Origin of the sequence: Pseudomonas sp. Marseille-Q0931 (genome assembly GCF_940789645.1) — a bacterium.
Classification (GTDB): Bacteria; Pseudomonadota; Gammaproteobacteria; order Pseudomonadales; family Pseudomonadaceae; genus Aquipseudomonas.
This window is the reverse complement of the sequence record NZ_CALNWT010000007.1, coordinates 1-115,343: the sequence shown is the minus strand read 5'-3', so window position 1 is coordinate 115,343 and position 115,343 is coordinate 1. Positions and strand designations below refer to the sequence as shown.

Below are 115,343 nucleotides of genomic sequence, written 5' to 3'. Positions count from 1 at the left end.
GCTGCTGGTGGGCGTATGCAGGTTGCTCTCGCCCTCCTCGGCGGCCTTGGCGTGGACGGTGAGCTCGGGCAGATCGACGGCCTCGTTGGCCAACGCCATGCCACTGCAAAGCAGGGCCAGCGGCCAGGTGCAGCGAAGTACAGGGTTTTGCACGGCAGAACTTCCAGTGTTGCGCGGAGAATCGTGGGATGAAATGTTAATGTTATAACATAACATTATCGACATTCGCAGCCTGGAAAGCAGCCGTACGGGTTCTGCGACCGAAACGCTCGGGAAGGATTGATTGAAGCGGAAGTGGCGCGCCATAAATGTTCCATCGTCGGGAAGAGGCACGGCAATCCGATGGAAAATGCGCAACAGCAGACAGGGCATGGTCGCCCGACTGGAGTCAACGCCCGCCCACCGCGGGTTGCCAGACAAAAAACGACTCCAGGCCGGTCTCCGGGCTTGCGAGGGTCATGAACGCATCGCCTTCCCATGCGCGTGGCGCACAGTGGCGTATCGATGCGGTCGCTCGCTTACCGTTGCGGGGGCAGCGTCGGACTTCAACCGACTTCCCGTTTCACCTCACGCGCGGCGGCGTGAGACACCTGAAGCGGGGCGGATATGACCACCCATGCGGAGGGTAGTCAAGGCGAGCTTCGCCTGTAGCGGCGTCTGCCGCGAGATAAATAGCCCCTAGAACCAACGCTTCGCGGACGAGTCCGCTCCCACAAGAACGAATGCGTCAGCGCTGCGAAAGCGTACCTCCTGTGGGAGCGTAACGCTGTTGACATAAGAATTAGTCGGACACGATTAGTCCCCTCGCCCCTTTGGGGAGAGGGAGCCAAACCTGTACAACCTTAAGTGAACAGCATTACCCGTGGGAGCGGACTTGTCCGCGATACGCTCTGGTTCGCGAGCATCCGCGGCTGCTCGATCAGGTGAAAACGCCGCGATCCTGCGAGGCAATCACGGGCGTTCGTTCTGACTGACTGGCAGCAACCTTACGCCTGCTCGTCGATACGCAGATCCGGTAGCGCCCTGCCCGCTACCAGCCGCTCATCGACCAGGCGAATCACCGCGGCCTCGTCCCTGATGCCGTACCACTCGCCCTGTGGATAAAGGCTCGCGGTCGGCCCCAGGTCACAGGGGAACTGGCACTGGCTGCGGGTGATATGCACGCCACCCTCGCACTCCAGCCTGCCCGCCGCCTTGAGCCGCTGACGCAAGGTTTTCCACAGGCCCAGCGCGCCTTTGCGCGTGCAGCGCGGACCGTTGCACAGCAGCAGACGCTGCGCATGCGGCGGAATCTGCGACCAAGCATGATGCGCCGGCACCGGCGGCACATCGCTGCAGGGAATGTGCGCGTCACGCTGCTCCAGCAGTGCGCCCAGGCCATCGAGCCAGGTGTCTTCCAGCGCCGTGCAGACCACGAACACATCTGCCCAATCACCGCGCTCGGCGATACATTCGCGCAGCCAATCGCGGTGCGCGGCATCGGCGCGTGGCTCCAGATCGACCACCAGCAGCGGTCGCGGCGCCTCATCGATGGCCTGCCAGAAGCCGTCCTGCTCGCTGTCATGCAGATGCGCCTCACCCAACAGCGCTTCAACGCGCTGCCGCAAACGCTCGGCCGAAGCACCACGACCGAGGCCGGGGCCGATGAACAGAATGCGGGCGTAGGGGGTTTGGCTCATGACGGTCTCCAGAACGGGCCGGCAGTCTAGCAGCGCAACAGCAAGCGTAGGGCGGATGTAACCATTGTGGGAGGGGCTTCAGCCGCGACGGCAGCCATCCATTCGCCGCTGAAGCGCCTCCCACAAGGCGTCCGGCTCGGCGAACTCCCGCTTCACCGCTGGCAAAGACGGACGACGCAGCAGCAGCACCGGCAATCCAAGCTCCCGCGCCACCTGCAACTTCGGCTCGGTGGAGGCGCTGCCGCTGTTCTTGCTCACCAGCACGTCGCAGCGGATACGGGCGAACAGCGCGCGCTCCTGGTCCAGGGCGAACGGCCCACGCGCACCGATCACCTCGGCACGCGGCGGTGCCGGCTCGGTCTGCAGACAGCGCACCGTCCAGTGCTGATGCGCGGGAATCTCGTGCAGATGCGCCAGCGGCTCGCGCCCCGAGGTGAAGAACGGCCGTTCGAAGGGCGCCAGGGCGCGGGTCAGTTCATCCCAGCCCTCCACTTCGCGCCAGTCATCATCCGGGCCGGCCTGCCAGCCCGGACGACGCAGCGCCCAACACGGCACGCCGGCGATCTCGGCAGCACGGGCCGCGTTATGGCTGATCTGCGCCGCGTAGGGGTGAGTCAGATCCAGCAGCAGCTCGATGCCTTCGCCAGCGATAAAGGCGGCCAGGCCCTCGGCGCCGCCGAAACCGCCGACACGCACGCGGCAGGCCAGATCCTCCGGCACGCGGCCAAGGCCGGCCAGGCTGTAGATCGCCTCCGGCCCCAAGCGACGGGCCAGGCGCAGCGCCTCGGTGGTGCCGCCGAGCAGCAGGATGCGCGCACTCACGGTTTGCGTACCGCCAGCAGAGTGATCGGCAGCGCCGCGCGCCAGGTATCGAAGCCGCCCAAGGGCTGCGCCTGGGCCATTGTCAGACGCAGCAGCTCGCCGCCATGCTGTTCACGGAAGGCCACCAGCGCCGCCTCGCTCTGAATCGTCACGGCGTTGGCCAGCAGTCGCCCGCCTGCCTTGAGCGCGGCCCAGCAATCATCCAGCACGCCGGGCACGGTGACGCCGCCGCCGATAAAGATCGCATCCGGAGCCGGCAGCGCATCCAGCGCCTCGGGCGCATGCCCGGCCACCAGTTGCAGGCCGGGGACGCCAAGGGCATCGCGGTTGTGACGGATATGATCCTGACGCCCTTTGTTGGCCTCAATGGCGATGGCTCGGCAGGCCGGGTGCGCGCGCATCCATTCGATGCCGATGGAGCCACAACCGGCGCCGACATCCCACAGCAGCTCGCCAGGCAGTGGCGCCAGACGCGCCAGGGTCACGGCGCGAACGTCGCGCTTGGTCAGTTGCCCATCGTGGCGGTAGGCGTCGTCCGGCAGACCGCAGGTCGGCGGCAGCAGTTGCGCCCCGGCGTCGGCCAGGCACTCCACGGCCAGCAGGTTGAGGTCGGCGCTACGCGGCAAGTTCCAGCTTGCGGCCAGGCCCTCGATGCGGCGCTCGTCAGGGCCGCCCAGATGCTCCAGCAGGGTCAGGCGACTGGCGCCGAAACCGCGCGCACGCAGGGCTTCGGCGACCTGAGCAGGCGTGTCGCCATCGGCGCTCAGCACCAACAGACGCGTACAGGGATACAACCGGGCGTTGAGCGTGGCCAGCGGCCGGCCGACCAAGGAGATCACCTCAACCTCCTGCAACGGCCAGCCCAGGCGCGCCACAGCGAGCGACACCGAAGACGGTGCCGGCAATACCTGCAACTCATCGGCAGGCACCTGGCGCGCCAGGCTGGCGCCGACGCCGTAGAACATCGGGTCGCCGCTGGCCAGCACGCACACCGCCTCGCCGCGCTTCGCCAGCAGCGGCCCAAGATCGAAGGGGCTGGGCCAGGTCTCCCGTTCGCCGCCGATGCACGGCGGCAGCAAGGCCAGTTGCCGCGGCGCACCGACGATGCGCGTGGCCGTCAGCAGGGCGCGGCGCGCGGCCTTGCCCAAACCGGGATAGCCGTCTTCGCCGATGCCAACCAGGGTCAACCAGGGTTTCATCCACCTTCCTCGCAAGTAGCCGACAGGGCGCGTGTCGCGACGCCGGGCAAAGCGGGCATAATACAGCCTTCGTCGGTGCCCCTTAAAAAACGGGCCTAAGAGGGAATCCGGAGCGATCTCTGATCGCGACCGAGCTGCCCCCGCAACTGTAAACAGCGAGTCCAATGCAATCGGCCACTGGGTGAAAGGCCGTTGAAAAACGTAGGCGAGGTAGGCAAGACAAGGCAAAACGGCCGAAAAAGCGCAATTTACGTGTTGTAAATGAGCATTTTGAGGCCGTTTTTAACGCCGTATTGCCAACGTAGGTAGTTTTTCAACGGCCTGTTAACCGGGAAGGCGCAGCGGATCATGACCTGTCAGCCAGGAGACCTGCCGACGAACGCTGGTCGCGAGTGCCAACATCGGGCGGGGTGTACCGATGCCATGAAATTCCCTATGGGCGAATTTCGCTGGTTCGGTCGCCGCGTCGTTATCCACAGGTGATCCCTTGCTCGCGCCCGTTCGCCCTTCTGCATGCCCCGGCCTGCTGCGTATCGTCCCTGCGCTGGATGGCGGCATCTGCCGCATCAAGCTGCCCGGCGGCGTGCTGCGCAGTGCCCAGGCGCGGGCGATTGCCGAGGCGGCGTTGCAGCATGCCAGTGGCGTGCTGGAGCTGACCAACCGCAGCAACCTGCAGATTCGTGGCGTCTTGCCCGGCCAGGAGAGCACGCTGATCGACGCTCTGCTCGGCGCTGGCCTCGGACCGCGCGTGGCCGCCGCCGACGATGTACGCAACCTGCTGCTCAGCCCTGCCGCCGGCCTCGATCCGCACATGCGGATGGACGTACGCCCGCTGGCCAGCCAGTTGCTCGACCTGCTGCAGGACACCCCGGCGCTGCATGCGCTGTCGCCCAAGTTCGCCCTGCAACTGGACGGTGGCGAAGCCCTGGCCATGCGTGAACATCCCCATGACCTGTGGCTGGCCGCCGAGGACGAAACCCACATACTGCTGGGCCTGGCCGGCTGTCCCAGCGACGCGCCACCGGCGCGAGTCGAGGTGACGCAGGCGGTCGAACTGGTGCGCCAGCTCTTGCTGCTGTTCCTCGAACTTGCCACCCCGGAGCAAACGCGCATGCGTCAGCTGCTGACGCATATCCCGGTGGCCGACCTGCTGCAACGCCTGCAGACTCGACTGGATTTCCCCTTGCAACCGGTGCCGGCCCGTTGGCAGCCGAGCGCTGGCGTTGGACGGGCTCCGGCAGGAATTTATCCACAGGCGCAGAGCGGCCTGCGCATGGTGGCGGCCGGTGCTCAGTTGGGTCGCCTGCACGCCGACCAACTCCTCGCCATTGCAGAACTGAGCGAGCGCCACGGCGACAGCGAGTTGCGCCTGACACCCTGGCAGGGTCTGTTGCTGGGCAACGTACCCGAAGCGAAGGCCGGCGAGTTGCTGTCCGCGCTGGCCGAACTGGGGCTGCTCACCCAGACCGACGAGCCGCTGCTCGGCCTGGTCGCCTGCACCGGCTCGGCGGCCTGCGCCCGCGGTTTGGCCGACAGCAAGCAGCACGCCCTGCAGCTGGCCGAGCGACTGCGCGAAAACGGCGCTCGTCCGCAGGTACACCTCAGCGCCTGCTCGCGCAGTTGCGCCAGCGCTCGCGTGCAGCCCTACACGCTGCTGGCCAGCACGCCCGAACATTACCAGCTCTATCAACGCACGCCCGAGGCGCCAGGTTTCGGCCGCCTGCTGGCACCAGACATGACCATCGACGAGGCCGGCGCCTGGTTCGCCCGCCAACACCCGCAGGAACCCCCGATGCTTGATTACATCCGCGACGGTCAGGAAATCTACCGCCGCTCCTTCGCCACCATCCGCGCCGAGGCCAACCTCGATGGCATCCCCGCCGACCTGGAAAAACTCGCCGTGCGGGTAATCCACGCCTGCGGCATGGTCGACGTGGTCGAGGATCTGCGCTTCTCCCCCGGTGCCGGCGCCGCTGGCCGCGCCGCGCTGCTGGCTGGTGCACCGATCCTCTGTGACGCGCGCATGGTCGCCGAGGGCATCACCCGCCCGCGCCTGCCGGCCAACAATCCGGTGATCTGCACCCTGCATGACGCCGGCGTACCGGAGCTGGCCCGCGAAGTCGGCAACACCCGCTCGGCGGTAGCCCTGGAGCATTGGCGCGAACACCTGGAAGGCAGCGTGGTGGTGATCGGCAACGCGCCCACCGCGCTGTTCTATCTGCTGGAAATGCTCGACGCCGGTGCACCGAAGCCGGCGCTGATCATCGGTATGCCGGTGGGCTTCATCGGCGCGGCGGAATCCAAGGACGCCCTGGCCGCAGACAGCCGTGGCGTGCCCTACGTGATCGTCCGTGGCCGCCGTGGCGGCAGCGCCATGGCGGTGGCGGCGGTCAACGCCCTCGCCTCGGAGGTGGAGTGATGGCTGGCCGTCTGCTCGGCCTCGGCGTCGGCCCTGGCGACCCCGAGCTGCTCACCCTCAAGGCCCTGCGCCTGCTCAAAGGCGCACCGGTGGTGGCCTATTTCGTGGCCAAGGCCAAGCACAACGCCGGCCACGGCGGTAATGCCTTCGGCATCATCGAAGCGCACCTGGACGACACCCAGCAGCGCCTGCCACTGGTCTACCCGGTGACCACCGAAAAGCTCGCCCCGCCGCTGTCCTACGAAGATGTGATCGCCGACTTCTACGACACCTGCGCTGAGCAGATCGCCCGGCTGCTGGACGCCGGCCAGGACGTGGCGGTGATCTGCGAGGGCGACCCGTTTTTCTACGGCTCCTACATGTACCTGCACGACCGCCTGGCCGATCGCTACGAGGTAGAAGTGGTGCCCGGCGTGTGCTCGATGCTCGGCTGCGCCTCGGTGCTCGGCACGCCGCTGGTGTACCGCAACCAGAGCTTGAGCGTGCTCTCCGGCGTGCTGCCGGAAGACGAGCTGGAACAACGCCTGCGCGACGCCGAAGCGGCCGTGGTGATGAAGCTCGGCCGCAACTTCGACAAGGTGCGCCGCGTGCTGCGCAAGCTCGGCCTGGACGACCGCGCCCACTACGTCGAACGCGCCACCATGGCCAGCCAGAAGATCGTCGCGCTGGACGAGGTGGAGCCGATGGAGTCGCCGTACTTTTCCATGATTTTGGTGCCAGGACAGAAATGGCGGGGGTAATCCCGTAGGGCGGGTGCAACCCGCCAACAGCGAGCTGGCGGGTTGCACCCGCCCTACCCGTCTCAAGACCGTAGCCCGGATGCAATCCGGGAAACCCATTCCCCGGATTGCATCCGGGCTACAGGATTTACCGTATGAACATCGTCATCCTCGGCGCCAGCGCGCTGGCCACTGCACAACGCCTCCAGGCGCTTTATCCACAGGCCGTGATCCATGGCCTGCGCGGCCGCGCCGATGGCGCCGAGCGCCACTACGATGACTTCGGCGAGCACCTGCGCGCGCTGTATCGCGCCGGCCAGCCGCTCGTGGTGCTGTGCGCTGCCGGCATCGTCATTCGCAGTCTCGCCGCGTTGCTGGCGGAAAAGGGCGCCGAGCCGGCGGTGCTGGCCCTGGCCGAAGACGGTAGCGCCGTGGTGCCGCTGCTCGGTGGCCTGGCTGGGGTCAACCGCCTGGCCCGCGAGATCGCCGCGCACCTGGACGTCACGCCAGCCATCACCACCAGCGGCGAGTTGCGCTTCGGCACCTGCCTGCTGGAGCCGCCGGCCGGCTACGCGCTGGCCGACCTGCAGCAAGGCAAGCGCTTCGTCAGCGACCTGCTCGGTGGCGAAACGGTACGCATCGAAGGCCAGGCACCCTGGCTCGAGACGGCGCAACTGCCTGTGGATAAAACCGCCCGCCGGGTCATCCACGTCACCGCGCAGGCGCGTCCGGCGCAACCGGACGAGTTGCTGATCCACCCGCGCTGCGCCGCCGCGCTGATCGAACGCCCCGGCGCCGACCTGCCGGCGCGCCTGCAGCAGGCACTCAGCGCCGCCAACCTGGCGCCGCAGGCGCTGGCGTGCCTGATCGCGGATAAAAGCTTGATGGCCAACGCTGACTTGCACGCGGCAGCGCAGACACTGAACCTGCCGCTGCGCTTTATCCACAACACCAGCGAACTGCCGCCCGAGCACCATATTGGCGACGGCCTGCGCCTGCTGTTGGGCGAGCGACCGCTGGATATCGAGCGCCTCGGCCAGCGCCGTGGGCGCCTTAGCGTGGTCGGCCTTGGTCCTGGGGCCGCCGAACATATGACCCCCGCTGTGCGCCGCGCCCTCGACGAAGCCGAAGACCTGCTTGGCTACGACACCTACGTGAAGATGGCCGGCCCGCTGCGTGCCGATCAATGCCTGCACCCCAGCGATAACCGCGAGGAGCTGCAGCGCGCCGCCCACGCCTTCGAGCTGGCCGCCAGCGGCCGCCGCGTGGTGATGATCTCCTCGGGCGACCCCGGTGTGTTCGCCATGGCCGCCGCCGTGATGGAAGCACTGGAAAGCCCGCAAAGCGAGGCCTGGCAAGACGTCGAACTGGAAGTACTACCGGGCGTTTCCGCTGCCCTGGCCACGGCTGCCAAGGCCGGCGCGCCGCTGGGTCATGACTTCTGCCTGATCTCGCTATCAGACAACCTCAAGCCCTGGGCGGTGATCGAGAAACGCCTGGAGCACGCTGCCCTGGCCGACCTGGCCATGGCCTTCTACAACCCGATCTCCAAATCCCGCCCCTGGCAGCTCGGCCGCGCGCTCGACTTGCTGCGCCAGCACCGCACGCCGGAAACGCTGGTGGTGCTCGGCCGCGATATCGGCCGTCCTGCCGAAGCACTGCGTAGCCTCACCTTGGGCGAGCTGACGCCGGAGATGGTCGACATGCGCACCCTGGTGATCATCGGTTCCAGCCAGACCCGTCGCTTCCCGCGAGCCAATGGCGGCGAGTGGGTGTATACCCCGCGCTGGTATCCCGAGTTGTAGGGGCCTGTTGGAGAAAAGCTTCGCGGACAAGTCCGCTCCCACAGAACGCCGCTGGAGTTGTGGGAGCGGACTTGTCCGCGAGCTTTTCATCTGCTGCACAAACCTTCTAGGCCTGCGCGCCGAACGCGCTAAGCTCATCGGTCCACAGCAGCGATAGGCAACAGGCGATGAACGCGCAGTCATGGGTCGACCTCAAGCAGGATGCCGATACCGGCATCGAGGTGATCCGTGCGCATTTCGAGGGCCACGCCTACGACCCGCACTGGCACGACAGCTACCTGATCGGCTTCACCGAACAGGGTGTGCAGCAGTTCCACTGCCGCCGTGCGCTGTTCAGCAGCGTTGCCGGGCAGACCTTCTTCCTCGAACCCGGCGACATTCACGACGGCCATGCGCCGTCGCCGGGTGGCTTCACCTACTCCACGCTCTACCTCGAGCCAGCGTGGCTGCAGCGCGCGCTGCCGGCGCTGTTCGAACAGACGCCCAGCGACTGCCTGCCCGGCGTGCCGCGCACCCAGCCGGACGACCCCGGCCTGCTGCCGTGCATCGCCAACGCCCTGCAGGCATTACACGACGGTGAGCCGCGCATGGTGCGCGACGCCGCGCTGGATGCGCTGCTGGAGCGCATCTCGCGCAGCCTGCACTGGCGCCAGCGCCCGCCGGGCAACCCGCACATCCCTTCCGTTGCCCTGCGCGCCCGCGAGTACCTGCATGCGCAGTTTCACCAGAACATCGGCCTCGACGAGCTGGCGCGAGTCTGCGGTGTGGATCGCTTTCGCCTCAGCCGTGCGTTCAAGGCGGCCTTCGGCATCGCACCGCATGGCTACCTGATCCAGCTGCGCCTGGTGCGCGCACGGCGTCTGCTGGCCCTCGGCACGGCCCCGGCGGATGTAGCCAGTGATCTGGGTTTTGCCGATCAGAGCCACCTGGGGCGTTGGTTCCGCCGCGCCAATGGTCTGAGCCCAGGCGCCTACCGCAACCTCTGCACAAAGCTTCAAGACCGCTGAATCCGGCGGCCGGACAATCGCGCCATATTCCATGGAGCGATTCCCCATGCCATTCACCGCCACCCGAGCCCGGCCATGAACCAGTGGCTGCCCTTCATCCTGTTCGCCTCGGCGGCCTCGATCACGCCTGGCCCGACCAACCTGCTGATACTCGGCAGCGCCGCCCGCTTCGGCCTGTCCATTGCCCTGGCCATCGCGGTCGGCGCCAGTCTGAGCGCCAGCCTGATGCTGCTGGTGGTCGGCCTGGGCCTGGGCGAACTACTGGCCCGCGCGCCCCTGCTGCAGACAGCAATGAGCTGGACTGGCGCCGCCTGGATCAGCTGGATGGCCTGCAAACTGATGCGCGCCGAAGCTGCCGGCCTGGACGAGCGCAGCGTCGATCAACGCCAGGGCTTCGTCCAGGGCGCCGGTCTGCAACTGATCAACCCCAAGACCTGGCTGATGACCGTGTCGGTCACGGCGATCTTCCTCGATGGCCAGGCCTCGTTCGCCGCCGTGGCGAGCTACGCGACACTGTTTCTGCTCGTCTCCACGCCCTGTCTGCTGGCCTGGGGCCTGCTTGGCATTGGCAGCGCACGCCTGCTGCGGGATCCGGCGAGGTTGCGACTGTTCAACCGCTGTATGGCCCTGTTGCTACTGGCCTCGGTGTGGATGCCGCTGCTGTCACAGCTTCGCGGCTGAAGCCGCTCCTACGCCGTGGGTTTGGCTTGGCGGCGCATTGCCCCAGGCGTGGTACCGAAGCGCTGACGGAACAGCTTGCCCAGATGACTGGCATCGCTGACACCAATCTCGTCGGCAAGCTGCGCCAGGCTGTGGCTGGAGTTGAGCAGGCGCCAGCGTACGTGCTGCAGGCGCAGTTCGTTCCAGTATTCACGTGCGCTCATGCCCTGGCTGGCCTGGAACAGGCGATCGAGCTGACGCCGGCTGATGCCGACACTGGCCGCCAGTTGCTCGATGCCGTCGGCACTGGCCAGGCCATGGCGCATCAGGGCGATGGCGCGGTCGACATGGCGCTCGCCGCTCGATGTCGTGTGCAGCGAACGCAGCGCGTGCTGGCCGCTACGCGTTTCGTCCACCAGCATATCGGCCAGGCCCTTGAGCGCCCGCGCCCGGCCACTGCCCTGGGCCAGCAGTTCCACCGCCAGGTCGATGGCCGCCGTGCCCCCGGCGCAGGAAATCCGCGCGCCATCGAGGCAATAGAGGCGCTCGCGGGCCAGGCGCAGATGCGGAAAACTGGCGCGAAATTCCGCCTCGTGCCGCCAATGCACCGCCACCCGATGACCATCGAGCAGGCCGCAGGCGGCGAGCAGAAAGCTGGCGTTGTCGATTGCCACCAGTTTCACCCCGGCGCGCGCGGCGCGACGTAACAGCAGCTGGTAGGCCGGCGCCAGCGCAGCGGTGGCCTGCGCGTTGCGCCCGCCGAACAACACCAGGTAGTCGAAGTCGGCCAGATCGATCTGCTCCGGCGTGGCCTCGATACGCAGCGCCGCACCGCTGCTGGATGGAGCATGCCCGGGTTGCAGGCCAAGAATCGTCCAGGCGCAGTAGCGCTGGCGGCTGTAGTCCTCGTCATCGGCGCTGAAGCGTAACTTGTCGAGAAAACCACCGAAGGGCAGCAGGGCGAACTCCGGCAGTGGCAACAGGAGAAAACGCAGATCGGGACTTTCGGCCATGACTTGTCCAGTAATCACCGCTAGATGACCAGAATCTACCTCATTGTCGCCGCAAGCGCTGACTAGACTGGCCGCGCATTCACAGGAGACCCGCATGGCCCTCGAACTCTGGCTCGTCTACTTCGTCGCCACCCTCGGCCTGGCCCTGACGCCCGGCCCCAACAGCCTGCTGGCGCTGACCCACGGCGGGCTGTACGGCGCACGCATGGCGCTGGCGACCATCCTTGGCGGGGTGGTCGGCTTCAGTACCTTGATCGCCCTGGCCATGTTCGGCCTCAGTGCCCTGCTCAAGACCGCGCCCAACGCACTGCTGGCGCTGAAGTGGATCGGCGGCGCCTACCTGATCTGGCTGGGGGTGCAGTTGTGGCGCTCGCCGCCGATGAATCTGAAGCTGGCTGATAGCGGCGCCCGCCCCAGCGCCAGCCGGTTGTTTCGCCAGGGCCTGCTGTCGGCGCTGTCGAACCCCAAGGTGATCCTGTTCTACGGCGCGTTCCTGCCGCAGTTCGTCGATCCGCAGCGCGGCCTGGCCGTACAGTTCGTGGTGATGGCAGCGACCTTTGCCGTGGTCGAATTCCTCGTCGAACTGCTGCTGGCGCTGCTGGCCTTTCGCGTACGGCCCTGGCTGCAGCGCGGCGGCCGTGCCTTCAATCGCAGTTGCGGGGTGCTCTTCGTGTTGATCGGCATCGCACTGCCATTGGCGCGCTGAGGCTGTAGACGCGTCGCTCACGGCAACGCCACCGTCGTCTGCAAAGCCCTCAGGCGCGCCATCGCTCCGTAACCTGCCTGAAACCGTTTGAATCAGGGATCAGGAGCGCCGCATGAATGCCATCCATACAGGCCAGCAGGTCAGCCCGGCCACACTGCACAAGGTGATCGCCGCATCGGCCATCGGCAACTTCGTCGAGTGGTTCGACTTCGCCGTCTACGGCTTTCTCGCCGTGACCATCGCCTCGCTGTTCTTCCCGCCGGGCAATCCGACCCTGGCGCTGCTGCAGACCTTCGCGGTATTCGCCGTGTCGTTCGCCCTGCGCCCGCTGGGCGGCATCGTCTTCGGCATTCTCGGCGACCGCATCGGGCGCAAGCGCGTGCTGTCGATCACCGTGCTGTTGATGGCCGGCGCCACCACGCTGATCGGCCTGCTGCCGACCTACGCCAGCATCGGCCTGCTTGCCCCGCTGCTGCTGGCGCTGGCGCGCTGCCTGCAAGGGTTCTCCGCCGGTGGCGAGTACGCCGGCGCCTGCGCCTTCGTCATGGAGCATGCGCCCACCGAACAGAAGGCCCGTTATGGCAGCTTCGTGCCGGTGTCGACCTTCCTCGCCTTCGCCTCGGCAGCCGGCCTGGTGTTCGGCCTCGACCAGTTGATCAGCAGCGAGCAGATGCAGGCCTGGGGCTGGCGCCTGCCGTTTCTGATCGCCGCGCCGCTGGGCCTGGTGGGCCTGTACATGCGCCTGCGTTTGGACGAGTCACCGGCCTTCAAGGCGATGGCCGCCGAACCCGCACCAGAGCATTCGCCGCTGATCGAAACCCTGCGCGAGCACGGCGCGACCATCGCCTGCCTGGGCGCGTTCATCTCCGCCACGGCGCTGTCGTTCTATATGTTCACCACCTATCTCACCACCTACATGCAGGTGGTCGGCGGTGCCACGCGGCCGACCGCGCTGCTGGCGAGCCTGGTGGCGCTGACCTTCGCCGCGCTGCTGTGCCCCTTGGTCGGGCGCTATTCGGATCGCGTCGGCCGCCGCCGCACCATTCTCACCGCCGGGGTGGCACTGATCGTCGCGGTGTACCCGGCCTTTACCCTCGCCACCTCCGGCGCGCTGCTTCCCTCGGCGCTGGGCGCCATGCTGCTCGCCGTCGGCGCAGTGATCTGCGGCGTGGTCACCGCCGTGCTGCTCTCCGAACAGTTCCCGACCCGGGTGCGCTACACCGCCTCGGCCTTCACCTACAACCTGGCCTACACCATCTTTGGCGGCACCGCGCCGCTGGTCGCCACCTGGCTGATCGAGCAGACCGGCGACCGCATGTCACCGGCCTACTACCTGATCGTCATCGCCCTGATTGCCCTCGCCGGCGGCCTGGCGCTGCCGGAAACGTCGAAGCGGCCGCTGAACTACCAGCCGGCCTGAGTAGGGCTTTCATCCAGGCTTGCGGCGCCGAGGCCGCAAGCCATCCTCATCCGAGTATCGCCTTGGCCGAATGACGACTGGCATATTCACGCAAAGTGGACCAGTCGAAAACGCTAATAATGGATCTATGTGGTTAAGCCACTGGTGCGTACATTCATCTCCACCGGGCCAGGGTAGTTCTGCCGACAGCAGAGAGGCATCGGTTTCTTCTCAACTCGGATACGGATGAAAACCATGAGCCAGCGTCTCGACTACTTCAAACTTTCTCCCAAGACCGCCAGCAAGTACGCGGAATTCTCCACCCTGCTGAACAAGACGCCGTTCCTCACCGAACTGGCTCACCTGGTCACCCTGCGTGCCTCGCAACTCAACGGCTGCGCCTTCTGCGTGGACATGCACGTCAAGGAAGCCAAGATCCACGGCGAACGCGAACTGCGTCTGCACCACGTCGCTGTGTGGCGCGAGTCGCCGCTGTTCTCGGCCCGTGAGCGCGCCGCCCTGGAGTGGACCGAGGCCCTGACCCAGCTGTCGCCGCACGGCGTATCGGACGCCATCTACGCCAGCGTGCTCGAGCAGTTCTCCGAGCAGGAGCTGGCCGACCTGTCGTTCCTGGTGGTCGCCATCAACGGCTGGAACCGCCTCAGCGTGGCCTTCCGCAACGTGCCCGGCTCCGCCGACAAGCTGTACGGGCTGGAAAAGGCCAACCTGGCCTGAGGCCAGCTTCAGCGAGGAACGTCAGCATGAGCACTCCCCTTCGCATCCTTCGCCTCATCGCCAGCTCACGCGGCGCCGATTCGGAAAGCCTGCGCCTGTCGCAGCAGGTGCTTGACGGCCTGGCCGCCCGCCATTCGCTCGCGGTGCAGGATATCGACCTCAACGACCTGCCGCATGCCGACAGCGCCTACGCGGTGGCACTCGCCTCGGCGCCCGGTGCGGTGCAGGCCGAAGCGGGGAGCACGCTGCAGCGTTCCGCCGAGCTGATCCGCCAGCTCGACGACGCCGACATGCTGCTGATCGCCACGCCGATGCACAACTACACGGTACCGTCTGCGCTCAAGGCCTGGATCGACCACATCGTGCGCATTCACGTGACCTTCAACGGCACACCGCAAGGCAAGGTCGGCCTGCTGCGCGACCGCCCGGTGTACGTGGCGATCGCCTCGGGCGGCCTGATCAGCGGCGAGCACGCGCGCCAACCGGACTTTCTGCGTCCCTATCTGCAGGCCGCGCTGGCAACCGTGGGCCTGCGCGACCTGCATTTTTTCTGCGTCGAAGGCACTGCCCGTGGCGAACCTGCCCTGAGCGAAGCCCGTGCCAGCGCGCACACGGCGATCACCGGGTTCTTCGCACCCGCCTGACCCTGAGCCGCCGGCTTACTGTTCGTCTGCCGGCGGCACAGCATTCCCCACAGCGCCGTGCGCCTTGCGCCACCTGGCGCAGTCCTGTACACAGTCTGCCGCGCAGACTGCCAAGGCGCCCCCGTCCTGCTGCAATCGGCAGCAACTCGCAGACCCGTAAGCACACCATCGCCGTCATGCCCATCTGATGGGCCAGAGCATGCAGGCCGGTCAAGCCTGGGGACAGTCACTGGCGCTGCTGATCGATGCCCGCATCAGGGCGCGCCCCCCGGTCAAGCACACTGATTGCGTCGGCTGGCGGCTTGACCGTGACCCACACCTCGCGACCTCCATCAGACAGAGTCGCCGCCCGCTCAACGGAGCCCTTGCATGCCGCCCCTGCCGCTTTCCCGCCAACCTGCCCGGCTTACCCTGCTGGCGCTCGCCTGCCTGAGCGCCCAGAGCGCTTTCGCCGATGAGCCCGTGCAGCTCGACCCGCTGCAAGTCAGCGGCGTGCAGATCAGCGAAGAGGAAGCTGCGCGCGAGGCGCTGGAGCAGGTGCCCGGCGCCACCAACCTGGTGGACATGGCCAAGGTCGAGCAGGGCCGTGTGGCCGGTATCGCCGACGTGCTGGCCTACCAGCCGGGCGTCTACGCGCAGTCGCCCGGCAACGAGGGCGTGAAGATCAGCGTGCGTGGCTCGGGGATCAACCGTGGCCCCGGCTCGCATGCTTCCGGCACCCATATCATGCTCGACGGCCTGCCACTGACCGGCCCCGGCGGCACCCCCTACGAACTGCTGGAACCCTTGTGGATAAGTCGCGCCGAGGTGCTGCGTGGCGCCAATGGCTTCGAGCGTGGCTCGCTGGCCTTGGGCGGCGCCATCGACTACATCACCCACACCGGCTACACCGCGCCCAAGCTGCAGCTGCGTTATGAGGCGGGCAGCCGTGGCTACCAGAAACGCAGCATCGCCTCCGGCCAGGTGCTGGGCGATTTCGACTACTACCTGGCCGTGACCGATAGCGAAACCGACGGCTATCAGGATCACTCATCGGGCAAGGGCAAAGGCCTCGCCGCCAACTTCGGCTACCGACTCAACGAGAATCTGGAAACGCGTTTCTACCTGCGCTACCGCGAGACCGAGCATGAAGTACCGGGCCGCCTGACCAAGGCGCAGATCGAGCATGACCCGCGCGCCGCAGCCGCCAACAACCTGCGCATCGACGCCTACCGCGACCAGCCTGGCAGCACCTGGCTGGCCAACAAGACCACCTGGCGCATCGACGACGACTCCACCCTGGTGGCCGGCCTGGCCTACCACCACTACCCCATGGATATCGTCGAGACCGCCTACCGGGGCGGCGCCTATCGCATCCGCGTGGAATACAGCGATATAAGCGGCACTCTGAACTACACCCGCAGGCACACCTTGTTCGGCCTGAACAGCGAGACCACCCTTGGACTGCGCAGCACCACCAGCCTGCCGAGCAGCAAATCCAAGGAAACCGCGGCGTTGCCGATTGACGTCAACGGCACCCCCTACCCGGCCGGCACCCTGATGCGTGCCTACGAGCACCTGGGCTCGGACAGCGTGCTGCACATCGGCAACGAGCTGGAGCTAACGCCCGATCTGTGGCTGACCAGTGGCCTGGCGCTGATCCATACCCGCCGCGAAGTGCAGGTAACCTGGCCGGCCACCGACGACAAGCTCGACGAAAGCACCTGGGGCTACGCGCCGCGCATCGGCCTGCGCTACCAGCTCAACCCCGAGGTGCAGCTGTACGGCAATATCAGCCGCTCGGTGGAGCCACCGCATGCCTGGTCGATGATCTGGAGTTCGCCACTGCGCTTCCCGGCCAACAACCAGCCGTACGCTTCTCGCCAGCGCGCACCGATCTCGATGGACAACCAGACTGCCACCACCTTCGAGATCGGCGGCCGAGGTGATTCCGCACTGGGCCAGTGGGAGCTGACCTACTACTACTCGCAAGTGCGCCACGAACTGCTTACCGTCGAGATCGAGCCCAACGTCTTCGCCGAATCCAACGCCAGTCCCACCGTGCACCAGGGCATCGAAGCCGGCCTGACCAGCCCGCTGTGGCAAGGCGGCGCGGCGGGCGCCTTGAGCCTGCGCCAGGCCTACACCTTCAGCGACTTCCATTACCGCGACGATGACGCCTTCGGCGACAACCGCCTGCCCGGCCTGCCGCGCCACTACTATCAGGCCGAGCTGCGCTACGACCACCCGAGCGGCTTCTACGCTGGCCTCAACACCCAGTACGCCTCCAGGGTCGCAGTGGACTACGCCAACTCCTATTACGCCGATGCCTACGCCACCTTCGGCGCCACCCTCGGCTACGCCTCGCCGAAAGACGACTGGCAAGCCTGGCTCGACCTGCGCAACCTGACCGACAAGCGCTATGCCGCCACCGTTACACCGGGCTATAACGACAACGGCGCGGATGTAGCGCGCTCCACGCCCGGGGAAGGGTTTGGGGTGTATACCGGACTGTCCTGGAGTTGGTTGTAAGGCGGTGAGCTCGTAGAAAACGCCTTATAGAAGGACAGGATGAGCCTGGAGGCAAGGACGACTGATGGACCAGATCTTGAGGTACTGGCGCGCTATTCGCAGTGCAGTGCGCGCAAGCTGCAGTAAAGGACTCGTAGGAACATTGGAGTTCTGGGTGGTCGTCACATTAGTCGCCATAGCCGCAGGCGGTGTCTTCTTTTTGATCCTGTACAGCGATGAAGTGGCCCAGAACGGAGAGTTTGGGCAGCATGGGGTGATCACCTTGGGTCAGGTCGTCAATGAGTCCACCTGCAGCAACGGCACGCGCTTCGGACATGAGTACTGCTATGACATTCTGTTCACCACAGCAGACGGCGAACAGGTGGTTTTCGGCGCGCGCGGCCTAACCAGCTACAGAGCTGGCTTAGGTGTACTTCCCAAAACGATGTTCGTCCAATACCTCCCGTACCGTCCAACATCTGCGCGGTTAGCGGGAGATAGTGGTGAAGGAGGCTTACTGCTGGGCCTGGGGCTGGCCATGACCGGCTTTGCACTGTTCTGCCTGTTCGGGCTCATCCGAGTCCAGGCAGCGTGGTACAGCATGCAAGAATTACTCGAGCATCTTGAGTCATTAATAGATAAGCGCTGCTTCGACGAAGCTGTCGATTTCGCTATGGGCAACTCAAACCTGGAAGACCGGGACACACTACTCGCCACCTTGATACTCAGGCTGTTCGAGTTGAAGGAAGAGCACCACGCCCTGCAGATACTTGCTCGTGAAGATATTCCCGACCTGGAAAAGGCCTTCCGGGCTCAAGGAATGGAAATACGTTAAGGACGATTGGATCGTTGACCGACGACAGAACGAGAACAGCATGGACTGCAGGATCAGGCTTGCGACGAAGGAGGATGCGGCGGCGATCAGCCGTATAGTGATCACCGCGTTACACGAGTCGAACGCTCAGGACTATCCAGCTGAGGTGATCGCCCAGGTCGAGAAAAGCTTCACACCCGAAGCTGTGGCTGTATTGCTCAACAAGCGCAAGGTTTTCGTCGCCTTGATGCAAGACGATCTGATCGCCACCGCCAGCCTCGACGGCGAGGTTGTTAGAACGGTCTTCATCGAGCCCGGCCATCAGGGCAGCGGAGTGGGTCGCAAACTAATGGAGACGATCCATGCCGAGGCGCTGAACGCTGGTATCTCCCGGCTGCTGGTGCCGTCATCACTGACCGCAGAAGGCTTTTACGCCAGCATGGGCTATCGGAAAATTCGCGACGAGTTCCATGGCGCGGAACACACCATCGTGATGGAAAAATCGCTGCAGGCCTACTCAAAACACGAGTAACGCGTAGGTGAACAACGCTCTGCTTGTCCACCGTCCTCACGCCATCCCTGCGCCGAACCGTCCTTGCGCAGCAAGTGGAGGCAAGGCGTTCGACCCAGCGATGAGAACTTCATCGGCGGTAGCAACGTAGACACCTCTGGATTCGCAGGCATTGGCCGGACCAAGTGGTGGTATCCGTCGTCTCATCCAGAGACGTCTCATTGCGAAAACTCAACAGCAAGTTACACTTATTGTCACTTACCGTTGAGTTATCGTGATGAGCCAACGCCGCGAAACAGCCCAGCCCTTACGCCGCCTCTATGACGGTCTGAGCAGCTTGGCGAATGCAGAACGCTACCTGTTCACGCCTTCCGATATGCGCGCCCTAGTTCCGGACATTTCCGCTGAGGCATACCGCGCATTGCTCAGCCGTGCAGCCCGAGACGGAAAGTTGGAGCGTATCTGCCGAGGCCTCTACTTTTATCGACCCGCCAAACCGACAACCGGCCTGTTGCTGTTTCATGCTGCGGCACGCCTGCGTGCACATGAGTTCAACTATATAAGCCTGGAAACGGCGCTGAGCGACTCGGGCATCATTTCTCAAATACCGATGAACTGGATCACGCTGATGTCGTCGGGCCGCAGCAGCCTGATCAAATGTGGTTCATGGGGCACCATTGAATTCGTTCACACCGCACAAAAAGCCGAGGCACTCTCGGGGCAACTCGATTACGACGGCAAATGCCGGATGTGGCGAGCCAAGCCTGCGCTGGCCATCCGCGATATGAAGGCGGCGAAAAGGAATCTCGACCTGATCGACTGGAGCATCGCCAATGACTTTGTTTGACCAATTGGTAGACCAGGCCATCGGCAACCACGCCGAGCTGGCCAATCTGCGCGTCGTGGTAGAAAAGGAACTACTGCATCACGACATCATGCTGGTGCTGAGCGAAGCCGGTCTGCTCGAGAAGCTCTGCTTTATCGGCGGGACCTGCCTGCGGGCCTGCTATGGCTCCAATCGCCTGAGCGAGGATCTGGACTTCACCGGCGGCGCCGATTTCAACCGAGACGATTTCGCTCAGTTGAGGGCCATCCTGATCGAAAGGCTGCAGACGAAATACAGCCTGCAGGTAGACGTCAGCGAACCAAGCAAGGAGTCAGGCAACGTCGATACCTGGAAGCTGAGGGTACAGACGCGCCCGGATGCGCGACACCTGCCAGCCCAGCGCATTCATATCGATATCTGCGCCATCCCGAGCTACATGAGCAGACCCAGAACACTGCTCAACCCCTATGGCGTAGACATGGGTACTCAGGGCCTGATCCTCAACGCAGAAGCACTCGAGGAAATCTATGTCGACAAGATCCTCGCCTTCGCGCTCAGGCAGGGGCGAATCAAGAGTCGCGATCTCTGGGATCTGCTCTGGTTGAAGCAGCAGAAAATCGAGCCCGCATTGGACCTACTTGCTACCAAACTCAACGACCACAAGGTAGCGGCAATAGTCTTTCTGGAAAAAGCTGCGCAACACTCAGCCATGCTGGTGAACGATCCACAGGTGAAGACGGATTTTCGCACTGAAATGCGGCGTTTCCTGCCCATTCAACTCGTTGAACAGACGGTGAACGACGACCGATTCTGGGCTTACCTGATCGATGAGATCCCACGCTTGATTCGCCGCGCGCAAAACAGCCTCACTCCCGAAGACAGCTCCGATCACTTCATGATGTAAGCGGTCTGGTCTTGTGCTGCCGTAGGGTGGAAACGCTCTTCTTGTCCACCGTTTGTATCCTCACATCTGTTCCGAACCGTCCTTGCGCAGCAAATAACTATCCATGATCCAGCCATTCCGCTCCCGCGCTTCGGCACGGGTAGTGATGATGCGTTCGGCCACTTGATCCAGCGGGCCAGCGATAAGGATTTCATCGGCCGTACCGACGTATGCCCCCCAGTAGATATGCAAGCCCTGGCCGACGAAGCGGCGGTAGGTGTCCTTGGCATCGAGCATTACCGCCACGCTGTCCACGCTTTGCGGCCAGCCTTCGGCGAGCAGGCGGCCGGTGGTGATTTCCACAGCGCGGCCGATGCTGTTGAGCGGGATGCGATGGCGCGCGGTCAGCGCCTGCAGGCTGGTGATGCCGGGGATTACGTCATAGACGAAGTCGCTACGGCGCGCGGCGATGGCCTCGATGATGCGGATGCTGCTGTCGTACAGCGACGGGTCGCCCCAGACCATAAAGGCCGCTGTCTCGCCGTCGGCCATCTGCTCGTCGATCAGTTGCTCGAACACCGCCTGCTTGTCACGGTTGAGTTCGTCAACGCTGGCGCGGTAGTCAGCCGCTTCGCGCTCGCGCTCCGGTTGCAGGCCTTCGGCGAAGCGCGGCGTGTGGCCGTCGAGGAAACGGACGCAGATCTCACGGCGCAGGGCGTTGAGCTTGTGCTTGGCCGCGCCCTTGTCCATCAGAAAGATCACGTCGCTACGGCGCAGCGCCTTGATCGCCTGATAGGTGATGTAGTCCGGGTCGCCGGCGCCGATGCCGACCAGCAGCAGGGTTTTCATGGGGTTCTCCAGGTGCGCCCCGACGCGCCGGGCGCCAGGTCGTCGATATGTTGGTACTCGGCCTGCAGCGCCTGCGCCAGCTTACGCGCACGGCCGAGGCGGATCGGCGCACGCTCGGTGTCGAGCAGCAGGCTCGGGCACGGCAGCGGCGCCAACGCTGGAAGATCACGCAAACGGCCATCGGTCAGGATCAGCAGGCGCTGGCGTTCGTGCGGTTTCGCCCGCTGCCGACGCAGCAGCCAGTCGCCGGCCTGCTGCAGTGCATCAAGCAGCGGCGTACCGCCACCGGCGCCCAATTCGCGCAGCCATCGATGCAGTTCGGCACTGGCCTTGCGCCCCTGCCACAGCCACTGCGCTTCACGACCACCGGCCTGCAGCACGGCCAGGCGCGCGCGCTGACGGTAGGCGCTGTCGAAGACTTCGGCGAGCACGCCCTTGGCCCGGCTCAGCGCACCATGGCGGCGGGTGGAGGCGGAGGCATCCACCAGCACCAGCCATAGCTCTTCGGCCTGCTGGCTGCGCGGGCGCAATACTAGCTGCTCGCGGCGCTGCGGTCGCCCCTGGCGCAGGGTCGCCGCCCAGTCGATTCGCCCGCCCGCGCCAGCTCGTGCGGCGCCAAGCAGGCCGCCGCCGAGTCGTCCGGGCCGGTTGCGGGCATCCGCGCCAGTGGCTGTGCGCGGGCGGATGCTCAGAGCTTTTTTGGCCAACGCGGCGGCACCCGCCGCTCGCCCATGGCCTGTGGCTGCGCCGGCAGCTCGCCCCACTGGCCTTCGCCCTGGCTCTGTTCCTGCGCCTGCTGCGGCGCCTGGCTCTGCTCGGGCGGCGTGGCAGCCGGCGGCTGTTGCTGACTACGGCGATGGCGCAGAACGAAGTCCTCCACCGCATCAATATCCTCAGGCTCGATGCCCACCGCGCCACGCCAGGCGGCATGAGCACGGGCGGCGCGCAGCCAGACCAGATCGGCGCGCAGACCATCGACGCCGGCAGCGAAGCAGCGCTGGCTGATCTCACCCAGCGAGGCGTCATTCAACGGGATATCGGCCAGGCGCTGACGGGCATTGCGGCAGCGTTCGGCGAGAGCGGCCTGCTCGCCCTGCCAGCGTTGCAGGAAGGCTGCAGGGGTGGCATCGAAATCCAGGCGCCGGCGGACGATCTCGGCACGCTCGGCCGGCTGCGGTTGACCATCGAGCGCCAGGTTGAGACCGAAGCGGTCGAGCAGTTGCGGGCGCAGCTCGCCCTCCTCGGCGTTCATGGTGCCGATCAGCACGAAGCGCGCGGCATGTCGATGGGAGATGCCGTCACGCTCGACATGGTTGACCCCGCTGGCGGCGGCATCGAGCAGCAGATCGACCAGATGATCCGGCAGCAGGTTGACCTCATCGACATAGAGCACGCCGCCGTTGGCGCGCGCCAGCAGCCCGGGAGAGAACTGCGCCCGACCTTCGCCCAGCGCCGCGTCCAGATCCAGGGTGCCGACGATGCGCTCCTCGCTCGCCCCCAGCGGCAGAGTGACGAAACGCCCGCCCTCCAGCAGATCGGCCAGGCCTCGGGCCAGGGTAGACTTGGCCATGCCGCGCGGCCCCTCGATCAGCACGCCGCCAATGGCCGGATCGATGGCCGCCAGGCACAGCGCCAGTTTCAGCGAATCGGCACCGACCACGGCGGCGAGGGGGAAGTGATGTTCGGTCATGGCTTATCTCGGGATCAATGACGATGCGTGGCGCGCACCAGATTGTTTATGGCCCATGTTCAAGTCCCAATACCGCAGATACTAAGTGGAAACAGGATGATCCCTACGACGCGGGGAAAAAGGGCTCCCAATCCGGCGCAGACTAATCCCCCCAGCAAAGCCCAAATGCCCAGTTCTCCTAGACCAACCGGCTCACTGGTCAGCAGCATACACACCAGCAAACCGACCCATATTCCAGCCACAGCGCCAATGCAGGCCGAACGAATACGCTCGCGCCGGGTGATCGGGCTTCGCCACCAAAGCTGTAAACGGTTAAGTACACCGAGAGTCATGGGTGCCTCACGATCCGTAGGGTGGTTAGCGGCGCAGAACGCCGGCTTTATATCTGCAGAAAAACGTAGAGCGCCGCGTAACCCACCAGGCGATATACCGTGTGGCGCCGACGGTGGGTTACGCCGCAGCCGCTTCAACGAGTTGACCGGCAACCGCGACAGGCGGCTAACCCACCCTACGGGCTCGGCGGTGCCGGATGAACCCTCTCCGGCCCCTCTCCCATAAATGGAAGAGGGAAGAAAAAGCGCGCGCATCAGCCCTCCTCGCTATCGAGCAGTAGGTTTTCCAGCGCTTCGCGATACTCGCCGGGATTCTCCCACAGGCCGCGCTGCTGGGCTTCCAGCAGGCGTTCGAGGATATCGTTGAGCGCACCGGGGTTGTGCTGCTGAATAAAGTCGCGGGTATCGCGATCCAGCAGGTAGGCATCGGTCAGCAGAGCATATTGGTGGTCATCGACCAGCTCGCTGGTGGCGTCGAAGGCGAACAGGTAGTCGATGGTTGCGGCCAGCTCGAAGGCGCCCTTGTAGCCGTGGCGCTTCATGCCTTCGATCCACTTGGGGTTGGCGGCGCGGGCACGCACCACACGATTGAGCTCTTCCTTCAAGGTGCGAATACGCGGCGTATCCGGCTGGCTGTTATCGCCGAAGTAACTGGCCACCTTGAGCCCACGCAGGGTCTCCACCGCCGCCAGCATGCCGCCCTGGAACTGGTAGTAGTCGTTGGAATCGAGGATGTCGTGCTCACGGTTGTCCTGGTTGTGCAGCACCGCCTGCAGCTGCTCCAGGCGTTCGACGAAGCGCTGCCGCGCGGGTGCGCCCTCGGCGCCGCTGCCGTAGGCGTAGCCGCCCCAGTTCAGATACACCTCGGCCAGATCCGCGCGGCTCTGCCACAGGCGCTCCTCGATGGCGTTCTGCACGCCGGCACCATAGGCTCCCGACTTGGCGCCGAACACCCGCCAGCCGGCCTGGCGCCGCGCTTCGGCTTCATCCAGGCCGCCATCCTTGAGCGCCAGCGACTCGCGCCAGACACGCGCCGACAGCGGGTTCATGTCTTCCGGCTCATCCAGCTCGATCACTGCCTGCACGGCGTCGTCGAACAGGCGAATCAGATTGTTGAAGGCATCGCGGAAGAAGCCCGAGACGCGCAGGGTGACATCCACCCGGGGCCGGCCAAGCTGTTCCAACGGCAGTACCTCGAAGCGCTCGACGCGCTGGCTGCCCGGCTGCCACACCGGCCGCACACCCATCAGTGCCAGAGCCTGGGCGATATCGTCGCCGCCGGTGCGCATGGTCGCCGTGCCCCACACCGACAATCCGAGCTGGCGCAGATGGTCGCCTTCATCCTGCAGATGGCGCTCCAGTAGACGATCCGCCGCCTGCACGCCGAGGCGCCAGGCCGTGGGCGTGGGCAGGTGGCGCACGTCAACGGTGAAGAAGTTGCGCCCGGTGGGCAGTACGTCGAGGCGCCCGCGACTGGGCGCGCCACTCGGCCCGGCGGGCACGAAACGCCCTTCCAGTGCCGCCAGCAGGCCGCTCATCTCGGCGTCGCCGCAGGCATCCAGCAGCGGCGCGATATGCTCGGCCAGGCCGTCGAGGATCAGCGCCACCTCGGCGCCAAAGGCTGCGCTGCGCGCCCCTGCCAGGCGCTGTTCGATCAACCTCAGCGCCAGCAGCTCCAGGCGCTCGCGGGTATCGCCGACGGTACGCCACAGACTGTTATCCACAACCTGCAACGCCTGGGGACGCAGCCCTTGCCAGGGCTGGCCCATATCGCAATCGAGCGGGTCGAGATTCAGTTCCAGGCCACGGGCCAGCACACGTAACAGGCTGGCGTTGGCGCCCTGGCCATCGCCACGGGGAATGCGTAGCAGCGCCAGCAGGGTGTCGCGGCGCAGTTGCCCGGCCGGCGACTCACCAAAAACATGCAGGCCATCGCGTATCTGCGATTCCTTGAGGTCGCACAGGTAGGCATCGAGCTGCGGCAGCCAGCTGTCGCCGTCGTCGTTGAGTTGCAGGCCCAGCTCGCGGTCGAGGCTGGCCTCGCGCACCTTGGCCAGAATCTCGCCGCGCAGCTCCACGGCGCGGCGCTGGTCGAGCTGGCTGGCGTCGTAATACTCGTCGGCCAGGCGCTCGATATCGCGCAACGGGCCGTAGCTCTCGGCGCGGGTCAGCGGCGGCATCAGGTGGTCGATGATCACCGCCTGGGTGCGGCGCTTGGCCTGCGCCCCCTCGCCCGGGTCGTTGACGATAAAGGGATAGATATTCGGCAGCGGGCCGATCAGCGCCTGCGGCCAGCAGCCCTCGGACAGGCCGACGCTCTTGCCCGGCAACCACTCCAGGTTGCCGTGCTTGCCGACGTGGATCAGCGCATCGGCGGCGAAGGCCGTGCGCAGCCAGGCGTAGAAGGCGATATAGCCGTGCGGCGGCACCAGATCGGGGTCGTGATACACCGCCGCCGCGTCGAGCTGATAACCGCGCGCCGGCTGGATGCCGACGAAGCACAGGCCGAAGCGCAACCCGGCGACCATCATCCGCCTGCTGCGGAACATGGGGTCCTGCTGCGGCTCGCCCCAACGTTCGCGCACCGCCTGCTGGTTGGCCGGCGGCAGGCTGTGGAAAAACGTCAGATAATCATCCAGTGCCAGACTTTGCGCACAGGGCCGCGTATCCAGGCCATCCAGATCGTTAGTGACGCCGCCGAGCAGGCTGTGGACAAGGGCGGTGCCGCTGTCCGGCAGCTTATGCACCGGGTAGCCCTGCTGTTGCAGCGCCTGCAGGATATTCAGCGCGGCGGCCGGCGTATCCAGGCCCACGCCATTGCCGATGCGGCCATCGCGGGTCGGGTAGTTGGCCAGGATCAGGCCGATTCGCTTCTGATCGTTGCTTTTGAGCGCCAAATGGCACCAGTTACGCGCCAGTTCCGCGACATAAGCCATGCCCGACTCATGGGCCTGATAGCACACCACATCGCTCTGGCTACGCTCGCTGCGCCAGGCCAGGCCCTTGAAGCTGATGGCGGTGCCGATCAGCCGACCATCCAGCTCCGGCAGCACCACATGCATGGCCAGGTCACGCGAGCCCAGACCCTGGGCGCTGGCCTGCCACTGCGCCTTGTTGTCCAGCGAGCAGATGGCCTGCAGCACCGGGATATCGCGACGGAACACCCGAGCCTGCGGCGCCTCGGGATTGGACAGGGCGAAGCCGGTGGTATTGATGATCAGCGCGACGCTCGTCTCGTCCAACCAGGCCTGCACCTGATCCAGGCAGGCCGCCTCCTTGAGGCTGGCCACGGCAATCGGCAGCGGGTTGAGGCCCTGACGAACGAGATGCTCGCAGAAGGTATCGACAAAGGCGGTGTTCGCCGATTGCACATGGTTGCGGTAGAACAGCAGCGCCACCACGGGCGCATCAGGCTGCCACTGCGCACGCCAGTCGGCCAGCGTGGCCGGGCTGTGCTGCGGATAATAAAGGCCGACGCGCGGCAGCGCTTGCGGCTCCTGCCAGGCATCGTCACGCCCCAGCCAGCGGCTGCCGATGCAGCGGAACAACTGGCGGGCATTTTCCAAGCCGCCCTGACGCAGGTACTGCCAGAGGCGCTGGCTGTCTTCTTCACCGACGTTGCCGAGGGCATTCAACTCCGGGTCGGGTTTATCGTCGCCCGGCACCATGATCACCGTGGCGCCGCGCGCACCCAGCTCAACCAGGCGTTCGACGCCGTAGCGCCAGTAGCTCACCCCGCCATGCACGGAGATCAGGATGACCTTGGCATGCTGCAGCACCTGCTCGACGTAGTAATCCACCGAGGCGTTGTTACTCAGTTGCGCCGGGCTGGCCAGGCGCAGGCTGGGGTAGTTCTCCGGCAGTTGTCGGGCTGCTTCGGCCAGCAACGACAGGTGCGAATCGCCCGTGCACAGGATCACCAGCTCGGCCGGGGTCTGGCCAAGGTCGGCGATGCTATCGGCCGGCAGCTGAGCGCCGGGTTGGGTGCGTAATAAATGCATGTTCGTTCCGTGGAGCGGGCGAAATCGTGGGAGGGGCTTTAGCCGCGACGATCAGCGAACCCGGTCGCGGCTGAAGCCCCTCCCACAATTCTTAGGCCAGCGCGGCTTTCAGCTCGGCTTCGATGGCCGCGCGGTCGAGCTGCTGGCCGATCATTACCAGGCGGCTCAGGCGCGGTTCGTCGGCCTGCCAGGCGCGGTCGAAGTGGCGGTCGAAGCGCTGACCGACACCTTGCACCAGCAGGCGCATGGGTTTGCCAGGTATCGCAGCGAAGCCCTTGACCCGCAGAATGCCGTACTTGGTCACTGCCTCCTTCAACGCAGCCAGCAGGCGCACCTCGTCAGTTTCCGGTAGTTCCACGTGGAACGAGTCGAATTCCTCATGATCGTGATCCTCGTTTTCATCGTCATGATGGGTACGTCGGCTGTCGATATGCAGCTCGGTCTCGCTGTTCAGGCCAAGCAGCACGCTCAGTGGCAGATCACCACCGTGCGCCTCGATCACCTTGACCGCTGGCGGCAGCTCCTCGGCCACCTCGGCGCGCACCGCGGCCAGCGCCTCGGTATCGAGCAGGTCGGCCTTGTTGAGGATTACCAGGTCGGCACTGGCCAATTGGTCGGCAAACAATTCGTGCAGCGGCGACTCATGGTCGAGATTGGGATCGAGCTTGCGCTGCTCGTCCACCCGGTCGGGGAAGGCAGCGAAGGTGCCGGCAGCCACCGCCGGGCTGTCGACCACGGTAATCACCGCATCGACGGTGCAAGCGTTGCGGATTTCCGGCCAGTTGAAGGCCTGCACCAACGGCTTCGGCAGTGCCAGGCCGCTGGTTTCGATGAGGATATGGTCGAGGTCACCGCGGCGCGCCACCAGCTCGCGCATCACCGGGAAGAACTCCTCCTGCACGGTGCAGCACAGGCAGCCGTTGGCCAGCTCGAAGACGCGGCCGTTGGCCTCCTCCTCGCTGCAACCGATGGAACACTGCTTGAGGATCTCGCCATCGATGCCCAGCTCGCCGAACTCGTTGACGATCACCGCGATACGGCGACCACCGGCATTGGCCAGCAGGTGACGCAGCAACGTGGTTTTGCCGGCACCGAGGAATCCGGTGACGATGGTGACAGGCAGTTTGGCGAGGGTTTTCATCAGGGGCCCCGTGGCGTCGGTCAATTCGGCGGACGGGTACGGGCAGGCGGCACGCAAGGGCGTGCTGGCCGCTTCGGATCACCCCGTCCGAGCAAGTGGCTGGTCTATCGAGGCAGGTCTCCTGGCTCACGGTCTGCGCGTTGCGCGTCCTTCACCTTCCCGCCAAGGGCAGTGGTGTATCGAAGGAGTTATGACCGTTTACAGTTGCGGGGGCAGCCAGGGCATCGACCCTGTTCCCTCTTAGCTCCCCGGCTGTTTGCCGGGAAGAACCTCGAAAGCGAGAAGGCTACGCAGGCCGCAGCGGCCGGTCAATCGCGGTTGACCGCTGGCAGGTGCCATGTTGAGCTACGCCACCGCTTAGCCCGAATACCATTCATGTTGCCGACTGCCTCTAACCGCCCGCCCGCCTCGCCTACACAGGTCGTCGCCGGACTGGGCTGCCGCCGTGACTGCAGCCTGGATGAGCTTTTCGAGCTGCTTATCCACAGCTTGGGCAGGTATGGGCTGACGGTGGACAATCTGGCTGGCCTGGCCAGCATCGCCCACAAACGCGACGAAGCCGGCCTGCGCGGCCTAGCTGAGTGCTTGGGCCTCGAGCTGTTTTTCTTCTCACCCGAACAACTGAGCGCTTACCAAGCGAAGACCGGCGGCAGCGCCCTCAGCCAAACTGCCACAGGCAGCCCCGCCGTAGCGGAGCCTTGCGCATTGGCCCTGGCAGCACGCATGGGAGCCTCCGCCCGCCTACTAGGCGAGAAAGACCGCAGCGCCCGCGCTACCTGTGCGCTAGCCATATTCGATAGAGAACCCGCATGACCATCTACTTTATCGGCGCCGGCCCTGGCGACCCCGAGCTGATCACCGTCAAAGGCCAGCGTCTGATCCGCAGCTGCTCGGTGATCCTCTATGCCGGCTCGCTGGTGCCCGAGGCCGTGCTGCAAGGCCACAGCGCCGAACAGGTGGTGAACACCGCCGAGCTGAATCTTGGGGAAATCGTCAACCTCCTGCATCAGGCCCATAAGCGCGGTCAGGATGTGGCCCGCGTACACTCCGGCGACCCTTCGCTATACGGCGCCATCGGCGAGCAGATTCGCGAACTGCGTGGCCTGGGCATTCCCTTCGAAATCATTCCCGGCGTCACCGCCACCGCCGCCTGCGCGGCCCTGCTGGAATCCGAGCTGACGCTACCGGGTATCGCCCAGACGGTGATCCTCACCCGCTACGGCACTACGTCACCGATGCCCGAGGGCGAACAGCTGCATGACCTGGCCCGACACCGCGCGACCATGGCCATCCATCTCGGTGTTCGCCAGTTAGCGGCCATCGTCGGTGAACTGCTGCCGCACTACGGTGCCGACTGCCCCATCGCGGTTATCCACAGAGCGAGTTGGCCGGATCAGGATTGGGTGCTGGGCACCCTGGCCGATATCGAAGAGAAAGTTGCCGCCAAGGGCTTTCGCCGCACGGCACTGATCCTCGTTGGGCGGGTGCTCGAGCCCGGTGCGTTTGCAGAATCGGCGCTATATGACGCCAATCATCGCCATCTTTACCGCCCTGGTAACCATTGAGCCTGGCGATAAAGCGTACAGTTCGCTGAAAGCCTTGCCACAAAAGGCCCTCATATACTTATCAACAAGATAACCAGCCTGTTATCCAAATACCCTGTGGATAGTGGGCGCGTAAGCGAGCAGTTTCTGTACAAGTTACTGAAGCCCTCAATTTATAAGGCCTACAGCCAGGTATCACGAGGATATCCACATGTTGATCCACGGCAACTGTGTGCAACTTCTCAGAGCTGCACCTCGACCCGCTTGATCCCCAGAACCCGCAGCTCCGGTATCACTTCATCCAGGCTGGCAAAGGTTTCTACCTGCTCGGTTTCATCCACCAGAAAGAAGCTGCGGCCGGCCTCTTTCTTGAAAAACACGATCCACTCGGCGGTATTGGCCGGATTGGCCATGATCTGGGTATCGAATAGAACGCCCTCGGCCGTTCTGCGTTTTACATCTGCGCGCTTCATCCGCTCTCCTGTTCCAGCCTTGCTTGGGCCCGCTTGCGCACTCCTGGCAGACGGACAGCTCTAGTGTAAAGGATGAGAGAGTCGCCTTTGTCCTGCTACCGATGCTGGTGGAACAATCCCGTCCGTGTTTATATATGCTTCATATACGAAATATATAAAGGAAACCGCTATGGGCATCGTTAATATCGATGATGAGCTGCATGACCAAATCCGTCGGGCAAGCAGCGTCTCGGGCCGCTCCATCAATGCCCAGGCAGGCTTCTGGATTCGCATCGGCATGCTCTGCGAGATGAACCCGACGCTGAGCTTCAATGAGGTGATGGCCGCCGAGCTGCGCGCGGCCGGCGTGGCGGTACCGCCGCGTATGGCGGACGCGTCATGAGCAAGACGCCCGAACAGATCGCTCTGATGGCGGAGTCCGGCAGATTGCTCGCGTCCGTTTTCGGCTATCTGGACCGGCTGGACCTGCTCGGCATGTCGACCCTGCAAGTCAACGACCTTGTGGATAAGTACATCGTGGATGAACTCAAGGCGCGTCCGGCGAGCAAGGGGCAGTATGGTTTCGCCTACGCCATGAACACGTCGCGCAACGAGGTGGTATGCCATGGGGTACCCAGCGCGAACGAGATGCTGCGCGATGGCGATCTGGTGAATTTCGATATCACCCTGGAAAAGAACGGCTACATCACCGATTCGAGCAAGATCTACCTGATCGGCAGGGTGTCGGACCAGGCTCGTCAGCTCACCCGAGTGACCTATGAAGCGATGTGCAAGGGCATCGCAGCCGTGAGGCCGGGCGCCCGCCTCGGCGATATCGGCCACGCCATCGAACGGCACGCTCGTGCCCACGGCTATTCGGTGGTTCGCGACTACTGCGGCCACGGTATTGGCCGGGAAATGCACGAGCCGCCGGAAGTGCTGCACTGGGGCAAAGCCGGCACCGGCCTAACGCTACGCGAAGGCATGACCTTCACCATCGAGCCCATGCTCAATCAGGGAACAGCGGACGTTCGCACCTTACGCGACGGCTGGACGGTGGTGACCTGTGACGGCCAACTCTCCGCGCAATTCGAGCACACCGTGGCGGTAACTCGCGATGGCGTTCAGGTGCTGACGTTGCGACCCGACGAAGCTCACTGATCACATTGGAGGCACGAAAAGGCTCTGTGGATAAACGCCTCCGCCATCCGCAGCTTTCTCGCCGTCAACCTGGGCAATTCAACTGCTCAGGATGAATCTCGACGGAAAACAGCACGCCATTTCGACCGAGGTAGGAATGTTCCTGATGGAGCCTGTGCTTGCGCATCGCAGCCATCAGTTGCGGTTCCTTGCAAGCCAGGCGCTCAAGGCCGCTACGGGCCCGTACTTGCATACTGGCCAGAAGCTCCTCGGAGAACATCCGCGCGGGGCGGTCGATCCGATACCGGTAGAAGATCGTGTCACCACCCATCAATCCGATGTACTCGAGTGTGGTCAGCGCATCGACCTTCCTGGGAAGCGCAGCGTTCAAGCTCGCCAAACTCTGGGCCAGCTCCGCCTGCTGGGCAACCCGCTCCTGCTCGGCCCTGTGAGCGAAGTAACGCCCCGTGCCGGCAATGACGATCACGGCCGCGATACTCAGGTAAAAATTACGCAGATTGCGCCGTTTCTTCGGCGCCAGCTTCATCAACATCCCTGTCTACCTTTACGAACGAGAAACGCCCCCTGGCGGAACCAGGGGATAGGTGGATGGCAACAACATAGATTGACACAAGCCCCCTTGAAAACACTGGGGAAAACCGAGGTCTTAGGTGCCAGCCTCGACAACATAGTTTGACACAAGGCTATATTCGCTTCGAATACAGCACTCCTCTTGAAACAACATAGATTGACACAAGCTTGCAGGGCACGCCCGTAGGCTTTGTCCGGCGAGACGGGTAGAACTCAGATAGCAGCGTTCGATTCACTCTTCTTCAAAAAAACTTCAGACAAAATAGGCCCCATCATTGAACATCTACACGGACTGGCTTCACGGCACCTCCTCGAGCATTACCCAATGGACCCTTGCTGGCCGCGGCGCGGTCAAGGGTCAAACGCAGCTTCACAAAGCACTGTTCTTCACGACAGATCCTTTCTTTGCCAAGTTTAGCGGGGGCCAATCACCTACCGTGTACATGGCAAACCTTTTGCCCGGCGCGCATGTGTTGGACATTTCTGATCCAGGGGTCACATGCTCACGTGAGGATTCCGAACAGCTGCGAGCAGCGGTAGCAGGAATGCGGCCTGGTAAAGGAAATATTCTGTGCGAATACCCGTACAACTGGAACAAGGGATGGCGGACCGGGGAGGTCATGAAGTACGCGCCGCGGCCGGGCGACCAGATGATGGCCTACTTAGCGCACATGGCCATCAATTTCCGCGACACCTCGGAGGGGATGCAAGCCTGGAATACTGTTCAGATGATCACTCGACAGTGCATTGAGGATATCGTCGACGGCGCGATCAAAGTTGGTTACCAGGCAGTTGCCGGGCATGAACAGCAGGATGGCGTGACATACCCCATTCTGATCGTGCTGGACCCTGCGATCCTTACACCCCCCATTAAAATTTAAGTTTGCGTGGTCAAGGCTGAATTTCCACTTACCGGCGTTCTTCTGGCGGGCCTGCTGTGCGAGCCATTATTGGAACGCGCGCTCTCACTCAGCAGTTCGGAGATCCCTCTCAAAGCTCTTGATGCTTAGGATTTCTTAACAAACTGAAGAGCGGCTTGCACGGCTGATACTGAATTCTTCGACATCTTGCCGCCTTTCGCTCCCCTACCCTCAGAGTCAACACTCTGCCAGCGAACATTGAGGCCCCTGATCAGATATCGATTCGTCCGATCAAAGTCCACCTCCTCTCCCTCTCGATGATCTCCCGCCCTGAAGGTTATCAGGTTCATTTCAAGCAGCTTCGTGATCGCATCACTGACCAGATGCCTGCCAATACCGGCAACCGCAGCGATCCGCGTGTAACTGATGATTGCAAGGCCGTCTCCCTCTCCCTTACCGCTATCACGATAAGCCAGCAATACCAGATACACCTTCAGTGCTCGCAAGCTAAGCCGATCCTCAAATTTGAACTGACGCAGTTTCTGCAATACACCTTTAGGTCCGAGGCCTTCCCTGTTCCACTCACGGGCGGTTAGGAGCCAGCGCTTGGGAATCTTGGCCCATCCGCGATCTTCCCAGTGATGCACCGTGATGATGGTTCCACCGCGCCGGGTTGGGCTGTAGCAATCGATCAAGCCTTCATCTTCAAGCCGAGTAAGTGCCCGGCTCACAATCGCCCGTGATTGACCAGTCAGCTCACTCAGTTCCGCGTACGTTGTACTCGCAACGCCAGTCTCAAACTGCGTGCGGGTACAAATAGCGATGTATGTCTTCAGACAGGAGATCGAGATGTTGAGCTCAGCCCTACTCATACCCCCCGCTGGTCCCTGTCATCGAAGGCAGCTAGTCCTCCATTGCGGATCCAGGCGTTAGGCATCTTCGCAAAAAGGGTTTTCGGTGCGGTCATCACGACTTCCCCCAAAGGATCAGAACACACACAAGCAGGAACAAGCCCAACACCAGCCCAGTACACAGCGCTAGGTTAAGCGGGTCAGCAGATAAAGCCTTGTCGATCAAATTAAGCAGCGTCTTCATAAGGTGCGCTCCGTAGTTAGTAAGAACACAGAGCTAAATTTGAGCGCGCCGGAGCATGTAATCTATAGATAGACGATTTTTCTAAAACCATCTAGAAGCCAGTAACTGCAGGGGTTACAGCGATTCTATAGGTTTTTTATTAGTTCAAGTTAAATGCTTTTTTCAAATCAAAATTTAAATTTTGACTTCCAGAAGATGAACATTAAAATCAAAATATAAATCTTGTTAGGAGTCACCGATGTCCATCCCTTTCTATGAGAGACAGCTATCGTCTCACCTGAATATCCAAAACGGACGAGTGTTTTTCGTCGCTGTTGAAGGTGGTGGGTTCTGCCTGGTCGTGTGGGATGGCCGCAACCGCTACGTACTAAACACGCAACGAGATCAGGTGAGAACCTTCATGGATCTCACGAGAGCGGCTGCATATATTCACGAAGCGGGTGTTACACGATTCATGGTCTGCATGAGTGACAGCGCTCTGATTGCTGAAATCAAACCATCTGCAACGTTACGCGAGCGCTCGAGTGATGAAGAGCTGGATGATGCCTTTGATCGTTTCGACGGTGGACTAAAGCGGCCCTCCACTATGTTACGACCGAAGCGTCCTAGATCAAGCGAAGGCTAGCTCTGACCGACATGACCAGCAGTAGCCATCCGTGTGAAGGCTTACTGTGCTGACGATGTCCCAAACGGCCCAAAAGAATATGGGGCAGAAACAATTAATGCAGGAGGTCTCTATGAACGTCGTGGACTTGCTCGGCCCTGTCGTTGAGAGGGTTCTTTCCGCCGGAAAGCTGCTTTCTACGGAGTGGCACCGTATCGGCGGCCCTCGAGGCCGCGGGGACAAAGCAGCTATCGACTCCGAGATAGAGACTCAGCTACGCCTAGATCTGCTCAAGATTCTGGATTGTGATTTCTGGGGTGAGGAAACTGGAACCCATATGACAGGCCACGAGTACTGTTGGGTGGTCGACCCGAACGATGGAACAGGGGACTTCCTACAACACCGTGCAGGGTCAGCAATCTCTGTCGGCCTACTTCACAATGCAATCCCTGTTCTAGGGGTGGTCTACGCCCCTGTCACACCGGATGGCGGTGAGGATTGCATCTCTTGGGCAGAAGGCCTGCCAGCAATCATTCGCAACAGGCAAACAGTACATACTCGGCTTGATCAGCTGAGGTTGACGTCCAGCAGCTCGGTACTGGTAAGCACTGCCGCAACAAGCAAACCCGAACTCAACTCAGAGCTTTGTGCCCCGGCAGATTTCATTCCGATGCCCAGCATCGCCTATCGCCTCGCTCGTACCGCGGCTGGTGATGCTGTCGTTGGTACGTCTCTTGTACCTGTGTCAGCTCATGATGTGGTGGGAGGTCACGCACTACTGATCGGCGCAGGCGGTATGCTCATTGACCAAGATGGCGAACCGATTACCTATGAATCTGAAGAGCGAATGAAGGAAGTTTCCTTGCGCTGCTTCGGCGGAGCACCTGAAGCATGTCGAGAGCTTCTCACTAGAAACTGGAAGCGCTTGTTTCGCCAGTAATGAGCTGAAAGCTCGCACACAACCGGTATTGAAGGCAGAAGTCGTTTGCCAAGCGCTACTGCTTTCGAGAAGGCGCCCCTTACAAGCGCCCTGCCTCATGTGAATAGCTAGGGCACACACAGACTAGTCAGCCCAGAACTTCTTTTCTCAGGCTGGCAGTTCGATTGACTAATGGCTCTAGCATTCGCATGACAGCCAAAAAGTCAGGGAGCGAATCATCCTTTACGAGGATGCAGTCCATGGCCGAGCCGTCGATACAGACATCAAAAATAAAGCGAATACCCGGTAGCTCTCCCTTAGCCCGCTCCATGTTCTCTCGGCGGAACAGCCTGTATACATCTGCCACATCATCGTAAACGATGAACCCCAGCTTTTTCTGCAGCAGGCCAACCTCATAATCGTCAAAGTCTGCAAGTTCCGGGAGAAGCAAGTCCTCCAGCTGTGCAGCTACCTTTACCAGCTCTCCCTTCACGACCTCATATACCGCCATTCTTTTGCTCCCTCATGCATGGACATCTGTTTGCAGAGCTCGTGCTCCGACATTTCGTTTTCAGGCAAAAAGTCATCGCTGCATTCTGCACACTTTTAACATATCTACGCGCGCTCAAAACCTGCGGCAGCAGGCATCTGAGCTAGTTCGGATGAGAACAACAACAACCTTTTTTGTAGCCCGTGCAACCTACCCCTCGTCCTCACGCTCCGAACCAGACGTGCTGATTATTACTTCTACAGCGGCTCCTATAGCACGAACAATGGCCTACCTAAACCAAGGCAGGCCATGCCGGCACGTTCAGCTTCTAACGGCTTACCTTTTTCCGAAGATCCACAGCAGCAGACTCAATCTTGGCCAGCATCTGAGCCCTGGGCTTGCAGTCCTCATAGCCTTTAAGGAGCACGTTCCGAACCGTCTCAATGGCCTTAAGCGTATCTTGAGGAGTGGTAAATCCATCAATCCCTGGTCCGTAGTAGAGCTTGGCCTCGACCTCCGCCGTGATGTCGTCGGGGTGCTCCATGAAAACCCAGTCCTCAAGGCGCGAACGCACCTTGTTCAATTTCTCGTAAACCCTGGCGGTTACGCCAGCAGCACGGACAGAACTGTTGCAGAGCTTATGCAGGATCGGCCCAACGGTTGTGTGCATCTCCAATGGCATTCCCCGTACTGGGCGCCATTGGGAACGAACCCCACGCGCCCCACCGTACGCTACCGCTCCATTTCGAAAACCACTGGATGGCAGTGTGCGCGACCTACGAGTCTTTCCTGAAGCAATGCGGGCCGGGCTGACAAATTTAGAGTCGTATTCCATTTTCTGAGGCAGGCCCATGGGATAGGCACTATCGGGAATTCCCTCAACCATGGCCTGCACCTTCTCGATTAGAGCCTGGCTGGGTGAGATCAGATATGGGACCGCGTAGCCAGGGTAGTAAAGCCCAGGCCAATTTGGCGCCACCTGATACAGTCCGTGCTCCTGCAGCCATTCTTTTCTGAACCCAGGCACAGACGAATTGTAGGGCTCATCCAACAGCAACCAATTGCCGGTTTGTGGATCCTCCCAGCCGGTCATGTGATCGGATTCTGGCACCCGCCCCAGGTTTTCCGCTGCCTCAACATTCGCCTTCCGGCACGCACCCACCAGCCCGGTTGCGTTCAGGAAGAGCAGGGTAAAGCTGGCTTGATCCAGGTACTGCATCGCACTGTTCTGGCTGACAGCATCCATACGCAATTCGAGGTGATCTGGCGCCTCAAGTTTGAATCTTCTCAGGTACGCGCCGCCGATCTTGATGCCATCAGCAAGCAATTCGGAGAGGGGGTGCTTGAGATGAACCTCGACGGTAAAACGGCCAGACGATCGAGCACTAGAATGGAGGTCATTCCAGTACACAGTGACATAGGCGGTAAAGCTCTGAACCCTAGCCTTGGCGATGGTACGCTTGGCGTGCACGAAGTTCTGGAAGCCTGCCTTGCGGGCGGCCTCATCAAGGGCTTGGTGGTGAGTGATACAAGACTCGCGCTTGATAGACTTTGCCAAGCGCTTGATGCCGTCGATAGTAGACGGAGGGGTAGCGAGGGTAACCATGAATTTCTCCCGGTCTATCTCGCAGCGTCACCCGTCTCCGCTACAACAGACCGATTAAATTCACAGTCGGTCGTTTACTAGCAAGGCAGTGCCGTTACCAGCTCTTAAAGACGGGTGTCATACGCCTGCCGGGGCGCCGTTGCATGGTAGCAGTGGTTTTGCGATGACCTCAAGCAGCAGCGCATTCGGAAAGCGTCGCCACTCATTGTCCTCGTTATGCTGCCTCATCTGCCAAGACTAAACCTGCGATGCCAGCTGAATCCATGTGGCTACTGCTCGCGCTGCCATTCGGCTCATCAAAGGTTTGGCCAGAAGCCTCCAATATGGGTTCTGGCGCATATTGCATTAGCAAATAATAAGGAACTGCACGCAGTTGACTGGCGCGTGAGCTGGCTGGTGACAGAACATCATGGTGCCCCCAAACCATGAGCACGATATGCCGCAAGTCTTACGATTGACTATCCTGGTTCTGCTGTTACTACTCTTCAGGTCTGACGCCCCTACGCGCGCCATCGAGCATGAGTCCCGCCCCTTCGCACCGGATGCACCACTGCCATGAAGAAACACCTTCCGCTCATCGACTCTGACCAGCCCCTATCCAAAACAGACGCCCTAGACCAAGACAGATTGGACCGCGGAGGCTTTGCTGGCGCAGCGGTTAAGGCCCTTCAGCGTGTGTCTTCAACGGCCGGATTTGTGCTTTCGATTGAGGGTCCGTGGGGCAGTGGGAAGACATCCGTTTTCTCCATGATGGAGCAGCTGCTCAATCAAGAATCAGGAAGGCCCCCGGTTATCGCTCACTTCAATCCATGGTTAATCGGGGATCGAGATGCACTCCTTCGCCACTTCTTGGGCGCCATCGCAGCAGCAATCAACGTCCAAGATTCTGCGGCCAAAGCCCAAAAAGCATCGGCGGCTCTGCTCAACTACGCGAAGGTCTTTGATTTCGTAAAACTAGTACCAGGAGCTGAGCCACTAGCGTCGATCTTCAAAGCCGCAATCGAGTCTGGAGGAAATGCCGTAGCCGCAATTGCTGACGAGAAGATGCTAGATATCGAAGGTCAGAAGGACCGGCTTGAAAGGGCTCTGCGAAAGCTAGATAGGAAAATCTACGTATTCATTGATGACGTCGACCGCCTGTTCCCCACCGAGGTTTTCGAGATGGTGCGGATTATCAAGGCTGTAGGCCATCTGCCCAACGTTGGCTACGTTGTGGCCTGGGATCCTGACTACGTCTGTCGCGCCCTGAAGGCAGCCACGGTCCCACACGCAGCTAGCTACCTCGACAAAATTGTCCAGGTTCGCCTTCCTCTACCCGCAATCTCAGCCCACGCACGCTTGCAGCTTCTCAACAGTGCACTGGACGAGCTACCCAAAGTAGTGACTGGGAACTACTTCAAGAACCAAGAGGAGCGGCTCCAGTCCCTATATTTCTCAGGCCTCCGCGAGCTTCTAGAGCATCCTCGTGATCTGAACCGGGTAATGAATACTTTGAGCGTTATCGAGCCCGGCCTACGTGGTGAGATTGTCTTTGCAGACCTTCTAGGGCTGGCCTGCCTGATGGTTAGAGCCCCACGCATCTATCACGCACTGCGAAAAGATCCGGCGATGTTCACGTCTCAGCAGGCATCCAGCTATTTGGGCGGAGATAAGAGCGAGCGTGAGGAAGCTCACCGGAAAAAAATGGACAAGCTGTTTGCCAAAAGCCCAAACCCTAACGCAGTCCGCAAGCTGGTTCACCATCTGTTCCCCGCATCGGCGGAAGCTAGCGGCAGATCCATGTACGATTGCTCGATCGACGTCGAGGGACACCTAGCTGCACCTACCCGCCTGAACATCGCATTGAGCATGAACGTTGGTGCTACAGATGTGAGTTTGGTGGAGGCCAGGCAGTACGTTGTGATGCCTGGCAAGCGCGCGAAACTCGAAGGAAAGCTCACTCGAGAAAACTGTTTAGGCTTCCTCGATTTAGTAGGGAGCATCGCGAAGTCAATCTCAGCTGAAGAGGTCAATGATCCTCATGAGTTATGCTCAGCGATTGCCAGAATGGTCGATAAGCAGCCCACAGCAGGCTCAGGCGAGCCAAGAAAATTTTTAGCTGTGACAGCTGACGCCTTGGCTATATCAGCCATCAACAATCTGATCCCAAATTCCAACCTTAACCCCGGCAAGGTTGCGTTCTCAATTGCATCTGACCCTGCATCTCTCTCGATCGCAGCGAACATCATCAGTCAGCGCCAGTATCGAATGAGGGATGAACCTCCCCTCGTCTGCACTCCCGAGGATCAAATGGGCGCGACAGAGGCTTTTGCTAGAAATGCTATCGATGCGGCAACCGATGGGGCGCTTTGGTCCAAATGCGATCCCTCCCGCATTCTGTGGACCGTGATGCAGGCAGCTCCAAGCACACTGGCCAAGAAGATGTTCAGAGCACTTAAACAGGAGGACCCATCCCTGGATAAATTCGCACTCCACTTCTTGAAGCATGCATACAGCTCAAACGGCGGGCAAAGCTACTGCTTGCCCAAGGATGAAGCGATCAAAAACCTCGTAGAACCCGAGGTCCTGGTCGCTCACGCTAAAGAACGTCTGCAAGATAAGTCTATTAAGAACCCGCTCCGAGCAGCTTGGAGATCCGTTGCGGAGGGTAAGCAGCTTTACGGCGATGGATCAGAGTCGAATTTCTAAGGGGTGTCTAGCAAGCCGGTATGAATGGGTCGGGGTATACCGCCAAAGACGTTGCCATCCGCAGAGATCGATCCGGTTTTGCTGAGCTGCGCATTCGAAGATGGATAGTCGCAGCCAGATCTTGCGGCACTGCTATATGCACCATGGTGCTTGCCTCGCTCGTGCAGTAGAGGCAGAACCTACTGCCGGGTGGACTCAATAGGCAGCAGGCAGAACACTCGACAGCACTACCTCCCCACTCATGCGCTGCTCGAAGTGTCTGGCCAACAATCAGGTCTTCGCGTCGCTGTCGGGCGCTGCGCTCATCTGATACAGAAATCCCCGCTGCACGCTGTTCCTCTGCAGCCAATAGCTGGGACTTCCGATGCTCTGTTAGTGCTGCAGCATGCTCGGCAGCCTGCGCTTCGAGTTCAGCTCGACGGGGCTCCTCTAACGCCTGCAGGCGCGCGCGCTCCAATTCCCATTGCGCGTTATAAGTCAGTACCTCCTCGGCCAGCTCATCCTGGGCGCGCTGAATCAGGAGCTCCCCGCGAAGTGAGCGTATCCACGACCTCGGCTGGAGTCATGAAGTACCGCTTACTCGAAGGCTGCAGCATCATTGATTTGCTCCAGGCTCAGCCCGCTCAGATCGACCTCAATCGATGAGATTTCATGCTCAGCGCTTGAGTATTCGTATTGGTTCCGACATCAATTCGCATGCCTAACCGACACTGATTCGCACGCAAAACCGACACAAAACGGTTCTTCAAAACCGACAGCCATTCGCACACCCCGACACCTATTCGCACCACGCCGACAGTTCGCGTTGCCGACGCCCGGAGATAGCCAGTCACTGACTCGCAGTTCCAAATGGCCTCTCGCCGACGGCCGCTACGGCCAGCAGCAGCCGACGACCAGTGCTCTAATTAAACCCTTTCCCTTCTCGTTGCTTTTGAGCCTTCTGAGCGCGTAGTCCAATGAGACTTTGGAAGGGACGGATAGCACTCTCACTGTTACCAACAATATGCACCATAGCTTGGGATGCCAGCTTGGTGTTGAGCTCCACTACCGTGGCCTCATCAATCGTATTTCTGCCGGATATGAATCGCTCAGAGTTGCAGATGATGTAGGCGATTCTTGGCGATATCGGGTAGTAGAGGTCAGCATGCTCAGGCGTAATGAAGGCTGTCTCTGAAACGCATGGGTGAACATTAACGATGGGGTGGTCGGAGGTGATGAAAGGCACCGAGGTGTCGTTTATCAGCAACGCATGCTTATCCTCATGACGGCTGAGATACAGGCTTTGCCCGAAACTCATTCCGAACATGTAACTCATGAACCACCACGCATGGGTTACAGCATCAGCCACGCCGATTTCCATAGCGTTCATGCGAACAAGGCTTCGAATTACCACATCTCGAAAAGGCTTTGTGCGACAAAACTGATGGCCAAAAAAATCCATGAATTCAATCATGTGCTGCTTGTTCTGTAGAACCTCAAGCTGTTCATCGGCCAAGGCTTCTAAAACGGGCTGTACAGCTTGCTCATGGGATGCGTGGAGATTCTCCAATAGGTTGCATTTCAGCGCATGGAGATGCTGTTCGACCTCTTGGTTGCGGACGCCTGACCTCCGGTAGATTGCTTCTGCCTGCTGCAGCTTCAGAAAATCGCCTAGGTATGACATGTGCTGTTGTTGGAGTGATTCGGGGCTCAAGCGGGAGAACCCCTTAATCACATCCACCTGCTCTTTGGTGAGCGTTGTGACATTGTAGAGATAGTCTTCCGCGGCGATCGCACGCACGCTGTCATGGGCAATTTTGCCAGTTTTCGTAGTGTAGAAGACGTTCCTAGTCCCGCTGCCCCAGCGAGTCAGGTATTTTGCCCAGACGTAGTGATGCCGCTTTTTGGCTTCAAGGTATTTACGTGCCATAGGAGCTCGCCTGGAATTGGGTTCTGCCCAAAGCTGTCAACCTATAATGCCACTGTCAATTTGGAACGACTTGGGCTGGTTGAGTCGTCCCGAATTTTGTAGGCAGTTTTGATGGACTGTATTTGGCCGATTGCAGTCGGTCACGACAGGCAGCTATCGGCCAAAAGCCGCCCTTCGTAGTAGCCGAAAATCCGCGAAAAGAGAACGGTCTCACAGTCAGTGGAAACCGTCTTAGGACTTGGTAGTCTCTGCGAAACTTAGGTTCTATTTACTTCCAGGATCCGAAATCAAAGCGCAGTAGATTTCGTTCTTGCTGAAAATGAAAACGTGGGAAAAATTGCCCAGCGATAGCTCAAAATCACGAAGTACTGCTTCGTAATCTGATTTTTTATCAATCTGAGGCGGTTGTAATCCAAAATGAAACTGGCGAAATCGATCCTCGTCAGTGTAAACAAGTAAAGCGGTTTTTTCTGGATAAGCAATTTTTGCTTTTTTCTTCAGAATTATTTTTAGCTGTTCAATTTTTCTATCATGCTTCTCCTGGGCTGTCTCCCTGACCGTAATTGCAACGCCGGGATTTCTCGAAAGTTCTTTAAGCTGGTCAGCATCTTCTTTGCCCTGAAGCGTAGTGACTTCGAGATAACATATATCCGACTGATTTGATCCCTCTCCCGTGTATTTAACTGTTGCATCGTGATGTTGATTACCGTCGATCCATTGGATGACGACATTTTTTGGAGATGTGAAGTACAGATTCGCGAAGTGAGCGATGGGGTACAGCTCATCGTGTACGTCTCGCAGCAGACCTATCCTCTGAGGGTGTTGCGGCTGCGCTGGCGTGTCCCAAGTGAGCATATCGAACAGCGCCTGAATTGCGGCCGCATGATTATAGTACCCATCAGCCGTCGTAGGCTGTCCCGCGGCTTTTTCGATAGTCAATCTGTCCTCATTCCAATCAAGCGACAAAGGCTCGTGGACCGTTACTAACAATGGTTGTGGATCGCTCGGTTCTTTCATGTAGCTCTTAACTCCCTGTTTGATTGATTGCGTACCCATTTCGGAACAGCTGTGACGTCGCGCTAGCATGATTATGCAGGTGCCCCTAGGTAGACGTTACAGTGGCACACTGAACTGCCACGTGCTAGCCGAGGCGGTTGCCTGTGTATGGATCCGATGCTGACCCCACCCTTTGATCTCACAGGGTAGGCATCTGCCTAGTCTGAGAAGGCGCGATGGGGCGAACGCCACCTGCAACGAAAGACTGCTGTCGACCCAAAGCGGTCATCTCCTGATGTTGGTATTCGGCCACCCGTCTGAGCGGGTCGACCGAAATGAGATGGTCGGACGGTTTTACCAATCTGTGAAATTTAGATTGGCGGTAGAAACAGACTTTATTTCCCACGCTATCGCTTGAAAGTCCACAGTGCCGCCAGCTGTTTGACGCGGATGTATGCCATGTGATTGACAAACAAACGACTCGGGAATGGTAAAGCCAGCAGAGGACAAACTCCTAATTGGCTCAGAGAAACAATTCCGATGAATCATGTTTGTATGATTAGGTTTCAGTCTCTTCTCGTTACCGGATGAGCCTATCCCGCTATTAATTTTACCCGACGCTGTAAAAGGCATGCCAGACAAGAGCTTTAATACTTGCCGATGTGATCCAGCAAGCACGAAAATACAAATAGTGTCGGGATCTCCTCGTTTAATCGCTGAGAGTCGCAAAAAATCCTGAAAGATTTTTGATGGAGTGCAATGCGATGATCCTGCCCACTTCGCTTCTACGGCAATTTGCGCATCTCGTTTTGGTAGTCCCCTCCCTGAAAGAACCAGTGCAAAGTCGAGCTCTCTCTTGCGGCCGGATTGAGCACCGGGATTCAAGAGTTCGTGAGGAAAATCTGCATGAACGCGCTCGCCTTTGACCAGGATCGGGAATGAGCTGAGAACCTGGCCCACTGCGGCCTTCAACGAGCTTTCGGAAAATAATCCAGCTCTATAACAGCAAAACTCCATGTGAAGCCAACTACCGATGGCCTCAGAAAGACGCCGGGCTATATGCATCTGCATGATGTAATTAATCCGTGAGTGTTGACAATTGGTTAACGGGCGGTCTCAGTCCAAGTAGAATTATTTATTTTATTACCGGACAATCCCTATCGAAAAACGGCTACCAAAGTTCCATCCTAATCCCGAGCAGTGAAACTAGGAAGCCATCATTACAAAGCACATATTCAGTCGAGGATCACCTCGAACGGGATGAGCCAGATTTATTAACGGAAGACTGACTGCTTTTGGCCGGTTGCTGCCTGTCGCCACCGGCAGCAGTCGGCCAGAAGCGCACATGCACACTATGTTGGCGTTTATGTCAGGGCACCTCTAACTCTCCAAACCACTTCACGTTTTCGCGAGTGACGATAGGTGGGGTTTGCTCCGGTAACTGGCCGTATATTTCCGCGACCCCCTGCCTTAGCTGCCTAAGAAAGGATCGGCAATGCACTTCATCGAGCTCTATGAAGACCGTGGAGGTCAGTGCTACCGGGTCGATTTCCTCGTCACGCTCTTTTGCATGCATGAACGAGTTGCGCAGCTCTCGCACACGATCTAGCGCGTCGTAAGCAGGGTGGCCGGCCGTCAATGGTACGAATACCTTCGCGGCGCTTTGCGCAATTGAGGCAGCTGCTGAATTTATCTTTTGTAGTGGCTGACGCTTGTCGCGGTGGTCTGGATGAGCACCTGTTTGTTCGTACACCAGCTTGTTTGCTATCGCCTCAATGCAGGCGGCAACTGCGACTACGCAATAGACGCCATGGAGGAACGCACCATCCACGTCTTTTCTGGCGGCTGCAGCCTTGAGATCGTCAAATTCACGTAGCGCCTTTTCGTAATGCAATAACGCAAACGACAACTCGATGCGAGGTGTTCGATTGTTGTCGTGGGTGAGGCGACCGTAATGCGTTAGCGTTGGCGCGACATAGTTGAAGGGTTTTTCCTGCGGAGCGAGGGCATGGTGGTGCATGGTCGCCGCTGCCAGTATTTTTTCGTTCTCCACGAATATTGCATCAAGCAGCCCTGGCAAATTTGAGAGGTCGCGTAGCTCGCGAGGTCCATTGATGTACTCGTGGTGAAAGGTGTTCACCAGATCTGCCAATGGATTGAAGTCTACATGTGGCGAACTAGGGCGGCTGTGTTTGTCGACAGTTATCAGCTCGCCGAAAGTGCGTTGGTATCTGTTGCTGCGGTCGACGAATATGTAATGCGTGCCGAGCGCTGCGAATGGATGCATTCCGATCATGAACGGGTCGTTGAAGTACATCATCCATTGGGCGCGAGGATTTGCGATACCTTCGACATGCACTTGGGCGCCGGGTGACATTCCAGCATCCATGCCGCCGCCCATAAACGCTGTAAGCATGCGCCGGCAGCCCTCATCTGCGCGGATGTTCTGCATCATCCGACCATTTGCGAAAACGGCGAACTCAGAAATTTCAGCACAGTGTGCCTCGACCCGTACCATATCGACTGCAAGAAACGGATAGGTGTCGATCAGCACCCAAACATCTTGGAAACGCTGCAATACATGTTCGATCAGCAGCCAATTGGGTGCGTCGGTGCTGGGCAAGACTTCGCCATTGAGTCCGTGGTATCGCTGCATCGCCCGTCCTTAACAATTAGCTGACGCTATAAGCTTAGTCACAGGAGGGCTGATCGATCAGCAGAGCGGCCCGCCTGCCCCTTAGTGGTGACCACGTAAATCGCAGGAACCCTTTGTTCGATACCCTGATCGCTAGGTACCTGAAGACTGTATGACTTTCCAATCTCCAGGTACCGCTTGGGCTGAATGGCTTCGGTAGCCTAAGTGCAACCTCAGAAGATGGAGTTTCAAATGAACACTACCGAAGTGAACCTACCAGCCAAGGCCTGCAATGACATTCTTCTCGCTAGGAAGCAGTACAACCGGGAGCGAGGCATCCTGCCCAGCCATAACATCGTCATCGAGCGTCTGCTCCTACGTGAGCTAGAGCTGCGCTCTGCATACACTGACCTCTACAAGAAGCTGCATATGCATCCGAGGGCGTTAGATAGCTTCTTCGGCGCCCTCCTTGATTCGGTTGCATTCTGGGGACCGGAACGAATCGTAAAAGCTCGGACGGAGCGCGATGAGCTTGTCAGGATCAATGAACAAATTGCTGAAATGGGCGAAGGTCTAGCCATCCTGCTCAGACGTCGCGAGGAGCTGCACAACAAGTCTGGTTTTCGTAGCAACACCAGCTACCACATTGGTGATCTGATCAAGGAAGCTGGCCAACATAACGGTCACTTCACACTGTATTTGGAAGATGAGCTGGAGACGCTGCAAGCACGTTACGACCTCAAGTATTGGCCGTCACTGGATGCTTGTGTTGACGCCATCGCGGATGATGCATACGAGGCTGAGATTGAAGCCTCTGACCCGCTAACCGAGGCAGCAACCGTCGCTGCGCGGTCTTCACTTTCTGATTTCTTCAAGGCATGGTTCGTGGCGATTGATGAGCATCGACAGGCGGTGAACGGCTGGATCCCTGATAGTTTCCGCCCCTCAGACAACAGCCTCGCCTCTCTCGCAAGTTGCGCGCTGGGCCTCGAAGATGATGACCTTCTCAGCAGCTCGTATGTGAAGCGTTTGCGGCAACGACTCCGAGCCTGAAGCTGTATTGCTACCACCACCTACGATGCCCACCGTCAACCAGAGCACCCAACTGCTGCTGCGATAAGTCACCTTGTTCAGTACAGGGACCGGACCGGTCAGACTAATGCTTCATTTTACCTTGCTCAGCCGTGAGGTCCGCGTAGTCAGCACTGCGAGTCCAACCATCCGAGATATTCATCAACATCTCAGAGGTGCGTGGGAAATTTGCCGCGGTCACATCTGCCCAAGCTTTGTAGCGAGCAGCTAAAACGTGCTCTTGCGCCCCTCCCTCGTTGACGCCTTTGGTGAAGCCGCCTCGCTTGTTGAAGCACTCAATAGTGAACCCTCGCTCGATATGCTTGGCTGCGACTGCCTCAATTACCTGACAGACCGCTGCAGGCGGCCAGAACAATCCGTCGGCCTCCTGCGGCGCATATGCGAGAACAAAGCCAATTCGCTGATCGCTGATGTCTTCAAGACCTTTCTCAGCGGCGAGGGTTCGAGTCCTCGTGACCCATTCCATAAGCACTTGAGCATCAATATTTCCATCTTGCAGGCCCGGCACAGTCTTGAATGCAGACAGCAAATCATATGAGATTCTTGCCCGCGCCTTCATCTCATCACTGATGACGTCATCCGAAGGGGCGTTCTTACCCTTGAAAACATGCGAGAGCACGTCGACAAACATTTCTGGGTCGGACGCCAAAAGGCCAAAGATAGTCAGTGGTTCACGCTCGTGGCGCAGCATAGGCAGGTAGGCGTATTCCAACTGCGCGACCTTAGAATTGGGTACGTCGCTACGCGTACGAAGCTCTTTCAACGTTTGAGAGATGTAATACGAAAGCATGTTGCCAGAGCGATGTATGCCCTCTCCAACTTGACAGATGCCTTTGGCAAGCAAATCCAGAAGCAGAACCGATGACACGTCTTTGAGACGGGTGTGCAACAAACCCAAGACATCGAAGTCCCGTCCCACGCTGCAGAATTGGTCGACGGCGAATAGGAGCTCTTCAAGCGGAGCATGGATTGGAAGGAAACTCACATGGCGCCAATACTGGTCGCGGATCTCGCTAGATAGACTTTCTACATAAGCCCATGTCGAATGAGTAGCAGGCCAACCGAGCAGAAGCTTCGCTTTGGCGGTGTCTCCCGCCACTTGTCCGAGCACGCGCTCCTGGAAGATGTCTTTCCACTGGTCACCGAACTGGGCGTACCCACCAGCCGACACATAAAACGAAAGACTTGGTGGTGCAGCAGGGTCAAGCGCACCTTGCATCAGCTCTAGCATCTGATTGAGCGTAAGGGTGAGTCGACCTAACTCCTGGCCGAGTAGCTCTGGAACCTTGATCATTCCCGCGAGTTTTAGGACGCCCCGTATCCCATCGCGATCAAGTACCCGCTGAAGTATTTCCCTGCGCAGCTCAGAGGGATCGCTAGAGTCTTCAGCCTCAGCCGTGTATTTACCGATATACGGTGTCCAATCATCAAAAGCATGGCGATCAGACACAAGCGGGTCTGAAGGGCGATGGCGTTCAACTATCGCCTTCACTACCGCCAATTCGTCACTGGTCAATGCCCAGTCTGAATCACCAAAGTACTCGTTGCGAGTCATCTCCTCCTGGAGCACATGCCATATCGTACAGCCCTCAGATGTTTGGTTAGCACTGAGGTAGTTATCGACACGTGTAAGTACCTTGTCACGATTTAGAGGCTGAAACTGCCCCAACGCTTCGACAAAAATGCACAGGCGTTCTTCATCATCGCCAGCAGCCACAAGCGCTCGATCAACGACGGCGTTCTCAAAGTCCCACACTAACCCGAAAGTTATCTCTTCAAGTTTCTCTGGCGCGAAGTCCCGTAGCTTAGGCCGCTGCGTCGGCGAACTGGAATCGTGATGACGTGGAAGGAGCTTCTTGAGCAGCTGCCAACCTACATCGGGGCACTCTCTTGATATAACGTCGAGGCATGCGATGCGCTGAGGCTGCAGCGCATGGGTATTAGGCGACCACCCCAAAAGAATGTCGCGCAAGCTGTTAATAGGTCGATTGTAGTGATTCGAATCTGGCTCCGGATCCAGCTGACCGAGCTTAGCAAGCACAACCACAGTGCGATTGAGATATCGGGGATCCCAGGCAATTGACTCTAGCGCCCAGAGGAGATTCACATGCGGACTGGACGGACCAAATAGGTGGTCGGTATCAGTCTGGAAGATCTGCTCAACCTGCTCAGGGCAGCCCTCGAGCATAGACTCGAGGGCCCGCAAAAAAGGGTTGGGAGCTGCCTCAGCGAAAAGCGCTGCTTGATCACCAAGGCACAGTATCGATCTATGCGACTTACCCCAATCCGGGAGGGCCTTGATTACATCATCGACGTACTGCTGCGGCGTTTTGCCTTTGACGTTCAGGTCTGCGAATTCATGCATAGACGCAATGATGAGGAGCGTTAAGGCAAGCCCATCACGTAACCAGCTACTGTAATCGGCTGATGCGGTTTTGGCCTGGTTAAATATTTGAGTTCGAGATGGTTGCTCTGGCTGTTTACTGAATACTTTGAGAATTGCATCACGCAGCCTTGAGAGATCAACTTCGGTCAGTTGACTGGCATAGAAGTAGAAAGCATCAACCGGAGCCCTCACTTGCCAGACGTCCGCTTCCCTATCAATCGGGCGGTCAGGCAAGGTGAGCGTTTGAATAAGCACACTCTCCAGCGCTGCATAAGAGGCATAGCCACCCAATTCCTGCAGAACGGCGCAATCGGTCTCAAGGTTGCTAGACCATCCTCCGGCAAGGAAGGCAGGCTTCAATCTGGAAGCATCCTGCATCCATACTGGAGCAGTTGCAGGCGCATTGTTAATCAATCGTTTCAAGATGGTCAGGCTACGTCCGCAACGATGAGCGAGCTCGTAGCCTTCGCCATGGTCAAGCCCCATCTCCAGGAACCCATCCACCATTCCTGAAGCGGTCGGGCGTTTAAGCATGGGCCCTCGCTTAGCTAGAGGTCCGGTCGCCGCCGACAGGGTTGGGCATGTTTTTCCTAAAGCACCGACTAGGCTCTCTGCTTCTCCCGTCGCGATGAATACAAGACCGGAGTGCAACTGGAAAAACCTAGCAGCTGCCTGAGTTCGAATGATCAACGTTCTGGATTCAAGAGACTCACGAATAGCTGGCTCTGCAAGACGAATCGCAGCCACAGCAAAAGCAATAACTTCCTCGGACGTTTCCGCCCCAAGCATGAAGGATTGAGGCTGACCGAGCAGTTTCGTGATCAGTTCACTGGCCTCACTCTGCCTGTCAGCTATGACGAGCTTCTCTGTGAGTGACGGCCTAAACTGAGTACTGAATTCCTCCCAGTACTCATCAGTGCTCAACGCGCCGTCTAAGGGAGCCGTCTGGAGTACATTGCGGGCATAGCGAGCAGCAATAGCTGGATGCTCTTCAAGCCAGTGGACAAGCATAGAGCCATCAACGTACCTAACGTCTTTCCATTTACCCTCGTTGCGACGCTCATCCTCCCATTCTGGGATTTTCTTTCTTGGGGTGTCCCAGCTCCCTAGGTTCACCAGAACCAGCGTGTTCTCCTTCATCTCAGCGTCGGGCGTCTGGTCGGTTCGTTTCTGGTAGTCCGAGGTCGCCTTCGCCGCGCCAGGCCCTGTGCCAAACTCCCATTTAGACTTACCCCCAGGAACGAATCCCTTGGCCTCAGTCGTCTCCAGGTCGCCATCCCAGCCTCGTAACTGGCTAGCCTCACCGCTCGGGAAGCGAAAACGTGTAGCGTCATCAATTGTCATGCGGATGAGGTCAGCCAACATGGCCATCACCATCTCACGTGCGTTCAAGCGACGTGCCCAACCCTCAAGGGCTTGTTTATCAATCCATTGCATGGCTGTTCCTTGTATTCTCGGTTCGCGTCCGCATCACATCAAAATAGACGCACATGTAACTCAGCGTTAGCGCCGTAGTAGCGCCTCGCCATTGAGCCAATCCTGCCTTGAGGCCAGGAATTCGGCAAACATCAAAGAATCCACTGAGCGGCTGTATCGGTCACGCCACCTTGCGCCAATCGCCTAATCCAATAGACCATCCGGTAGGTGGATGTTTTGCACAGCGCATTGGATACTCAAGCCATACAAGGACGACGATGAGGTGGCGACCATGGTTCGAGTTAGGCACTTGAAGATTCAGAACTTCAGAGCCATCAAAGCTATGGAGTGGACTCCCTCTGGTGGCATCAATTGCCTCATCGGCCCCGGCGACAGCGGAAAATCCAGCATTCTTGAAGCCATCGATCTCTGCCTTGGCGCCAGGCGCAGTGCCCGCTTCACCGACACCGACTTTCACCTGCTGAACGTTGCCCAGCCCATCCTGATCACCGTCACCGTCGGGGCCTTGCCCGATGACCTGTTGAACCTCGATACCTACGGCGAGTTTCTACGCGGGTTTGATGCGAAAACAGGGCTCCTAGAAGACGAGCCGCGTGCCGATATCGAAACAGTCCTGAGCGTGCAACTGCAGGTGGAGGCCGATCTGGAGCCAGTCTGGTCCCTCTTCTCCGAAAGGGCTGTCGCTCAAGGGCTAGAGCGCGGACTGGCCTGGAAGCACCGCGCACTGTTGGCACCGGCACGTCTTGGCCACTACGCCAGTACACATCTGTCCTGGAATCGAAGCTCTGTGCTAAACCGCCTAACAGAGGAACGCCCCGACCTGGGGGCCGAGCTAGCGCGCGCCGCCAGAGATGCCCGCAATGGGTTTGGCGACCAGGCGAGCGGGCAGCTCGCGCAGACCCTTCAAACGGTGACGCAGACTTCGGCCAGCTTGGGAGTCACTATCGGACAGGCTCAGGCGCTGCTCGATGCGCATGCGGTCTCAATCAGTGACGGCGCTATCGCACTGCATGACCAGGCAGGTGTGCCGCTACATGCCTTGGGGACTGGCTCAGCGCGGCTACTTACGGCCGGCCTGCAGCGAGCGGCCGCGCAAGCGTCGTCTATCGCGCTGGTCGATGAGGTGGAATACGGCCTAGAGCCACATCGCCTCAAGCGGCTGCTGGACTCGCTAGGCGCCAAGGAAGCCGTGGCGCCTCTACAAGTTTTCCTAACGACCCACTCGCCGGTAGCCCTGCGAGAACTCAGCAGCAACCAGCTTTTCATCGTTCGCAGACAGCCGGATTTACACGAGGTACGCACTCCAGGACAGGAGAATCACGTGCAGGGCACCTTGCGTGCGGATCCCGAGGCGTTTCTGGCCAAGTCCTTGCTGGTCTGTGAAGGCCCTAGCGAGATTGGGCTGGCCAGGGGGTTGGATCAATATTGGACCGACCTCAACCACCCCTCTTTTTTTGCTCTGGGGGGCTCCTACGTCAACGCCGGTGGCAGCACGCCTGACCTGTGCTTGCAACGTGGCCTAGTCCTGCGACGCCTGGGCTACCGCGTGATGGTATTCATTGATGCCGACAAACCACACACACAAGCATTATTAGACGAGGTCGTCAGGGAAGGGATCAGCGTGCTGACTTGGCGTCCACGCCGGGCTCTAGAGGACGAGCTTTTCCTCAGTCTTCCAGACCAGGCGATTGATGCGCTCCTCACCTTCGCCGAGGACGAGAAGGGGACTGAGACAGTGGCGGAGCATGTGCGCTCCAAATCCAACGGTACGCTCACGCTAGACGCGATTCGTGAGTTTCGTGCTCAAGGTGTGCCATACGCACCGCCGACACGCGAGATTCTGGGCCAAGCGGCTCGCACTAAGAATGGCTGGTTCAAGAACGTCACAGCCTTTCAGCACGTTGGGCGTCACATTGTTGGTCCAAACGCTCAGCAGAGCGATCCAGATTTCTACGCTCTGCTGAAAGTGCTATGGGGGTGGACTCGTGCCGCCGGAGATTGACCTCCTCGTCGTGAACCGCGGATCGGTCACAGCACCGGCGGGATGCGGCAAAACTCAGCAGATTGCGGAGGCCTTGGGCGCTCACAGAGGGAGCAAACCCATACTGGTGCTCACCCACACCAATGCCGGCGTTGCTGCATTGCGGGCGCGCTTGGCCCAAGCCTCAGTTCCCAACTCGGCCTATCGTGTGGCGACGATCGACGGCTTCGCGATGCGCCTGGTGGCCAAATTCCCGCAACGCAGTGGCTTGCCAGCCGCAGTACTCGATCTGGCCAATCCAGCCCAGGATTATCCAGCCATTCGCACAGCCGCAGCGCGCCTTCTGCAGGCAGGTCACATCACGCAGTCCCTTCAAGCGAGCTACGCTCGACTGCTGGTCGACGAGTATCAGGACTGCAACGTTCCGCAGCACAGCATGATTACCTGGGCGGCTCAGGTGCTGCCCACCTGTGTGCTGGGTGATCCGATGCAAGCCATCTTTGGCTTCAGGGGCAACGCCCTAGTGAATTGGCAAACCGATGTGGAAGCGTACTTCCCTTCGGCTGGTGCGCTCCAGACACCATGGCGCTGGCAGCGCGCCGGCACGCCTGCCCTAGGGCAGTGGCTGCTGGGCGTCCGTGCACAACTCCAGGCCGGGCAATCAGTGGACTTGCAAACGGCGCCTCCCGAGGTGCAGTGGGTTCACCTGCAGGCAGCAACGGCGGATGCCCAACGTCGTCAGGCGGCTATGGTCCGCAGCAATGGAGGCCAAGATAGCGTGCTCGTCATCGGGGACTCCAGGCGACCCGCAAGCCGCAACAACTTCGCCAGTCAAACGCCAGGCACCACCGTTGTTGAACGCGTGGATCTCCCTGAGCTCACCCAATTCGCCAGAACATTCGACCCGACGGCCGCTGACCCACTAACCGTTCTTGTTGAATTCGCCGCAAGTGTCATGACGGGGGTGGGTCCCGCCCAGTTGCTTAATCGCGTACGCGTTCTGCGTTTCGGCCGACCACAAGTCCCGCCGTCGCCCATAGAAGCTGCTGCGGTGGCCTTCGCGAATTCTCCTAGCATGCTCGAGGCACAGCGGTTCCTGATCACCCTCAGCCGTGAACCCCAGACACGTGTCTACCGACCGGAACTGCTCAACGCCTGCCAAGCCGCGCTACAAACGTCTCAAGGCAGCCCTGCAGGCCTGTATGCCGCCGCGCTGCAGATCCGCGAGAGACAGCGTCATACGGGTCGGACTCAGTCTCGTCGGCGCGTGGGCAGCACGCTCCTGCTCAAGGGGCTAGAAGCCGACGTGGCAGTGATTCTGGAGCCAGAGGAGATGACAGCCCAGCATCTGTACGTGGCAATGACGCGAGGCGCCCGGCAACTGATCGTGTGCTCCCCCACCAACATACTGACCCCGGCCCGCTGACTTGATAATGCAGCCCCGATTGTTGCTCTGGAAGCCGGCGTACGCAGAGGTCAGCGATCATCAGACCGAACCGTCGTTGGAAGCGGGGTACTAAAGCGACCAGGAAATGCTGCCGCTGCAATCCGACCTGGCTAGAAAACGATCAATTATCTATGTCGAGATAATCTCAGATAATTCCCAAACCCCTGGCAGGCCTGAGTCCAGAACACTTGCCCAATGGCGCGAGTCAGAGCGCCCGCAGACAACAGGGTCGAGGCTGGCTGCCACTCAATTAAGCGTCTTGACCTTTAGCTCGCCATATCAATTCGTCTAGGAAGACCTCATGACATTTCGCGCTGAATCCTTCTTTGATCTGACCCACACCTGCCCTACGAAGCACGCTCATTCTGATCATTCCGCTGATCTAGATTCGCGTACCTGGACCTGCCGCACGTGCCAGCAATCGGTCTATATCGAGATGGCCGATAAAGACGGCAACCATTTCATTGTTGAACGAGTGCCAGCCCGAGAAATCCGTGCCGGTGACTTTATCGTCTACCGGGAACGCGCCGGTATTACTGCTGGCGAGGTCACTGGTTCGAATGCGTACCATGGTAAGGGCCGACTCTGGTACTTGGCCGTTGCGCAATTCGGCCACGACAAGATTTCCCCCGAACAATACATCAGCCGTATTCCTACATGACCCCGTCAAATCATCCAGTGCAAGAACCAGCCATGCTCCTGTTTGAGCCCATTCGCGACTTCTTCCAGCGCCGTCAGGTAGCTCGCTTCGAGGCGCAGGCGATCGGCCTCCAACTAGTAGCCCAGAAAAGCGAATCCTTACGCGGCAACTTTGTGTTCCCCGGGCCGAGTATCTCTGCCTCAGTCGAACTGGCCGGCCAGCGCGTCGGAGTGATCAATTATGGCGTGAGCCCGCTGCAGGATCGGGTCTACATCAGTGAATTTCATATTGTCCCCGATCATCAGCGCCGCGGCCTCGGAATGGCCACATTGTGGCGGCTCTCACAGCAGTACCAGGTACCACTGTCGCCCATGCACGAAGTCGGCACATCCACGGGATTTTGGGAGAAAGCGCGCAGGCGATTCGCCAGTGCCGGCGCCGAAATGACCGAGGACATTCGCACTGGCCGCCAAGAAAGCGAGCAACAGCGCTGGCAGCACCTCATCCCAGAGCCAGAACACGAGCGGCTAATCCGCGAAGTAATGGCCTCCCCAGAGTGGCCGGCCATCAAGGCGCGTATGGATACAGAGTATGGTCCATTTCCCAAAGCGTAGGAGGATGTCGGTGGAATAGTCGTATCGATGAAGGCTAACGCCTTAAGCGCCCGTGTTATTACCACATGCTACTTGTGGACATCTAATCTAGGTAAGCAGGTGCCACTTGGAGATCGACGAGCTTTCTTCCAAAAAATCACCGGAAGGTTTTTTTCGATAGTACGCCGCCCCCCCAAGAACCACATTGAAACCAGGAGGTCCCTGCCAATCTCGTGATACGCCGGTCGACTTAAGTAGGGCCTCTGGATCAACACCGTTTCTTACAAAGCTATCCAAATCCCACTCGAAAAAGCTAACAAGGGCTTGAAAAACTGGATTGGGTACACTGGAAACCACATTGAGACTTCCAGTATTCATCGGGAGATTTAACCTTACGATATCGGCAAGTGCACAAATAAGCCGCCGCAACCGAAAGTGCCAGACAGACTCCAAGAGGAGCTCAGCCTGCTGAGACGCCGAGGGAAATCTACGCTTACGCGTTGTCGGATCTGGTGGCAAACGGACGGGAAGCAGTTTTTGCAGATTGCTGAAATTTACTCGCTTTTGCCCTTTGGAAATCCGGTACAGATCCTCAGCACCTGACAACAGGATGGCAGCAAACGCACTATCTCTTGGATCGCTAACATCCTCGAGCTCAGCAGATTCTTGCTTTGGCGTGCTGAGCCTAGCCATCAACCAGGGGTTGTCATTCTCATTCAGCCATCGAGTAGCTTGATAGGCATTCTTCCAGAGATACTCCAAGCCCACGTCCCCTCGTACAGCCAGGATCGTGTCAATTTTATGACGATACTGCGCCTTCCTACCAACCTTTGGCTTTTCCGCCTTTGAACGTAACTTCGCACCTGCAGAGCTCTGAAGAATAAGCTCCTTGTTCATAGCATCCTCAAATTCATCAGCGCTACCGAATAAATGCAGCGTAATGATTAAATGTCGTGCGAGAGGCATATCCATCTGGCTGTTGCGAGAAGTGAACCTTATCCATTGATCATGTTTTCCTGCCTCATAGGCCGCGTCCATTTGCGACAAGGCTTCATCACCGTATTTATCTCGGATGCTACCGAATAATTTTGCGGTACCAGCAAATTTTCCGTGGATATAGCCTCGCTTTCTGCATTGCCGCAAATAGGTAGCGCATAACGCTTCGCTACTCATCAACGGTAAATTTCGCTGCAGAAGTTCATGTGCGAACTCTGCAAAATTCTTTTCAAGTGAAGTCCCATCATTCACTGTCGCCGGGGCGAGAGCGCTCCAACCGCATACGCATGGCTCAGTTAGGTTAGGAAGTAACCGCAGCTTTCGAAAGAATGGATGGGAGCATCTGGGACACGCAGACATTAGCAGGTCACCATGACGCCAACAGACGGACACACCGGGCAAGTGGTGCGATCGATGCCAATAGGCGTAACCCAGACCTATCAGATCCTGCTGCACACAGGTGAGGCACAGCTTAGCCTTACCGTGGACCGCCCCCTCCCGACGGGGAACACGGGCAACCCCAGAGACGCTCAGGCCGGCAGTAGTACTCTCAACTCCTTGGCTTCTCCCTAGAAAGGGTCTGTACGCGGGAAACGTGGTGTTGGTACAGATCAGTTCTTCGAGATTGCTTTCTGTGTCACCGGGCAGCTTCTCAGCAAGCACTTCGATCCGTTTCGGTAGCATACCTACGTTAAAAGGATCCGAGCCAAACAAATCACGGAAGGTTTCAGCCGCAGTTCTGTTACCTGAAAGAACGTGGTAGCGCGTGATACGAGAATGCAGCATCTCGTCGGGCATCGACATAGGGAAAAAAAGCAGATCAGACATCTATAATGGGCTTGTGAGGTAGGGCTTGGAGTTATACGTATCCTGCGAGGCGGGGCATTTTAAACACAAAAGCTCCGGTGATAGGTAAAAGTTATTTCAAAGTTCCTACCATGACAAACATTCGCCATTAATTTGACAATCTATTATCGGATATTGCATACCTCATGCATCCAAAATTAGGTTTACATCAGAAATCTCATGGCCTACAGCACAGTAAACGTTTCATAACGGCTCACACACTCTCAAAGAATATATCCATAGAAAAGCGTGACCCGGCATATTACTATAAGAGTCAGGACTTATTCGCGGCGGCCTAACATGCAACATGTGACAAGGCTTCTATTCCCGAACGCCGTCTACGACTGACTAATTCAACCTTGCTTGCCTCGACACGTTCTGAAGCCAGAATCACTACGGCCTTATACAAGCAATTCGATACAACGCTGATCGGGTCACGCTTCGCTGCTCATTTTCCAGCTTAGCCTCGGCCCACTGCAGACGCCGAACGTGAAATTCCTCAATAGACTCACACGTCAGCTCCAGAGCTCTAGCACACAGGGGTAACTTGGAAAGCTGCTTCTCGAAACGAAAAAGGACATGCAGCTCTCGCCCTATCCTAGCCCGCGAGATCAAGACAGGCTTTCCCGAACCTGCTCGAAGGCGCTGCGCACAGCACCTGATCTGTTCAGCAAGTTTCGCGTCGAGAATCGCGAATGTATCGACGTTATCAGCGCGCCTTGTATGAGCGCCGCCATGTTTGGCGATATAGCCTGAGAGCCAGGGTCGATCACAACGATACAGCCACATGTAATCTTTGCATTGGTGAGCTTGCAGGCCTCCATACTCAACCTTGAAGGTTGCTCGGCGCCTGAGGCGCTCACGTTGAAATCTTGCTTGTCTCCAAGCCTGCGAGCCGCCGTTGATGGCACGGATGGTTCGATAAACACACACTCGGGAGACCCCAAGAGCCAAGGCGATCTGCTGAGCCTCGCACCCAGCAATAGCTAGTTTCCAAACCATAGCAGTCAAGCCTTCCAACCCCTTTAACAAGGACTCAGAAAGCTTCGCGTTTGGATAGCCGACACCAGTTAGCGATGATCGCTTAACAGCTGGCGTCGATGGCTTGTCATTACACTGCAGATGAGCCAAATCAACCCCCAGGGCGGCGGCCAGCACAATGTATTTGAGAGGATGATGCGTATGCCTTGGCTTCCGTAGCAGCTTGGTGACCCAAGTCGCGGGCAGATCTGCGGGTGACTCTCCGAGAATCGAGTATTCCCAAGCTGCAGGCAGAGCGTTGAAAATGCCGACCATATGTGCGGCCAAACGGCATAGATCTAGCCGGTGCGATGTACCACGGGTAAGGCCTAGCTCAGCGGCTCTTTGGACAAGGCAAGAGCGCACTGCAGTGGGTGAAAGAGGTTTGAGGTCTAGCGTAAGCAATTGCATTGATCGGAGCGCGATCTGATGCAGCAGTGGAGAAGCCTCCAGACCAACAGTGACCTGATTTGAATGAGCTTGTACTTCGGCATCGTCAGGCAGGTGGAGCTGCCATGAATCACGGCTATACCAGCTCGGATCCACTATGCTGAGCGAGTCACCGTGGTGGGGGCATACCAACACGCCAGGAAGCTGGTGAACGCGGTGCCAGTATGCTGCGCCAACCCGAACGACATCCTCATTGAGGCAGGCCGGACAAAACCGTACCCTCGAAGCTCCTTCGATCCGACTAGCATTGACTCCTAGCTTCAGCATTAGCCACTTGCCGTCCCCGGCCATTGAAGTGCGGGCATGCTGCATCTGATCATCGGTGAGAAAGGGCGCGTAATAGGGCAGGACGGTATGGCGCGTGATGATTTTGGATACCGAGAGATCCGTACCTGGGGGGAGCGACCCGACTAAATCATGCAACCTACAGGGAAACGCTACATTTTGTGTGTACGAGATTGCAGCCCTATCACCAGCGAAAGCGGCGTTGCGGCTATGCCCGCCATAAAGCCGGGCATAGCGAGATAGGACACTGTGAAGCGTCTCGTCGGGGAACGCTGCAGGGAAGAAATGGAATTTCAGCTCCATTACACGACCCTCGAATCACGCTCGACGGTAGGCCGGAGAAAACTCGAAGATATCCGTGGTAATCCAGCCAGCTGATTTCAGCTCAGCCAAGGTGTCAGGATGCTCACTAAATGCCTTGGCTTGTGAAGCCTCCACAGCAACTGCTGCAGGCGCTGTAATTTTATCTACAACCGTTTCTTGCGCCGTGGCATTTGACCGCGAAGCAGGGGTCACACCCCGAAGCAAAGCAAGACGGTCTGCTCGCCCAAGTCCGTTGAACGCCATCATTTCCATCAGCTGCTCCTCAATGGGAAGCAGATCGTCGAACTTGCGCATGCGACTAGGATCACGACTGCGCAGAGCCGACAGCGCTGGCCTGAGTATCTGCATCTTGGAGTTGCTTACTTTGATGATCGTCTCGGCAGTCAGACACTCGGAGCCACTCTGAATGGCATAGCGCTGGCTAAGTACCAACAACTTAACCAGGAAGTCAGTCACGCCCTGGGTGTGCTCGTACAAGGCATCGAGAATCTCAGGAGTCAGTTCAGCCGTCCGCTTGCACCACTGATAACTCCAAAGGTTCTCAACTAAAAAAAGCCACTCGTCATCCTCCTTCTCGAAGCGCTTGAACTCGATCATTCCTCCACCACAACTGCGCCTGGCGAAGCGCATGACGTCCGAGAACAAGCTAATCATTGAGTTCGTGCCGATGAAAACGACCGGGATACCGATGTTGTTCACCAAGTGAAGAAAGAAATTCAGCATCTTTTCCTTACCCCCGGTTTTGGCCAGGTGCAGGTTCTGCAACTCATCAATCAGCAAGGCACCAATAAAAAACGTGCTGGCTACCTGTTCCATCTGCTGAAGCGCGTCGTTGATGTTTCGGTGCCGGTGGCGCTTGTGATAATCCTGGTCGCCCAGTGCCTGGCCGACCGCGTGGAAGAACTGCTGACAAAATCCAGCCAGCGTGCCATCTCGGGGACAATCGAGCTTGAGCCAGGTGATCTGTGTGTGGACGAATTGCTGGCCCTCATAGCGCTCATGCCGAATCGTCTGTGGGTAAAGACTCAATATGGCATGCAGTGCAGTGGACTTCCCAATACCACTCAGGCCCACAACGCTGAAGGTGTCAGCTGTCGATTTGAAAGCATCGTGATAGCGCTGAGCCCCTGACAAGGAATGCAGGTGCCTGACCGTGGAGGCGCTAGTTGGATTACGACCAACATATCCGCGACGGATCAGCAGAGATAACAATGACTCTAGTTCCAAATGCAGCAGAAACGGCTGCACGACCGTCCTCAAGCGATCAATGCAGTGAATTCGAGTTGCTCCGTCGAGCTCGAGCTCTTCAGGTGTTACCGGCTGGGGAAAATTTGATATCAGCTCTGCAGCAGCCGTTTCATCAAGAATTGGTGGCAGCGCTTCAATCAGAGGGTTTCCCGCGTATTCAGTGATGGCCTGCTTCGTATAGCTCGCAAGAGCTTTAGCACCTCTCATTTGGTCTGCCCCGGTCGAACTCTTTTGAGCAGATCGATAACCTGCGCGGTGCGGGGTCCAGCGTACGAATCTCGGCCAACAGCGGGGCTCTGTGCATCAGGTTGAACGGCGGGTTCCGCACGTACACCGTCAGGTACAGGGGCGTGCTCTCGCTCAAGCAGCCGCTCTTGCGCACGATTCTCGCGTAAGTTCGCCAACGCTTCAGCCTTAGAGCCGGCCACCGGTTCAAGCTTCCGCTCGGCCATTGCATTGCTGACAATTTGATCCACCGTGTCGGCCAATCCCACTCGGCTCTCAAGTTCGGCGCGTTTATGAGTGGGTGGCAACTGCCGGTAGGCCTCTAGCAGATCGTAGATCTCATCCGAGCGATAATTCGCATACTTGGAATCCGACCGTCGCAGGTCGCAACGCAGGAACTCCTTGTTTTCGCCCTTGATCCAGATATGCGCTGCGGAGTTCGGATCAAACCAGCAATCAATCGACGAGACGCCATTGCGACGCGCTTTTGCGAACCAGTTTTCCTTGATAGCCATATCGCAGAAGTAATGCATACCGCGGAACAACACCCCCCCTTTTTGGACGGTGGCTCGTTCCCGAGGCAGCAAGTTGAGATAAATCAGCTCGTCAGGCCGCTTGTTGGCCTGGATCAGGTCATTTTCCGAGGCCCACCTCCATATATCCATCGGGGTGGGTTCAACGCCATCGTTCATCATTGCCTGGGTAAGCCGATCCGGCTGCCGGTGATAGCGGTTGTAGTGGAGAACGCACTCGACGATGATCTGGGTGAACTCCTTCAGAGTCAGCGTCGCGTCGAGTCGATAATCACGTTCTCCGCGTTCCTTCTCTCGCGCTGCTACGCCGCCGGGGAGCCACCTAATACCGGTTAGATCATTCAAGATGCCGAAGCGACTCTCGACCATGGATTTCCAATCTGGCCGATACGGCGGAGCTGTCCCCATATCGATCCCTAGGCCAGCCGCGAGTCCCTCTGCAGCAGCCCCCAGCATTTCACCTCTGTCGGCATAGATTTGATGCGGTAGATGACGACAGTCCCAATCCTCAGGGCTGATATCAACGCCGTTCCGCGCGCAGAACTCCACCTTGGAGGTGAATGCGTTGAACAGTGCCTGTCGAGCTCCGTTCCAGCTAGGCCCCTCCAGACCGACATACAAGCCGACGATCATCCCCGAGAAACTATCGATCACGATGTACACCACGGGACGGCCGATAAGCATTCGTCGCGAGTAGCTGTTGACCAGGTAAATATCAGCAATGGTCGCGTCGATCTCGAATTGATGACAAGGCCCTCTAAGCCAATCGCGGACGGTACCGGACAACGGGCGGCAATCCTTGAGCCACTTCGTCATGCCCTTACGCCCACGATCAGTTTCTATCTCATCAAAAAACTGCTTGCCCCAGTAATCGAACTGATTAAATGTCGGGATCTTAGACTCAGGAAGCAAGCGGACCCGATTTTCGGCGTTTTTAGATAGCTCTTTTTCCGAGTAGAAATTTCTCAACATCTTGTCGTAAGCGCTGCGGATCGTTGATGTTTTGTTTTTGGCGTAAAGCGCGTAAGACACCCGAATACATCGCTTATCGATCTCGCTGAGTAATTTAGCAGGTGAGACTAACACTCCCTGGTACTTAGGTTTCCGCCCTGGCCGCTTATCAGCAGAGTAATTTCGACTTTTAACGCCTACAGCAGAATAATTTTTTAGAAGCGCGTTTCTTACTTGGCCATAAAACCAGTATCTATATAGTAAACGATAGATCGTCTTTCTCTGAACACCTACTTCAGCAGCACGATTTCCTACTAGCCGGCCCATCTCGCCACGAAAGAATATTTGCCCTGGATAGGCCGGATCCAAAAGTGGCGCAATCAACGCCCACTTTTGGTCCCTATCACGCCTAGCGCTCTCGTCGAGGTCTTCTTCCAAAACCAGTAAAAATTCTGGCACTGCCGTAACTACAGGCTTTGTATGGCCCAAGGCCAAAGAAACCTCAAGCTCCTCCAGACCTATAGAATAGGGCTGTCTGGGAGGTTCAGTTAGATCTATAACAAACAGCGTATCGCTCTTCTCATCGAGGTGAAGTGCTCTCGCCATAGTGGAGAGTACTGAAAATTCTGTGACTGGCTCGAAGACATCATTCACTGAAATAGTCATAACGACTTCTCGCTCAGCTTGATCATTTGGCTAAAGGAGACAACATCGAGTTCTGGCAAGGGCGACTTGAGGTGTAACGGCGCACTACTTAAGTCGAGTCTTATAATTTTTCGCCAGATCAAATTAAAGAAAATGTCACGGGCTTCGCTGTACGGTATAGATAACCGGTTGCCAATTCTTCTCAGACTCTCTGAGGTTGACCAAGAGCACGACTTTATAGACTCAAGAATTTCAATAAAATCTGAGTGCAGTGAAACATTCATCAGATCGCGAGGCAATCTTGCGTATTTACGTAGGAGCACAAGATTTAGAATCAAGTCGGGCGTAAACAACTCCTCAGTTACAATGCTCCAATCTATGCCTTGGCTCATCCAGAATCGTCTCTCGACTTCTAATTTTTCCAATGTGCGAGCGCAGTCATCGCCTTGAAGATCTTGCTGATATTTGATCGTCCTAGCAAAAGACTTGAGATCCCCGTTTGGCTGCTTGACGGTCAGCAGGAAGTCAGTGGTCATTACCATAGGAACAGAAGTGGATTTGTATCTTGGATACCGAACACCGATAGCTCTGGCGATCGCCTGGGTGCTTTCCACCGGCAGCAGGGGATACTGCTCGCGGATGTCTACGACGTCCTCTGAAAACTCACAGACTAGAAAGTACGCTCGTTCGAGATCGGAGAAGAGGTGATGAATTCGATCAATCTTAACTCCCTGGATCTTCCAGGAACGCCCCATTGAAGGAACATCCTGAACACGCAACCAAGGCACATAGTCAGCTCCGGCGCCTGCTCCAAAACCATTGGCTATATGCCGTTCGATATCCTGACTTGAAGCAAACCTACGACCTCGCACCCTCCCTCCTCAGCCCGTTCGGACCGATCCCCTCATTTGCTCAAAAAATAGTTCTAGGAAACCAGAGGCCGCCAGGGATCCATCTCGAAAGGTCATTCAGATTACTCCTGATAAAAGTCGAGGTGACGGCCCCTGACAAACGGTTTAACCCAGAAACAAAAAACCCCTGTAGATACAGGGGTTTACGTATTGTGTCAGACTTTAATAGCTTGTGTCAGACTTTATTATTTTGTGTCAATCTTTATTCCGCGCATCCAATAGGGGTGTCAGCGAATAAGCTAGCTCATTCCACCGTTACGCTTTTTGCGAGATTGCGTGGCTGGTCGACGTCGGTGCCCTTGAGCACGGCAACGTAGTAGGACAGCAGCTGCAGCGGCACGGTGTAGAGGATCGGCGCGAGCAGGTCGTGGATATGCGGCATGGCCACCACATGGGTGCCCTCGCCGTTGCTCATGCCGGCCTGTTGGTCAGCGAAGACGATCAGCTCACCGCCACGGGCGCGCACTTCCTGCAGATTGGACTTGAGCTTTTCCAGCAGCTCGTTGTTCGGCGCCACGGTGACCACCGGCATGTCGGCGTCGACCAAGGCCAGCGGGCCGTGCTTGAGCTCACCGGCCGGATAGGCCTCGGCGTGGATGTAGGAGATTTCCTTGAGCTTGAGCGCGCCTTCCATGGCCACCGGATACTGCGCGCCACGGCCGAGGAACAGGCTGTGGTGCTTCTCGGCGAACAGCTCGGAAATCTTCTCCACGGTCTTGTCCATGGCCAGCGCTTCGCCCAAGCGGGTCGGCAGGCGACGCAGTTCTTCCACCAGCTCGGCGGCCAGCGCCTTGTTCAGGTTGCCGTGCACCTGGCCCAAGGCCAGGGTCAGCAGCATCAGGCCGACCAATTGGGTAGTGAAGGCCTTGGTAGAGGCCACGCCGATTTCCGGGCCGGCCTGGGTCAGCAGGCACAGGTCCGACTCGCGCACCAGCGAGCTGGTGCCGACGTTGCAGATCACCAGGCTGGCCAGGTAGCCGCCCTGCCCCGGCGCCTTCTCCTTGGCGTTGCGCAGCGCGGCCAGGGTGTCGGCGGTTTCACCAGACTGCGAAACGCTGACGAACAGGGTATCCGGCTGCACCACCACCTTGCGGTAGCGGAATTCGCTGGCCACTTCGACCTGGCAGGGAATGCCGGCCAGCTCTTCCAGCCAGTAACGGGCAACCATGCCGGCGTGGTAGCTGGTGCCGCAGGCGACGATCTGTACGTTCTTGACCTTGGCGAACAGCTCGGCCGCCTGCGGACCGAAGGCCTGCACCAGCACGTGATCGTTACCCAGGCGGCCTTCCAGGGTGCGCTGCACGACCTTGGGCTGCTCGTGGATCTCCTTGAGCATGAAGTGGCGGTACTCGCCCTTGTCCGCCGCTTCGGCGCCTTCGTGGTACTGCACCGCATCGCGCTGCACCGGCTGGCCGGCGGCGTCCCAGATCTGCACGCTGTCGCGGCGAATCTCGGCGATATCGCCTTCCTCCAGGTACATGAAGCGGTCGGTGACCTGGCGCAGGGCCAGTTGGTCGGAGGCGAGGAAGTTCTCGCCCAGACCCAGACCGATTACCAGCGGGCTGCCACTGCGCGCGGCGAGCAGGCGATCCGGCTGCTTGGCGCTGATCACCGCCAGGCCGTAGGCGCCGTGCAGTTCCGGGATGGCGGCCCTGAGCGCGGCCGAGAGGTCGCCGAACTGCTGCAACTTGTGATCGAGCAGGTGGACGATGGTTTCGGTGTCGGTGTCGGAGGTGAAGACGTAGCCGAGGCCCTTGAGGCGCTCGCGTAGCGCTTCGTGGTTCTCGACGATGCCGTTGTGCACCACGGCCAGCTCCTGGCCGGAGAAGTGTGGGTGAGCGTTACGCTCGCTCGGCGCGCCATGAGTGGCCCAACGGGTGTGGGCGATACCCAGGCGCCCGGCCAGCGGCTCGGCCTGCAGGGCAGCCTGTAGTTCGCTGACCTTGCCGACTCGGCGGCGGCGATCCAGCGCACCCAGTTCGGTCAGCAGCGCCACGCCGGCGCTGTCATAGCCGCGATACTCCAGGCGCTTGAGACCTTCGACCAGGACAGGGGTGATATTGCGCTCGGCGATGGCGCCTACGATTCCACACATGGGGCTCTCCTTAGTTTTCCAGCGGCGCGAGGATCAGTTGGATGCCGCGCGCGCGTATCTGTTCGGCCGCCTGGGCATCCAGGCGCTCGTCGGTGATCAGGGTATGGACGCTGCTCCAGGGCAGTTCCAGATTGGGAATGCGCCGGCCGATCTTGTCGCTCTCGACCATGACGATGACCTCGCGGGCCACCTCGGCCATCACCCGCGACAGGCCGAGCAGTTCGTTGAAGGTGGTGGTGCCACGCTCCAGGTCGATGCCATCGGCGCCAATGAACAGCTGGTCGAAGTCGTAGGAGCGCAGCACCTGCTCGGCCACCTGGCCCTGGAAGGACTCCGAATGCGGGTCCCAGGTGCCGCCGGTCATCAACAGCACCGGCTCGTGCTCAATATCGCGCAGGGCGTTGGCCACGTTGAGTGAGTTGGTCATCACCACCAGTCCGGGCTTGTAGCCAAGCTGCGGAATCATCGCCGCGGTGGTGGTGCCGCTGTCGATGATGATCCGCGCATGTTCGCGGATTCGCGCCACACCGGCGCGGGAGATGGCCTGCTTGTAGGGGGAAATAGGCTGCGTCGGTTCGCCGATCAGTTCCTGCGGCACCGGCACGGCACCGCCGTAGCGACGCAACAGCAAGCCGTTCTTTTCCAGGGCAGCGAGATCCTTGCGGATGGTCACTTCGCTGGTGGCGAAGTGCTGAGCCAGGGCGTCCACACTCACTTCGCCCTGCTCGGCGAGCAAGGCGAGGATGGTGTGGCGACGTTGCGGCGTGTTGCGCTTCGACATGCTTAAGTTTCGATTCGAAAGATAGTGGCGCGAATCAAAACATATGATCGAAAGGCCCGCAAGCGTCCGTCGATCAGTTCAGCGTCAGTTTGACCCCGAAACCGACCAGGCACAGCCCTGCCATTTTCTCCAACCCCCTCGCGATACGTGGGTTGGCGCGCATACGCTCGGCGAGAAAGTGTGTCAGCAGCACGATCAGCAGGCCGTAAAGGAAGGTCAGTACCATGATGGTCACGGCCATGAAACCGAAAGTAATCAGCCCCTGATGGCGCAGCGGGTCGATGAACAGCGGGAAGAAGGCCATGTAGAAGATGATGGCCTTGGGGTTGAAGACGGTGATCACCAGGGTTTGCCACAGGTATTGGCGCGGCCTGATCTCCAGCGTCGGGGCAGCACCGGGTTTGGCCAGGGTCATGCGCAGCCCCAGATAGACCAGATAGGCTGCACCGAGCCATTGCACGACATCGAAGGCTGTCGGATAGGTTTTGAGCAGCGCGGCAACCCCGGCTACCGCCAGCCACAGCAGCACCTGGTCACCGAAGATGATGCCGAAGGTCGAGGCCAGTCCACCGCGAATGCCGCCCTTGCCGGTGGACAGGATCAGCGCCAGGTTACCCGGCCCGGGAATGGCCAGCAGGATGATGAAAGCCACCACGAAGGCCGCATAATCCGTCACACCGAACATTCCAGACATCCTCCTGCACGGTTATCCACACCCTGACGCCCAAGGTTCTGTTCAAAACCTCAGGCGAGCCAGGCGTTCACTTCTTGGTCGGACGCTTCCAGCCTTCGATATTGCGCTGCTTTGCCCGGCCGACTGCCAGCGTGTCCGCCGGCACGTCGCTGGTCACCACCGAACCGGCGCCCGTGGTGGCGCGATCGCCCAGCGTTACCGGTGCCACCAGCGCGCTATTGGAGCCGATGAACACGTCCTCGCCCATGACGGTGCGGAACTTGTTGGCGCCGTCATAGTTGCAGGTGATGGTGCCGGCACCGATGTTGGTGCGGGCGCCGATCTCGGCATCGCCCAGGTAACTCAGGTGTCCGGCCTTGGCGCCTTCGCCCATCACCGCGTTCTTCAGCTCCACGAAGTTGCCCACATGGGCCTTGGCGCCCAGTTTGGTGCCCGGGCGCAGACGCGCGAACGGGCCACAGTCGGCGCCCTCGCCCATCTCGGCGCCGTCCAGGTGGCTGTTGGCCTTGACGATGGCGCCCTTGCGCAGCACCGAGTCCTTGATCACGCAGTTGGGGCCGATCTGCACATCGTCTTCGATCACCACCTTGCCTTCGAGGATCACGTTGATGTCGATGGTCACGTCGCGGCCGACGCTCACCTGACCGCGCACGTCGAAGCGATGCGGGTCGCGCAGGGTGACGCCCTGGGCCATCAGACGGCGAGCCATGCGCTGCTGGTAATGACATTCGAGCTGCGCGAGCTGGATGCGGTCGTTGGCGCCGAGCACTTCCATTTCGTCGCTGGCACGTTCGGTGGCCACGGTCAGGCCGTCGGCAACGGCCATGGCGATCACGTCGGTCAGGTAGTACTCACCCTGGGCGTTGCTGTTGGACAGGCGGCCCAGCCAGTCGGCCAGGCGCTTGCCGGGCACGGCGAGGATGCCGGTATTGCCCTCGCGGATCTGTCGCTGCGCTTCGCTGGCATCCTTGTGCTCGACGATGGCCTGCACCACGCCTTGCTCGTTGCGCACGATACGGCCGTAGCCGGTCGGGTCAGCCAGTTCGACGGTGAGCAGGCCCAGCTGGTTGTCGCTGACCAGGGCCAGCAGACGCTCGAGAGTTGCGGTCTCGATCAGCGGCACATCGCCGTAGAGGATCAGCACGCGCTCGGCACTGAGCTGCGGCAGAGCCTGCGCCACAGCGTGGCCGGTGCCGAGCTGCTCGGCCTGGATGACGAAATTCAGGTCATCGGCGGCCAGGCGCTCGCGCACCTTGTCGGCACCGTGGCCGATCACCACTTGGATGCTGCCGGGCTGCAAGCTGCGTGCGGTGTCGATGACATGCCCCAGCATCGGCTTGTCGGCGACCGGGTGCAGCACCTTGGGCAGCGCTGAACGCATGCGCGTGCCCTGGCCGGCGGCGAGAATGACGATATCCAGACTCATAGAAAGCTCCTTGCTGGGCAGGATGGGTCCGCGGCGAGAAAGAGCCGCGCGAAAAAGAACGCTATTTTGCCAGAAACGCAAAGGGGCGACCTAAGTCGCCCCTTTGCGTGATACCGCGTTACGCGATCAGCGGCTGCGGCCGCCGAACTTCCTGCGCATCTCTTCGATGGTGCGCAGTTGGGCAGCAGCCTCGGCCAGGCGTGCCGAAGCACTGCCGTAGTCGAACTCGGTGCCCTTCTCGCTCAGCGCCTTCTCGGCGGCCTTGCGCGCCTCGATGGCTGCGGCTTCATCCAGGTCGCCGGCACGAACAGCAGTGTCGGCAAGAACCTTCACCATGCTCGGCTGAACTTCCAGGAAGCCACCGGAGATGTAGAACACCTCCTCGGTACCACCCTGCTTGATCACTCGCACCGGACCCGGCTTGAGATCGGTCAGCAGCGGGGTGTGGCCCGGCAGGATACCCAGATCACCGAGGTGACCGTGGGCGATGACCATTTCCACCAGCCCCGAGAACAGCTCTTCTTCCGCACTGACGATATCGCAGTGGACTGACATAGCCATAACAATGCCTCGGTTGAGAGGCCGGATCGGGCAGCAGCCCTATCCGGCCCGGACGCCCCCTTGAGGGCGCACCCGTTACTTACAATTTCTTGGCTTTCTCGATGGCTTCGTCGATGCCGCCTACCATGTAGAACGCTTGTTCCGGCAGGTGGTCGTAGTCGCCTTTGAGAATGCCGCTGAAGCCGGCAATGGTGTCCTTCAGGGACACGTACTTGCCCGGGGCACCGGTGAAGACTTCAGCCACGAAGAACGGCTGGGACAGGAAGCGCTGGATCTTACGAGCGCGCGCTACCAGCAGCTTGTCGTCTTCGGACAGTTCGTCCATACCCAGGATCGCGATGATGTCCTTCAGCTCCTTGTAGCGCTGCAGAACATACTGAACGCCACGAGCGGTCTCGTAGTGCTCCTGGCCGATCACGTTCGGGTCCAGCTGACGGCTGGTGGAGTCCAGCGGGTCAACGGCCGGGTAGATACCCAGGGAAGCGATGTCACGGGACAGTACGACGGTGGCGTCCAAGTGGGCGAAGGTGGTCGCCGGGCTTGGGTCGGTCAGGTCGTCCGCAGGTACGTATACGGCCTGGATCGAAGTAATGGAGCCTTTCTTGGTGGAGGTAATACGCTCCTGCAGAACGCCCATCTCTTCGGCCAGAGTCGGCTGGTAACCTACTGCCGACGGCATACGGCCGAGCAGTGCGGATACTTCGGTACCGGCGAGGGTGTAACGGTAGATGTTGTCGACGAACAGCAGAACGTCACGACCTTCGTCACGGAACTTCTCGGCCATGGTCAGGCCGGTCAGCGCGACGCGCAGACGGTTGCCTGGTGGCTCGTTCATCTGACCGTAGACCAGGGCTACCTTGTCGAGAACGTTGGAGTCCTTCATCTCGTGGTAGAAGTCGTTACCCTCACGAGTACGCTCACCCACACCGGCGAACACGGAATAACCGCTGTGCTCGATGGCGATGTTACGGATCAGCTCCATCATGTTTACGGTCTTGCCCACACCGGCGCCACCGAACAGGCCGACCTTACCGCCCTTGGCGAACGGGCAGACCAGGTCGATTACCTTGATACCGGTTTCCAGCAGGTCGTTGCCGCCGGCTTGCTCGGCGTAGCTCGGCGCAGCGCGGTGGATTTCCCACTGCTCTTCTTCACCGATGGGGCCGGCTTCGTCGATCGGGTTGCCCAGTACGTCCATGATCCGGCCCAGGGTCGCTTTACCGACCGGTACGGAGATGGCCTTACCAGTGCTGTTGACGTCCAGGCCACGCTTGAGGCCTTCGGTCGAACCCATGGCAATGGTACGTACCACGCCGTCGCCCAGCTGCTGCTGGACTTCCAGGGTGGTTTCAGCGCCCTGTACCTTCAGGGCTTCGTATACGTTCGGTACCTGATCGCGCGGGAATTCCACGTCGATAACGGCGCCGATGATTTGAACGATACGTCCGCTACTCATCTTTGGTTCCTCTGAATATTTGAACCGTTCTTAAACCGCGGCAGCGCCGCCGACGATTTCCGAAATTTCCTGGGTGATCGCTGCCTGACGTGCCTTGTTGTAAACCAGCTGCAGGTCCTTGATGAGATCACCGGCGTTGTCGGTTGCGTTCTTCATCGCGATCATCCGCGCAGCCTGTTCGCACGCGCTGTTCTCGACCACGGCCTGATAGACCTGCGATTCAACGTAGCGCACCAGCAGCGAATCCAGCAGTTGCTGGGCGTCCGGCTCGTACACGTAGTCCCACAGACCTTTCTGTACGCCTTGCTCTTCGCTCGCGGCCAGCGGCAGCAACTGCTGCACTTCCGGCTTCTGCACCATGGTGTTCACGAACTTGTTCGAGACCAGGTAGAGACGGTCGATACGGCCTTCGGCGTAGGCATCCAGCACGACCTTGACGCTACCGATCAGGTCGTTGATGGACGGCTCTTCACCCAGCTTGCTAATGGCGGCAACCACGTTGCCCCCGTTGCTGCGGAAGAAGCTCGCGCCCTTGCTGCCCACCACGCAGAAATCGGCGTCGACCTTCTGGTCACGCCAACCCTTCAGGCTTTTCAACAGCGCCTTGAACAGGTTGATGTTCAAACCACCGCACAGGCCACGATCCGAGGTCACCACGATATAACCGACGCGCTGTACTTCACGCTCCACCATGAACGAGTGGCGGTATTCCGGGTTCGCCTTGGCCAGGTGACCGATCACCTGACGAATACGCTCGGCGTAGGGGCGACCGGCAGCCATGCGCTGTTGAGCCTTGCGCATTTTGCTGACCGCCACTTTTTCCATGGCGCTGGTGATCTTTTGCGTGCTTTTGATGCTCGCAATCTTGCTGCGAATCTCTTTTGCGCCTGCCATTTCACACCTTTTGGTTCAAGCAGGCGGGGGCCGAAGCCCCCGCTGCGGTTACCAGGTTTGGGTGGCCTTGAACTTCTCGATACCGGCTTTCAGGCCAGCGTCGATCTCGTCGTTGAAGTCACCCTTCTCGTTGATCTTCGCCATCAGGTCGGCGTGATCACGCTTGAAGAAGGCGATCAGGGCCTGCTCGAAGCTGATGACCTTGGCGACTTCGATGTCCTGCAGGAAGCCACGCTCGGCTGCGTACAGGGACACCGACATTTCGGCAATGGACATCGGCGCATACTGCTTCTGCTTCATCAGCTCGGTTACGCGCTGACCATGCTCGAGCTGCTTGCGGGTGGCTTCGTCCAGGTCAGAAGCGAACTGGGCGAATGCCGCCAGTTCACGGTACTGAGCCAGAGCGGTACGGATACCACCGGAGAGCTTCTTGATGATCTTGGTCTGAGCCGCGCCACCTACGCGGGATACCGAGATACCGGCGTTGACGGCCGGACGGATACCCGAGTTGAACATGGCCGATTCCAGGAAGATCTGACCGTCGGTGATCGAAATCACGTTGGTCGGAACGAACGCGGAAACGTCACCAGCCTGGGTTTCGATGATCGGCAGAGCGGTCAGCGAGCCAGTCTTGCCGGTTACGGCGCCATTGGTGAACTTCTCGACGTACTCTTCGGAAACGCGGGAAGCGCGCTCCAGCAGACGGCTGTGGAGATAGAACACGTCGCCCGGATAGGCTTCACGGCCTGGCGGACGGCGCAGCAGCAGGGAGATCTGACGGTAGGCAACGGCCTGCTTGGACAGGTCGTCGTACACGATCAGGGCGTCTTCACCGCGGTCACGGAAGTATTCACCCATGGTGCAGCCGGCGTACGGAGCCAGGAACTGCAGTGCAGCGGACTCGGAAGCCGAAGCTGCTACCACGATGGTGTTGGCCAGGGCGCCAGCTTCTTCCAGCTTGCGTACCACGTTGGCGATGGTCGATTGCTTCTGACCGATGGCAACGTAGACGCAGCGGATGCCGCTGTCTTTCTGGTTGATGATGGCGTCGACGGCCAGAGCAGTCTTACCGATCTGACGGTCACCGATGATCAGCTCGCGCTGGCCACGGCCGACCGGGATCATGGCATCGACCGACTTGTAACCGGTCTGCACCGGCTGGTCGACCGACTTACGCCAGATCACGCCCGGAGCCACTTTTTCGACAGCGTCGGTAGCGGCGGCGTTGATCGGGCCTTTGCCATCGATCGGGTTACCCAGTGCGTCGACGACGCGACCCAGCAGTTCCGGACCAACCGGGACTTCCAGGATGCGGCCGGTGCACTTGGCGCTCATGCCTTCAGCGAGGGTCAGATAGCTACCCAGTACCACGGCACCCACGGAGTCCTGCTCCAGGTTCAGGGCCATGCCGTACACGCCACCAGGGAATTCGATCATCTCGCCGTACATCACGTCGGCGAGGCCGTAAATGCGCACGATACCGTCGGAAACGCTGACGATGGTGCCTTCATTACGGGCTTGAGCGGATACATCAAGCGACTCAATGCGCTGCTTGATGATTTCGCTAATTTCGGAAGGATTCAATTGCTGCATGCCAGTTCCCTCAAATCAGGATTTCAACGCTTCGGCCAGCTTGTTCAGCTTGCCGCGGACCGAACCGTCGATGACCAGGTCACCTGCACGAATGACAACGCCGCCGATCAGGGCGGGATTGACCACGGGCTTGGGCTGGACGGTGCGATCGAGCCGCTTGGAAAGGGCGGCAGCCAGAGTTTGCAATTGCTCGGTATTGAGCTCGAAAGCCGACTCGACCTCGACATCGAGGGCGCGTTCGGCTTCAGCCTTCAGCACGGCGAACTGTTCGCGTACTACCGGCAGCAGCGACAGTCGGTCGTTGCTACCCAGCGAGCGCAGGAAGTTGCTGAACGAAGCGTCGATGTGACCGGCACAGATCTGCGCCAGCACATTGACTTTCTGCTCATCGGTCAACGCCGGGTTGACCAACTGCTGGGCCATGGCCGGCGTTTGCACCGCAGCCGCGGTCAGCGACAGCATGTTCAGCCAGGCATCGGCCTGCTGTGCAGCACTGGCAAACTCAAACGCGGCTTTCGCGTAGGGCCGAGCGAGCGTGTTGGTATTGATCATCGCGAGCCTCGCTTAGAGTTGAGAGGCCAGTTTTGCGACCAGATCGTTGTGCGCAGTGCCGTCCACGGAGGACTGCAGGATCTGCTCGGCGCCGGTGACAGCCAGAGCTGCTACCTGCGAACGCAGTTGATCCTTGGCACGGTTCACTTCCAGATCGATTTCGGCTTTGGCGCCAGCGATCAGCTTTTCACCTTCAGAGCGGGCCTGGGCCTTGGCTTCTTCGACGATTGCGTTGGCGGTCTTGTTCGCCCGATCGAGAATCTCGGCAGCTTGCTCTTTGGTCTCACGAAGCATCTGGGCCGCGCGTTCCTGGGCCAACTGCAGATCGCGCTCGGCGCGCCCGGCAGCATCCAGACCTTCTGCGATTTTCTTCTGGCGTTCCTGCATGGCCTGCGTCAGCGGCGGCCATACGAACTTCATGCAGAACCAGACGAAAATAGCGAAGGCAATCGTTTGACCGAACAGGGTCAGGTTAATGTTCACAGCGATTTACCTCGTGCTATCTCGTGTTCCGGGAAGAAAAGCCTGATAGAGGCAGCACGCGTCATGCTGCCTCGAACTCAGGAACTCTTAACCCGCGACAACGAAGATCAGGTACATCGCGATACCAACGCCGATCATCGGAACGGCGTCGAGCAGACCGGCCATCAGGAAGGTCTTGGTTTGCAGCTGCGGGCCCAGCTCAGGCTGGCGAGCGGTGGATTCCAGCAGCTTGCCGCCCAGCAGGGCGAAGCCGATACCGGTACCCAGGGCACCCAGACCGATCATGATGGCAGCGGCGATGTAGACGAGTTCCATAGTTAGCTCCAGAGTTTTTAGAGGTTAAGGTTACGAGTTAGGGGTTTTCGGGTTTTTCGATGTCGATCAGTGGTGATCTTCGTGCGCAGCACTCAGATAAACCACGGTCAGCACCATGAAAATGAACGCCTGCAGCGGGATGACCAGGATGTGGAAGATAGCCCATGGCACGTTGAGACCCCACTGAACGTAGAAGGGCAGCAGCGCGATAAGGATAAACACCACTTCACCGGCATACATGTTGCCGAACAGACGCAGGGCCAGGCTCAGCGGCTTGGTCAGCAGGCCGATGATTTCCAGGAACAGGTTGAAAGGAATCAGCGCCCAGTGATTGAACGGGGTGAACGACAGTTCCTTGGTAAAGCCACCGATGCCCTTGACCTTGATGCTGTAGAAGATGATCAGCAGGAATACGCCCAGGGAGATACCGAAGGTACCGTTGGGGTCGGCGGTGGGGACGATCTTGAAGTACGGCAGACCCATGGCGTGTGCCAGGCCGGGGATGTAGTCGACCGGGATCCACTTCAGGCTGTTCATCAGGAACACCCAGACGAAGATGGTCAGGGCCAGCGGCGCGACCAACGGGTTCTTGCCGTGGAAGGTGTCCTTGACGATGCCCTGGACGAATTCGATGCACATCTCGGCCATGTTCTGCAGGCCGGTCGGCACACCGGTCACGGCGCGCTTGGCGGCAATGCGGAACAGGGTGATGAAGATCAGACCCATGAACAGGGACCAGCCCAGGGTGTCCACATGGACAGCCCAGAAGCCCATTGCCTTCACCTCTTCCGGGGTCTGGGCAATGATCCAGCCCTTCTCCGGGTGAGAGCCGTAGACCAGGTTCTGCAGGTGATGCTGGATATATTCTGCTGGGGTATCAGCCATAAACGCCTCAAACGGTCCAATGCTTCAGAAAACTTTCATGAGTAGGGGCGCACAGGCTGCTGCCAGAAGGGCAAGCAGATACCCGATGAAAAGCCTCATCGGGTCCAGTGGTTCAACCCCTACGAACGCCAGTGCAAACAGCACTGCCGTGATAATCCATTTACCCATGGCCCCGGCCCAGATCGACTGGACAATGGCCTTGGCCGAACGCGCGCCAAAGTAACGAAAGGCCTTGAATGCAAAATACGCGTTGGCCAGCAGGGCTATCAGCCCTCCCAGCAATGCCGAATAGGCCGCGACCCATCCGCCACTGACGGCAAAAATCGCTGTAATCACAGCCGTCACGATGGCCTGAAGAATCAGGATCGGAAAACCTGGCTGACGATGAAACGGGGCCTTACTGGGGATGCCCATCGACCTCTCCCTTAAAGCCACCGAATCTCGGCACATAGCCGACAAAATTGCGCGGGGAGTATATGGGCCAGCCTGCGCCCGATCAACCGTGCTGTAGTAGGAGTGAAGTAGGACTACAGACGGAATTGTTTCAACGAATGTGCGCCAGTACACCCTGCAATTCGTCGAGCGAGCTGTAGCGGATCACCAGCTGACCTTTTCCCTTGCTACCGTGCTTAATCTGCACGGGCGAGCCCAGACGCTCTGCGAGCTTCTGTTCCAGGCGACTGATGTCCGGGTCGGCCTTGGCCTTTGCCGGGGCCGGTTTGGCACTCAGCCACTGGCGCACCAGTGCCTCGGTCTGACGAACGGTAAGGCCGCGTGCGACAACATGTCGCGCCGCTTCGACCTGCTGTTCAAGGGGCAGACCGAGCAGTGCGCGGGCATGGCCCATCTCCAGATCGCCATGGGCGAGCAGGGTCTTGATCTCCTCGGGCAGGGCGATCAGGCGCAGCAGGTTGGTGATGGTGACGCGCGATTTGCCGACGGCATCGGCGACCTGTTGCTGGGTCAGCTCGAACTCCTGCTGCAGACGCTGCAGCGCCACGGCTTCCTCGATCGGGTTGAGGTCCTCGCGCTGGATGTTCTCGATCAGCGCCATGGCGATGGCGGCCTCGTCGGGCAGCTCGCGGACCATGGCCGGGATCTTGTCCTGGCCGGCCAGCTGGCTGGCACGCCAGCGCCGCTCACCGGCGACGATCTCGAAACGGCCCTCGCCAATCGGGCGCAGCACGATGGGCTGCATCACACCCTGGGCACGGATCGAAGCGGCGAGTTCTTCCAGGGCGGTCTGGTCCATGTCGCGGCGCGGCTGGTACTTGCCGCGCTGGATTAGCTCCAGCGGCACGTACTGCAATTCGCGCGTGTCGACCTGGGCGGCCTCTTCCTGCAGTGCGCTGACGGTGTTGCCACCGAGCAGGGCGTCCAGACCTCGACCCAGACCTCGTTTCTTCGCAGCCATGCGGATGTTCCTTAAGCGGTAGCGGTTTTCGCGGCGGCGCGCTGACGGCGCACCAGCTCGCCGGCCAAGGCCAGATAGGCGATGGCACCACGGGATTGTTTGTCGTAGACCAGCGCCGGCATGCCGAAGCTCGGCGCCTCGGCCAGGCGGACGTTGCGCGGGATCACGGCGTCATACAGCTTGTCGCCGAAGTGCTGCTTGAGCTGGGCGCTGACGTCGTTGGTCAGGCTGATGCGCGGGTCGTACATGGTACGCAGCAGACCTTCGATCTGCAGCTTGGGATTGAGCAGCTGGCCGATGCGCTGGATGCTGTTGACCAAGTCGCTAAGCCCCTCGAGCGCGTAGTACTCACACTGCATGGGGATGATCACGCCATCGGCGGCGACCAGGGCGTTGATGGTCAGCATGTTCAGCGACGGCGGGCAGTCGATAAGGATGTAGTCGTAATTCTCGCGGATCGGCGCCAGGGCGTAACGCAGGCGGCTCTCCTTCATCTTCATTTCCAGCAGCGCGACTTCGGCGGCCGTCAGGTCACGGTTGGCCGGCAGTAGCTGATAGCCTCCGTGCTCGGAGAACTGCATGGCCTGGCTCAGGTCGCACTCGCCGATCAGTACGTCGTAGATCGAGTGCTCGAGACCGTGCTTGTCGACGCCGCTGCCCATGGTCGCATTGCCCTGCGGGTCGAGGTCGATCAGCAGCACGCGGCGCTTGGTCGCCACCAGAGAAGCGGCCAGGTTGATGCACGTCGTGGTCTTGCCCACGCCGCCTTTCTGATTGGCGATCGCGAATACCTTGGCCATCTTCCTTCCCCCTTAGACCGAGCGACGCAGTATCAACAGATGGCGCTGGCCTTGGCAACCGGGAACCCGCAGCACGTGGGTGGCACTGAGACGGAAGTCCGCCGGCAGGGCCTGCAGCTCATCATCCGGATGCACACCCTTCATCGCCAGCCAATGGGTGTCGGCGCTGCCCAGGTGGCGTGTCCAGTTGCTGAAGTCTTCGAGGCTGCTGAAAGCCCGCGAACTGATGCCGTCGAACGCCTGCTCGGGTCGATAGGCTTCGACGCGGTTGTGGACAACCTCGAGGTTGGCGAGTTTCAGCTCCAGCTTCACCTGGACAAGAAAGCGGGTCTTCTTGCCGTTGGAGTCGAGCAGGGTGAAACGCCGCTCGGGGAACATGATCGCCAGCGGAACACCGGGCATGCCGCCGCCGCTGCCGACGTCCAGCCAGTTATCCCCACGCTCGGCTACGAACGGCACCACCGACAGGCTGTCGAGCAGATGGCGCGACACCATCTCGTCGGGGTCGCGCACGGCGGTGAGGTTGTAGGCCTTGTTCCACTTGATCAACAGGCCCAGGTAGGCGAGCAGTTGTTCCTGCTGTTGGGTGCTGAGCTCAATACCGAGTTCGCGGGCGCCTTGCAGCAGTTCTTCGGCGTGACGCTGAGTGACCGACATCAGGCGCTCTGCTCCAGTTTCTGCCCGGCGCTGCGCTTTTTCAGGTGAATCAGCAACAGGGAAATCGCTGCCGGCGTAACGCCGGGGATGCGCCCGGCCTGGCCGAGTGTCGCCGGGCGAGTGTTGCCGAGCTTGAACTGGATCTCCTTGGACAGCCCGGAAATGGCGCTGTAGTCCAGATCCTCCGGCAGTTTGGTGTCCTCGCTGGCCCGCAGCTTGGCGATCTCGTCCTGCTGGCGGTCGATGTAGCCGGCGTACTTGGTCTTGATCTCGACCTGCTCGGCGACCTGGTTATCCACAACCGGCGCCTCGGTCAGTTCGACCAAGGTGGCGTAATCGATCTCCGGACGCGCCAACAGGTTGAGCAGGTTGTACTCGTGGGTCAGCGGCGTACCGAAACGTGCGGCGATCGCATCGCCCTGCGGCGTGCCTGGACGCACCCAGGTGCTTTTCAGGCGCTGCTCTTCCCGAACGATGCCTTCGCGCTTGGCCTCGAAGGCCGCCCAGCGCTCATCGTCCACCAGACCCAGCTCGCGGCCTTTTTCGGTCAGGCGCAGGTCGGCGTTGTCCTCGCGCAGAATCAACCGGTATTCGGCGCGCGAGGTGAACATGCGGTACGGCTCCTGGGTGCCGAGGGTGATCAGGTCGTCGACCAACACGCCGATGTAGGCTTCGTCACGGCGCGGGCACCAGGCCTCTTTGCCCTGCGCACGCAGGGCGGCGTTGCAGCCCGCGAGCAGACCCTGGGCACCGGCCTCTTCGTAGCCGGTGGTGCCGTTGATCTGGCCCGCGAAGAACAGGCCACCGATGACCTTGGTCTCCAGGCTGTACTTGAGATCGCGCGGGTCGAAGTAGTCGTACTCAATGGCGTAGCCCGGGCGCATGATGTGTGCGTTTTCCATGCCACGAATGCTGCGCACCACCTGTAGCTGCACGTCGAACGGCAGCGAGGTGGAAATCCCGTTGGGGTACAGCTCATGGGTGGTCAGGCCTTCCGGCTCGATGAACACCTGGTGGCTGTCCTTGTCGGCGAAGCGGTGGATCTTGTCTTCGATCGACGGGCAATAGCGCGGGCCAACGCCTTCGATCACACCGGAGTACATCGGCGAACGGTCGAGGTTGGCGGCGATGATCTCGTGGGTACGCGCGTTGGTATGGGTAATCCAGCAACTGATCTGCTTGGGCTGATGTTCACGCTTGCCGAGGAAGGACATCAACGGCGTCGGGGTGTCGCCTGGCTGCTCGGTCATCACCGAGAAATCCACCGAACGTCCGTCGATGCGCGGCGGCGTGCCGGTCTTCAGGCGGCCGACACGCAGTGGCAGTTCACGCAGGCGGTGGGCCAGGGCGATGGAGGGCGGATCACCAGCGCGGCCGCCGGAGTAGTTCTGCATGCCGATGTGGATAAGTCCACCAAGGAAGGTGCCTGTGGTCAACACCACGGAATCCGCATGGAACCTGAGCCCCATCTGGGTCACCACGCCTTTGACCTGCTCGTTTTCCACAATCAGGTCATCGGCTGCCTGTTGAAAAATCCACAAGTTGGCCTGGTTTTCCAGAATCTCGCGTACCGCTGCCTTGTACAGCACGCGGTCAGCCTGAGCGCGCGTGGCACGTACCGCTGGGCCCTTGCGGCTATTGAGAATGCGGAACTGGATGCCGCCCTTGTCGGTAGCGGTGGCCATGGCGCCACCTAAGGCATCGATTTCCTTGACCAGATGGCTCTTGCCAATCCCGCCGATAGCCGGATTGCAGCTCATCTGACCAAGGGTCTCGACATTATGGGTGAGCAGCAGGGTCTTCACGCCCATGCGTGCGGCAGCCAGAGCTGCCTCGGTACCGGCATGACCGCCGCCGATCACGATCACGTCAAAACGGGAAGGGAAATCCACCACGCACCTCGTGCCTGTTGAGAAGGGGTCTGAAAGAAAGGCGGCAAGTATAGGGACTTAAGCCTGCTGAATGAAGCCTTCTGCACAAAAAATAGCCAATCGGTTGGTCACGTTCCTTTGCCAGCTCCTCGACCTGATCACCCTTGGCCTTGGAAGAAATGCGCTCAGGCTTATAAAGAATAGAAAGAGAGAATTTTTATAAAGCTTGTTCTTTATGTTTATGTATAGAGCCAGGCGTTTCTGTGGATAACATGCTACAGGCCTTGTCAGTTCTGCTGTACAGAGAATGATAAAGCTGTGTCGTTCCTGCTCGATTCCCTTGATAAAGCTGCTGAATCACTGTGGATGGAATGGCCAGTTACCCACAGGGGTTGTTACCCCCAGCTTTTTCATAGGGTTATGGGCAGGGTTCAGTTGCGTTTCTCCACAGGTTTTATCTGCCCCTGAATAACTCAGTAAATGCGCAGCAGTAGCCCATTCATTGGTAATCCATCAATCTCGGTTTGTGGGGGAATTCGCCCGGCGCGTAAAACCTGTCCGTTGTGTGTAGGAGCGGCTGCCCCACCGCGAATCAAGACGACGCGCAGCGGTTCTCGGCCCGGGTGAAAAGCCCAGGAATGACAAGGAGGGGAAGATTAATGGCGGGCACGCATGCTCTTTCGCGGACAAATCCGCTCCTACAAGAACCCTGTAGGCAAGAGCATGGAAGAAGGTTTCACTTGCCAATACAGAAGCTGGAGAAGATCCGTCCGAGCAGGTCATCGCTGCTGAAGGCGCCCGTGATCTCGCCCAGGGCCTGTTGCGCCATGCGCAGATCTTCGGCGAGCAGTTCGCCGGCACCCATCAGGGTGAGCTGGTTACGGCCGTGCTCGAGGTACTGCTCGGCCTGATGCAGCGCTTCGAGGTGGCGGCGGCGGGCGCTGAAGCCGCTCTCTGCAGTCTGTTGATAACCCATGCAGGCTTTCAGGTGCTCGCGCAGCAGTTCCAGGCCGTCTGCGGATTTGGCCGAGAGGCTGAGGGTGACATGGCCATCGGCGCTGGTTTCCAGCTTAACCGCCTCGCCGGAGAGATCCGCCTTGTTGCGGATCAGGGTGACCCGCGCCGGGTCCGGGCGCTGTTCGAGGAATTCGGGCCACAGGGCGAAAGGATCGGCAGCTTCCGGCGCGGTGGAGTCCACCACCAGCAGCACGCGATCCGCCTCGTTGATGGCCTTTAGCGCGCGTTCCACACCGATGCGTTCCACTTGGTCATCGGTGTCGCGCAGGCCGGCGGTGTCGACGACGTGCAACGGCATGCCGTCGATGTGGATATGTTCACGCAGCACATCGCGGGTGGTGCCGGCGATATCGGTAACGATGGCCGCCTCTCGGCCGGCCAGAGCGTTGAGCAGGCTGGACTTGCCGGCATTAGGGCGACCGGCAATAACCACGGTCATGCCGTCACGCAGCAGAGCGCCCTGGCCGGCTTCGCGCAGCACTGTGGATAAGTCGGTGCGAACGGCGTCAAGCTGGTTCAGCACATGGCCATCGGCGAGAAAGTCGATTTCTTCCTCGGGAAAGTCGATGGCGGCTTCGACATAGATACGTAACTGGATCAGCGATTCGGTCAGCGCATGCACGCGTTTGGAGAATTCGCCCTGCAGTGAGCGCAGCGCATTGCGCGCGGCCTGTTCGGAGCTGGCTTCGATCAGGTCGGCGATGGCTTCGGCCTGGGCCAGGTCGAGCTTGTCGTTGAGAAAGGCGCGCTCACTGAACTCACCGGGCCGGGCCAGACGCGCGCCCAGTTCCAGGCAACGACGCAGCAGCAGGTCGAGCACCACCGGGCCGCCATGACCCTGCAACTCCAGCACGTCTTCACCGGTGAAGGAGTTCGGGCCAGGGAAGTAGATAGCCAGGCCTTCGTCCAGCGGCAGCTCATGCTCGGCGAAGAATGGGCCGTGATGGGCGAAGCGGGGTTTCAGCTCGCGTCGGCAGATGGCCTGCGCCAGTTGCCCGGCCAGCGGGCCGGACACCCGTACGATGCCCACGCCGCCACGGCCCTGTGCGGTGGCGACGGCGGCGATGGTGTCTCGGGCATGGTTCATGGTGTTCTACTCGCGGCTGGTGGGCAGTTGTACGGGTTAAATCATCGTGATCTGGGCAATCCGTCGCGAATGAATTCGCTCCTGCAGGGAGGCGGATAGCAAAACGCCCCAATCATGGGGCGTTTGCTTGATGCTTGAAAGCCTTGGTGAATCAGGCGTTAGCCGGTTTCGCTGCCGCCTCGATCTTGCGCGTAATGTACCACTGCTGGGCGATGGACAGGCAGTTGTTGACCACCCAGTACAGCACCAGACCAGCAGGGAACCACAGGAAGAAGAAGGTGAAGATGATCGGCATCAGCTTCAGCACGCGGGCCTGCATGGGGTCCGGCGGCGTCGGGTTGAGCTGCTGCTGGATGAACATGGTCGCGCCCATGATGATCGGCAGGATGAAGAACGGATCCTTGATCGACAGGTCGGTGATCCACAGCAGCCACGGTGCCTGACGCATCTCGACGGATTCCAACAGCACCCAGTACAGGGCGAGGAATACCGGCATTTGCACCAGGATCGGCAGACAGCCGCCCAGCGGATTGATCTTCTCTTTCTTGTACAGCTCCATCATCGCCTGGGACATCTTCTGGCGATCGTCACCGTGCTGCTCTTTCAGTGCCTGCAGTTTTGGCGATACGGCACGCATGCGCGCCATCGAACGGTAGCTGGCCGCGGAGAGTGGGAAAAAGATCAGCTTGATGATGATGGTCAGGACGATGATCGACCAACCCCAGTTGCCGAGCACACCGTGGATCACTTCCAGCAGCCAGAAGATCGGCTGGGCCAGGAACCACAGGAAGCCGTAATCGACAGTCAGTTCCAGGCCCGGGGACAGGGTGCCCAGATGTTCCTGCAGCTTGGGACCGGCGTAGAGGATCGCGCCGGTTTCGGCTTTGGCGCCGGCAGCGACCTGGACGACCGGGCCGGTGAAGCCGACGATGTAATTGCCCTGGCTATCCTTGCGGGTCTGAATCTGGTTGGTGGCATCGTTGTTCGGCACCCAGGCGGTGACGAAGTAGTGCTGCAGCCAGGCGACCCAGCCGCCTTGCACGCTTTCCTTGAACCAGGCGTTGGGGTTGCCTTCGCGGCGCTTCTCGTCCTGCTTGTCGATGTCCTTGATGGAAATCTTTTTATAGGGCTCACCAGGAGTCCACAGCGCAGCACCCAGGTAGGTGGCAGTGCCGGTAGCGGTGGTCGAGGAAGGATCACCGCTGCCGTCGCGCTTGAGCTGGGCGAACAGGTTGCCGCTCCAGGCCTGGTCGCTCTGGTTGTCGATCAGGTAACGCACATCGACCTGGTAGGCGGACGCGTCGATGCAGCCAGGCTTCTTCAGCTCCTGCTCACGCGCGGAGCACTGCGGGTTCAGGCCGCGTTTCAAGCTGTAGCGCTTGATGTAGTTGACGCCGTTCTCGCTGTAGGTGAGATCGACGACCAGGCTGTCCTGGCCTTCGGCCAGTTCGTAGCTCTGCTTCTCGCTGGACCACAGGGCGCGGCCGCTGGATTTGTCCGGAGCGTTCTGGCCGATCAGGCCGCTTTGCGCCAGGTAGGTGCGCTCGCTGCCGTTGTCGAACAGCTGGAACGGCACGTCCGGACGGTCCTGGCGACGCGGGTACTGGGGCAGACGCAGCTGAACGATATCGCCACCACGCGGGTCGATGGCCAGATCGAGGACATCGGTCTTGACGCGGATCAGCTCGTCGCTGGCTACAGCGGTCGGCGCAACGGCAGCTGCAGTGGGCTCTGTCGTGGCAGTGGGGATGTCGTCGTTGCCGCTGCTGGCGGTAGCCACGGGCGTATCGGGCAGGGAAGGCGTCGCAGCGGTCGAGGTACTAACCTCGGCTGGCAAGGCAGCCTGGCCATAGTCCTCGTTCCATTGCAGGACCATGAGGTAGGACACGACTGCCAGGGCGACGATCAGGATCGAACGTTGGATATCCATGATTATTCGGCCATCGAAGGGGAACGGGATGTTTTTACGGGTGGAACCGGATCGAAACCGCCGGCATTCCAGGGGTGGCAGCGACCGAGACGGCGGGCTGCCAGCCAGCCACCACGCAGGAAGCCATGTTGCTCGATGGCTTCGTAGGCATAGCAGGAACAGCTGGGGTAGAAGCGACAATGACTGGCCATCAGCGGACTGATGGCGTAGCGATACACCTGGATACAGGCTAGAGCCGCTTTACGCATGGGGGTTGTCGCTTGTCCCGGGGGAGAGGTCGTCGTCGCGACTGGGCCGGCTTCGGGCCAGGCGTTTCCAGAGTTTGCCGAACTGCTGAGCGAGTTCGCCGTTCTCCAGATCGCCTAGCCCTTTGCGGGCGACCACCACGATATCCCAGCCCACCAGGTTGTCCTGGTTGAGGCGGAAGGATTCGCGGATTTGACGCTTGATGCGGTTGCGCTCGACGGCGAGCTTGACGCTCTTCTTGCCGATCACCAGACCTAGGCGGGGATGATCAAGCTGGTTATCGCGCGCTAGCAGCAGGACACTTTTGCCCGGAGCTTTGCCGCTTGGGGAGTCGAAGACTGCCTTGAAATGCCGGGGAGTCAGCAGTCGCTTTTCCCGGCCGAAGCCTCGACTCACCACCTGTCTGGATGAATTAGACAGTCAGACGCTTGCGGCCCTTGGCGCGACGACGCGACAGGACGGCACGGCCGTTCTTGGTGGCCATGCGGGCACGGAAACCGTGGGTGCGAGCGCGCTTGATGGTGCTGGGTTGGAAAGTGCGTTTCATGGTGCGTTACCTAGGTGATCGACTAGGGTCGGAATGACCCCGGTTTAAAGAGACCGGCAATTCTAGAGAAAGCCGCGCGGTAGGTCAATTTCCAACCAACCTTATTCGCCAGATAGAAATAGAAAGAAGGAAAAGGGTTTAAAGCTCTTTTTCTATGTTTATGTTGATTAGCCTTGCCATGGGTTGTGGACAACCCTCTGTTCGCTGCGTACTCCCTGATCCAGCGCCAAGGATAAGTCTGTCCAAAAGGCGTGCTTCTACTGTGCGCGTCTTGCCTACAACCTGAGGATGGACTGCCGGTTTACCCACAGCCGGGCTATCCGCACGTTCATCCCCAGAGTTTTGCAGAAGCTTATCGAGCGCTTATCCACAAGGTTAATGACGTCGATTGATAGATCTGGTGAATGAAACTAAAGCTTTGATTTTACTTGGCCATCTGCCGCATGTGGTGTGGATAACTCGAACGTTGGCCGCTACAATGACGGCTGTTTTTTGCACCGCCGCCTGGATAGGGGATAGTCAGTGTCAGTGGAACTATGGCAGCAATGCGTCGAGCTTCTGCGCGATGAATTGCCAGCCCAGCAATTCAACACCTGGATCCGTCCTCTGCAGGTCGAAGCCGAAGGCGACGAGCTGCGTGTGTATGCGCCTAACCGTTTCGTACTCGACTGGGTCAACGAAAAGTACCTGAGCCGTTTGCTCGAGTTACTTGGCGAGCGAGCTGGTGGTCTGGTTCCTGCGCTCTCCTTATTAATAGGTAGCAAGCGTGCAGCCACCGCGCGGGTCGCGCCTACTGCACCGTTGCCTGCTGCCGCGCGTGCTGCTCAGGTTCAGGCTGCCGCTGCGGTAAGCAAGCCTGTTCCTCCGCCGGTGCAGGAGGAGCCCTCGCGAGCCAGTTTCGATTCGATGGCCGGCTCGGCGCCGCAACCACCAACACCTGCCGTGGCGCCTCGTACTGAACGTACCGTACAGGTCGAAGGTGGGCTCAAGCACACCAACTACCTCAATCGCACCTTTACCTTCGACAACTTCGTCGAGGGTAAATCGAACCAGTTGGCGCGCGCCGCCGCCTGGCAGGTGGCCGACAACCCCAAGCACGGCTACAACCCGCTGTTCCTGTATGGCGGCGTCGGCCTCGGCAAGACCCACCTGATGCATGCCGTCGGCAACCATCTGCTGGCGAAGAACCCAAACGCCAAGGTGGTGTACCTGCACTCCGAGCGCTTCGTCGCCGATATGGTCAAGGCGTTACAACTCAACGCCATCAACGAGTTCAAGCGTTTCTACCGTTCGGTGGATGCGCTGCTGATCGATGACATCCAGTTCTTCGCCAAGAAGGAGCGCTCCCAGGAGGAGTTCTTCCATACCTTCAACGCACTGCTCGAAGGCGGCCAGCAGGTGATCCTCACCAGCGACCGCTATCCGAAGGAGATCGAAGGCCTGGAAGAGCGGCTGAAGTCGCGCTTCGGCTGGGGCTTAACCGTGGCCGTCGAGCCGCCCGAGCTGGAAACCCGTGTGGCGATCCTGATGAAGAAGGCCGACCAGGCCAAGGTCGATCTGCCGCACGATGCGGCGTTCTTTATCGCCCAGCGTATTCGTTCCAACGTACGTGAGCTGGAAGGCGCGCTGAAACGGGTCATCGCTCACTCGCATTTCATGGGCCGCGACATCACCATCGAGCTGATCCGCGAGTCGCTCAAGGATCTGCTCGCTCTGCAGGACAAGCTGGTCAGCATCGACAACATTCAGCGCACGACTGCCGAGTACTACAAGATCAAGATCACCGATCTGCTTTCCAAGCGTCGTTCGCGCTCGATTGCCCGGCCGCGTCAGGTGGCCATGGCGTTGTCCAAGGAATTGACCAATCACAGCCTGCCGGAAATCGGCGTGGCCTTCGGCGGTCGTGATCACACCACGGTGTTGCACGCTTGCCGTAAGATTGCTGAACTTAGGGGATCCGACGCGGACATCCGCGAGGACTACAAGAACCTGCTGCGTACGCTTACAACCTGATCGCAGCTCCACGAGGCAAGGGACTAGACCATGCATTTCACCATTCAACGCGAAGCCCTGTTGAAACCTCTGCAACTGGTCGCCGGTGTCGTGGAACGACGCCAGACGCTGCCGGTTCTGTCCAACGTCCTGCTGGTGGTCGAAGGCCAGCAGTTGTCGCTGACCGGTACCGACCTCGAGGTCGAGCTGGTTGGCCGCGTCACGCTGGAAGATGCTGCCGAGCCAGGCGAGATCACCGTGCCGGCGCGCAAGCTGATGGACATCTGCAAGAGCCTGCCGTCCGATGCGCTGATCGACATCCGCGTCGATGACCAGAAGCTGCTGGTCAAGGCCGGGCGCAGCCGTTTCACCCTGTCGACGCTGCCGGCCAATGACTTCCCCACCGTGGAAGAAGGCCCGGGCTCGCTGACCTTCAACCTTCCGCAAGCCAAGCTGCGTCGCCTGATCGAGCGCACCAGCTTCGCCATGGCTCAGCAGGATGTACGTTACTACCTCAACGGCATGCTGCTGGAAGTACAAAGCGGTCTGCTGCGCGCGGTCGCCACCGATGGGCACCGTCTGGCCATGTGCTCCATGGAAGCGGCCATCCAGCAGGACGGCAAGCACCAGGTCATCGTGCCGCGTAAAGGTATCCTTGAGCTCGCCCGCCTGCTCACTGAGCAGGACGCCGAAGTGAGTATTGTGCTGGGGCAACACCACATCCGTGCCAACACAGGCGAATTCACCTTCACCTCCAAGCTGGTGGACGGCAAGTTCCCGGACTACGAGCGTGTGCTGCCGCGTGGTGGAGACAAGCTGGTATTGGCGGATCGTCAGGGCTTGCGTGAGGCGTTCAGCCGTACCGCGATTCTCTCCAACGAAAAGTATCGTGGCATTCGTCTGACCCTGGCTGCCGGCTTGCTGAAAATCCAGGCCAACAACCCAGAGCAGGAAGAGGCCGAGGAAGAGATCGTTGTTGACTACAACGGCAGCGGCCTGGAAATCGGTTTCAACGTCAGCTACCTGCTGGACGTATTGGGTGTGATGGGTACCGAGCAGGTGCGTCTGATTCTCTCCGACTCCAACAGCAGTGCCCTGCTGCAGGAAGCCGACAATGACGATTCGGCTTACGTCGTTATGCCGATGCGTCTGTAATAGCTGTTCAACGGGTAATCGGCTTCAACACAATCAGCTTTGGCATGCTGCGGATTTCATTCCGTAGCATGCCAAGGCTGATTTCGTTTCAGGCAGACCATTTGCCCTCTTCGCCCCGGCTCCGCTCATGTCCCTGACTCGCATCACCCTAACCGCCGTACGCAATTTGCATTCTGCGTCATTGCAGCCTTCGCCACGCATCAACATTCTTTATGGCGCCAACGGCAGCGGCAAGACCAGCGTGTTGGAAGCCATTCATCTGCTCGGTCTCGCCCGCTCCTTCCGCAGCACTCGTCTGCAACCCGTCATTAATTACGAACAACCAGCCTGCACTGTATTTGGTCAGGTGCAGTTGGCCCAGGGCGGCTCGAGCAATCTGGGTATTTCGCGTGATCGCCAGGGTGAGCTGCAGATTCGTATCGATGGGCAAAATGCGCGTAGCGCTGCGCAGCTCGCTGATCTCTTGCCGTTGCAACTTATCAACCCGGACAGTTTCCGCCTGCTGGAAGGCGCGCCGAAGATTCGCAGGCAATTTCTCGACTGGGGTGTGTTCCACGTGGAACATCGCTTTCTCGGCGCCTGGCAGCGTCTGCAGAAAGCCCTGCGGCAGCGTAACTCGTGGCTGCGACATGGTACACTTGACGGTGCTTCGCAGGCCGCATGGGACCGCGAATTGTGCAGCGCGAGCGAGGAAATCGACGCTTATCGGCGAGCCTACATTCAGGCTCTGAAGCCGGTGTTCGAGCGCACCCTTGGTGAGCTGCTGCAACTGGAAGGCTTGACGCTGAGTTATTACCGCGGCTGGGACAAGGACCGTGAGCTGAGCGAAGTGCTCGCCTCTACCCTGCTCCGCGACCAGCAACTGGGTCATACCCAGGCTGGACCGCAGCGAGCCGATTTGCGGCTGCGGCTGGCGGGGCATAACGCGGCGGAAATCCTGTCGCGAGGACAACAGAAGTTGGTGGTGTGTGCATTACGCATCGCCCAGGGCCACCTGGTGAATGAAGCCAAGCGTGGACAATGTATCTATCTGGTGGACGACCTACCGTCGGAGCTGGATGAACAGCATCGTCAGGCACTGTGCCGGTTGCTGGAAGATTTGCACTGCCAGGTGTTCATCACCTGTGTGGACCATGAATTGTTGAGCGAAGTCTGGCAGACGGATACGCCGGTTGCCATGTTCCACGTGGAACATGGCCGTATCACCCAGACCATCGAGCATCGGGAGTGAAGGCATGAGCGAGAACCAAACGTACGATTCCTCCAGCATCAAGGTGCTGAAAGGACTGGACGCCGTACGCAAACGTCCCGGGATGTATATCGGTGACACTGACGATGGTAGCGGTCTGCACCACATGGTGTTCGAGGTGGTCGATAACTCGATCGACGAAGCGCTGGCGGGCTACTGCAGCGAAATCACCATCACCATCCACCCGGATGAGTCGATCAGCGTGCGTGACAACGGCCGTGGTATCCCGGTCGACATGCACAAGGAAGAAGGCGTCTCGGCAGCCGAGGTCATCATGACCGTGCTGCACGCTGGCGGTAAGTTCGATGACAACAGCTACAAGGTGTCCGGCGGCCTGCATGGCGTGGGTGTCTCGGTGGTTAACGCCCTCTCCAAGGAGCTGGTGCTGACCATTCGCCGTAGCGGCAAGATCTGGGAACAGACCTACGTCCACGGTGTACCGCAAGCGCCCCTGACCGCTGTCGGCGACACCGACGGCACCGGCACGCAGATCCACTTCAAACCGTCCGAAGAGACCTTCGCCAATATCCACTTCAGCTGGGACATTCTGGCCAAGCGGCTGCGTGAGCTGTCCTTCCTCAATTCCGGCGTGGGCATCCTGCTGCGTGACGAGCGCACCGGCAAGGAAGAACTGTTCAAGTACGAGGGTGGCCTGAAAGCGTTCGTCGAGTTCCTCAACACCAACAAGACCGTGGTGAACCAGGTATTCCACTTCAATATCCAGCGCGAGGAAGACGGCGTTGGCGTCGAAGTGGCCCTGCAGTGGAACGACAGCTTCAACGAGAACATCCTCTGCTTCACCAACAACATTCCCCAGCGTGACGGTGGTACCCACCTGGCTGGCTTCCGCTCCGCCCTCACCCGTCACCTAAACAACTACATCGAGCAGGAAGGCCTGGCGAAGAAATTCAAGGTCGCCACCACTGGTGATGACGCCCGTGAAGGCCTGACCGCGATCATCTCGGTGAAGGTGCCGGACCCGAAATTCAGCTCGCAGACCAAGGACAAGCTGGTTTCCAGCGAAGTGAAAACCGCGGTCGAGCAGGAAATGGGCAAGTACTTCGCCGACTTCCTGCTGGAAAACCCGAACGAAGCCAAGGCCGTGGTCGGCAAGATGATCGATGCCGCCCGCGCCCGGGAAGCAGCGCGCAAGGCGCGCGAGATGACCCGCCGCAAGGGCGCTCTGGACATCGCCGGCCTGCCCGGCAAACTGGCCGACTGCCAAGAAAAAGACCCGGCGCTGTCCGAACTCTACATAGTGGAGGGTGACTCCGCGGGCGGTTCTGCCAAGCAGGGCCGTAACCGCAAGACCCAGGCGATCCTGCCGCTCAAGGGCAAGATCCTCAACGTCGAGAAGGCGCGCTTCGACAAGATGCTCTCCTCCCAGGAAGTAGGTACGTTGATCACCGCGCTGGGCTGCGGCATTGGGCGTGAGGAGTACAACATCGACAAGCTGCGTTACCACAACATCATCATCATGACCGATGCTGACGTCGACGGTTCGCACATCCGTACCCTGCTGCTGACCTTCTTCTTCCGTCAGTTGCCGGAGCTGATCGAGCGTGGCTACGTCTACATCGCTCAGCCGCCGCTTTACAAGGTCAAGAAAGGCAAGCAGGAGCAGTACATCAAGGACGACGAGGCCATGGACGAATACATGACCCAGTCAGCCCTGGAAGACGCCAGCCTGCACGTCAACGAGAACGCTCCGGGCCTTTCCGGCGGCGCGCTGGAGAAGCTGGTCGGCGAATACCGCCGTGTGATGAAGACCCTGGATCGCCTGTCGCGTGTGTACCCCAAGGAAATCACCGAGCACTTCGTCTACCTGCCGAGCATCGGCCTCGAGCAACTGGCCGACCATGCCGGCATGCAGGCATGGCTGGAGCGCTTCAGCACGCGCCTGAAGGCGATGGAGAAGTCTGGCCAGACCTACACCACCAGCCTTCGCGAAGACCGCGAGCGCCACGTTTGGCTGCCCGAGGTTGAAGTCAAGGCGCACGGCCTGTCCAGCTACACCACCTTCAACCGCGACTTCTTCGCCAGCAATGATTACAAGACCGTCACGACTCTTGGCGATCAGCTGAACAACCTGCTGGAAGAAGGCGCCTACGTGCAGCGTGGCGAGCGCAAGAAGCCAGTGAGCACCTTCAAGGAAGCGCTGGACTGGCTGATGCACGAAAGCACCAAGCGTCACAGCGTGCAGCGATACAAAGGTCTGGGCGAGATGAACCCGGATCAGCTGTGGGAAACCACCATGGACCCGGAAGTGCGCCGCATGCTCAAGGTGACCATCGAGGACGCCATCGCTGCCGACCAGATCTTCAACACCCTGATGGGCGATGCCGTGGAGCCGCGTCGCGACTTTATCGAGTCCAACGCTCTGGCGGTGTCGAATCTGGACTTCTGATGATCTTGTCGACGGGCAGGTTAATTGGCATGATTTAACGAGTTATTGTCATGACAATTTCTGTCACTACCCCGGCCTAGCGCCGGGGTTTTTCTTTGTAGATCAGGCAGTTGGACATAGCCACACAGTCCCGCATAGGTGTGCTGTGTAGTGAAGCTACAAGGAATAGGCGAAAAATCTCGTTTTGGCGTGGGCGAGTTCTGGGAGATTCGGCGGGGCGGATGAATCGCCTCAATTCATGCCAATCAAAATAGCATCGCCCATCAGCAGCCATTCTGACGGGCAGTGCGATGCGACACGCTTGCGGCTTCATTAAAACGAACCGCATGCTGATGTACCTGCCACCCTGCCACCCTGCCACCCTGCCACCCTGCTGTAGGTGGACAAAGTTATTTGCCCATTCGGACAAAGTTAGAGGGTTAGGCCAAAGTTAATGGCTCACTCCCCTCCTGCTGGTAAACCCCGGTTGACTGAAAGGTCTGCCGGGGTTTTGTCATTCAGGGGCGTTTGATTTTTCGGGCTTCAAGTGGCGTCGACTTGTAGAATCGAGCCCACATTTTTCTGATGCGCCCAGCCGGCATGGCAGCAATCGCCAGGTGCTGGGCGTCGCGCTTTGTATAGGGATTGATTTACCCATGGCTGACAAGCTGTCACTCGAAACGCTGGAGTCCTGGCTCTGGGAATCCGCCAACATTCTGCGCGGTTCCATCGACTCCTCCGACTTCAAGAACTACATCTTCGGTCTGCTCTTCCTCAAACGTTACAACGATGTGTTCGAAGAGCGCATTGCCAAGCTGATGAAGGACGAAGGCCTGAGCTTTGGCGATGCTCAGGATGAGATTGAGGATAAATGGGGCAAATTCCCGATTAGTGCCCGTTGGTTCGATCTGATATCTCGCACCGAGAATATTGGTGAAGCCCTCGACAAGGCTTTCGCGACCATCGAGGCCAACAACCCTGAGCTGCAACATGTGTTGACCGCTACGCAGTACGGCGATAAGAGGGTGCTGTCGGATGCCACCTTGCAGCGTCTGCTGCGCCACTTTAACCAGTACAAGCTGGGCAATGACGACCTCTACAAGGCCGACATGCTGGGCGATGCCTACGAGTATCTGATCAAGCAGTTTGCCGATGACGCAGGTAAAAAAGGTGGCGAGTTCTATACGCCCAAGGCCGTGGTGCAATTGGTGGTTGAGCTAATTGACCCGCAGCCCGGCCACAGTGTGTACGACCCAACCTGCGGCAGTGGCGGCATGCTGGTGGAGAGCGCCCACCATGTGTCCAACTTGCCCAATGGAACCTTGATGGGCAAGCCTAATGTTCTGCTGTACGGGCAGGAAAAGAACCTGGGCACCTGGGCCATCGCCAAGCTCAATCTATACCTGCACAACATGCATGCCGAGATTGAACGCGGCGATACGCTGGTCGAGCCCAAGCACCTAGACGGCGATTACCTGAAGACCTTCGACCGGGTGATTGCCAATCCGCCGTTCTCGGCAAAATCCTGGTGGGCACCGTTGGAGCTGAGCAACGAGAACGAGCAAGACAGTGGCAAGAAGCCCAAAGCTCCCAACTACAAGCAGGTCAGTGACCCTTATGGTCGCTTGGTCTATGGCGTCCCGCCACGGAGTTATGCCGACCTCGCCTTTGCTCAGCATATGTTGGCCAGCCTCAAGGCTGATGGCCGCATGGGGGTTATCCTGCCCCATGGCGTGCTATTCCGCAGCGGTGAGGAAGGCAAGATTCGCGAGGGGCTTCTGTTCGGTACAGATGCGGCCAACGGTAATCAGCCTGGCGATCTGATTGAGGCAATCGTCGGCCTCCCGTCTGCCCTGTTCTACAACACCGGTATCCCGGCTTGCGTTTTGATCTTGAACAAGCAGAAACCCGTTGCGCTGAAGGGTAAGGTCATCATCATCGACGGCAGCCGCGACTACCTCGAAGGGAAGGCGCAGAACAGTCTGCGCGCTGAAGACATTACGCGCATTGTGAGCACCCACAAGGCGGCATTTGAGCAGCAAGCTGAGGTCGAAAACTATTGCCGGGTAGTGACACTGGAAGAAGTCCGAAGCAACGACAGTAATCTCAATATTTCCCGCTATATCGACAACGGTGAGACCGAAGAAGTCGTGGATGTGGCCGCCACTTTAGAGCAACTGGCGGCACTCTCTGAGGAGGAGGCACAGGTTGATGCGCGGCTGAACGGCTATCTGGCCGCGCTGGGGCTGTTGGAGGTTGAGGTATGAAGCTGGGGGGTAAGTCTGGCCATCAGCAGCAGGCTACCGCTTCTAAGGATAACTATTCCTCTTGGCAGGTCGTTTCGCTAGCCGAAGTTACCAGGGAGTGTCGGTCACGGAATAACGGCCAACTGGATGACAAGTTACTTTGCGGGGTTCTTAAGTCACACGGTCTTGTTCCGATGAGGGAGCGGGTGAAAGGTGACTCTACCGACCGCTGTAAAGTCGTTGCTCCAAACGCATTTGCATACAACCCTATGCGTTTGAATATCGGATCTATCGCTCGGAACACTGCTGATCGCCGTGTAATGGTCAGTCCTGACTATGTTGTTTTTCATACTGACCCTGAGCGCTTGTTACCGAACTACCTTGACCATGTCCGGCATTCAGGTTTGTGGCGAAGCTATGTTGGCGTTACTGGCGACGGCAGTGTTCGGGTGCGTATCTATTACGATCAACTGTCGCGTTTTCAACTGCCACTTCCCCCACTCCCCGAACAGAAAAAAATAGCCGCCATCCTCACGGCGGTGGATGACAAGTTAGGCGTGATTTCCCGTCAGATTGAAGCTACACAGGCCCTAAGGCAGGGACTGATGCAAACCCTATTCAGTCGGGGTGTGGATAACCAAGACGCTGCCAACTGGCCTGTGGTGCTGCTACAGGATGTCGCGGAAGTTCGCACTGGCGTTGCAAAAGGTAAGAAAGGGTTAAAAGATCCTGTCGAATTGCCATATCTGCGCGTTGCCAATGTGCAGGACGGTCATATCGTTCTCACAGAGGTCAAAACCATTGAGGTTGAGGCGTCCCAAGTTGAACGCTATGCCCTTCGGCGTGGCGATGTATTGATGACTGAAGGTGGCGACTTCAACAAGCTAGGCCGTGGGGATGTTTGGGAGGCTCAGATATCCCCGTGCCTTCATCAGAACCACGTCTTTGCTGTACGACCAGACCCCTCCAAACTGAACTCCTATTACCTCGCGGCGTTAGCGGCGAGTGATTATGGCCGCCAATACTTCCTCTCGTGCGCTAAGCGCACTACGAATCTAGCTAGCATCAACTCATCCCAGTTGAAGAGCTTCCCAGTGCTGTTGCCACCTTTGGATGAGCAAGCGCGTATCGCCGATATTGTGGCCGCCGCCAATGCTCGTATTGAAATACTGGGCACGAAGAAGGCTCACTACCAAACTCTAAAACGCGGCCTGATGCAAAAGCTGCTAACCGGCGAATGGCGGGTCAAGCTCGATAGTCCTACCGGTTCAGCCTGAGTCTTTCTTCATGGACGAAATCACATCCCTGCCCTCAGACCCTGTGTCAGACCTTCAGCGCACCGTGCAGCGCAAGCTAGGGCGCTGCATGTTGCAGTTGCAGCAGTATGAGCGGCTGCTCAAGGCCATGGTGGCCCATAGTGAGTTGAGTGGCCCTCCAGAACGACTTCAGGCGATTCGCGACGAGAAGGTTGCCTTTGCCCATAAGAAGACCTTGGGCACCTTGGTGGGGATGCTGACCGAGAGTTATCTGAAGCTGCCGGATTTAGCTGATGAGCCAGAGCAGGCTGAGCCTAGTGATCAGATATGGATCAGCTTCCGATGCCAGATGGAATTACCTGAGGAGCACTACGCCGAAACCAAGGCTGCGCTCAAGGAGCTGGTCGACCTGCGAAATGAGTTGGTGCACCACTTTCTTCAGCGCTTCGACCTTTGGAGCGTCGATGGCTGTATAGCCGCCGAGGCATACCTTGATGAAAGTTACGAAACCATCGACGGCCATTACCTGACGCTGCGCGATTGGGCCAAATCCATGGATGAAGCTCGCCAGCTCATGGTGTCCTTTATGCAGACCCCGGAGTACAGGGATTTAGTTATCAACGGTATTGGGCCGGATGGCACCGTACACTGGGCTAGCAGCGGTATAACCAATTGCTTGCGTGCAGCGGAAACGAAGCTGGCTCAGGCTGGGTGGACACCTCTTTTCGAAGCCATTCACTGGATAGCCAAGACCTACCCCGAGCAGACGCCCAAGCGCTATGGCTGCGGAAGCTGGCGTCATGTGATCCATGCGTCGCAGCAGTTTGAAATTCGTAAGCAAAGCCAAGCCGATACTGGCGCTACGGTGGTTTGGTATCGCAGTCGTCCGAGGGAAACCTCCAAGGAACAGGAGTAAGCAATGAGCCGGTCACCAGAGAAGGTCGGGGTCGAGCTGCCCGCTATCAACTGGCTGATTAAGTTGGGCTACACCCATTTGCCTGGTACCCAGGTACAGGTTGAGCATCGCCACCTGGCTCCGGTGCTGGATGATGTGTTGCAGGCTCGGCTGCTGAGCCTCAACCCATGGCTGGAGAGCGCCCCCGGTGGTATCAGCGCGGCGTTGATCGAACTGCGTAAGCGCGTCAATGATGAGCTTTTGCTTGCCAACAAAGCGTTCTGGGAACAGGTGGTGCATCGTTCGGATATCCAGGTGAAGGATGTCGAGGGCAAGCCGCGTAGCGTGCGCTTCTTCGATGCTAGTGATGCCAGCAACAACGACTTCCATGTGGTCGATCAGTACGTGGGGCGCAATGCAGACGGGGAAGTTTTCCGCCCTGACCTGCTGTTGTTTGTTAATGGCTTGCCGCTCGCCATCATCGAATGCAAAGCCAGCCATCACCGCCTGGATGAAGCCCTGGGCCAGTTGGATGGCTATCAAAGCACCTTCCCTACCCAGTTTGTGTTCAACCAGGTCTGTGTTGGGTTGAATCGGCGTGAAGGGTTGTATGGCGCTATCCTCACCAAACCTGCCTATTACGCTCGCTATCGGTTGCAGGTGCCGGAGACTGCCGCTGTTGCTGCCCTGTTAGGCGATGCTCCCAGTGAGCAGGAAAATGTGCTGTGGGCATTGTTTGAGCCGAGCCGCTTCCTGCAACTGATCACCCATTTTGTGCTGTTCGAAACCCGCGACGGCAAGACCGTGAAAAAGCTGCCGCGCTATCAACAATGGCGGGCGGTGCGCAAAACGGTGGATCGTTTATGTGCGCCTAAACCCATGGGCGGCGTTGTTTGGCATACCCAAGGCAGCGGCAAGTCACTGACCATGGCCCTGCTCGCGCGCATGCTGCGGGCCGATAGCACGGGGTTAAACAACCCTACCGTGTTGGTGCTGACCGACCGCAAAGACCTCGATAAGCAGATCTTCGACACCTTCCATGCGGTGGGCATCAATGCCATTCAGGCTGTGTCGGTCGATGGCTTGTTGAAGATGCTGTCCAACGACTACGGCAGCGTGTTCACCAGCACCGTGCAGAAGTTCCAGGAGAACGACCAGCCTACTGAGCAGGCCGCTGAGACGCCTGACGAAGAAGATGATGCCCTGCAAGCCACCCGCCACCGGCGGATTCGCGTGGAGAAGGACTTCTTCATCGTGCATGAGCACAATGTCCACCACCTGGCGGTGGATGAGAACGGTGCTCCGATAAAGGCCAAGTGGGAAGAAATCAGCCGGGAGAAGGTGCACTTCCGAGTGCTGAGCACTAAGCCCAACTTCTATGTGCTCGTCGATGAAGCTCACCGTAGTCAGTACGACTTCCTCGCAGCCTTTATGCGCGCCAGTTTGCCCAACGCCAAGTTCATCGCCTTCACCGGTACCCCGCTGCTGCAAGAGGACAAACACACGCTGGGCGAGTTTGGCGGTGGTGAATACATCGACGAATACCGCCTGCATGAAGCGGTAGCGGATGGTGCAACCCTGCCGATCAAATACCAGGATGCCTGGGTGGCGCTGTCAGCCAATTCTGATCTGGATGCCGCGTTCAAAGAGCAGTTCGCCGATCAGAGTGAAGTTCGTCAGCACGAGTTGAAGCGAGAGCTGTTGCGCCGCTGGCGTCAGGCCGGTGACCGCATGGAACAGGTCGCCGAGCATCTGGTCGAGCACTTCCTCAGCAGCGTAAAGGCCAAAGGTTTGAAGGCCATGCTGGTGTGCGATGGCCGCGACATGGCGGTGCGGTACAAGGATCTGCTCGATGCGATCATGGTCGAGCGGGCACAAAAAGGGCTGCCGACCTTTGATAGCAAGGTGGTTATTTCCCTGGCCAGCATCACTTCTTCCCGTACGGGCGCTTCTGCCATGGAAGAGGCGGCAGCGTACGAGATTGAGACCGACAAAATCCGCAGCATCGAGGAGCGGATCAAGGCTGAGGTGAAAGCGGGAAAGCCCCCGGTGGCCATGCCTTCCGAGCAGATCGGCAACTTTGTCAGCAAACTGTTTCCCCTGCCCTACGGGGAAGAGGCTAAGGGGCTGGATGGTAAGCCGCAGGCGAACAATGTTGGGCTGATCATCGTTTCAGACATGCTGCTGACGGGGTGGGATGCCCCGATTGTTGGCACCATGTACCTCGACAAGCCGTTAAAAGAACACACCCTGTTGCAGGCCATCGCACGGGTGAACCGCACCCTGCCCGGCAAAAATGCCGGTTACATCGTGGATTACCACGGGGTGGTCGATCACCTTGATCATGCGCTGAAGATTTATGGCGGCGACGTGAAGCCTTCGCAGGTCTGGGAAGGTGTTGAAACCGAATTGCCAAAACTACAAGCCACACTCGACCGCATCCTCAAGTTGCTGCCGAAAAAGCATGACCCGGTGGCGCAGCGCGAGGCATACAAAGACGACGCCGAGCGTTTCCTTGATCCCGCCACCAGGTTGGACATGGTCGAAGAATTCCTCGACCTGGTGAAACAGTTCAACCGCTCAGTGGACATCATCCTGCCGGATGTACGCGGTGTACCGTTCAAGCCCTATTTCACCCTGCTAGGTGAGATTCGCCTGATGCTGCGCGACAAACTGCCGGGCAGTACCCATAAGGAGCGCATCACCAAGCTGGAGTCTGCACTGCTGCAACAGCTGCTGGATGAGTACATCGCGGCCAGCCCGGCGAAGAGCCTGCTGGGTCATGAGGTGTCGATTCTGGATGCCAGCGATATGGAGCGTTTGAAGAAACTGGCCAGCCCCGGTAGTCGCGCCCTGGTGATGAAAAACCAGCTGAAGCAAACCATCGTTACCGGCAAGGACAAGGATCCAGCATTCTTCGAAAAGATCGCCGAGGAGCTGGAAAAGCTGCTGGAAGAGGAAAAGGCGGGTCGTATTACCCAAGCCAAGTTTCTGGAGCAACTGGAGATGTTCAGCCAGCGTATTCAGGACAAGGACAAAACCGGTTTTGAAAAGCCCGCACACTCGGCGGTGTACCACTACCTTGCCGCACAACTGGCTGAGGACACGGCAAGAGTGGCAACGACCAAGTTGTTCGAAGATGAAATGCTGAACCGTGCGCTGGCGACAGAAAACTGGAAGAAAATGCCAGATACGCACCCTGACTTTCGAGACCACCTGCGCGGGGTATTGATGCCTCTCGCAGGCTGGGAGCGTTCGGTGGCGCGTGATCACGCCAAACGTATCTTCGATATCTTGCTGAAAAACTGAAGCGGCGCCACCCATGCCTGTGTTGAATTACGGCCAAACGGCTATCGAGTGGCACTTCCAGCTCGATAGCAAACTCAAGCGCCATTACGTAACCGTAGAACGGGGGCGGCCTGTGCTATTGCGTGGGCCGCAGGTGGATGAGCTTGAGCAAGAGGCTTTGGTGCTGCGCAGAGCGCGCTGGATTCGAGAAAAGCTGGCCCAGGTGAATCAGCCCCTTGCCCGCGAACCCATCGTGACTGGCAGTCGCCTGCGCTATGCAGGGCGTACCTATTACACCGAAGTTCGTCACGTGCCAGACGCCCTCAAGCCTCGGTTGGCTTTCACTGCATCACGTTTCATCGTTGATAACCCCGAAGGCTTGAGCATTCATCCCGACGCACTGATGCCCTTGCTGGAGCGATTCTATAGGGATCGAGCCCACGAGAAGCTGCCACTACGTGTTCGCCACTGGCAACGAGAGACCGGACTACTGGCTGCGGGTGTACGTATTCGCCATTTTCAAAGCCGTTGGGCAAGCTGCGATGCGAGCCACATCCTGGAGTTTCATCCTCGGGTGATGGAGCTACCGGCCAGCGTGCAGGACTACGTCATCGTCCATGAGCTGTGCCATACGGTGGAAAAGAATCATACCAAGGCCTTTTGGGCGCTTGTGGCCAGCCATATGCCGGATTGGCAGCGGCAGCATCAGGTGTTGGAACAGGCGGTGTTTGGTGATGCGGTGTAGGTGATGAAAATCCCAGTACGAAAGTTAAGTCGTTTTTATGAGAAGACTACACATAGCAATGTGGTTCAGTCCGCTAGAAGATTGATCTTCACCCATTGCTCTCAGTCCATGGAGGAGCTTGGCCGTTATCATGCAGATACCGTCTACAATTTTGGTGGGACAGGTATTCTTATTAAATACCATGAGAAATTCTTTCTGCTGACGGCGCAGCACGTTATAGATGCTCACTACGAGATCGCACAGAATGAATCGCCGTTTTTTACCCATCTTTATTCTGACAGAGGGTGGGCAGGTGCCGAGGATCTTGGGTTTCCAATACGAGGCTGGCGCATAGGGGAATCAATAAAAGAAGATATGCCAAATATCGACATGCAGGATATTGTTTTGGTCGAGCTGGCATCACTCTTCCGTTTTCCAAATACATTCATTGATCTCGACTCTCCCAATGCGCCGAAAGGTGTTCCAGTAAGAAATATATACAAGGGGATGATTCTTGTTGTCTCTGGTTATCCGATAGACGATAACCCGATTGATTACCCTTATGGTGATGATTACAACTGCTCTACGGTGCTCAATAAGCACATCACTTATGGGAGCTGCGATTTCGATGGTTCAACACCTATTCTGCGCTTCCACGGGGAGAAGACGCACGCCATGCTAAATGGTATGAGTGGCGGAATGGTGTCAAACCTGATGCCTAAGGCTAACCAGGTTGAATGGGTAGGAATGATTCAGAAAGCTGGCAACAGTATTATCCATTTCTATCCGGCTTCTTGGATTATTCCGGCTATCAGAAAATATATGGAGGCCAGCCATTACATTATAGATCCAGCGGTTATGCTAACAAATCTAGAGATTGATCTATCCCAAGAAGCAGTTGTTGGGCGAGGAGAATACTATCAGCTCATCAGAAAAATGACGGATACATTCAGGCAAAGAACTTAGCAGGATAGTCTCTACAGCTGATGATGAACGCCAGAAAATAAGAACTTTTAGACAAAACTGAAGCCTAGGTGAGTCCATAACGGCTCAAAGGAATGGACGATGAAGCTTGTTCGGGATGCACGCACTCTGAAAGGCAAGGCTCTTTGCTCTCTCCGTACGGGAATGCAGGCGTTTAATAGCTTCGATGACGATGGGCGTATCACTACGGTACTGCTGCACCTCCAGCATGCTTGCGAGATGTTGCTGAAGGCCGTGCTGGTGCAGAACCAGGCTAAGGTCTTCGACAAAGAGGCGGGGCGTTCGATTAGCTTCGATAAGTGCCTCGGACTCTGCACGGCGCACTTTGGCCTGACGGCTGAGGAAGCCGGTGCAATGCGTGCGATTGATAGCTTGCGGGATGCGGCTCAGCACTGGTTTGTCGTCGTCGCCGAGGATCTGCTGTATCTCAACACACGAGCATTGATCACGGCTTTTGATGCCTATATGCAGCGTGCCCTGGAGGATGCCCTGATAAAGCACATCCCTGCTAGGGTTTTGCCAGTCTCAACCATGCCTCCTGGCGATTTCGAGTTCTTGGTGGATCGCGAATATCGCTTGATCCGGGAGTTGCTGGAGCCTGGTCGGCGGCACCGGGACGAAGCCCGTGCACGGATTCGTTCCCTGCTCGCCATGGAGTCGATTGCCGTGGAAGAGGTTGTTATATCCGAGCGTGACATCGACCGTATTGAGCGGGCCGTGCGTGCAGGACAAGACATCCTTGAGGTCTTTCCTCGACTCTCCACTGTGGGTACGCGCACTGATGGTGAGGGGGTGAACCTGGTCGTTCATTTCTCTAAGAAGGAAGGCGCGCCTGTGCGTTATATCGGCGGCGATGACCCTGCCGACGCGGCGGCAGTGCGTGAGCTGGATCTCCAGAAGAAGTTTTACCTGGGAGCAGCAGAGCTTGCGCAAAAGGTCGGACTTACACAACCCAAGGCTCGGGTGCTGCGAGCTCATTTGGGGATAGATGCGGACGTGACCTGCCGTCACGTCTTCGAGTTCGGATCCACAAAGATTCCGCGCTTTTCGGACAATGCATTTGTACGTATGCGCGAGGCTCTGAACAATCTCGACATCGAGGAACTCTGGCGGGCGCGTCCGCGATAGGCTGGGCTAAAGCTCCACCGTCAGCACCTTAATGCCCACGCCCTCACAAAACCGCCCCACCGCCGTCAGCGAGCGCCAGTGCCGCACCGGTTCGCGCCGTGAGCGCACCGGCAGCCATTTCACCCCGAGGCGCAGCCCCAGGCGCCAGGCCTCGCCTTCACGCAGCACGCGAAATTCTCGTGCAGCCCCGGTCTCGACCAATGCTTGCAACGTCTCCTGCTCGACCGCTCGTTTCATGTCCCCTGCTCTCCTAGCTTCCAGTCACCAGGGATCTGGTATAGCGCAGGGTCGAAGGTCGGTTACCGCCGCAGGCCGAGCGGTCACCGCCCCCGGTTCAGCTGAGGGGGCGCATTCACCATAACGTCCTATTACGCGCAGCGGGCTGTCTCGTCGGGCGTATCGAAAAGGTTTTATTGGCCTACAAATCCAGGTCGGCATCCAGCCTGTCGCGTAACTCTTGATGGGTTGCCGAAGGGGTACTACCAGCCACTCGCCTGCGCTCCTGGACAACCTCACGGTAGCCACGCGTCTTATCTGGCTTCGGTAGCTCCAACACAGTCCGGACAGGTTCGGGCTCAGGTGCTGGCTGCCCATCCAGGGACTCCAGCGTTGAGCGCAAGTCCGCTTCCCCGATCAGGCGTTGTCCGGCGTTGATCCGCTCAATGAGCTGAGCAAAGTGATCTTCGAACAAGACCTGCAAGGCGCCCGTGTCAATAAAGTGCGATAAGAATAGCCAATGGTCATCTGTGTCGTAGGGAGAGCCGCCCCAATACAAACTGAGCTCAGCGAGCCGCTGTAGCACGGGGTTGTCGCTGTCAAAGACAAACCAAAGATCGCGCGCAAGATGACGCTGCGCCAGTGCGTGCTCGTAGAGCTCACGCGCCGTCGTAGCAGGATCTCGCCAGGCGCTTGTCTGGACGCATAGCACCAGACATATCCGTTCACCCAGTGAGTTGTAGATGAAATAGCCGCTTGGAGCCCCTAGCGTCCCCTTCCGACGTACCACGCGTCCCTTATAGCAGTCGAAAGGATGCAATTTTGATGAATCAAAAAAGCGCTCCAATCGGCTGAAGAGCGCCTGAGCCGGTCGCGGGCGCCGGGTCGGCTCGGGGCGTGGTAAGTTGGGCTGTGCATGACCGCGAATCAGCGATTCCAAGTCAGCGAGCTTGATCTGATTGCTCAGCACTGCGTCGAGTAAGTCCGGGGCAGCATTCGGTGCAAGCGACCAGAGCTTAGCCAGGCGTTCCAGCGGGGCGTAACCACATTGGATTCGCTCCCGCTCAATGCTGGGGGTAAGTCCGTCGAGAAATCGGCCTGCTGCTTTAATACGCGCCCAGGTTTTTGGCTTCAGGCCGAGAAGGCCTGCGAGCTCAGGATCGCTCAGCGAACCTGAGCTTACCGTCTTGCTCTGCACGTAAGTGTCGTACCAGCTCGTATCGACGTGCCGTCCCATCGCTGACCTTAATTTGTTGGACTCGAATCTATTGACAAGCCTACCAAGGCTGGTTATTACTGTAAAGGCAATAGATTGGAGGCCAATAAATGCCGGCTAGAAAGAAAAACCAAGCCCCTGTTCGAGATGTCGCAAAGCGCGTACGCCGAGGGCGAAAGGCTTACATCGTGCCGACTGAGCGCAATCCCAGCGGCTTTGTCGCCGGCGAAAGCTTTCTAGAGCGCAATCATTTGCTGCTACTCAGTATTCAAGTCGGCATCACCCGGTTGTGGGATCAGTCGGTGTGCATTGACCTGGACAACGAGACCTTGGTGGATCGTTTGGCCGATTTGCCGAAGCGCGGAGGGAAAACTGCCAGGCGCTATACCGCCGATAGTTCGTACGAGTGTGCGGATGGCCGGCAGGGCGTATGCGAAAGCAAGCCGCGTGAGTTTCTCGATCAGCATGCCGAGAAGCATGCGCTCGCTGAGAAAGTCCTCAACAAATACGGCCAATCTTTCACGACATTGACCGAGGAGCACTTCAGCCCGGTCTTCATCTCCAACCTAGAAAACCTGCTCAAAGCTACGAGTAAAGGGCAGCGGCATCACGCTCAGGTGGCGATTGAAAAGCTCGACCGGGCATTGGCTCAGCAGGGGCGTTGGCTCACCGCTGAGCTCAAAAAGTCAGCTGGCTTGTCGAACGCCGACATCTTTTTTGGCTTAGCTCACGGCGTCTTGCGTGCCGATCTGCGTCAGTCCCTCTTCAGCGATACCAGCTGGGTTGAGGCGGCACATGGCAGCTTGGATCACCTGATCTTCGAGGCGCTGTGATATGGCCGTAGTCAACACCAGCTATATCAGCCCGCGCCGCTACAGGGTCGATGGCATCGTTGCCGGTCGTGATGGCCGGCAATATGTCATTGCCAGCATCCACACGAAGGCTCGTCAGGTCGTGCTGCTTGGCCCGGTGGGGGAGACCTACGTTTATGACAGCGATGAGTTCCGCAATCAGGTTGCGGCGGGTGAGCTCAAACTCGTGGTCTGCAAGCAGAACGCTGAGGGTGTGGAGGAAATCTTCGAGCCCCGTCAGCTTATGGGCAATGAGAGTAAAGCGCTGGATGAGCGGAAGCAGTACATTGATATCGTTCTTAAGTACATTGATAACAGCACTTGGGACTTTATCTATGAGCAGATCAAGAGGGAGTATGGCGGAGTACGTAGAGTTCCATCTCGTCGGACTATCGAGCGCTATTGGCAGATCTATAAACAGGCGCAGTCGTTAAATTGCCTAGCGCCTAAGTTTTCGCAACGAGGCGTGCATCGTGCACTGCGTCTAGATCCCCATATTCAAGACATCGTTCTTAATGTTTTGGAGGAGCAGTACTGCAACAGCTCGTGTTTCAGTGTTAAGGATATTGTCAATTCCATTAACGGTCAATGCGATGCAAAGTCCGCAGAGCTTAATATTGATCTAGGCGGCGTGTCACGACGCACAGTCTGTCGTTTCATTGGCGGATTAAATATCAAAAAGATGAAAGGACGGCTTAACAGGAAAACCTTTCGCTTGATCATGCGTAATGCCTTGCAGTATTTCGATGTGCAAGAGCCTTATGCAAGGGTGGAACTGGACTCAACGGTGCTAGATATTCTGATCGTTGATAGGTTTGGGAATATTATTGGCAGTCCGACGTTATACGCGATGATCGACACTGCGACGCAGACGATTGTTGGGATCTTTTTGACGATTCAACCGGCCAGTCAAGTTGGTGTATTGCAGGCGCTTCAGTTTGCGTTTTCGGCTAAAGGTGAGCCGTTCCGTCAGCAGCATGGCTGTATTCATCCGTGGCCCGCACCAGCAGACATTCGCGTGCTCGTGATGGACAACGGTGCCGACTGTCACGGCCCGATGGTAGTCAAAGCCGCTCGCTACCTATCGATGCAGCTCGAATACTGCATCGCCGGAGCGCCCTATCAGAAGCCATTTATTGAGCGTTTTTTTGGCAGCTTACACACGATGCTAATTAAGAAGTTGCCGGGGGCTAAATACTCGCATGACAAACGCGAAGAGCACGCTCTAGAAAATGCAGAGAAGACAGCCAAGCTCACTCTCGACGAATTAAATTCGATGATTATCCGTTGGATTACGGATGCGTACCATGTTAAGCCGAGCGATCGATTGACCACAAAGTTCGGAAAACCTTGCACGCCGCTCCAGGCCCTCGAAATCCTGAGCCAACAACATGTTCTATTTCCTGCGCCGTCTGTCGAAGAGTTGCAGGAAGCTTGTCGGCATCACCTGGAAGTCAAGCTTAATGTGACGCGTGAAGGTCTTAATTATCTGTGTCAGAAATATCAGAATGAATTTATTTCTTCGCTGTATAAGACCAATGACAAGCAGAAGGTAGATGTTTATGTAAATCCGCTCGATTGTAGTTCGATTCACGTGTTTGATGCGGAGAATAAAACTTGGCTGGTAGTGCCTAATAAGAATCCCTATATGCCGGCGATGAGTTTCGAGCAAGCTAAGTTCTATCGTAGTCAGAACTATCAAACAGATCTTGAGATTTCACGAGCTGAGTATGTGCTGAATCAGCAGGGAATCATCGCAGACGCTAATTCAACGAAGCGCAAAAAGGGTCATATTAATCGTAATCGTAAGGCTGAGCGCGACATCGAGCGTGCGCAGGCGGCGATTACGGCAACAGTTCAGCAGCCAGAAGTCGACGCGCCCGTGGTATCGCCGGATTCCATTCAGACGGTGGTGAAACCCCATCGGAGGAAAAAATGATGCTGGATTCGGCAAAGAAAGTGGTGCGCTCGGAGGGGTTCTTTCATGGCCACCTATTGCGAGCGTATGAACGTGGTCGTGGCGTGATTGAGCAGTCATTCCGGGGGGAGCAACAGATTTTCCCGTTTCAGGGCTGCGCTGGGGTTGGCAAGACCGAGACGATCACGTGTTGGGTGTCTGAATTCCCTCAGCAGCAGACGACGCAAGACAAGGTCACCAAGCCCGTGATCCATGTGACTTGTCCAGTTGAGCCGAACCAGCGGTCAATTGCCTTGAGCATCATTCGCGGCATGCAAGGCCGGGTGCTAAGCAGAAGCAATACGACAGATGTGGTCGATCAGGCTTTACAGCAACTGAAAATCCTTGATGTCAGGACAATCATTTTCGATGAAGTCCAGCGCCTGGCTGAAAACCTCAGTGCTGCGAAAATGAAAATTGCAGTGAACTTCCTGCAATTCATTCTGGATCAGTGTGGCGTCTCCTTGATCTTGGTTGGATTGCCTACGGCTCAGCGCTTTATCAACTGCGATCCATCCTTCCAGCGGCGTTGTTTGGCCACCGAGTTGATCTACCCCTATGCCTGGATCAGTCCGTCGCATCGCCAGGACTTTGCACAAGGGGTTGCGCTGATCGCGGAGGCCTACCGCGAGCAGGGCTGGCAGACCGTACTTGATGACCCGGATGCTCTTAAGTCTCTGTACGCCGCATGCATGGGGCGGTTTGGCGTGCTGATCGATTTTCTCAGTCATGCCGAGAGCGACAATCCCCGCAAACTGATCGACATGAAATGCCTGGCCAAGGCCTACACACACGGCATTAACCATCAGCCCTTCACGGGTAATCCGTTCTCTCCCAAAACCCAGATCACGGAGCAAGAACTTAACGCTGAATACGTCAGGCTGCTTCAGCAAGCGCACTTGCCGATTCCCAAGCTGTAAGGGGCGACATCATGTCTTTTTTTCAGAGTGTCGTTCGCAAGCCTGGTGAAAGCCTCAATTCACTGTTGATGCGCAAAGCCGAGCAAAACGGTTACGGCACGGCGCATGCACTGCTGGTGGATGTGGATCTGACCATGAAGGTCAGCTATTCGCCGGAGGAGCGAGAGCAGCTTCGGGAATGTTTTGAGCTGGCAGAGCATGACCTGATGCCAGCGAGTGCAGGCCAGACTCCTTACCTGGGCCAGAAGGCGTTTTTGCGTAGCCAGTGTTCGCCTGTATGCCCGCAGTGCTTGGCCGCCGAGGGGATGGTGCAGGAGGCCTGGTCTCATGTGCTCGTAACCGCATGCTCAGTACATCAGACAGAGCTGCTTAGCCAGTGTCCTCAATGTGCAGAGCCGATCTGCCTGACACGGCGAGTGTTGATGCATTGTGATTGTGGTTATGACTATCGCCACGCCGTCAGTGAGCCTGCTTCAGCGTTTTCTACGGGGCTTTCTGCCTTTCTAACATATGCGGCTGCTCCAAGCCGGCAGGCCCTACCCGCGCCGCTTAACCAGCTGAACTTTGAACCACTGCTACCCGATTTTCTGGTGACGCTCGCCAAAGCACAGGGGCGCATGACTGACCTGCTTCCACGCAGGTATCGCTTTGGGGCCAGCTCCTCTTTTGAAGATTGTTTGGCGATGGTCAGGCATCTGGAGGCGCTGCTCGGTGACTGGCCACAGCGTTTCGATGCCACCCTGGAAAATCAGCTGTGCAAGGGTGAGGGAGTCAGCTTGGCCGGACGAATTGGTACTTGGTATCGAACGCTTTTCAGTACCTATTCATCGGCGAGTTTTGATTTTGTGCGGGATCGTTTCAAAGCGCAGGTTGCTGAGTATTTCGACGGACGTCTGGGGGTTAGCACGCGCGCTCTGATGTTCGGAGCTGACAACGCAGATGCCATGCAATGGTTCTCTGCCGCTGAAGCTGCACGCCTTCTCGGTGTTGCTCCAGACATCTTGGCAAACCTGGTGATCACCCAAAAAATTGAGGGCAAGGTTCAACAAGAGGGCAAGAGTCGCTTCATTGCTATCCACCGTTCAACGCTTGACCAGAATGCGGCGCAGCGAGCCGCCTATCTCTCTGCGACTGAAGCCCGCCATCGCCTGAATGTCTCTAAGGTTTTCTTTGAGCGTTTTGTACAAGCAGGTGGCTTGCGTCGCTATAAGCGCGATGAGCGACCAACGCTTGTTGCGGGTGAGTTCCGGGTTGCTGACGTCGATCAGCTGATTCAGCAGCTGGCAGGGAGTGTCCGCAAGAAGCCCAGAACAGTGCAATTGATCGGCATTCAAGACATCTCCGCCAAGCACGGTATTGCTAACAGCAAGATCGTGGGGGTGTTGCAAGACATCTTGCAGGGCATTGTGCGGCCTGTGGCGCATGTCAGCTCAATTGCGGGTCTGGCTGGTTTGCAATTCGATAAAACCGAGATTGAACAACGGGTTCGGGACAATGATCCTGACGTTGCCTTGAGCGTTGACGACCTGTCGCGGGTGTCGGGCTGGAAAGCTGGGGTCATCAAGAAGTGGATCCAGGGAGGGTACCTGCAAGCGGTGGAAGAGCGGCATGGCAAAGCCAAGCGCGATGTTGTCCCAGTCTCGGCGTTGATTCAGTTTCTGCTGACATACAGCCCAACAGCCGAGCTATCCAAACAGCTCAATACCAAGACTTTGTATCTGACCCAGTCCTGGCGTCCCGCCAAGATTGAGGTAATCACTCCTCCTCAAGACACAGTGGGTGGGCTCCGAGGTTTATTGGTTCGCAATGCAGATCTAGCGTATGCGGCTCAACTGCGCAAACCCACAATCAGAGATCTCGCTGAACAGCTTGAGGGTTCGACATGCTGACTCTCTTGAAGAAAGCCAGACTGGCTGATGCCCTGCTCGATGACTACGAGGAAGTGATCACTGGTTACATCGTCGATGCGCAGATCGTCGCGGGCTGTTTGGTCGGTGCCGCATACAAAGCGTGCGGTTATGCCAAAGGCGAGCATCTGATCTCCGGAAGCATCATTGAAGTCATCGAATACGACAGGCGCTGGCTGGTTAAAACCCGAGAGCTCGAATGCCTGGTTATCGTGAACTTTGCGCCTGGAGGTCGTCGGGCGCTGCTTCATCTGATCAATCTTTTTGAAACTGCACAGCTGGCGAAATCGCGCTGGTGTCTGCATTGAACGGGGGGATCGATATGGATGAGCAGACTGCTCGACAGGCACTGCTAGATGCACCGGGCACCGTGATGCTCGGCCATACCCCCGCGGGCGAAACCATCCTGGCCCTGCTCGACGAGCATTTTCCAGGGCGGCAGTTTTGCTTGGTACGCAACTGGATCTGGATCGACCTCGATCTTCCGGATGACGTCCGCGAAGAGATGAGCCGTATGCAGCTTCAGCCGGTCATGCTGTATGGGGATGTTCTGATAGACAGCTTGGGTCGGTTTGAAGGGGGCGATTGGCTGCGCAGTACGCCCTTAGTGTCATTCAGCCAAGGCTGTTTATTCGAAACGCGCGACACGGTTCACGTCTTGCTCGGGCACGGCCTGCGCAAGCGCGCAGAGCTCAGTGCCATGGTGAAAATCTTCAGGGCGGAGGGGGACTGACCGTGGACGAACTCAATGCAATCACCGAATTGCTATATAGCCCTGGCGAGCCAATGAGTGGCTCACCTATGACCGACGAGCAAGCCCTGGCTTATGCGCGAGAGCATTGCTGGCGTACGGAGTTTTGCCTTGTACGACAGTGGCTGTGGATCGACCTGAATGTTGCCGAAGCGCAGTGCATCGAGCTGGCAAAGACTCAGCGCCAACCCGCAATCATCTACGCCCACACCGTCATTTACGACTCTGCCCGCCGGTGGGACGTGGGCGATTTTGTCCGCACCTCGCCACTCTATCGCTTTGATGAAGGCTTCCTCTTCAAAACGCTGAACTCCACCTACGTGCTGCTCGGCGATGGGCAGCGCAAGCGCGCCGCCCTGGAAACCGTTGGCCGCATTTTCTGAGGGGGTTGTGGCCAGGTCAGGGGGATTCGAACCGGGCTTCGCATAACACGCTTTCTGTTGCGCTATTGCGCGGGGAGGATGGATGGCAGAGCTATCACGCTACGCAGCGAGAAAGTTGGCTCAGGCGCGGCGAATTTGTTTTGGGCGCCCAGTGACCGCGTACATCACTAATGCGCAGATCATTGCACGGGCCGGATTTGGCGTGATGCACGATCACATCAAAGCTGATGCATGGGGTCGCTTTAGTGACGGCCATCGAGTACGAACTTCAGATGTCATGCGTACTGAGCGTATTGATGGTTTCTATGTGCTGCATACCCGCAGTGGAAGTCTATACGTGATCGTCACGTTCGATCCTGACGGGGGCCGACAGTCTTTAGATGCATACAACGCGATTAGCCCGGCTGATCTCCATCTCACCCATGATCGATTGCAGTGATGAAGCGCTGCTAAGGGGTCGGAATTTTCTTATCAAACCGGTTAATGAAGCCCCGAGCAACGGTGGCGCTATGGATCTTGCCGTGTCCATGAGTCGCCAAATCTAAACAGTGCGAGGGATCATCGGAGGCGCTTATGTGGGAGCAAGTTGATCGAGACAAACTGTTTGCCGAAGTCTGGGCCGAGCTGGTGCAATCGGTGGCCAAGCGCTACGGGCTGTCGGACGTTGGCTTGAAGAAGCTGTGCAGTCGCTTGCAGATCCCCACGCCACCCCGAGGCCACTGGGCCAAGTTGAAAGCGGGCAAAGCGGTAACCGCCCCACCAACGTTGCCGGTGTTCAAAGGGAATCCTCGCCACCTTCACCGCTTTGTGGCGCAACCGGTCAAGCCGGCTGGATAGGCGCCACCGCTGGATGAGCGTCTGTTGCCAGTAGTGGCGTTTGAGCGTGACCCCGCCAATCACATCCGGGTACCGAGCCGGGGTACGCACTGGCACCCACTGGTGGCGGCTACCCGCGATGCCTTCAACAGTGGCTACAAAGACAACCGAGGGATACCGATTCCGGGTGGTCGGGGATTCGATATCGCCGTCTCGGTTGGTCAGCGCAAGCGGGCATTTCGGGTGCTGAATACCCTGGTCAAAGCCTTGGAAACACGTGGTTACAGCCTGCGTCCTGGTGATCGGCACATGCAGGTCGAGATGTTTGGTAGCCACTTCACGCTAGGTATCTATGAGCCTACGAAGCGCTCTAACTATGTCCCTACGGAGAAAGAGCTGGCGGCCAAAAGTCGTGGCGAACATAGCTATTGGCCGCGCTATCAGTACACCCCGTCGGGAACGCTCGAAATCCGTTGCGGCGATGGCCACGACGCGGTGGTCAAAGACACGGTGCGGCAACCCATCGAGGAGCAGCTCAATCTGGCGGTGGAGGTGATGGCTAGGCGGGCGATCAGCAGGCTTCGCTACCAGGAAGAGCAGGAGCGTTTGGCGGCGATCCGCGAAAAGCGGCGCCAGGAGGCTCTGGCGCAGCAAGCGATTCAGGACGCTGAAAAGCAGAAGCTGGCAAAGCTGATTGCAGATGCGCAGCGCTGGCAACAGGCGGAAACCATCCGTGCGTTTTTACACGCCCAAGAAGTCGATGCCCTTGAAGCAGGTGCCTTGTCCGATCAGCAGCAGATGTTTCTGGCCTGGGCTCGGGCTAAAGCGGACTGGCTGGATCCGCTGGTGGCGCAGCCGGACGCGATTCTGGATCAGAAGATAAAGATTCCTTACTAATCCTTCTCTTCAGGCATGGGTGGGCCGAGGTACGCGCCACGCAAGGTCATCCGGTCAAAGCTGTAGACGTGGGCATGTGGGCTTTCGACGCAGCGACCTACCAGTGGGAGTTTCTGGTCTGGCTTGCCGGGTTGGAGCTCTATGGTGCTACCGCAAACAGGACAGTCAGCCGAAAAGCGCACCAGGCGCGTCCAGCGGTAATTTTCATGCCGGAACATCTCCAGCTCGCAGCTGGTTTCTTTGAACGCGGACACCCAGTTAGGTGCTTTCACGACGCAGTCATCAATCACTTTGAACCAAGGTGAGTAGCCCTCGCGCCAGATGAATACAAATCCTGCCAGGCTGAGGCATAGGGTGATGAGGCTTCCCATCGTAATGGGCCCCTCACGTAGGCTCAGGCTCAGCAGCATGATTCCGAGTAGAGCAACCCAGAATGTACTGCCCAGAAGGATTGAGCTCAGAAAGCTGATGCCTCTGACACTCAGGTTGCGCATTTCACCACCACTCAGGAACAGGCGAGCCGCGAGCGATGGTTTGATTGCGCCCTTGGCGGAACGTCGGTAGATGATTGATGAGGCGGGTTCTACTTCAGGCGTTTTCTCTTCGTCATCTTGGGGTTCCAGTTCCAGCCAATACAGGCTGACCACCCCCCTGCCGCCACCTGGCGTATAGCCAAGTTGCAGGCGCGGCTCATCTGATTCTGACTGGGCCAGCTTCAGGGTGCGCCGCAGGATCGAGATTTTCGGTACCCAATCCTTAGGGTCTGAGTCTTTCTCCGCAGCATTACCGCAGCCGGCGAGCAGAGTCTTAGCCTCAAAGGTCAGTTTCTCTTGGTTGTCAGGGCGGGCAAGACAGCTATTGGTCATGAACAGCAGGATCTCGTAGGCCCGTCCGCGCGAGGGGTTCTCTGTGAGGTGATGCTTTAGACGCTGAAGAGCTTCGAACATGCAATTCCCTATGCTTATGATTTTTAAGGATTTAAAACCTGGATTTCCGGAATACGGCCATATCTGGAGGTTTTTTCTGCCGCGTATTTTCAGTCTTGAGACCTTCTTAACTCCAGCGGAAAAGTCTCATGACCATGACGATTGCAGTAGATGTCAGTGGCCGAGTTGTTTCGATTAACGAAGTAGTACGCGGTCTGGCTTGTGGCTGTCGGTGCATTGAATGCAATGAGGTCGTTGTTGCTCGCCAAGGGCTACAGCGGATGCACCATTTTTCCCATGCCTCACATAAAGCGCCCTGTGAGGTCACGCCAGAAAGCTTTCTGCACCGATACGCCAAGCAGGTGGTGGGAGAAAGCTTAGGCTTGCAGCTGCCTCCGCAGCCGGGGCATCGCCCAGATTCTGAAGACAAGAGTTCTTGGTGGGATTTTGAATCCGTCAAAGAAGAACCCTGGATGGGAGATTTCAGGCCCGACCTTGCTGCTGAGCTGATGGATGGCCCGTTATTGATTGAGTTCGCCTGCACCTCGTTTGTTGATGAGGAGAAACTGGCGCGGATCAAGCAGTTGGGCATTCGCACCGTCGAGATCGACTTGAGCGGTTTGGTCGTAACGCCCTCATCTGATGGTTTGCTGGAGATAAAAAGATCCATCCTGCATGACGCGACCTTAAAGCAGTGGCTCTACCCGCTCCCGGAAATCGTTGTTGGCGGCGATATGTTGCTGCCTGTTGATAGCGGCGTTCAGCAGGAGTCCAGCGTGCACTTGCCTGAGCGGCAGCGGTTCACGATTCAGGGCTTTTGGGTCGATCTGCGGGTGCTTGAGTTCGGCTCTGTGGTAGTGCGCTCTGTGGCGTACAGTCCGGCTATCGCGGAGCTGCTCAAGCGACTGTCGCGCCGATACGCAGGTCGCTATGTGGCCAAGTACAAGAACTGGATGTTTCCTGCGTGGACAAGGTCTGCGCTTCAGGATGAGCTTAAGGCACTGGCTGATGGTGATAGCCCTGGTTTGAGTAGAGCGGTTGATCCGTCTTCACGGGTACTAGAGGCGTCGTTCACGACTGAGAGTCAGCCGGACGTGAATGGTTACCTCGATGCGCGACTCATCCTCCGGCACTACCGTACAGGGCTTGCTCCTGGATGCCTGCCTTGCGGCGAATTCAAGGCTCGGCACTATGGCATTGGGTTGGACTGTGATGCGTTGGAAGATTTCTTCCGGGCCAGTGGCGTTGAGCTTCTTGGTGTGGAGGTGATTCGGATAGCTGGTAAGGCTGATTTCGTTTACGTATTGCGTCGATGATTTGATCGCCTCTGGTGGGAGGGATAACTACATCCTGGGTCAGACCGCTGCTTCAGCCGGGATCTGAGGCCTTGGCCAATGGTGCCTAACTGGTCTCAGGCGCTCACTAAGTTATAGTGGCGTCCGTCCATTCTCTCTTGGCCTGCGCTGCTGTAGAGAGGGGTGATCATCGAGTTTTGATAGAAATTCTGGATGCCAAACAGCCAAGGAGACTAGGTGGTTGATTGCTGATGTTGAGCGTTTTCTGCGGGAAAACCCAGGCACTAAAGCTAAGGACATCGCCAAGCATCTTGGGGTGGCTAAAGGGGAGGTCAATTCTCTTCTTTATAAGAGTCCTGATACGTTCGCCCAAGATGCTGACCATCGGTGGTCGGTGGTGAAGACTGTGCTGACCATTGTCCTTAAAAAGGAGGCGTGGGTGGACAGCTCTTCCTTTGAGGATGTGCTGGCTGCTGTTGGGTCGCCCTTGGATTCCGCCTGCACAGGCGCAGTGTTCGTTGTGCCCGAGGGCTGCAAGATCATGATTGATGCTGCGGCGCGAATGCTTGCGCTATGCAATCAGCTCGTGATCGGCGATTTTCAAGGTAGTTGTCGCGTGAGCGTGTCACGCTGCCTTTGATGTTTGCTGCAGTACCGCTTCCCGCTCCGGGTTCAGGCACACGATTGGTGCCAGCACCCAGTTCCTGATGTTGCCGCT

100 protein-coding genes, 1 pseudogene and 3 riboswitches (1 of these 104 running past the window's edge) are annotated in these 115,343 nt (G+C 58.8%); of the genes and pseudogenes, 51 read left to right on the top strand and 50 right to left on the bottom strand.

Annotated elements, in window-relative coordinates; translation table 11 throughout:
- The 4 genes from P3C50_RS13100 to cbiE all read right to left on the bottom strand — a co-directional run.
- Positions 1 to 153, bottom strand: the start of a protein-coding gene (locus tag P3C50_RS13100) for a TonB-dependent receptor (RefSeq protein WP_275546332.1). Its footprint begins 1,953 nt before the window's first position; only the first 153 of its 2,106 coding nucleotides appear in the window; the start codon lies at positions 151 to 153; the stop codon falls past the left edge of the window.
- A 261-nt stretch (positions 154 to 414) separates the two neighbouring features.
- Positions 415 to 609, bottom strand: a riboswitch (cobalamin riboswitch).
- A 377-nt stretch (positions 610 to 986) separates the two neighbouring features.
- A complete protein-coding gene (locus tag P3C50_RS13095) occupies positions 987 to 1,679 on the bottom strand; it encodes a (2Fe-2S) ferredoxin domain-containing protein (protein WP_275546331.1) in 693 nt (230 codons plus the stop codon).
- 78 nt (positions 1,680 to 1,757) lie between these two features.
- Positions 1,758 to 2,501: a cobalt-precorrin-6A reductase gene (locus P3C50_RS13090; protein ID WP_275546330.1), complete on the bottom strand. Its 744-nt coding sequence runs from the start codon at positions 2,499 to 2,501 to the stop codon at positions 1,758 to 1,760.
- Positions 2,498 to 3,700, bottom strand: coding sequence for a precorrin-6y C5,15-methyltransferase (decarboxylating) subunit CbiE (cbiE, locus tag P3C50_RS13085; RefSeq protein WP_275546329.1), 1,203 nt, complete (start codon positions 3,698 to 3,700; stop codon positions 2,498 to 2,500). Before cbiE ends, P3C50_RS13090 begins: the two co-directional genes overlap by 4 nt.
- Positions 3,701 to 3,756: 56 nt before the next feature.
- Positions 3,757 to 4,092: riboswitch (cobalamin riboswitch) on the top strand.
- 95 nt (positions 4,093 to 4,187) lie between these two features.
- On the opposite strand from cbiE, the pseudogene cobG reads away from it, so the two are divergent.
- The 6 genes and pseudogenes from cobG to P3C50_RS13055 form a co-directional block, all read left to right on the top strand.
- Positions 4,188 to 5,303: pseudogene (gene cobG / locus P3C50_RS13080) on the top strand (precorrin-3B synthase); the annotation flags it as partial.
- Positions 5,304 to 5,492: 189 nt separating this feature from the next.
- Positions 5,493 to 6,119 carry a precorrin-8X methylmutase gene (locus P3C50_RS13075; RefSeq protein WP_041975515.1) on the top strand — a complete coding sequence of 209 codons (627 nt, stop codon included), beginning with the start codon at positions 5,493 to 5,495 and terminating at the stop codon, positions 6,117 to 6,119.
- Positions 6,119 to 6,859, top strand: coding sequence for a precorrin-2 C(20)-methyltransferase (locus P3C50_RS13070; RefSeq protein WP_275546328.1), 741 nt, complete (start codon positions 6,119 to 6,121; stop codon positions 6,857 to 6,859). The genes P3C50_RS13075 and P3C50_RS13070 overlap by 1 nt, the downstream gene beginning before the upstream one ends.
- A gap of 134 nt (positions 6,860 to 6,993) precedes the next feature.
- Entirely contained in the window at positions 6,994 to 8,643 is a 1,650-nt protein-coding gene (cobJ, locus tag P3C50_RS13065) for a precorrin-3B C(17)-methyltransferase (protein ID WP_275546327.1), read from the top strand.
- Between the two features lie 167 nt (positions 8,644 to 8,810).
- Entirely contained in the window at positions 8,811 to 9,650 is an 840-nt protein-coding gene (locus P3C50_RS13060; protein ID WP_275546326.1) for an AraC family transcriptional regulator, read from the top strand.
- Between the two features lie 75 nt (positions 9,651 to 9,725).
- On the top strand, positions 9,726 to 10,331 hold the full coding sequence (locus P3C50_RS13055; RefSeq protein WP_275546325.1) for a LysE family translocator: 606 nt from the start codon (positions 9,726 to 9,728) through the stop codon (positions 10,329 to 10,331).
- Positions 10,332 to 10,339: 8 nt separating this feature from the next.
- Here P3C50_RS13055 and P3C50_RS13050 read toward each other — a convergent pair whose 3' ends face one another.
- Positions 10,340 to 11,323: a GlxA family transcriptional regulator gene (locus P3C50_RS13050; RefSeq protein WP_275546324.1), complete on the bottom strand. Its 984-nt coding sequence runs from the start codon at positions 11,321 to 11,323 to the stop codon at positions 10,340 to 10,342.
- 94 nt (positions 11,324 to 11,417) lie between these two features.
- Here P3C50_RS13050 and P3C50_RS13045 point away from each other — a divergent pair, with 94 nt between their 5' ends.
- From P3C50_RS13045 to P3C50_RS13005, 9 genes are all read left to right on the top strand, one after another.
- The gene (locus P3C50_RS13045) at positions 11,418 to 12,029 is read left to right on the top strand and encodes a LysE family translocator (RefSeq protein WP_275546323.1); all 612 of its coding nucleotides are present in this window, start codon (positions 11,418 to 11,420) and stop codon (positions 12,027 to 12,029) included.
- A 112-nt stretch (positions 12,030 to 12,141) separates the two neighbouring features.
- The gene (locus P3C50_RS13040; protein WP_275546322.1) at positions 12,142 to 13,449 is read left to right on the top strand and encodes an MFS transporter; all 1,308 of its coding nucleotides are present in this window, start codon (positions 12,142 to 12,144) and stop codon (positions 13,447 to 13,449) included.
- A 234-nt stretch (positions 13,450 to 13,683) separates the two neighbouring features.
- Positions 13,684 to 14,163, top strand: coding sequence for a carboxymuconolactone decarboxylase family protein (locus P3C50_RS13035; RefSeq protein ID WP_197858670.1), 480 nt, complete (start codon positions 13,684 to 13,686; stop codon positions 14,161 to 14,163).
- 26 nt (positions 14,164 to 14,189) lie between these two features.
- Positions 14,190 to 14,807 (top strand): FMN-dependent NADH-azoreductase, encoded by a 618-nt coding sequence (locus P3C50_RS13030; protein ID WP_275546321.1) that lies wholly within the window; start codon positions 14,190 to 14,192, stop codon positions 14,805 to 14,807.
- Positions 14,808 to 15,176: 369 nt separating this feature from the next.
- Positions 15,177 to 17,318, top strand: a complete 2,142-nt coding sequence (locus P3C50_RS13025; RefSeq protein WP_275546320.1) for a TonB-dependent receptor domain-containing protein — start codon at positions 15,177 to 15,179, stop codon at positions 17,316 to 17,318.
- A 64-nt stretch (positions 17,319 to 17,382) separates the two neighbouring features.
- Positions 17,383 to 18,132 carry a hypothetical protein gene (locus tag P3C50_RS13020; RefSeq protein ID WP_275546319.1) on the top strand — a complete coding sequence of 250 codons (750 nt, stop codon included), beginning with the start codon at positions 17,383 to 17,385 and terminating at the stop codon, positions 18,130 to 18,132.
- A gap of 40 nt (positions 18,133 to 18,172) precedes the next feature.
- A complete protein-coding gene (locus P3C50_RS13015) occupies positions 18,173 to 18,643 on the top strand; it encodes a GNAT family N-acetyltransferase (RefSeq protein ID WP_275546318.1) in 471 nt (156 codons plus the stop codon).
- A gap of 256 nt (positions 18,644 to 18,899) precedes the next feature.
- The gene (locus tag P3C50_RS13010; RefSeq protein ID WP_275546317.1) at positions 18,900 to 19,469 is read left to right on the top strand and encodes a type IV toxin-antitoxin system AbiEi family antitoxin; all 570 of its coding nucleotides are present in this window, start codon (positions 18,900 to 18,902) and stop codon (positions 19,467 to 19,469) included.
- Positions 19,456 to 20,352 (top strand): nucleotidyl transferase AbiEii/AbiGii toxin family protein, encoded by an 897-nt coding sequence (locus P3C50_RS13005; protein WP_275546316.1) that lies wholly within the window; start codon positions 19,456 to 19,458, stop codon positions 20,350 to 20,352. The genes P3C50_RS13010 and P3C50_RS13005 overlap by 14 nt, the downstream gene beginning before the upstream one ends.
- Before the next feature lie 60 nt (positions 20,353 to 20,412).
- Here P3C50_RS13005 and cobF read toward each other — a convergent pair whose 3' ends face one another.
- The 5 genes from cobF to cobW form a co-directional block, all read right to left on the bottom strand.
- Entirely contained in the window at positions 20,413 to 21,180 is a 768-nt protein-coding gene (cobF, locus tag P3C50_RS13000) for a precorrin-6A synthase (deacetylating) (RefSeq protein ID WP_275546315.1), read from the bottom strand.
- A complete protein-coding gene (locus P3C50_RS12995; protein WP_275546314.1) occupies positions 21,177 to 21,887 on the bottom strand; it encodes a vWA domain-containing protein in 711 nt (236 codons plus the stop codon). The genes cobF and P3C50_RS12995 overlap by 4 nt, the downstream gene beginning before the upstream one ends.
- Positions 21,869 to 22,870, bottom strand: a complete 1,002-nt coding sequence (locus P3C50_RS12990) for an ATP-binding protein (protein ID WP_275546313.1) — start codon at positions 22,868 to 22,870, stop codon at positions 21,869 to 21,871. The genes P3C50_RS12995 and P3C50_RS12990 overlap by 19 nt, the downstream gene beginning before the upstream one ends.
- A gap of 586 nt (positions 22,871 to 23,456) precedes the next feature.
- On the bottom strand, positions 23,457 to 27,203 hold the full coding sequence (cobN, locus tag P3C50_RS12985) for a cobaltochelatase subunit CobN (protein WP_275546312.1): 3,747 nt from the start codon (positions 27,201 to 27,203) through the stop codon (positions 23,457 to 23,459).
- A gap of 91 nt (positions 27,204 to 27,294) precedes the next feature.
- Positions 27,295 to 28,344, bottom strand: a complete 1,050-nt coding sequence (cobW, locus tag P3C50_RS12980; RefSeq protein ID WP_275546311.1) for a cobalamin biosynthesis protein CobW — start codon at positions 28,342 to 28,344, stop codon at positions 27,295 to 27,297.
- A gap of 93 nt (positions 28,345 to 28,437) precedes the next feature.
- Positions 28,438 to 28,633, bottom strand: a riboswitch (cobalamin riboswitch).
- 86 nt (positions 28,634 to 28,719) lie between these two features.
- On the opposite strand from cobW, the gene P3C50_RS12975 reads away from it, so the two are divergent.
- Both P3C50_RS12975 and cobM read left to right on the top strand, forming a co-directional pair.
- Positions 28,720 to 29,157 (top strand): cobalamin biosynthesis protein, encoded by a 438-nt coding sequence (locus P3C50_RS12975; RefSeq protein WP_275546310.1) that lies wholly within the window; start codon positions 28,720 to 28,722, stop codon positions 29,155 to 29,157.
- Positions 29,154 to 29,909, top strand: a complete 756-nt coding sequence (gene cobM / locus P3C50_RS12970; protein WP_275546309.1) for a precorrin-4 C(11)-methyltransferase — start codon at positions 29,154 to 29,156, stop codon at positions 29,907 to 29,909. The genes P3C50_RS12975 and cobM overlap by 4 nt, the downstream gene beginning before the upstream one ends.
- 221 nt (positions 29,910 to 30,130) lie before the next feature.
- Here the strand turns inward: cobM and P3C50_RS12965 are convergent, their stop codons facing one another.
- Positions 30,131 to 30,361 carry a hypothetical protein gene (locus P3C50_RS12965; RefSeq protein ID WP_275546308.1) on the bottom strand — a complete coding sequence of 77 codons (231 nt, stop codon included), beginning with the start codon at positions 30,359 to 30,361 and terminating at the stop codon, positions 30,131 to 30,133.
- Between the two features lie 169 nt (positions 30,362 to 30,530).
- Between P3C50_RS12965 and P3C50_RS12960 the strand changes: the two genes are divergently transcribed.
- Both P3C50_RS12960 and map read left to right on the top strand, forming a co-directional pair.
- A complete protein-coding gene (locus P3C50_RS12960) occupies positions 30,531 to 30,743 on the top strand; it encodes a ParD-like family protein (protein ID WP_003241364.1) in 213 nt (70 codons plus the stop codon).
- Positions 30,740 to 31,501, top strand: coding sequence for a type I methionyl aminopeptidase (gene map, locus P3C50_RS12955; protein WP_275546307.1), 762 nt, complete (start codon positions 30,740 to 30,742; stop codon positions 31,499 to 31,501). The genes P3C50_RS12960 and map overlap by 4 nt, the downstream gene beginning before the upstream one ends.
- A 64-nt stretch (positions 31,502 to 31,565) precedes the next feature.
- On the opposite strand, the gene P3C50_RS12950 is transcribed toward map, so the two are convergent.
- Positions 31,566 to 32,033 (bottom strand): hypothetical protein, encoded by a 468-nt coding sequence (locus tag P3C50_RS12950; RefSeq protein ID WP_013717971.1) that lies wholly within the window; start codon positions 32,031 to 32,033, stop codon positions 31,566 to 31,568.
- Positions 32,034 to 32,346: 313 nt separating this feature from the next.
- Here P3C50_RS12950 and P3C50_RS12945 point away from each other — a divergent pair, with 313 nt between their 5' ends.
- Entirely contained in the window at positions 32,347 to 32,952 is a 606-nt protein-coding gene (locus P3C50_RS12945; RefSeq protein WP_169971109.1) for a hypothetical protein, read from the top strand.
- Between the two features lie 125 nt (positions 32,953 to 33,077).
- On the opposite strand, the gene P3C50_RS12940 is transcribed toward P3C50_RS12945, so the two are convergent.
- Positions 33,078 to 33,803 (bottom strand): hypothetical protein, encoded by a 726-nt coding sequence (locus tag P3C50_RS12940; RefSeq protein ID WP_275546306.1) that lies wholly within the window; start codon positions 33,801 to 33,803, stop codon positions 33,078 to 33,080.
- Positions 33,804 to 34,264: 461 nt separating this feature from the next.
- Here P3C50_RS12940 and P3C50_RS12935 point away from each other — a divergent pair, with 461 nt between their 5' ends.
- Positions 34,265 to 34,651: a hypothetical protein gene (locus P3C50_RS12935; protein ID WP_275546305.1), complete on the top strand. Its 387-nt coding sequence runs from the start codon at positions 34,265 to 34,267 to the stop codon at positions 34,649 to 34,651.
- A 112-nt stretch (positions 34,652 to 34,763) separates the two neighbouring features.
- The gene (locus P3C50_RS12930) at positions 34,764 to 35,570 is read left to right on the top strand and encodes an inositol monophosphatase family protein (RefSeq protein ID WP_275546304.1); all 807 of its coding nucleotides are present in this window, start codon (positions 34,764 to 34,766) and stop codon (positions 35,568 to 35,570) included.
- 127 nt (positions 35,571 to 35,697) lie between these two features.
- Here P3C50_RS12930 and P3C50_RS12925 read toward each other — a convergent pair whose 3' ends face one another.
- Positions 35,698 to 36,060 (bottom strand): hypothetical protein, encoded by a 363-nt coding sequence (locus tag P3C50_RS12925; RefSeq protein WP_275546303.1) that lies wholly within the window; start codon positions 36,058 to 36,060, stop codon positions 35,698 to 35,700.
- Between the two features lie 307 nt (positions 36,061 to 36,367).
- Positions 36,368 to 37,645, bottom strand: a complete 1,278-nt coding sequence (locus P3C50_RS12920) for a DUF5623 domain-containing protein (protein WP_275546302.1) — start codon at positions 37,643 to 37,645, stop codon at positions 36,368 to 36,370.
- 555 nt (positions 37,646 to 38,200) lie between these two features.
- Here P3C50_RS12920 and P3C50_RS12915 point away from each other — a divergent pair.
- Complete coding sequence (locus tag P3C50_RS12915) at positions 38,201 to 40,333, top strand: KAP family P-loop NTPase fold protein (RefSeq protein WP_275546301.1); 2,133 nt, start codon at positions 38,201 to 38,203, stop codon at positions 40,331 to 40,333.
- A gap of 901 nt (positions 40,334 to 41,234) precedes the next feature.
- Here P3C50_RS12915 and P3C50_RS12910 read toward each other — a convergent pair.
- From P3C50_RS12910 to P3C50_RS12895, 4 genes are all read right to left on the bottom strand, one after another.
- Positions 41,235 to 42,242 carry a DUF4238 domain-containing protein gene (locus P3C50_RS12910; RefSeq protein ID WP_275546300.1) on the bottom strand — a complete coding sequence of 336 codons (1,008 nt, stop codon included), beginning with the start codon at positions 42,240 to 42,242 and terminating at the stop codon, positions 41,235 to 41,237.
- A gap of 264 nt (positions 42,243 to 42,506) precedes the next feature.
- Entirely contained in the window at positions 42,507 to 43,259 is a 753-nt protein-coding gene (locus P3C50_RS12905; protein WP_275546299.1) for a hypothetical protein, read from the bottom strand.
- Between the two features lie 333 nt (positions 43,260 to 43,592).
- Entirely contained in the window at positions 43,593 to 44,309 is a 717-nt protein-coding gene (locus tag P3C50_RS12900) for a hypothetical protein (protein ID WP_275546298.1), read from the bottom strand.
- Positions 44,310 to 44,607: 298 nt separating this feature from the next.
- On the bottom strand, positions 44,608 to 45,894 hold the full coding sequence (locus P3C50_RS12895) for a hypothetical protein (protein ID WP_169971589.1): 1,287 nt from the start codon (positions 45,892 to 45,894) through the stop codon (positions 44,608 to 44,610).
- Positions 45,895 to 46,125: 231 nt separating this feature from the next.
- Between P3C50_RS12895 and P3C50_RS12890 the strand changes: the two genes are divergently transcribed.
- The gene (locus P3C50_RS12890) at positions 46,126 to 46,926 is read left to right on the top strand and encodes a hypothetical protein (protein ID WP_169971587.1); all 801 of its coding nucleotides are present in this window, start codon (positions 46,126 to 46,128) and stop codon (positions 46,924 to 46,926) included.
- 103 nt (positions 46,927 to 47,029) lie between these two features.
- Here the strand turns inward: P3C50_RS12890 and P3C50_RS12885 are convergent, their stop codons facing one another.
- Positions 47,030 to 50,788, bottom strand: a complete 3,759-nt coding sequence (locus P3C50_RS12885) for a hypothetical protein (RefSeq protein ID WP_169971585.1) — start codon at positions 50,786 to 50,788, stop codon at positions 47,030 to 47,032.
- A 271-nt stretch (positions 50,789 to 51,059) separates the two neighbouring features.
- On the opposite strand from P3C50_RS12885, the gene P3C50_RS12880 reads away from it, so the two are divergent.
- The 4 genes from P3C50_RS12880 to P3C50_RS12865 all read left to right on the top strand — a co-directional run bounded on the left by P3C50_RS12880 (position 51,060) and on the right by P3C50_RS12865 (position 55,470).
- Positions 51,060 to 52,790, top strand: a complete 1,731-nt coding sequence (locus P3C50_RS12880) for an ATP-dependent nuclease (RefSeq protein ID WP_169971593.1) — start codon at positions 51,060 to 51,062, stop codon at positions 52,788 to 52,790.
- On the top strand, positions 52,774 to 54,195 hold the full coding sequence (locus P3C50_RS12875) for a UvrD-helicase domain-containing protein (RefSeq protein WP_275546297.1): 1,422 nt from the start codon (positions 52,774 to 52,776) through the stop codon (positions 54,193 to 54,195). Before P3C50_RS12880 ends, P3C50_RS12875 begins: the two co-directional genes overlap by 17 nt.
- Positions 54,196 to 54,517: 322 nt before the next feature.
- A complete protein-coding gene (locus P3C50_RS12870; protein ID WP_169970685.1) occupies positions 54,518 to 54,877 on the top strand; it encodes a hypothetical protein in 360 nt (119 codons plus the stop codon).
- A gap of 32 nt (positions 54,878 to 54,909) precedes the next feature.
- Complete coding sequence (locus P3C50_RS12865) at positions 54,910 to 55,470, top strand: GNAT family N-acetyltransferase (protein ID WP_169970686.1); 561 nt, start codon at positions 54,910 to 54,912, stop codon at positions 55,468 to 55,470.
- Between the two features lie 87 nt (positions 55,471 to 55,557).
- On the opposite strand, the gene P3C50_RS12860 is transcribed toward P3C50_RS12865, so the two are convergent.
- The 27 genes from P3C50_RS12860 to rpmH all read right to left on the bottom strand — a co-directional run bounded on the left by P3C50_RS12860 (position 55,558) and on the right by rpmH (position 85,187).
- On the bottom strand, positions 55,558 to 57,273 hold the full coding sequence (locus P3C50_RS12860; protein ID WP_169970687.1) for a TniQ family protein: 1,716 nt from the start codon (positions 57,271 to 57,273) through the stop codon (positions 55,558 to 55,560).
- 411 nt (positions 57,274 to 57,684) lie between these two features.
- Positions 57,685 to 59,349 (bottom strand): TnsD family Tn7-like transposition protein, encoded by a 1,665-nt coding sequence (locus P3C50_RS12855; protein WP_275546296.1) that lies wholly within the window; start codon positions 59,347 to 59,349, stop codon positions 57,685 to 57,687.
- A 15-nt stretch (positions 59,350 to 59,364) separates the two neighbouring features.
- Complete coding sequence (locus P3C50_RS12850; RefSeq protein WP_169970689.1) at positions 59,365 to 60,825, bottom strand: ATP-binding protein; 1,461 nt, start codon at positions 60,823 to 60,825, stop codon at positions 59,365 to 59,367.
- A complete protein-coding gene (locus tag P3C50_RS12845; protein ID WP_169970690.1) occupies positions 60,822 to 62,993 on the bottom strand; it encodes a Mu transposase C-terminal domain-containing protein in 2,172 nt (723 codons plus the stop codon). The genes P3C50_RS12850 and P3C50_RS12845 overlap by 4 nt, the downstream gene beginning before the upstream one ends.
- A complete protein-coding gene (locus P3C50_RS12840; RefSeq protein ID WP_275546295.1) occupies positions 62,990 to 63,844 on the bottom strand; it encodes a TnsA endonuclease N-terminal domain-containing protein in 855 nt (284 codons plus the stop codon). The genes P3C50_RS12845 and P3C50_RS12840 overlap by 4 nt, the downstream gene beginning before the upstream one ends.
- Positions 63,845 to 64,127: 283 nt before the next feature.
- Complete coding sequence (gene glmS / locus P3C50_RS12835; RefSeq protein WP_275546294.1) at positions 64,128 to 65,978, bottom strand: glutamine--fructose-6-phosphate transaminase (isomerizing); 1,851 nt, start codon at positions 65,976 to 65,978, stop codon at positions 64,128 to 64,130.
- A gap of 10 nt (positions 65,979 to 65,988) precedes the next feature.
- Positions 65,989 to 66,759, bottom strand: coding sequence for a DeoR/GlpR family DNA-binding transcription regulator (locus tag P3C50_RS12830; RefSeq protein ID WP_275546293.1), 771 nt, complete (start codon positions 66,757 to 66,759; stop codon positions 65,989 to 65,991).
- Between the two features lie 73 nt (positions 66,760 to 66,832).
- Entirely contained in the window at positions 66,833 to 67,444 is a 612-nt protein-coding gene (locus P3C50_RS12825) for a LysE family transporter (RefSeq protein ID WP_275546292.1), read from the bottom strand.
- A 76-nt stretch (positions 67,445 to 67,520) separates the two neighbouring features.
- Positions 67,521 to 68,879, bottom strand: a complete 1,359-nt coding sequence (gene glmU, locus P3C50_RS12820) for a bifunctional UDP-N-acetylglucosamine diphosphorylase/glucosamine-1-phosphate N-acetyltransferase GlmU (protein WP_275546291.1) — start codon at positions 68,877 to 68,879, stop codon at positions 67,521 to 67,523.
- A gap of 126 nt (positions 68,880 to 69,005) precedes the next feature.
- A complete protein-coding gene (locus P3C50_RS12815; RefSeq protein ID WP_099525064.1) occupies positions 69,006 to 69,440 on the bottom strand; it encodes a F0F1 ATP synthase subunit epsilon in 435 nt (144 codons plus the stop codon).
- A gap of 79 nt (positions 69,441 to 69,519) precedes the next feature.
- Complete coding sequence (atpD, locus tag P3C50_RS12810) at positions 69,520 to 70,896, bottom strand: F0F1 ATP synthase subunit beta (RefSeq protein WP_012020331.1); 1,377 nt, start codon at positions 70,894 to 70,896, stop codon at positions 69,520 to 69,522.
- Positions 70,897 to 70,926: 30 nt separating this feature from the next.
- The gene (gene atpG, locus P3C50_RS12805; RefSeq protein WP_197858690.1) at positions 70,927 to 71,790 is read right to left on the bottom strand and encodes a F0F1 ATP synthase subunit gamma; all 864 of its coding nucleotides are present in this window, start codon (positions 71,788 to 71,790) and stop codon (positions 70,927 to 70,929) included.
- 48 nt (positions 71,791 to 71,838) lie between these two features.
- On the bottom strand, positions 71,839 to 73,383 hold the full coding sequence (gene atpA, locus P3C50_RS12800; RefSeq protein WP_197858691.1) for a F0F1 ATP synthase subunit alpha: 1,545 nt from the start codon (positions 73,381 to 73,383) through the stop codon (positions 71,839 to 71,841).
- Between the two features lie 15 nt (positions 73,384 to 73,398).
- Entirely contained in the window at positions 73,399 to 73,935 is a 537-nt protein-coding gene (locus P3C50_RS12795) for a F0F1 ATP synthase subunit delta (RefSeq protein WP_197858692.1), read from the bottom strand.
- Positions 73,936 to 73,947: 12 nt separating this feature from the next.
- Positions 73,948 to 74,418, bottom strand: a complete 471-nt coding sequence (locus P3C50_RS12790; protein WP_197858693.1) for a F0F1 ATP synthase subunit B — start codon at positions 74,416 to 74,418, stop codon at positions 73,948 to 73,950.
- Between the two features lie 87 nt (positions 74,419 to 74,505).
- Complete coding sequence (atpE, locus tag P3C50_RS12785) at positions 74,506 to 74,745, bottom strand: F0F1 ATP synthase subunit C (protein ID WP_224490516.1); 240 nt, start codon at positions 74,743 to 74,745, stop codon at positions 74,506 to 74,508.
- Positions 74,746 to 74,799: 54 nt separating this feature from the next.
- A complete protein-coding gene (gene atpB, locus P3C50_RS12780) occupies positions 74,800 to 75,618 on the bottom strand; it encodes a F0F1 ATP synthase subunit A (RefSeq protein WP_275546290.1) in 819 nt (272 codons plus the stop codon).
- Positions 75,619 to 75,642: 24 nt separating this feature from the next.
- Positions 75,643 to 76,032 carry a F0F1 ATP synthase subunit I gene (locus P3C50_RS12775; RefSeq protein WP_275546289.1) on the bottom strand — a complete coding sequence of 130 codons (390 nt, stop codon included), beginning with the start codon at positions 76,030 to 76,032 and terminating at the stop codon, positions 75,643 to 75,645.
- A 130-nt stretch (positions 76,033 to 76,162) separates the two neighbouring features.
- Complete coding sequence (locus P3C50_RS12770) at positions 76,163 to 77,032, bottom strand: ParB/RepB/Spo0J family partition protein (protein WP_275546288.1); 870 nt, start codon at positions 77,030 to 77,032, stop codon at positions 76,163 to 76,165.
- A gap of 11 nt (positions 77,033 to 77,043) precedes the next feature.
- Positions 77,044 to 77,832, bottom strand: a complete 789-nt coding sequence (locus tag P3C50_RS12765; RefSeq protein ID WP_013717985.1) for a ParA family protein — start codon at positions 77,830 to 77,832, stop codon at positions 77,044 to 77,046.
- 12 nt (positions 77,833 to 77,844) lie between these two features.
- Positions 77,845 to 78,492 carry a 16S rRNA (guanine(527)-N(7))-methyltransferase RsmG gene (gene rsmG, locus P3C50_RS12760; protein ID WP_197858793.1) on the bottom strand — a complete coding sequence of 216 codons (648 nt, stop codon included), beginning with the start codon at positions 78,490 to 78,492 and terminating at the stop codon, positions 77,845 to 77,847.
- Positions 78,489 to 80,381 (bottom strand): tRNA uridine-5-carboxymethylaminomethyl(34) synthesis enzyme MnmG, encoded by a 1,893-nt coding sequence (mnmG, locus tag P3C50_RS12755; protein WP_275546287.1) that lies wholly within the window; start codon positions 80,379 to 80,381, stop codon positions 78,489 to 78,491. The genes rsmG and mnmG overlap by 4 nt, the downstream gene beginning before the upstream one ends.
- 715 nt (positions 80,382 to 81,096) lie before the next feature.
- Complete coding sequence (gene mnmE / locus P3C50_RS12750; protein ID WP_212629421.1) at positions 81,097 to 82,464, bottom strand: tRNA uridine-5-carboxymethylaminomethyl(34) synthesis GTPase MnmE; 1,368 nt, start codon at positions 82,462 to 82,464, stop codon at positions 81,097 to 81,099.
- A gap of 151 nt (positions 82,465 to 82,615) precedes the next feature.
- Complete coding sequence (gene yidC, locus P3C50_RS12745; RefSeq protein WP_275546286.1) at positions 82,616 to 84,394, bottom strand: membrane protein insertase YidC; 1,779 nt, start codon at positions 84,392 to 84,394, stop codon at positions 82,616 to 82,618.
- Between the two features lie 2 nt (positions 84,395 to 84,396).
- A complete protein-coding gene (yidD, locus tag P3C50_RS12740) occupies positions 84,397 to 84,642 on the bottom strand; it encodes a membrane protein insertion efficiency factor YidD (RefSeq protein ID WP_013717990.1) in 246 nt (81 codons plus the stop codon).
- The gene (rnpA, locus tag P3C50_RS12735; protein ID WP_275546285.1) at positions 84,635 to 85,036 is read right to left on the bottom strand and encodes a ribonuclease P protein component; all 402 of its coding nucleotides are present in this window, start codon (positions 85,034 to 85,036) and stop codon (positions 84,635 to 84,637) included. The genes yidD and rnpA overlap by 8 nt, the downstream gene beginning before the upstream one ends.
- A 16-nt stretch (positions 85,037 to 85,052) precedes the next feature.
- Positions 85,053 to 85,187: a 50S ribosomal protein L34 gene (gene rpmH / locus P3C50_RS12730; RefSeq protein ID WP_003246698.1), complete on the bottom strand. Its 135-nt coding sequence runs from the start codon at positions 85,185 to 85,187 to the stop codon at positions 85,053 to 85,055.
- A gap of 522 nt (positions 85,188 to 85,709) precedes the next feature.
- On the opposite strand from rpmH, the gene dnaA reads away from it, so the two are divergent.
- The 11 genes from dnaA (at position 85,710) to P3C50_RS12675 (ending at position 102,490) form a co-directional block, all read left to right on the top strand.
- Entirely contained in the window at positions 85,710 to 87,200 is a 1,491-nt protein-coding gene (dnaA, locus tag P3C50_RS12725; protein WP_275546284.1) for a chromosomal replication initiator protein DnaA, read from the top strand.
- A 30-nt stretch (positions 87,201 to 87,230) separates the two neighbouring features.
- The gene (dnaN, locus tag P3C50_RS12720) at positions 87,231 to 88,334 is read left to right on the top strand and encodes a DNA polymerase III subunit beta (protein WP_197858701.1); all 1,104 of its coding nucleotides are present in this window, start codon (positions 87,231 to 87,233) and stop codon (positions 88,332 to 88,334) included.
- 127 nt (positions 88,335 to 88,461) lie between these two features.
- Entirely contained in the window at positions 88,462 to 89,565 is a 1,104-nt protein-coding gene (gene recF / locus P3C50_RS12715) for a DNA replication/repair protein RecF (protein ID WP_275546283.1), read from the top strand.
- Between the two features lie 4 nt (positions 89,566 to 89,569).
- Positions 89,570 to 91,990 carry a DNA topoisomerase (ATP-hydrolyzing) subunit B gene (gyrB, locus tag P3C50_RS12710; RefSeq protein ID WP_275546282.1) on the top strand — a complete coding sequence of 807 codons (2,421 nt, stop codon included), beginning with the start codon at positions 89,570 to 89,572 and terminating at the stop codon, positions 91,988 to 91,990.
- Between the two features lie 635 nt (positions 91,991 to 92,625).
- Entirely contained in the window at positions 92,626 to 94,236 is a 1,611-nt protein-coding gene (locus tag P3C50_RS12705; protein WP_181563349.1) for a type I restriction-modification system subunit M, read from the top strand.
- Positions 94,237 to 94,421: 185 nt separating this feature from the next.
- Complete coding sequence (locus P3C50_RS12700) at positions 94,422 to 95,492, top strand: restriction endonuclease subunit S (protein WP_275546281.1); 1,071 nt, start codon at positions 94,422 to 94,424, stop codon at positions 95,490 to 95,492.
- A gap of 10 nt (positions 95,493 to 95,502) precedes the next feature.
- Positions 95,503 to 96,387, top strand: a complete 885-nt coding sequence (locus tag P3C50_RS12695) for an OST-HTH/LOTUS domain-containing protein (RefSeq protein ID WP_181563351.1) — start codon at positions 95,503 to 95,505, stop codon at positions 96,385 to 96,387.
- Positions 96,388 to 96,390: 3 nt separating this feature from the next.
- Positions 96,391 to 99,675: a type I restriction endonuclease subunit R gene (locus P3C50_RS12690; RefSeq protein ID WP_181563352.1), complete on the top strand. Its 3,285-nt coding sequence runs from the start codon at positions 96,391 to 96,393 to the stop codon at positions 99,673 to 99,675.
- 13 nt (positions 99,676 to 99,688) lie between these two features.
- Complete coding sequence (locus P3C50_RS12685) at positions 99,689 to 100,399, top strand: SprT family zinc-dependent metalloprotease (protein ID WP_175252494.1); 711 nt, start codon at positions 99,689 to 99,691, stop codon at positions 100,397 to 100,399.
- A 3-nt stretch (positions 100,400 to 100,402) separates the two neighbouring features.
- Positions 100,403 to 101,344, top strand: a complete 942-nt coding sequence (locus P3C50_RS12680; protein ID WP_181563353.1) for a hypothetical protein — start codon at positions 100,403 to 100,405, stop codon at positions 101,342 to 101,344.
- Positions 101,345 to 101,443: 99 nt separating this feature from the next.
- Complete coding sequence (locus tag P3C50_RS12675; RefSeq protein ID WP_181563354.1) at positions 101,444 to 102,490, top strand: hypothetical protein; 1,047 nt, start codon at positions 101,444 to 101,446, stop codon at positions 102,488 to 102,490.
- A gap of 6 nt (positions 102,491 to 102,496) precedes the next feature.
- Here P3C50_RS12675 and P3C50_RS12670 read toward each other — a convergent pair whose 3' ends face one another.
- Together P3C50_RS12670 and P3C50_RS12665 are read right to left on the bottom strand one after the other, a co-directional pair.
- A complete protein-coding gene (locus tag P3C50_RS12670) occupies positions 102,497 to 102,727 on the bottom strand; it encodes a hypothetical protein (RefSeq protein WP_181563355.1) in 231 nt (76 codons plus the stop codon).
- A 181-nt stretch (positions 102,728 to 102,908) separates the two neighbouring features.
- Complete coding sequence (locus P3C50_RS12665) at positions 102,909 to 103,904, bottom strand: hypothetical protein (protein ID WP_275546280.1); 996 nt, start codon at positions 103,902 to 103,904, stop codon at positions 102,909 to 102,911.
- Positions 103,905 to 104,110: 206 nt separating this feature from the next.
- Between P3C50_RS12665 and P3C50_RS12660 the strand changes: the two genes are divergently transcribed.
- From P3C50_RS12660 to P3C50_RS12615, 10 genes are all read left to right on the top strand, one after another.
- Positions 104,111 to 104,755, top strand: a complete 645-nt coding sequence (locus P3C50_RS12660; protein WP_275546279.1) for a hypothetical protein — start codon at positions 104,111 to 104,113, stop codon at positions 104,753 to 104,755.
- A 1-nt stretch (position 104,756) separates the two neighbouring features.
- Positions 104,757 to 106,712: a transposase gene (locus tag P3C50_RS12655; protein WP_275546278.1), complete on the top strand. Its 1,956-nt coding sequence runs from the start codon at positions 104,757 to 104,759 to the stop codon at positions 106,710 to 106,712.
- Positions 106,709 to 107,650, top strand: a complete 942-nt coding sequence (locus tag P3C50_RS12650) for a TniB family NTP-binding protein (protein WP_275546277.1) — start codon at positions 106,709 to 106,711, stop codon at positions 107,648 to 107,650. Before P3C50_RS12655 ends, P3C50_RS12650 begins: the two co-directional genes overlap by 4 nt.
- A gap of 11 nt (positions 107,651 to 107,661) precedes the next feature.
- The gene (locus P3C50_RS12645) at positions 107,662 to 109,539 is read left to right on the top strand and encodes a TniQ family protein (protein ID WP_275546276.1); all 1,878 of its coding nucleotides are present in this window, start codon (positions 107,662 to 107,664) and stop codon (positions 109,537 to 109,539) included.
- A complete protein-coding gene (locus P3C50_RS12640; protein WP_275546275.1) occupies positions 109,533 to 109,865 on the top strand; it encodes a hypothetical protein in 333 nt (110 codons plus the stop codon). The genes P3C50_RS12645 and P3C50_RS12640 overlap by 7 nt, the downstream gene beginning before the upstream one ends.
- 14 nt (positions 109,866 to 109,879) lie before the next feature.
- Positions 109,880 to 110,290, top strand: coding sequence for a DUF6957 family protein (locus P3C50_RS12635; RefSeq protein WP_275546274.1), 411 nt, complete (start codon positions 109,880 to 109,882; stop codon positions 110,288 to 110,290).
- A gap of 2 nt (positions 110,291 to 110,292) precedes the next feature.
- The gene (locus P3C50_RS12630; RefSeq protein ID WP_275546273.1) at positions 110,293 to 110,691 is read left to right on the top strand and encodes a DUF6957 family protein; all 399 of its coding nucleotides are present in this window, start codon (positions 110,293 to 110,295) and stop codon (positions 110,689 to 110,691) included.
- Between the two features lie 82 nt (positions 110,692 to 110,773).
- Entirely contained in the window at positions 110,774 to 111,130 is a 357-nt protein-coding gene (locus tag P3C50_RS12625) for a hypothetical protein (RefSeq protein WP_179591229.1), read from the top strand.
- Between the two features lie 134 nt (positions 111,131 to 111,264).
- Positions 111,265 to 111,528 (top strand): hypothetical protein, encoded by a 264-nt coding sequence (locus tag P3C50_RS12620; protein WP_275546272.1) that lies wholly within the window; start codon positions 111,265 to 111,267, stop codon positions 111,526 to 111,528.
- Between the two features lie 102 nt (positions 111,529 to 111,630).
- Positions 111,631 to 112,404 (top strand): hypothetical protein, encoded by a 774-nt coding sequence (locus P3C50_RS12615; RefSeq protein WP_179591227.1) that lies wholly within the window; start codon positions 111,631 to 111,633, stop codon positions 112,402 to 112,404.
- Here P3C50_RS12615 and P3C50_RS12610 read toward each other — a convergent pair.
- On the bottom strand, positions 112,401 to 113,351 hold the full coding sequence (locus P3C50_RS12610; protein ID WP_179591226.1) for a hypothetical protein: 951 nt from the start codon (positions 113,349 to 113,351) through the stop codon (positions 112,401 to 112,403). The two genes, P3C50_RS12615 and P3C50_RS12610, sit on opposite strands and share 4 nt — an antisense overlap.
- Before the next feature lie 128 nt (positions 113,352 to 113,479).
- Between P3C50_RS12610 and P3C50_RS12605 the strand changes: the two genes are divergently transcribed.
- Positions 113,480 to 114,646 carry a competence protein CoiA family protein gene (locus tag P3C50_RS12605; RefSeq protein ID WP_175252504.1) on the top strand — a complete coding sequence of 389 codons (1,167 nt, stop codon included), beginning with the start codon at positions 113,480 to 113,482 and terminating at the stop codon, positions 114,644 to 114,646.
- Positions 114,647 to 114,866: 220 nt separating this feature from the next.
- Positions 114,867 to 115,265, top strand: coding sequence for a hypothetical protein (locus tag P3C50_RS12600; RefSeq protein ID WP_275546271.1), 399 nt, complete (start codon positions 114,867 to 114,869; stop codon positions 115,263 to 115,265).
- Positions 115,266 to 115,343 lie beyond the last annotated feature (78 nt).

Excerpts from the sequence above, each read along its gene's own strand:
- P3C50_RS13095 (WP_275546331.1), bottom strand. The coding sequence starts at position 1,679 with ATGAGCCAAACCCCCTACGCCCGCATTCTGTTCATCGGCCCCGGCCTC.
- cbiE (WP_275546329.1), bottom strand. The coding sequence starts at position 3,700 with ATGAAACCCTGGTTGACCCTGGTTGGCATCGGCGAAGACGGCTATCCC.
- P3C50_RS13075 (WP_041975515.1), top strand. The coding sequence starts at position 5,493 with ATGCTTGATTACATCCGCGACGGTCAGGAAATCTACCGCCGCTCCTTC.
- P3C50_RS13070 (WP_275546328.1), top strand. The coding sequence starts at position 6,119 with ATGGCTGGCCGTCTGCTCGGCCTCGGCGTCGGCCCTGGCGACCCCGAG.
- cobJ (WP_275546327.1), top strand. The coding sequence starts at position 6,994 with ATGAACATCGTCATCCTCGGCGCCAGCGCGCTGGCCACTGCACAACGC.
- P3C50_RS13060 (WP_275546326.1), top strand. The coding sequence starts at position 8,811 with ATGAACGCGCAGTCATGGGTCGACCTCAAGCAGGATGCCGATACCGGC.
- P3C50_RS13055 (WP_275546325.1), top strand. The coding sequence starts at position 9,726 with ATGAACCAGTGGCTGCCCTTCATCCTGTTCGCCTCGGCGGCCTCGATC.
- P3C50_RS13050 (WP_275546324.1), bottom strand. The coding sequence starts at position 11,323 with ATGGCCGAAAGTCCCGATCTGCGTTTTCTCCTGTTGCCACTGCCGGAG.
- P3C50_RS13045 (WP_275546323.1), top strand. The coding sequence starts at position 11,418 with ATGGCCCTCGAACTCTGGCTCGTCTACTTCGTCGCCACCCTCGGCCTG.
- P3C50_RS13040 (WP_275546322.1), top strand. The coding sequence starts at position 12,142 with ATGAATGCCATCCATACAGGCCAGCAGGTCAGCCCGGCCACACTGCAC.
- P3C50_RS13035 (WP_197858670.1), top strand. The coding sequence starts at position 13,684 with ATGAGCCAGCGTCTCGACTACTTCAAACTTTCTCCCAAGACCGCCAGC.
- P3C50_RS13030 (WP_275546321.1), top strand. The coding sequence starts at position 14,190 with ATGAGCACTCCCCTTCGCATCCTTCGCCTCATCGCCAGCTCACGCGGC.
- P3C50_RS13025 (WP_275546320.1), top strand. The coding sequence starts at position 15,177 with ATGCCGCCCCTGCCGCTTTCCCGCCAACCTGCCCGGCTTACCCTGCTG.
- P3C50_RS13020 (WP_275546319.1), top strand. The coding sequence starts at position 17,383 with ATGGACCAGATCTTGAGGTACTGGCGCGCTATTCGCAGTGCAGTGCGC.
- P3C50_RS13015 (WP_275546318.1), top strand. The coding sequence starts at position 18,173 with ATGGACTGCAGGATCAGGCTTGCGACGAAGGAGGATGCGGCGGCGATC.
- P3C50_RS13010 (WP_275546317.1), top strand. The coding sequence starts at position 18,900 with ATGAGCCAACGCCGCGAAACAGCCCAGCCCTTACGCCGCCTCTATGAC.
- P3C50_RS13005 (WP_275546316.1), top strand. The coding sequence starts at position 19,456 with ATGACTTTGTTTGACCAATTGGTAGACCAGGCCATCGGCAACCACGCC.
- cobF (WP_275546315.1), bottom strand. The coding sequence starts at position 21,180 with ATGAAAACCCTGCTGCTGGTCGGCATCGGCGCCGGCGACCCGGACTAC.
- P3C50_RS12990 (WP_275546313.1), bottom strand. The coding sequence starts at position 22,870 with ATGACCGAACATCACTTCCCCCTCGCCGCCGTGGTCGGTGCCGATTCG.
- cobN (WP_275546312.1), bottom strand. The coding sequence starts at position 27,203 with ATGCATTTATTACGCACCCAACCCGGCGCTCAGCTGCCGGCCGATAGC.
- cobW (WP_275546311.1), bottom strand. The coding sequence starts at position 28,344 with ATGAAAACCCTCGCCAAACTGCCTGTCACCATCGTCACCGGATTCCTC.
- P3C50_RS12975 (WP_275546310.1), top strand. The coding sequence starts at position 28,720 with ATGTTGCCGACTGCCTCTAACCGCCCGCCCGCCTCGCCTACACAGGTC.
- cobM (WP_275546309.1), top strand. The coding sequence starts at position 29,154 with ATGACCATCTACTTTATCGGCGCCGGCCCTGGCGACCCCGAGCTGATC.
- P3C50_RS12965 (WP_275546308.1), bottom strand. The coding sequence starts at position 30,361 with ATGAAGCGCGCAGATGTAAAACGCAGAACGGCCGAGGGCGTTCTATTC.
- P3C50_RS12960 (WP_003241364.1), top strand. The coding sequence starts at position 30,531 with ATGGGCATCGTTAATATCGATGATGAGCTGCATGACCAAATCCGTCGG.
- map (WP_275546307.1), top strand. The coding sequence starts at position 30,740 with ATGAGCAAGACGCCCGAACAGATCGCTCTGATGGCGGAGTCCGGCAGA.
- P3C50_RS12950 (WP_013717971.1), bottom strand. The coding sequence starts at position 32,033 with ATGTTGATGAAGCTGGCGCCGAAGAAACGGCGCAATCTGCGTAATTTT.
- P3C50_RS12940 (WP_275546306.1), bottom strand. The coding sequence starts at position 33,803 with ATGAGTAGGGCTGAGCTCAACATCTCGATCTCCTGTCTGAAGACATAC.
- P3C50_RS12935 (WP_275546305.1), top strand. The coding sequence starts at position 34,265 with ATGTCCATCCCTTTCTATGAGAGACAGCTATCGTCTCACCTGAATATC.
- P3C50_RS12930 (WP_275546304.1), top strand. The coding sequence starts at position 34,764 with ATGAACGTCGTGGACTTGCTCGGCCCTGTCGTTGAGAGGGTTCTTTCC.
- P3C50_RS12925 (WP_275546303.1), bottom strand. The coding sequence starts at position 36,060 with ATGGCGGTATATGAGGTCGTGAAGGGAGAGCTGGTAAAGGTAGCTGCA.
- P3C50_RS12920 (WP_275546302.1), bottom strand. The coding sequence starts at position 37,645 with ATGGTTACCCTCGCTACCCCTCCGTCTACTATCGACGGCATCAAGCGC.
- P3C50_RS12915 (WP_275546301.1), top strand. The coding sequence starts at position 38,201 with ATGAAGAAACACCTTCCGCTCATCGACTCTGACCAGCCCCTATCCAAA.
- P3C50_RS12910 (WP_275546300.1), bottom strand. The coding sequence starts at position 42,242 with ATGGCACGTAAATACCTTGAAGCCAAAAAGCGGCATCACTACGTCTGG.
- P3C50_RS12905 (WP_275546299.1), bottom strand. The coding sequence starts at position 43,259 with ATGAAAGAACCGAGCGATCCACAACCATTGTTAGTAACGGTCCACGAG.
- P3C50_RS12900 (WP_275546298.1), bottom strand. The coding sequence starts at position 44,309 with ATGCAGATGCATATAGCCCGGCGTCTTTCTGAGGCCATCGGTAGTTGG.
- P3C50_RS12895 (WP_169971589.1), bottom strand. The coding sequence starts at position 45,894 with ATGCAGCGATACCACGGACTCAATGGCGAAGTCTTGCCCAGCACCGAC.
- P3C50_RS12890 (WP_169971587.1), top strand. The coding sequence starts at position 46,126 with ATGAACACTACCGAAGTGAACCTACCAGCCAAGGCCTGCAATGACATT.
- P3C50_RS12885 (WP_169971585.1), bottom strand. The coding sequence starts at position 50,788 with ATGCAATGGATTGATAAACAAGCCCTTGAGGGTTGGGCACGTCGCTTG.
- P3C50_RS12880 (WP_169971593.1), top strand. The coding sequence starts at position 51,060 with ATGGTTCGAGTTAGGCACTTGAAGATTCAGAACTTCAGAGCCATCAAA.
- P3C50_RS12870 (WP_169970685.1), top strand. The coding sequence starts at position 54,518 with ATGACATTTCGCGCTGAATCCTTCTTTGATCTGACCCACACCTGCCCT.
- P3C50_RS12865 (WP_169970686.1), top strand. The coding sequence starts at position 54,910 with ATGCTCCTGTTTGAGCCCATTCGCGACTTCTTCCAGCGCCGTCAGGTA.
- P3C50_RS12860 (WP_169970687.1), bottom strand. The coding sequence starts at position 57,273 with ATGTCTGATCTGCTTTTTTTCCCTATGTCGATGCCCGACGAGATGCTG.
- P3C50_RS12855 (WP_275546296.1), bottom strand. The coding sequence starts at position 59,349 with ATGGAGCTGAAATTCCATTTCTTCCCTGCAGCGTTCCCCGACGAGACG.
- P3C50_RS12850 (WP_169970689.1), bottom strand. The coding sequence starts at position 60,825 with ATGAGAGGTGCTAAAGCTCTTGCGAGCTATACGAAGCAGGCCATCACT.
- P3C50_RS12845 (WP_169970690.1), bottom strand. The coding sequence starts at position 62,993 with ATGACTATTTCAGTGAATGATGTCTTCGAGCCAGTCACAGAATTTTCA.
- glmS (WP_275546294.1), bottom strand. The coding sequence starts at position 65,978 with ATGTGTGGAATCGTAGGCGCCATCGCCGAGCGCAATATCACCCCTGTC.
- P3C50_RS12830 (WP_275546293.1), bottom strand. The coding sequence starts at position 66,759 with ATGTCGAAGCGCAACACGCCGCAACGTCGCCACACCATCCTCGCCTTG.
- P3C50_RS12825 (WP_275546292.1), bottom strand. The coding sequence starts at position 67,444 with ATGTTCGGTGTGACGGATTATGCGGCCTTCGTGGTGGCTTTCATCATC.
- glmU (WP_275546291.1), bottom strand. The coding sequence starts at position 68,879 with ATGAGTCTGGATATCGTCATTCTCGCCGCCGGCCAGGGCACGCGCATG.
- P3C50_RS12815 (WP_099525064.1), bottom strand. The coding sequence starts at position 69,440 with ATGGCTATGTCAGTCCACTGCGATATCGTCAGTGCGGAAGAAGAGCTG.
- atpD (WP_012020331.1), bottom strand. The coding sequence starts at position 70,896 with ATGAGTAGCGGACGTATCGTTCAAATCATCGGCGCCGTTATCGACGTG.
- atpG (WP_197858690.1), bottom strand. The coding sequence starts at position 71,790 with ATGGCAGGCGCAAAAGAGATTCGCAGCAAGATTGCGAGCATCAAAAGC.
- atpA (WP_197858691.1), bottom strand. The coding sequence starts at position 73,383 with ATGCAGCAATTGAATCCTTCCGAAATTAGCGAAATCATCAAGCAGCGC.
- P3C50_RS12795 (WP_197858692.1), bottom strand. The coding sequence starts at position 73,935 with ATGATCAATACCAACACGCTCGCTCGGCCCTACGCGAAAGCCGCGTTT.
- atpB (WP_275546290.1), bottom strand. The coding sequence starts at position 75,618 with ATGGCTGATACCCCAGCAGAATATATCCAGCATCACCTGCAGAACCTG.
- P3C50_RS12775 (WP_275546289.1), bottom strand. The coding sequence starts at position 76,032 with ATGGGCATCCCCAGTAAGGCCCCGTTTCATCGTCAGCCAGGTTTTCCG.
- P3C50_RS12770 (WP_275546288.1), bottom strand. The coding sequence starts at position 77,032 with ATGGCTGCGAAGAAACGAGGTCTGGGTCGAGGTCTGGACGCCCTGCTC.
- P3C50_RS12765 (WP_013717985.1), bottom strand. The coding sequence starts at position 77,832 with ATGGCCAAGGTATTCGCGATCGCCAATCAGAAAGGCGGCGTGGGCAAG.
- mnmE (WP_212629421.1), bottom strand. The coding sequence starts at position 82,464 with ATGAACCATGCCCGAGACACCATCGCCGCCGTCGCCACCGCACAGGGC.
- yidC (WP_275546286.1), bottom strand. The coding sequence starts at position 84,394 with ATGGATATCCAACGTTCGATCCTGATCGTCGCCCTGGCAGTCGTGTCC.
- yidD (WP_013717990.1), bottom strand. The coding sequence starts at position 84,642 with ATGCGTAAAGCGGCTCTAGCCTGTATCCAGGTGTATCGCTACGCCATC.
- rpmH (WP_003246698.1), bottom strand. The coding sequence starts at position 85,187 with ATGAAACGCACTTTCCAACCCAGCACCATCAAGCGCGCTCGCACCCAC.
- dnaN (WP_197858701.1), top strand. The coding sequence starts at position 87,231 with ATGCATTTCACCATTCAACGCGAAGCCCTGTTGAAACCTCTGCAACTG.
- recF (WP_275546283.1), top strand. The coding sequence starts at position 88,462 with ATGTCCCTGACTCGCATCACCCTAACCGCCGTACGCAATTTGCATTCT.
- gyrB (WP_275546282.1), top strand. The coding sequence starts at position 89,570 with ATGAGCGAGAACCAAACGTACGATTCCTCCAGCATCAAGGTGCTGAAA.
- P3C50_RS12705 (WP_181563349.1), top strand. The coding sequence starts at position 92,626 with ATGGCTGACAAGCTGTCACTCGAAACGCTGGAGTCCTGGCTCTGGGAA.
- P3C50_RS12695 (WP_181563351.1), top strand. The coding sequence starts at position 95,503 with ATGGACGAAATCACATCCCTGCCCTCAGACCCTGTGTCAGACCTTCAG.
- P3C50_RS12690 (WP_181563352.1), top strand. The coding sequence starts at position 96,391 with ATGAGCCGGTCACCAGAGAAGGTCGGGGTCGAGCTGCCCGCTATCAAC.
- P3C50_RS12685 (WP_175252494.1), top strand. The coding sequence starts at position 99,689 with ATGCCTGTGTTGAATTACGGCCAAACGGCTATCGAGTGGCACTTCCAG.
- P3C50_RS12680 (WP_181563353.1), top strand. The coding sequence starts at position 100,403 with ATGAAAATCCCAGTACGAAAGTTAAGTCGTTTTTATGAGAAGACTACA.
- P3C50_RS12675 (WP_181563354.1), top strand. The coding sequence starts at position 101,444 with ATGAAGCTTGTTCGGGATGCACGCACTCTGAAAGGCAAGGCTCTTTGC.
- P3C50_RS12670 (WP_181563355.1), bottom strand. The coding sequence starts at position 102,727 with ATGAAACGAGCGGTCGAGCAGGAGACGTTGCAAGCATTGGTCGAGACC.
- P3C50_RS12655 (WP_275546278.1), top strand. The coding sequence starts at position 104,757 with ATGGCCGTAGTCAACACCAGCTATATCAGCCCGCGCCGCTACAGGGTC.
- P3C50_RS12650 (WP_275546277.1), top strand. The coding sequence starts at position 106,709 with ATGATGCTGGATTCGGCAAAGAAAGTGGTGCGCTCGGAGGGGTTCTTT.
- P3C50_RS12645 (WP_275546276.1), top strand. The coding sequence starts at position 107,662 with ATGTCTTTTTTTCAGAGTGTCGTTCGCAAGCCTGGTGAAAGCCTCAAT.
- P3C50_RS12640 (WP_275546275.1), top strand. The coding sequence starts at position 109,533 with ATGCTGACTCTCTTGAAGAAAGCCAGACTGGCTGATGCCCTGCTCGAT.
- P3C50_RS12635 (WP_275546274.1), top strand. The coding sequence starts at position 109,880 with ATGGATGAGCAGACTGCTCGACAGGCACTGCTAGATGCACCGGGCACC.
- P3C50_RS12625 (WP_179591229.1), top strand. The coding sequence starts at position 110,774 with ATGGCAGAGCTATCACGCTACGCAGCGAGAAAGTTGGCTCAGGCGCGG.
- P3C50_RS12620 (WP_275546272.1), top strand. The coding sequence starts at position 111,265 with ATGTGGGAGCAAGTTGATCGAGACAAACTGTTTGCCGAAGTCTGGGCC.
- P3C50_RS12610 (WP_179591226.1), bottom strand. The coding sequence starts at position 113,351 with ATGTTCGAAGCTCTTCAGCGTCTAAAGCATCACCTCACAGAGAACCCC.
- P3C50_RS12605 (WP_175252504.1), top strand. The coding sequence starts at position 113,480 with ATGACCATGACGATTGCAGTAGATGTCAGTGGCCGAGTTGTTTCGATT.